At 49.5% G+C, this 115,343-nt stretch carries 98 protein-coding genes, 1 tRNA gene, 2 pseudogenes and 1 other annotated feature (1 of these 102 only partly in view); of the genes and pseudogenes, 47 read left to right on the top strand and 54 right to left on the bottom strand.

Going from position 1 to position 115,343, the window contains the following annotated elements; all coding sequences use genetic code 11:
* Both tdh and kbl read right to left on the bottom strand, forming a co-directional pair.
* Nucleotides 1–808 carry the 5' portion of an L-threonine 3-dehydrogenase gene (gene tdh / locus ACJHW7_RS15980; RefSeq protein WP_000646014.1) on the bottom strand. 218 nt of this gene lie to the left of the window's left edge, so only the first 808 of its 1,026 coding nucleotides appear in the window; its start codon is at nt 806–808; the stop codon falls past the left edge of the window.
* A 9-nt stretch (nt 809–817) separates the two neighbouring features.
* A complete protein-coding gene (gene kbl / locus ACJHW7_RS15975; protein WP_001213834.1) occupies nt 818–2,014 on the bottom strand; it encodes a glycine C-acetyltransferase in 1,197 nt (398 codons plus the stop codon).
* 213 nt (nt 2,015–2,227) lie between these two features.
* On the opposite strand from kbl, the gene rfaD reads away from it, so the two are divergent.
* Genes rfaD through rfaC form a run of 3 tightly spaced genes read left to right on the top strand, consistent with a single transcriptional unit; the run spans nt 2,228 to nt 5,179 of the window.
* Nucleotides 2,228–3,160 (top strand): ADP-glyceromanno-heptose 6-epimerase, encoded by a 933-nt coding sequence (gene rfaD, locus ACJHW7_RS15970; protein ID WP_000587750.1) that lies wholly within the window; start codon nt 2,228–2,230, stop codon nt 3,158–3,160.
* Nucleotides 3,161–3,169: 9 nt separating this feature from the next.
* Nucleotides 3,170–4,216, top strand: coding sequence for an ADP-heptose--LPS heptosyltransferase RfaF (rfaF, locus tag ACJHW7_RS15965; RefSeq protein WP_021557328.1), 1,047 nt, complete (start codon nt 3,170–3,172; stop codon nt 4,214–4,216).
* A gap of 3 nt (nt 4,217–4,219) precedes the next feature.
* Nucleotides 4,220–5,179: a lipopolysaccharide heptosyltransferase RfaC gene (gene rfaC, locus ACJHW7_RS15960; RefSeq protein ID WP_001264583.1), complete on the top strand. Its 960-nt coding sequence runs from the start codon at nt 4,220–4,222 to the stop codon at nt 5,177–5,179.
* A 47-nt stretch (nt 5,180–5,226) separates the two neighbouring features.
* On the opposite strand, the gene ACJHW7_RS15955 is transcribed toward rfaC, so the two are convergent.
* The 9 genes from ACJHW7_RS15955 to rfaQ are packed head-to-tail and all read right to left on the bottom strand — an operon-like array spanning nt 5,227 to nt 14,089.
* Nucleotides 5,227–6,480, bottom strand: a complete 1,254-nt coding sequence (locus ACJHW7_RS15955) for an O-antigen ligase family protein (RefSeq protein WP_000453197.1) — start codon at nt 6,478–6,480, stop codon at nt 5,227–5,229.
* 34 nt (nt 6,481–6,514) lie between these two features.
* Nucleotides 6,515–7,288: a glycosyltransferase family 25 protein gene (locus ACJHW7_RS15950; protein ID WP_001626263.1), complete on the bottom strand. Its 774-nt coding sequence runs from the start codon at nt 7,286–7,288 to the stop codon at nt 6,515–6,517.
* A 31-nt stretch (nt 7,289–7,319) separates the two neighbouring features.
* Nucleotides 7,320–8,348, bottom strand: coding sequence for a glycosyltransferase family 8 protein (locus ACJHW7_RS15945; RefSeq protein ID WP_001469522.1), 1,029 nt, complete (start codon nt 8,346–8,348; stop codon nt 7,320–7,322).
* Between the two features lie 25 nt (nt 8,349–8,373).
* Nucleotides 8,374–9,066: a lipopolysaccharide core heptose(II) kinase RfaY gene (gene rfaY, locus ACJHW7_RS15940; RefSeq protein WP_000633089.1), complete on the bottom strand. Its 693-nt coding sequence runs from the start codon at nt 9,064–9,066 to the stop codon at nt 8,374–8,376.
* A 9-nt stretch (nt 9,067–9,075) separates the two neighbouring features.
* Entirely contained in the window at nt 9,076–10,071 is a 996-nt protein-coding gene (locus ACJHW7_RS15935; protein ID WP_001001720.1) for a glycosyltransferase family 8 protein, read from the bottom strand.
* 16 nt (nt 10,072–10,087) lie between these two features.
* Entirely contained in the window at nt 10,088–11,104 is a 1,017-nt protein-coding gene (gene waaO, locus ACJHW7_RS15930) for a lipopolysaccharide 3-alpha-galactosyltransferase (protein ID WP_001272734.1), read from the bottom strand.
* Nucleotides 11,105–11,119: 15 nt separating this feature from the next.
* A complete protein-coding gene (gene rfaP, locus ACJHW7_RS15925) occupies nt 11,120–11,917 on the bottom strand; it encodes a lipopolysaccharide core heptose(I) kinase RfaP (RefSeq protein WP_001295235.1) in 798 nt (265 codons plus the stop codon).
* Complete coding sequence (locus tag ACJHW7_RS15920) at nt 11,910–13,034, bottom strand: glycosyltransferase family 4 protein (RefSeq protein WP_000634246.1); 1,125 nt, start codon at nt 13,032–13,034, stop codon at nt 11,910–11,912. The genes rfaP and ACJHW7_RS15920 overlap by 8 nt, the downstream gene beginning before the upstream one ends.
* On the bottom strand, nt 13,031–14,089 hold the full coding sequence (gene rfaQ / locus ACJHW7_RS15915; protein WP_000360402.1) for a lipopolysaccharide core heptosyltransferase RfaQ: 1,059 nt from the start codon (nt 14,087–14,089) through the stop codon (nt 13,031–13,033). The genes ACJHW7_RS15920 and rfaQ overlap by 4 nt, the downstream gene beginning before the upstream one ends.
* Before the next feature lie 412 nt (nt 14,090–14,501).
* Here rfaQ and waaA point away from each other — a divergent pair, with 412 nt between their 5' ends.
* On the top strand, nt 14,502–15,779 hold the full coding sequence (waaA, locus tag ACJHW7_RS15910) for a lipid IV(A) 3-deoxy-D-manno-octulosonic acid transferase (protein ID WP_000891564.1): 1,278 nt from the start codon (nt 14,502–14,504) through the stop codon (nt 15,777–15,779).
* A gap of 7 nt (nt 15,780–15,786) precedes the next feature.
* On the top strand, nt 15,787–16,266 hold the full coding sequence (gene coaD / locus ACJHW7_RS15905; RefSeq protein ID WP_001171866.1) for a pantetheine-phosphate adenylyltransferase: 480 nt from the start codon (nt 15,787–15,789) through the stop codon (nt 16,264–16,266).
* Between the two features lie 38 nt (nt 16,267–16,304).
* On the opposite strand, the gene mutM is transcribed toward coaD, so the two are convergent.
* The 4 genes from mutM to radC form a co-directional block, all read right to left on the bottom strand.
* Nucleotides 16,305–17,114: a bifunctional DNA-formamidopyrimidine glycosylase/DNA-(apurinic or apyrimidinic site) lyase gene (mutM, locus tag ACJHW7_RS15900; RefSeq protein ID WP_001114533.1), complete on the bottom strand. Its 810-nt coding sequence runs from the start codon at nt 17,112–17,114 to the stop codon at nt 16,305–16,307.
* 97 nt (nt 17,115–17,211) lie between these two features.
* Nucleotides 17,212–17,379, bottom strand: coding sequence for a 50S ribosomal protein L33 (gene rpmG / locus ACJHW7_RS15895; RefSeq protein ID WP_001051798.1), 168 nt, complete (start codon nt 17,377–17,379; stop codon nt 17,212–17,214).
* 20 nt (nt 17,380–17,399) lie between these two features.
* The gene (gene rpmB / locus ACJHW7_RS15890) at nt 17,400–17,636 is read right to left on the bottom strand and encodes a 50S ribosomal protein L28 (protein ID WP_000091955.1); all 237 of its coding nucleotides are present in this window, start codon (nt 17,634–17,636) and stop codon (nt 17,400–17,402) included.
* Between the two features lie 216 nt (nt 17,637–17,852).
* Complete coding sequence (gene radC, locus ACJHW7_RS15885) at nt 17,853–18,521, bottom strand: RadC family protein (protein WP_001298959.1); 669 nt, start codon at nt 18,519–18,521, stop codon at nt 17,853–17,855.
* Between the two features lie 171 nt (nt 18,522–18,692).
* Between radC and coaBC the strand changes: the two genes are divergently transcribed.
* The 3 genes from coaBC (at nt 18,693) to slmA (ending at nt 21,052) form a co-directional block, all read left to right on the top strand.
* Nucleotides 18,693–19,913 carry a bifunctional phosphopantothenoylcysteine decarboxylase/phosphopantothenate--cysteine ligase CoaBC gene (coaBC, locus tag ACJHW7_RS15880; protein WP_000050139.1) on the top strand — a complete coding sequence of 407 codons (1,221 nt, stop codon included), beginning with the start codon at nt 18,693–18,695 and terminating at the stop codon, nt 19,911–19,913.
* Nucleotides 19,891–20,349, top strand: coding sequence for a dUTP diphosphatase (gene dut / locus ACJHW7_RS15875; protein ID WP_000976070.1), 459 nt, complete (start codon nt 19,891–19,893; stop codon nt 20,347–20,349). Before coaBC ends, dut begins: the two co-directional genes overlap by 23 nt.
* A 106-nt stretch (nt 20,350–20,455) precedes the next feature.
* Entirely contained in the window at nt 20,456–21,052 is a 597-nt protein-coding gene (gene slmA / locus ACJHW7_RS15870) for a nucleoid occlusion factor SlmA (RefSeq protein WP_000818601.1), read from the top strand.
* Nucleotides 21,053–21,088: 36 nt separating this feature from the next.
* Here slmA and pyrE read toward each other — a convergent pair whose 3' ends face one another.
* Together pyrE and rph are read right to left on the bottom strand one after the other, a co-directional pair.
* Complete coding sequence (pyrE, locus tag ACJHW7_RS15865) at nt 21,089–21,730, bottom strand: orotate phosphoribosyltransferase (protein ID WP_000806177.1); 642 nt, start codon at nt 21,728–21,730, stop codon at nt 21,089–21,091.
* Between the two features lie 65 nt (nt 21,731–21,795).
* A complete protein-coding gene (gene rph, locus ACJHW7_RS15860) occupies nt 21,796–22,512 on the bottom strand; it encodes a ribonuclease PH (RefSeq protein ID WP_001247089.1) in 717 nt (238 codons plus the stop codon).
* 126 nt (nt 22,513–22,638) lie between these two features.
* Between rph and ACJHW7_RS15855 the strand changes: the two genes are divergently transcribed.
* The 3 genes from ACJHW7_RS15855 (at nt 22,639) to ACJHW7_RS15845 (ending at nt 25,455) form a co-directional block, all read left to right on the top strand.
* The gene (locus ACJHW7_RS15855; RefSeq protein ID WP_000621336.1) at nt 22,639–23,502 is read left to right on the top strand and encodes a YicC/YloC family endoribonuclease; all 864 of its coding nucleotides are present in this window, start codon (nt 22,639–22,641) and stop codon (nt 23,500–23,502) included.
* A 220-nt stretch (nt 23,503–23,722) separates the two neighbouring features.
* Nucleotides 23,723–24,547, top strand: a complete 825-nt coding sequence (dinD, locus tag ACJHW7_RS15850; protein WP_001411731.1) for a DNA damage-inducible protein D — start codon at nt 23,723–23,725, stop codon at nt 24,545–24,547.
* 290 nt (nt 24,548–24,837) lie between these two features.
* Nucleotides 24,838–25,455 (top strand): trimeric intracellular cation channel family protein, encoded by a 618-nt coding sequence (locus ACJHW7_RS15845; RefSeq protein ID WP_000924289.1) that lies wholly within the window; start codon nt 24,838–24,840, stop codon nt 25,453–25,455.
* On the opposite strand, the gene ligB is transcribed toward ACJHW7_RS15845, so the two are convergent.
* On the bottom strand, nt 25,452–27,134 hold the full coding sequence (gene ligB / locus ACJHW7_RS15840; protein ID WP_000870047.1) for an NAD-dependent DNA ligase LigB: 1,683 nt from the start codon (nt 27,132–27,134) through the stop codon (nt 25,452–25,454). The two genes, ACJHW7_RS15845 and ligB, sit on opposite strands and share 4 nt — an antisense overlap.
* A 257-nt stretch (nt 27,135–27,391) precedes the next feature.
* Here ligB and gmk point away from each other — a divergent pair, with 257 nt between their 5' ends.
* From gmk to recG, 5 genes are read left to right on the top strand one after another with little or no spacing between them, the layout of a single operon-like run.
* Nucleotides 27,392–28,015, top strand: a complete 624-nt coding sequence (gmk, locus tag ACJHW7_RS15835) for a guanylate kinase (RefSeq protein ID WP_001295237.1) — start codon at nt 27,392–27,394, stop codon at nt 28,013–28,015.
* 54 nt (nt 28,016–28,069) lie between these two features.
* The gene (rpoZ, locus tag ACJHW7_RS15830) at nt 28,070–28,345 is read left to right on the top strand and encodes a DNA-directed RNA polymerase subunit omega (RefSeq protein ID WP_000135058.1); all 276 of its coding nucleotides are present in this window, start codon (nt 28,070–28,072) and stop codon (nt 28,343–28,345) included.
* Between the two features lie 18 nt (nt 28,346–28,363).
* Nucleotides 28,364–30,472 carry a bifunctional GTP diphosphokinase/guanosine-3',5'-bis pyrophosphate 3'-pyrophosphohydrolase gene (gene spoT / locus ACJHW7_RS15825; protein WP_000280488.1) on the top strand — a complete coding sequence of 703 codons (2,109 nt, stop codon included), beginning with the start codon at nt 28,364–28,366 and terminating at the stop codon, nt 30,470–30,472.
* Nucleotides 30,473–30,478: 6 nt separating this feature from the next.
* Nucleotides 30,479–31,168, top strand: coding sequence for a tRNA (guanosine(18)-2'-O)-methyltransferase TrmH (gene trmH / locus ACJHW7_RS15820; RefSeq protein ID WP_001070190.1), 690 nt, complete (start codon nt 30,479–30,481; stop codon nt 31,166–31,168).
* A gap of 5 nt (nt 31,169–31,173) precedes the next feature.
* Nucleotides 31,174–33,255 (top strand): ATP-dependent DNA helicase RecG, encoded by a 2,082-nt coding sequence (gene recG / locus ACJHW7_RS15815; protein ID WP_021557329.1) that lies wholly within the window; start codon nt 31,174–31,176, stop codon nt 33,253–33,255.
* 175 nt (nt 33,256–33,430) lie between these two features.
* Here the strand turns inward: recG and gltS are convergent, their stop codons facing one another.
* Nucleotides 33,431–34,636: a sodium/glutamate symporter gene (gltS, locus tag ACJHW7_RS15810; RefSeq protein ID WP_000468836.1), complete on the bottom strand. Its 1,206-nt coding sequence runs from the start codon at nt 34,634–34,636 to the stop codon at nt 33,431–33,433.
* Between the two features lie 278 nt (nt 34,637–34,914).
* Here gltS and xanP point away from each other — a divergent pair, with 278 nt between their 5' ends.
* Together xanP and ACJHW7_RS15800 are read left to right on the top strand one after the other, a co-directional pair.
* Nucleotides 34,915–36,306 (top strand): xanthine/proton symporter XanP, encoded by a 1,392-nt coding sequence (xanP, locus tag ACJHW7_RS15805; RefSeq protein ID WP_001295238.1) that lies wholly within the window; start codon nt 34,915–34,917, stop codon nt 36,304–36,306.
* 120 nt (nt 36,307–36,426) lie between these two features.
* A complete protein-coding gene (locus tag ACJHW7_RS15800) occupies nt 36,427–38,136 on the top strand; it encodes an AsmA family protein (protein ID WP_021557330.1) in 1,710 nt (569 codons plus the stop codon).
* Nucleotides 38,137–38,188: 52 nt separating this feature from the next.
* Here ACJHW7_RS15800 and yicI read toward each other — a convergent pair whose 3' ends face one another.
* Together yicI and ACJHW7_RS15790 are read right to left on the bottom strand one after the other, a co-directional pair.
* Nucleotides 38,189–40,507, bottom strand: coding sequence for an alpha-xylosidase (gene yicI, locus ACJHW7_RS15795; protein ID WP_021557331.1), 2,319 nt, complete (start codon nt 40,505–40,507; stop codon nt 38,189–38,191).
* A gap of 9 nt (nt 40,508–40,516) precedes the next feature.
* On the bottom strand, nt 40,517–41,899 hold the full coding sequence (locus ACJHW7_RS15790) for a glycoside-pentoside-hexuronide family transporter (RefSeq protein WP_021557332.1): 1,383 nt from the start codon (nt 41,897–41,899) through the stop codon (nt 40,517–40,519).
* A gap of 292 nt (nt 41,900–42,191) precedes the next feature.
* Between ACJHW7_RS15790 and ACJHW7_RS15785 the strand changes: the two genes are divergently transcribed.
* From ACJHW7_RS15785 to ACJHW7_RS15770, 4 genes and pseudogenes are all read left to right on the top strand, one after another.
* Nucleotides 42,192–42,286: transfer RNA gene (locus ACJHW7_RS15785), tRNA-Sec, on the top strand.
* Nucleotides 42,287–42,364: 78 nt separating this feature from the next.
* A pseudogene (gene rhuM / locus ACJHW7_RS15780) lies at nt 42,365–42,493 on the top strand (RhuM family protein); the annotation flags it as partial.
* A 429-nt stretch (nt 42,494–42,922) separates the two neighbouring features.
* A complete protein-coding gene (locus ACJHW7_RS15775) occupies nt 42,923–44,107 on the top strand; it encodes a sugar efflux transporter (protein ID WP_001172868.1) in 1,185 nt (394 codons plus the stop codon).
* Between the two features lie 110 nt (nt 44,108–44,217).
* On the top strand, nt 44,218–45,141 hold the full coding sequence (locus tag ACJHW7_RS15770) for a carboxylate/amino acid/amine transporter (protein WP_000535960.1): 924 nt from the start codon (nt 44,218–44,220) through the stop codon (nt 45,139–45,141).
* Nucleotides 45,142–45,144: 3 nt separating this feature from the next.
* Here the strand turns inward: ACJHW7_RS15770 and nlpA are convergent, their stop codons facing one another.
* The gene (nlpA, locus tag ACJHW7_RS15765) at nt 45,145–45,963 is read right to left on the bottom strand and encodes a lipoprotein NlpA (RefSeq protein ID WP_021557333.1); all 819 of its coding nucleotides are present in this window, start codon (nt 45,961–45,963) and stop codon (nt 45,145–45,147) included.
* Between the two features lie 208 nt (nt 45,964–46,171).
* Here nlpA and yicS point away from each other — a divergent pair, with 208 nt between their 5' ends.
* The 7 genes from yicS to eilA all read left to right on the top strand — a co-directional run bounded on the left by yicS (nt 46,172) and on the right by eilA (nt 53,750).
* On the top strand, nt 46,172–46,465 hold the full coding sequence (gene yicS / locus ACJHW7_RS15760; RefSeq protein WP_001626280.1) for a protein YicS: 294 nt from the start codon (nt 46,172–46,174) through the stop codon (nt 46,463–46,465).
* A gap of 301 nt (nt 46,466–46,766) precedes the next feature.
* A complete protein-coding gene (locus tag ACJHW7_RS15755; RefSeq protein WP_001604188.1) occupies nt 46,767–47,264 on the top strand; it encodes a SycD/LcrH family type III secretion system chaperone in 498 nt (165 codons plus the stop codon).
* A 9-nt stretch (nt 47,265–47,273) separates the two neighbouring features.
* Nucleotides 47,274–47,456, top strand: coding sequence for a hypothetical protein (locus tag ACJHW7_RS15750; RefSeq protein ID WP_001024481.1), 183 nt, complete (start codon nt 47,274–47,276; stop codon nt 47,454–47,456).
* A gap of 55 nt (nt 47,457–47,511) precedes the next feature.
* The gene (locus ACJHW7_RS15745; protein WP_021557334.1) at nt 47,512–49,293 is read left to right on the top strand and encodes a YopB/SseC family type III secretion system translocon subunit; all 1,782 of its coding nucleotides are present in this window, start codon (nt 47,512–47,514) and stop codon (nt 49,291–49,293) included.
* Between the two features lie 12 nt (nt 49,294–49,305).
* On the top strand, nt 49,306–50,457 hold the full coding sequence (locus tag ACJHW7_RS15740; protein ID WP_021557335.1) for a hypothetical protein: 1,152 nt from the start codon (nt 49,306–49,308) through the stop codon (nt 50,455–50,457).
* 43 nt (nt 50,458–50,500) lie between these two features.
* Complete coding sequence (locus ACJHW7_RS15735; RefSeq protein WP_040235082.1) at nt 50,501–51,850, top strand: IpaD/SipD/SspD family type III secretion system needle tip protein; 1,350 nt, start codon at nt 50,501–50,503, stop codon at nt 51,848–51,850.
* A gap of 202 nt (nt 51,851–52,052) precedes the next feature.
* Nucleotides 52,053–53,750: a HilA family transcriptional regulator EilA gene (gene eilA, locus ACJHW7_RS15730; RefSeq protein WP_021557337.1), complete on the top strand. Its 1,698-nt coding sequence runs from the start codon at nt 52,053–52,055 to the stop codon at nt 53,748–53,750.
* 49 nt (nt 53,751–53,799) lie between these two features.
* On the opposite strand, the gene iatC is transcribed toward eilA, so the two are convergent.
* Together iatC and nepI are read right to left on the bottom strand one after the other, a co-directional pair.
* Complete coding sequence (gene iatC / locus ACJHW7_RS15725; protein WP_021557338.1) at nt 53,800–64,626, bottom strand: inverse autotransporter adhesin IatC; 10,827 nt, start codon at nt 64,624–64,626, stop codon at nt 53,800–53,802.
* A 201-nt stretch (nt 64,627–64,827) separates the two neighbouring features.
* A complete protein-coding gene (gene nepI, locus ACJHW7_RS15720) occupies nt 64,828–66,012 on the bottom strand; it encodes a purine ribonucleoside efflux pump NepI (protein ID WP_001288548.1) in 1,185 nt (394 codons plus the stop codon).
* 233 nt (nt 66,013–66,245) lie between these two features.
* Here nepI and ACJHW7_RS15715 point away from each other — a divergent pair, with 233 nt between their 5' ends.
* Together ACJHW7_RS15715 and ACJHW7_RS15710 are read left to right on the top strand one after the other, a co-directional pair.
* The gene (locus tag ACJHW7_RS15715; protein WP_001521686.1) at nt 66,246–66,599 is read left to right on the top strand and encodes a type II toxin-antitoxin system RelE/ParE family toxin; all 354 of its coding nucleotides are present in this window, start codon (nt 66,246–66,248) and stop codon (nt 66,597–66,599) included.
* A complete protein-coding gene (locus ACJHW7_RS15710) occupies nt 66,583–66,906 on the top strand; it encodes a helix-turn-helix domain-containing protein (protein WP_000125642.1) in 324 nt (107 codons plus the stop codon). The genes ACJHW7_RS15715 and ACJHW7_RS15710 overlap by 17 nt, the downstream gene beginning before the upstream one ends.
* A gap of 115 nt (nt 66,907–67,021) precedes the next feature.
* Here the strand turns inward: ACJHW7_RS15710 and ACJHW7_RS15705 are convergent, their stop codons facing one another.
* Nucleotides 67,022–67,474, bottom strand: coding sequence for a DUF1198 domain-containing protein (locus ACJHW7_RS15705; RefSeq protein WP_001295241.1), 453 nt, complete (start codon nt 67,472–67,474; stop codon nt 67,022–67,024).
* A 52-nt stretch (nt 67,475–67,526) separates the two neighbouring features.
* A complete protein-coding gene (adeQ, locus tag ACJHW7_RS15700; protein ID WP_001362489.1) occupies nt 67,527–68,861 on the bottom strand; it encodes an adenine permease AdeQ in 1,335 nt (444 codons plus the stop codon).
* Between the two features lie 173 nt (nt 68,862–69,034).
* Here adeQ and adeD point away from each other — a divergent pair, with 173 nt between their 5' ends.
* A complete protein-coding gene (gene adeD / locus ACJHW7_RS15695) occupies nt 69,035–70,801 on the top strand; it encodes an adenine deaminase (protein WP_001065715.1) in 1,767 nt (588 codons plus the stop codon).
* A gap of 47 nt (nt 70,802–70,848) precedes the next feature.
* On the opposite strand, the gene uhpT is transcribed toward adeD, so the two are convergent.
* The 9 genes from uhpT to ivbL all read right to left on the bottom strand — a co-directional run bounded on the left by uhpT (nt 70,849) and on the right by ivbL (nt 81,422).
* Nucleotides 70,849–72,240 carry a hexose-6-phosphate:phosphate antiporter gene (gene uhpT / locus ACJHW7_RS15690; RefSeq protein WP_000879194.1) on the bottom strand — a complete coding sequence of 464 codons (1,392 nt, stop codon included), beginning with the start codon at nt 72,238–72,240 and terminating at the stop codon, nt 70,849–70,851.
* A 137-nt stretch (nt 72,241–72,377) separates the two neighbouring features.
* Nucleotides 72,378–73,697: an MFS transporter family glucose-6-phosphate receptor UhpC gene (gene uhpC / locus ACJHW7_RS15685; protein ID WP_001358267.1), complete on the bottom strand. Its 1,320-nt coding sequence runs from the start codon at nt 73,695–73,697 to the stop codon at nt 72,378–72,380.
* A gap of 9 nt (nt 73,698–73,706) precedes the next feature.
* Nucleotides 73,707–75,209: a signal transduction histidine-protein kinase/phosphatase UhpB gene (uhpB, locus tag ACJHW7_RS15680; protein ID WP_001308147.1), complete on the bottom strand. Its 1,503-nt coding sequence runs from the start codon at nt 75,207–75,209 to the stop codon at nt 73,707–73,709.
* Nucleotides 75,209–75,799 (bottom strand): transcriptional regulator UhpA, encoded by a 591-nt coding sequence (gene uhpA, locus ACJHW7_RS15675; protein WP_000633668.1) that lies wholly within the window; start codon nt 75,797–75,799, stop codon nt 75,209–75,211. The genes uhpB and uhpA overlap by 1 nt, the downstream gene beginning before the upstream one ends.
* Before the next feature lie 161 nt (nt 75,800–75,960).
* Nucleotides 75,961–77,064, bottom strand: a complete 1,104-nt coding sequence (locus tag ACJHW7_RS15670) for a hypothetical protein (protein ID WP_001308148.1) — start codon at nt 77,062–77,064, stop codon at nt 75,961–75,963.
* Between the two features lie 607 nt (nt 77,065–77,671).
* Entirely contained in the window at nt 77,672–78,973 is a 1,302-nt protein-coding gene (locus ACJHW7_RS15665) for a hypothetical protein (protein WP_000168044.1), read from the bottom strand.
* 262 nt (nt 78,974–79,235) lie between these two features.
* Nucleotides 79,236–79,526, bottom strand: a complete 291-nt coding sequence (gene ilvN / locus ACJHW7_RS15660) for an acetolactate synthase small subunit (RefSeq protein WP_001181706.1) — start codon at nt 79,524–79,526, stop codon at nt 79,236–79,238.
* A gap of 3 nt (nt 79,527–79,529) precedes the next feature.
* Nucleotides 79,530–81,218 carry an acetolactate synthase large subunit gene (gene ilvB, locus ACJHW7_RS15655; protein WP_021557340.1) on the bottom strand — a complete coding sequence of 563 codons (1,689 nt, stop codon included), beginning with the start codon at nt 81,216–81,218 and terminating at the stop codon, nt 79,530–79,532.
* A 105-nt stretch (nt 81,219–81,323) separates the two neighbouring features.
* The gene (gene ivbL / locus ACJHW7_RS15650; RefSeq protein ID WP_001312198.1) at nt 81,324–81,422 is read right to left on the bottom strand and encodes an ilvB operon leader peptide IvbL; all 99 of its coding nucleotides are present in this window, start codon (nt 81,420–81,422) and stop codon (nt 81,324–81,326) included.
* 564 nt (nt 81,423–81,986) lie between these two features.
* On the opposite strand from ivbL, the gene tisB reads away from it, so the two are divergent.
* Nucleotides 81,987–82,076, top strand: a complete 90-nt coding sequence (gene tisB, locus ACJHW7_RS15645) for a type I toxin-antitoxin system toxin TisB (protein ID WP_000060506.1) — start codon at nt 81,987–81,989, stop codon at nt 82,074–82,076.
* A 279-nt stretch (nt 82,077–82,355) separates the two neighbouring features.
* Nucleotides 82,356–83,540, top strand: coding sequence for a multidrug efflux MFS transporter EmrD (emrD, locus tag ACJHW7_RS15640; protein ID WP_001383664.1), 1,185 nt, complete (start codon nt 82,356–82,358; stop codon nt 83,538–83,540).
* A gap of 7 nt (nt 83,541–83,547) precedes the next feature.
* Here the strand turns inward: emrD and ACJHW7_RS15635 are convergent, their stop codons facing one another.
* Genes ACJHW7_RS15635 through ACJHW7_RS15625 form a run of 3 tightly spaced genes read right to left on the bottom strand, consistent with a single transcriptional unit; the run spans nt 83,548 to nt 84,741 of the window.
* Nucleotides 83,548–84,045, bottom strand: coding sequence for a radical SAM protein (locus tag ACJHW7_RS15635; protein WP_021557341.1), 498 nt, complete (start codon nt 84,043–84,045; stop codon nt 83,548–83,550).
* Entirely contained in the window at nt 84,042–84,404 is a 363-nt protein-coding gene (locus ACJHW7_RS15630) for a DUF202 domain-containing protein (RefSeq protein ID WP_001113432.1), read from the bottom strand. The genes ACJHW7_RS15635 and ACJHW7_RS15630 overlap by 4 nt, the downstream gene beginning before the upstream one ends.
* Nucleotides 84,394–84,741 carry a YidH family protein gene (locus ACJHW7_RS15625; protein ID WP_410233565.1) on the bottom strand — a complete coding sequence of 116 codons (348 nt, stop codon included), beginning with the start codon at nt 84,739–84,741 and terminating at the stop codon, nt 84,394–84,396. The genes ACJHW7_RS15630 and ACJHW7_RS15625 overlap by 11 nt, the downstream gene beginning before the upstream one ends.
* A gap of 108 nt (nt 84,742–84,849) precedes the next feature.
* Between ACJHW7_RS15625 and yidI the strand changes: the two genes are divergently transcribed.
* Complete coding sequence (gene yidI / locus ACJHW7_RS15620) at nt 84,850–85,299, top strand: protein YidI (RefSeq protein ID WP_000511299.1); 450 nt, start codon at nt 84,850–84,852, stop codon at nt 85,297–85,299.
* A gap of 46 nt (nt 85,300–85,345) precedes the next feature.
* On the opposite strand, the gene ACJHW7_RS15615 is transcribed toward yidI, so the two are convergent.
* Both ACJHW7_RS15615 and ACJHW7_RS15610 read right to left on the bottom strand, forming a co-directional pair.
* Nucleotides 85,346–86,839: a sulfatase-like hydrolase/transferase gene (locus tag ACJHW7_RS15615; protein ID WP_021557342.1), complete on the bottom strand. Its 1,494-nt coding sequence runs from the start codon at nt 86,837–86,839 to the stop codon at nt 85,346–85,348.
* The gene (locus tag ACJHW7_RS15610) at nt 86,836–88,551 is read right to left on the bottom strand and encodes a solute:sodium symporter family transporter (protein ID WP_040235089.1); all 1,716 of its coding nucleotides are present in this window, start codon (nt 88,549–88,551) and stop codon (nt 86,836–86,838) included. Before ACJHW7_RS15610 ends, ACJHW7_RS15615 begins: the two co-directional genes overlap by 4 nt.
* 166 nt (nt 88,552–88,717) lie before the next feature.
* Between ACJHW7_RS15610 and ACJHW7_RS15605 the strand changes: the two genes are divergently transcribed.
* A complete protein-coding gene (locus ACJHW7_RS15605) occupies nt 88,718–89,611 on the top strand; it encodes a helix-turn-helix transcriptional regulator (RefSeq protein WP_001013540.1) in 894 nt (297 codons plus the stop codon).
* On the opposite strand, the gene ACJHW7_RS15600 is transcribed toward ACJHW7_RS15605, so the two are convergent.
* Nucleotides 89,608–90,930 carry a 6-phospho-alpha-glucosidase gene (locus ACJHW7_RS15600; RefSeq protein WP_021557343.1) on the bottom strand — a complete coding sequence of 441 codons (1,323 nt, stop codon included), beginning with the start codon at nt 90,928–90,930 and terminating at the stop codon, nt 89,608–89,610. The genes ACJHW7_RS15605 and ACJHW7_RS15600 overlap by 4 nt on opposite strands.
* Nucleotides 90,930–92,546, bottom strand: coding sequence for a PTS sugar transporter subunit IIB (locus ACJHW7_RS15595; RefSeq protein WP_000952127.1), 1,617 nt, complete (start codon nt 92,544–92,546; stop codon nt 90,930–90,932). The genes ACJHW7_RS15600 and ACJHW7_RS15595 overlap by 1 nt, the downstream gene beginning before the upstream one ends.
* Before the next feature lie 295 nt (nt 92,547–92,841).
* Here ACJHW7_RS15595 and ACJHW7_RS15590 point away from each other — a divergent pair, with 295 nt between their 5' ends.
* Complete coding sequence (locus ACJHW7_RS15590; RefSeq protein ID WP_001301657.1) at nt 92,842–93,558, top strand: GntR family transcriptional regulator; 717 nt, start codon at nt 92,842–92,844, stop codon at nt 93,556–93,558.
* Here the strand turns inward: ACJHW7_RS15590 and ACJHW7_RS15585 are convergent.
* The 3 genes from ACJHW7_RS15585 to ibpA all read right to left on the bottom strand — a co-directional run bounded on the left by ACJHW7_RS15585 (nt 93,555) and on the right by ibpA (nt 96,365).
* On the bottom strand, nt 93,555–95,216 hold the full coding sequence (locus ACJHW7_RS15585) for a putative transporter (protein ID WP_001279763.1): 1,662 nt from the start codon (nt 95,214–95,216) through the stop codon (nt 93,555–93,557). The two genes, ACJHW7_RS15590 and ACJHW7_RS15585, sit on opposite strands and share 4 nt — an antisense overlap.
* A gap of 195 nt (nt 95,217–95,411) precedes the next feature.
* Nucleotides 95,412–95,840 carry a small heat shock chaperone IbpB gene (ibpB, locus tag ACJHW7_RS15580; protein WP_001243431.1) on the bottom strand — a complete coding sequence of 143 codons (429 nt, stop codon included), beginning with the start codon at nt 95,838–95,840 and terminating at the stop codon, nt 95,412–95,414.
* A 111-nt stretch (nt 95,841–95,951) separates the two neighbouring features.
* Nucleotides 95,952–96,365: a small heat shock chaperone IbpA gene (ibpA, locus tag ACJHW7_RS15575; RefSeq protein WP_001243437.1), complete on the bottom strand. Its 414-nt coding sequence runs from the start codon at nt 96,363–96,365 to the stop codon at nt 95,952–95,954.
* Nucleotides 96,359–96,431 (bottom strand) — a sequence feature (ROSE (Repression Of Heat Shock gene Expression) occurs in the 5'-region of heat shock genes and acts as an RNA thermometer to modulate expression.). (Overlaps the previous gene by 7 nt.)
* 239 nt (nt 96,432–96,670) lie before the next feature.
* Here ibpA and ACJHW7_RS15570 point away from each other — a divergent pair.
* Nucleotides 96,671–97,003 (top strand): YceK/YidQ family lipoprotein, encoded by a 333-nt coding sequence (locus tag ACJHW7_RS15570; protein ID WP_001308151.1) that lies wholly within the window; start codon nt 96,671–96,673, stop codon nt 97,001–97,003.
* A 1-nt stretch (nt 97,004) separates the two neighbouring features.
* Here the strand turns inward: ACJHW7_RS15570 and ACJHW7_RS15565 are convergent, their stop codons facing one another.
* On the bottom strand, nt 97,005–98,219 hold the full coding sequence (locus tag ACJHW7_RS15565; protein ID WP_021557344.1) for a DUF3748 domain-containing protein: 1,215 nt from the start codon (nt 98,217–98,219) through the stop codon (nt 97,005–97,007).
* 100 nt (nt 98,220–98,319) lie between these two features.
* Here ACJHW7_RS15565 and cbrA point away from each other — a divergent pair, with 100 nt between their 5' ends.
* Nucleotides 98,320–99,384, top strand: a complete 1,065-nt coding sequence (gene cbrA / locus ACJHW7_RS15560) for a colicin M resistance lipid reductase CbrA (protein ID WP_001383668.1) — start codon at nt 98,320–98,322, stop codon at nt 99,382–99,384.
* On the opposite strand, the pseudogene ACJHW7_RS15555 reads toward cbrA, so the two are convergent.
* Nucleotides 99,381–99,494: pseudogene (locus ACJHW7_RS15555) on the bottom strand (hypothetical protein); the annotation flags it as partial. The gene cbrA and the pseudogene ACJHW7_RS15555 sit on opposite strands and share 4 nt — an antisense overlap.
* A 135-nt stretch (nt 99,495–99,629) precedes the next feature.
* Here ACJHW7_RS15555 and yidX point away from each other — a divergent pair.
* A complete protein-coding gene (gene yidX / locus ACJHW7_RS15550; RefSeq protein ID WP_000772955.1) occupies nt 99,630–100,286 on the top strand; it encodes a protein YidX in 657 nt (218 codons plus the stop codon).
* A gap of 45 nt (nt 100,287–100,331) precedes the next feature.
* Here the strand turns inward: yidX and yidA are convergent, their stop codons facing one another.
* The 6 genes from yidA to dnaA form a co-directional block, all read right to left on the bottom strand.
* Nucleotides 100,332–101,144, bottom strand: coding sequence for a sugar-phosphatase (gene yidA / locus ACJHW7_RS15545; RefSeq protein WP_000985549.1), 813 nt, complete (start codon nt 101,142–101,144; stop codon nt 100,332–100,334).
* 114 nt (nt 101,145–101,258) lie between these two features.
* Nucleotides 101,259–101,657, bottom strand: coding sequence for a YidB family protein (locus tag ACJHW7_RS15540; RefSeq protein WP_000522204.1), 399 nt, complete (start codon nt 101,655–101,657; stop codon nt 101,259–101,261).
* A gap of 239 nt (nt 101,658–101,896) precedes the next feature.
* Nucleotides 101,897–104,311, bottom strand: a complete 2,415-nt coding sequence (gene gyrB, locus ACJHW7_RS15535) for a DNA topoisomerase (ATP-hydrolyzing) subunit B (RefSeq protein ID WP_000072067.1) — start codon at nt 104,309–104,311, stop codon at nt 101,897–101,899.
* A gap of 28 nt (nt 104,312–104,339) precedes the next feature.
* Nucleotides 104,340–105,413: a DNA replication/repair protein RecF gene (gene recF / locus ACJHW7_RS15530; RefSeq protein ID WP_021557345.1), complete on the bottom strand. Its 1,074-nt coding sequence runs from the start codon at nt 105,411–105,413 to the stop codon at nt 104,340–104,342.
* Nucleotides 105,413–106,513 carry a DNA polymerase III subunit beta gene (gene dnaN, locus ACJHW7_RS15525; RefSeq protein WP_000673464.1) on the bottom strand — a complete coding sequence of 367 codons (1,101 nt, stop codon included), beginning with the start codon at nt 106,511–106,513 and terminating at the stop codon, nt 105,413–105,415. Before dnaN ends, recF begins: the two co-directional genes overlap by 1 nt.
* Nucleotides 106,514–106,517: 4 nt before the next feature.
* Complete coding sequence (dnaA, locus tag ACJHW7_RS15520) at nt 106,518–107,921, bottom strand: chromosomal replication initiator protein DnaA (RefSeq protein WP_000059111.1); 1,404 nt, start codon at nt 107,919–107,921, stop codon at nt 106,518–106,520.
* A gap of 296 nt (nt 107,922–108,217) precedes the next feature.
* Here dnaA and ACJHW7_RS15515 point away from each other — a divergent pair, with 296 nt between their 5' ends.
* From ACJHW7_RS15515 to mnmE, 6 genes are all read left to right on the top strand, one after another.
* Nucleotides 108,218–108,298 carry a protein YsdD gene (locus ACJHW7_RS15515; protein WP_120795392.1) on the top strand — a complete coding sequence of 27 codons (81 nt, stop codon included), beginning with the start codon at nt 108,218–108,220 and terminating at the stop codon, nt 108,296–108,298.
* Between the two features lie 229 nt (nt 108,299–108,527).
* Nucleotides 108,528–108,668 carry a 50S ribosomal protein L34 gene (rpmH, locus tag ACJHW7_RS15510; protein ID WP_000831330.1) on the top strand — a complete coding sequence of 47 codons (141 nt, stop codon included), beginning with the start codon at nt 108,528–108,530 and terminating at the stop codon, nt 108,666–108,668.
* A gap of 16 nt (nt 108,669–108,684) precedes the next feature.
* Entirely contained in the window at nt 108,685–109,044 is a 360-nt protein-coding gene (gene rnpA / locus ACJHW7_RS15505) for a ribonuclease P protein component (RefSeq protein ID WP_000239730.1), read from the top strand.
* Nucleotides 109,008–109,265, top strand: coding sequence for a membrane protein insertion efficiency factor YidD (gene yidD / locus ACJHW7_RS15500; RefSeq protein WP_001307474.1), 258 nt, complete (start codon nt 109,008–109,010; stop codon nt 109,263–109,265). The genes rnpA and yidD overlap by 37 nt, the downstream gene beginning before the upstream one ends.
* A 2-nt stretch (nt 109,266–109,267) precedes the next feature.
* Complete coding sequence (yidC, locus tag ACJHW7_RS15495; RefSeq protein ID WP_000378250.1) at nt 109,268–110,914, top strand: membrane protein insertase YidC; 1,647 nt, start codon at nt 109,268–109,270, stop codon at nt 110,912–110,914.
* A gap of 105 nt (nt 110,915–111,019) precedes the next feature.
* A complete protein-coding gene (gene mnmE / locus ACJHW7_RS15490) occupies nt 111,020–112,384 on the top strand; it encodes a tRNA uridine-5-carboxymethylaminomethyl(34) synthesis GTPase MnmE (protein ID WP_001282344.1) in 1,365 nt (454 codons plus the stop codon).
* Between the two features lie 138 nt (nt 112,385–112,522).
* Here the strand turns inward: mnmE and ACJHW7_RS15485 are convergent, their stop codons facing one another.
* Nucleotides 112,523–114,685, bottom strand: a complete 2,163-nt coding sequence (locus ACJHW7_RS15485; RefSeq protein WP_072847837.1) for a ShET2/EspL2 family type III secretion system effector toxin — start codon at nt 114,683–114,685, stop codon at nt 112,523–112,525.
* Nucleotides 114,686–115,084: 399 nt separating this feature from the next.
* Here ACJHW7_RS15485 and tnaC point away from each other — a divergent pair, with 399 nt between their 5' ends.
* Nucleotides 115,085–115,159, top strand: a complete 75-nt coding sequence (tnaC, locus tag ACJHW7_RS15480) for a tryptophanase leader peptide (RefSeq protein WP_001364348.1) — start codon at nt 115,085–115,087, stop codon at nt 115,157–115,159.
* The last annotated feature ends 184 nt before the right edge of the window (nt 115,160–115,343 follow it).

The raw sequence follows: 115,343 nt of genomic DNA, 5'->3' as shown, positions 1-115,343 counted from the left end.
ACATGTCAGAAGGTGGAATACCCAGCATCGCAATACGACCGCCGTGGTTCATGGTGTCGAGCATGGTACGAAACGCTGGCGGCGCACCGGACATTTCCAGACCGACATCAAAGCCTTCGGTCATCCCCAGTTCTGCCATCACATCATTAAGGTTTTCTTTAGCGACGTTGACCGCACGGGTGATACCCATTTTGCGCGCCAGTTCGAGACGATATTCATTAACATCAGTGATCACCACATTGCGTGCACCAACGTGTTTCGCCACCGCCGCAGCCATAATACCTATCGGACCTGCACCAGAGACCAGCACATCCTCGCCAACCAGATCGAACGACAGCGCGGTATGCACGGCGTTACCGAAGGGATCAAAAATGGAAGCCAGGTCGTCGGAGATATTGTCTGGGATTTTGAAGGCGTTGAACGCCGGGATCACCAGATATTCGGCGAAGCAGCCCGGACGGTTAACGCCGACGCCGATCGTGTTGCGGCACAGATGGGTACGACCGCCACGACAGTTGCGACAGTGACCGCAAGTGATATGGCCTTCGCCAGAAACGCGATCGCCAATCTTGAAGCCTTTCACTTCCTGACCAATACCTACCACTTCACCGACATATTCATGGCCCACGACCATCGGCACCGGGATGGTTTTTTGCGACCACTCATCCCAGTTATAGATGTGAACGTCAGTCCCGCAGATGGCTGTTTTACGGATTTTAATCAGCAGATCGTTATGCCCGAGTTCCGGTACAGGAACGTCGGTCATCCAGATGCCCTCTTCCGCTTTCAGTTTGGATAACGCTTTCATCTCACATCCTCAGGCAATAACGCCCAGTTGTTTACCAATACGCGTGAATGCTTCTACTGCACGCGTAATTTGCTCAGGGGTATGCGCCGCAGACATCTGGGTACGAATACGCGCCTGACCTTTCGGAACGACCGGATAGAAGAAACCGGTGACGTAAATGCCCTCTTTTTGCAGCTCACGGGCAAATTTCTGCGCCACTACCGCATCACCAAGCATGACCGGAATAATGGCGTGATCGGCTCCCGCCAGGGTAAAGCCCGCCGCCGACATTTGCTCACGGAACTGACGCGCGTTCGCCCACAGACGGTCACGCAGCTCGCTACCCGCTTCAACCATCTCCAGTACTTTGATGGATGCGGCAACAATGGCCGGTGCCAGCGAGTTGGAGAACAGATACGGACGAGAACGCTGGCGCAGCCACTCAACCACTTCTTTGCGCGCCGCAGTATAACCACCAGAAGCCCCGCCCAGCGCTTTACCAAGCGTACCGGTGATAATATCGACCCGGCCCATCACATCGCAGTATTCATGGGAACCACGACCATTTTCACCGACAAAACCGACCGCGTGGGAGTCGTCTACCATCACCAGGGCATCGTATTTATCTGCCAGATCGCAAACGCCCTTCAGATTGGCAATCACGCCGTCCATCGAGAACACACCATCGGTGGCAATCAGCACATGACGCGCACCGGCTTCACGCGCTTCTTTCAGACGAGCTTCAAGCTCCTGCATATCGTTGTTGGCATAGCGATAGCGTTTAGCTTTACACAGACGCACACCATCAATAATAGACGCGTGGTTCAGTGCGTCGGAGATAATGGCGTCTTCCGCGCCCAGCAGCGTTTCAAACAGGCCACCGTTAGCATCAAAGCAGGAAGAGTAGAGAATCGCATCTTCCATCCCCAGGAATGCCGCCAGTTTTTGTTCAAGCTCTTTATGGCTGTCCTGAGTGCCGCAAATAAAACGCACCGAAGCCATGCCGAAACCGTGAGAATCCATTCCCGCCTTTGCCGCCGCAATCAGATCCGGATGATTCGCCAGCCCGAGATAGTTATTGGCACAAAAGTTAATGACGTGGCTTCCATCAGCCACAGTGATATCTGCTTGCTGCGCAGACGTAATAATGCGCTCTTCTTTAAACAACCCTTCCGCCCGTGCGGTTTCCAGATCGTTGGTTAACTGCTGATAAAATTCTCCACGCATTGCGATTCTCCAGACAGGGCAAATTCCAGCACATATTACCCAAACTTATAGGTCGCGACGAGATGACGCGTTAACACTTCTGCAAAATTCAGGATAAATAACGTCCATCAATCTCACTTTTGGCGAATGGCTGAAGCCAACGCCGTGTAGTGATATGATAGAAGTATTCGTGTCTGAGATTGTCTCTGACTCCATAATTCGAAGGTTACAGTTATGATCATCGTTACCGGCGGCGCGGGCTTTATCGGCAGCAACATCGTTAAGGCCCTGAATGATAAAGGCATCACCGATATTCTGGTGGTGGACAACCTGAAAGACGGCACCAAGTTTGTGAACCTGGTGGATCTGGATATCGCGGACTATATGGATAAGGAAGACTTCCTGATCCAGATTATGGCTGGCGAAGAGTTCGGCGATGTCGAAGCGATTTTCCACGAAGGCGCATGCTCTTCCACCACCGAGTGGGATGGCAAGTATATGATGGATAACAACTATCAATACTCCAAAGAGCTGCTGCACTACTGTCTGGAGCGCGAAATCCCGTTCCTGTATGCATCTTCCGCGGCCACCTACGGCGGACGCACCTCCGACTTTATTGAATCCCGCGAGTACGAAAAACCGTTGAACGTCTACGGTTACTCAAAATTCCTGTTTGATGAATATGTTCGTCAAATCCTGCCTGAAGCGAACTCGCAGATTGTTGGCTTCCGTTATTTCAACGTTTATGGACCGCGTGAAGGCCATAAAGGCAGCATGGCGAGCGTCGCTTTCCATCTCAACACCCAGCTTAACAACGGTGAATCACCGAAGCTGTTTGAAGGTAGCGAGAACTTCAAACGCGACTTCGTCTATGTGGGCGACGTGGCTGATGTGAATCTGTGGTTCCTGGAAAATGGCGTTTCCGGCATCTTCAATCTCGGTACTGGTCGTGCGGAATCCTTCCAGGCTGTAGCTGATGCTACGCTGGCTTATCACAAGAAAGGCCAGATCGAATACATTCCGTTCCCGGATAAACTGAAAGGCCGCTATCAGGCGTTCACTCAGGCAGATCTGACAAATCTGCGCGCGGCGGGTTACGACAAACCGTTCAAAACCGTTGCTGAAGGTGTAACGGAATACATGGCCTGGCTGAATCGCGACGCATAAGAGCTCTGCATGAAAATACTGGTGATCGGCCCGTCTTGGGTTGGCGACATGATGATGTCGCAAAGTCTCTATCGCACGCTCCAGGCGCGCTATCCCCAGGCGATAATCGATGTGATGGCACCGGCATGGTGCCGTCCATTATTATCGCGGATGCCGGAAGTTAACGAAGCTATTCCTATGCCTCTCGGTCACGGAGCGCTGGAAATCGGCGAACGCCGCAAACTGGGTCATAGTCTGCGTGAAAAGCGCTACGACCGCGCCTACGTCTTACCCAACTCCTTCAAATCTGCATTAGTGCCTTTCTTCGCGGGTATTCCTCATCGCACCGGCTGGCGCGGCGAGATGCGCTACGGTTTACTCAACGATGTACGCGTGCTCGATAAAGAAGCCTGGCCGCTAATGGTGGAACGCTATATAGCGCTGGCCTATGACAAAGGCATTATGCGTACCGCACAAGATCTACCAAAACCGTTGTTATGGCCGCAATTGCAGGTGAGCGAAGGTGAAAAATCATATACCTGTAATCAATTTTCGCTTTCATCAGAACGTCCGATGATTGGTTTTTGCCCGGGTGCGGAGTTTGGTCCGGCAAAACGCTGGCCACACTACCACTATGCGGAGCTGGCAAAGCAGCTGATTGATGAAGGTTATCAGGTGGTTCTGTTTGGCTCGGCGAAAGATCATGAAGCGGGCAATGAGATTCTTGCCGCTTTGAATACCGAGCAGCAGGCATGGTGTCGGAACCTGGCGGGGGAAACACAGCTTGATCAAGCGGTTATCCTGATTGCAGCCTGTAAAGCCATTGTCACTAACGATTCTGGCCTGATGCATGTTGCGGCGGCGCTCAATCGTCCGCTGGTTGCCCTGTATGGTCCGAGTAGCCCGGACTTCACACCGCCGCTATCCCATAAAGCGCGCGTGATCCGTTTGATTACCGGCTATCACAAAGTGCGTAAAGGTGACGCTGCGGAGGGTTATCACCAGAGCTTAATCGACATTACTCCCCAGCGCGTACTGGAAGAACTCAACGCGCTATTGTTACAAGAGGAAGCCTGACGGATGCGGGTTTTGATCGTTAAAACATCGTCGATGGGCGATGTTCTCCATACGTTGCCCGCACTCACTGATGCCCAGCAGGCAATCCCAGGGATTAAGTTTGACTGGGTGGTGGAAGAAGGGTTCGCACAGATTCCTTCCTGGCACGCTGCCGTTGAGCGAGTTATTCCTGTGGCAATACGTCGCTGGCGTAAAGCCTGGTTCTCGGCCCCCATAAAAGCGGAACGCAAAGCGTTTCGTGAAGCGCTACAAGCAGAGAACTATGACGCAGTTATCGACGCTCAGGGGCTGGTAAAAAGCGCGGCGCTGGTGACGCGTCTGGCGCATGGCGTAAAGCATGGCATGGACTGGCAAACCGCTCGCGAACCTTTAGCCAGCCTGTTTTACAATCGTAAGCATCATATTGCAAAACAGCAGCACGCCGTAGAACGCACCCGCGAACTATTTGCCAAAAGTTTGGGCTATAGCAAACCGCAAACCCAGGGCGATTATGCTATCGCACAGCATTTTCTGACGAACCTGCCTACAGATGCTGGCGAATATGCCGTATTTCTTCATGCGACGACCCGTGATGATAAACACTGGCCGGAAGAACACTGGCGAGAATTGATTGGTTTACTGGCTGATTCAGGAATACGGATTAAACTTCCGTGGGGCGCGCCGCATGAGGAAGAACGGGCGAAACGACTGGCGGAAGGATTTGCTTATGTTGAAGTATTGCCGAAGATGAGTCTGGAAGGCGTTGCCCGCGTGCTGGCCGGGGCTAAATTTGTAGTGTCGGTGGATACGGGGTTAAGCCATTTAACGGCGGCACTGGATAGACCCAATATCACGGTTTATGGACCAACCGATCCGGGATTAATTGGCGGATATGGGAAGAATCAGATGGTTTGCAGGGCTCCGCTAAAGAGTTTAAATAATTTAGAAGCAGCGGCTGTTTATAAAGAAATTACATTGATTTAATAAATAGTAAGTGGGCATTATACCCACTTACTTAATCAACGTTTTTATTATTGCGGTTCTTTTTTACTCAAAAACGATATAGACAGGAAGAGGCACACAATCCATGATGCCGGTATTGGTTTAGCATGCGTAATGACATCACTAATGCCAAATAACATAATAGAAGCAGGGAAAACCAAAAGTATATATTTTTTCTCCCGGATACAGTAGTAGATAATTGCAACATAGAACATAATAAGAACAAGAAGACCAATTTTCCCTTTCGTGGAAAGAGCTTCAACAATTTCATTATGCATATGTACATCAAGGAATAATAAAGCTCCACTATAAATATTATTGTCTGCACTTAATGCTTTTATCTTTTCAGCACGCTGCTCAAGAGATTGCCAATTAAAACCATCAGGACTTCCTTTAATTCCTGCGTTAACCATTGCAAAACGTGCTCCGACCGAGGATTGACTGTTATTTTTTGTAGCATATGAAATAACATCAGCTTTTAATGAATTAATTCGCCTCTCAATTTCCTTATTAAATATCAAACCACAAGCAAGTAGCAATATAAAAACACCACTCAATCCTTTAAATAAAAACACTTTTTGATCACGATGCTGAAGAAATAATATGACCATAATCATAAGTGGGAATGTAAAAATTGCCGCACGCGTTCCTGTCATCATCACTGCTGCAAAGCTTAAAGCAAAGTTGGCATAAAATAGAAACCATTTATATTTCGATTGCATTTTGATGAATACAATTGAAGAATATAAAGTAGTGAATGTAATCACATAAGCCGCAATAGTCGCTGCCCCCATCTGACCAATATTCCCATTCATTGCGGAGAGGGGAATGCGGTCTGCATGCAAATATATCCCTTGATAATATGCTCTACATAGCATGATTATTTGAACTAAGATAGCTGAAATAAAATGTAGTTTTTCATTTTGCCTGAATTTATTTTTACTTAGTAATAAAAATGTCAACGAGCTAAATACTAATAGTTTTCCAGACTCAAGGTAGCCTCGATAAGCATTTCTATATACTACATCTTCTGTTTTATAAAATTCATACCATATCAGGTTCATTGCACCCAAAAGAAGTAAACCAAGAATTAATATAATGACATTTTTATTATAATTATGCTTTTTATTTACAATTAATAAGAAAAGAGAAAATGCACCTGTCGCATTAATTATTTTAGTGGTGATATTAAGATCAATTGGCACAAACAACAAACCGATTAAATACAATAAAAAAATAAAATTACAGCTATTATTTCGAAATTGCTCAATTTTTACTTCCACGTTAATATCTCACAACAAATTGAAATTAACAATCTCATTTCAAAAGAGAAAAAAAAGCCACCTTTATCCAGGAGCGTATAAACTTCATTCTTTTCTGAAGCCTTGTTCTAGGTTGTTTTTTTTCCGATGTTAATAGTCTTTCACTTTCAAGATGACTATTAAACTCATTTAAAATAGGATGTAATATTATTTCGTCTAAATAAAACTCTTTTATAATATTATGTTGATGCATTAACTTCCAGCTATCAGCTCGATAGGTGCCATAATCCTTTGTCAATTTGAGCAACTTTTGTGCCATATCTTTATTCATCAAATATGAACATGTACGCCGAATTTTATTTTTATTGAAATTAACACGCCGAAAAGTACAAGTACTTACCTTAACTTTACTAAAAAGGCTTTGCCCCAATACCGGATAATCATGTAATCCTTTCTGTCCTCCAAGCAAATACAAATTATTATGTTTTAACTTGTCTTTTTCAGAAAGATTAAAATATTGCAGAAATTTTTTAAATTTCTCATTGACGATAACATCATCCTCGAGAATGACTGCCCATTCTATATTTTTATCTATCATATCCTGATATATAAGTTGATGACTTAATGTACAAGCAATTTCTCCATCAGTCATTTCTGCGCCGACACCACTTAATCTCATTTTATCAATAATTTCTTTATTTTGAGGGTCTTTAGCATCTATGGCATCAAAAAAATCAAAATTAATATTTAATCGATGAAAAACATCATTTATTTTATTTCTTCGCTCAATATCTCTTTTAAGTGAGACAATATAAATGGGCAAGTTCATTAAAAAATCTCTGGATGATTAATCTTAATAATTATTTGGAAAAATGCTTACGCGCTATTTTCTTACTATAATAGAGCATGAAATAGTAAAATGAAGATGCAATATTACCATTTCTTTTCAAATGTCTGGATTTCACTTGATACTGCTTTTCATTCGTGGCTGGAATAAACGCCACATCATTCCAGCAAGAAGCCTGATAAGCCTCATTAAAATACTTCTGGCAGGGATAATTCGTCCAGTCGTTCCAGGGCTTCGTTACGCCAACATAATGAATCAGCTTAGTATCATCGGTAATGGTCTTTTTATAATCTTCATCGCTTTTATTTTTTAACTCATAGTCAATGCCATAAAAGCAATCATAATCGCCGCTAATAAAAATACAATGACCAAAGAACAGAATATTTAAAATATCCTGATCAAGGCATTTATATTTCGTGTGCTGCGGGTCACTTGCCAGCATAGCAATGGCTTTATTCATAAAATCATTTTTCGCCCATGCTTCAAGCTGCAGATATACTACACCGGCGTTGAAATAATTCCCTGGAAGTCCCTCTATAGCCAGACGCTTCGCTGGTTTTTCCTGCATAAAAGGCACATCTTTAATAACAGCCGCGAACTTATCGCCATCAAAATTAATATCAAGCAATCCAGCTAATGAGCCTTTACAGATGACATCAGCATCGATATATAACAGATTTTCAATAGTTTCACTCAGATACTGGAACGCAACTAAGCGGAAGAATGTTGCATAAGACCACTGTTTCAGGCTGGGGAAGATATCAATAAAGGCACTGGATACTTTATAAATTCTTACTTCAACGTTAGCATTTTTGCTGGTAAAAGCATTAACACGTTGTAGATAATCTTCATCAATGTAGTCGGTAAAGAGATGAAACTTAACCGCAAGGTCCGGGTTATGCATAACAACTGATTGCATAGATACTGCCGCACCAAATAAAAAGTTACGGTCAATACCGTAAGCGATATTTAACACACGATCGGTGTTAGCAATTTCCCCAGAGACAGCGACTTCAGTAATACTCTCAGCTAATAAATCCATGTTGGTTCCGTTTTGACTGTGTGGTTTACGCTTTGCCTTTTAATTTTTTAATAAATTTGCGTAGTTTGGTTCTGTAGATTACTGAATAGTAGCCATAATCTTTTATTTCGTTGACAATACCCAGGTGACGTTCCATGGCCAGACGATCACGAGCTTTACGCTCTGCCGTACAGCTTTTACCGGATAGGTCAATTATCCTGACACCATCTTTACTAACGATAAAGTTACCCCGGTGTGGGTCGCCCGATAGCATATTTAAGGCATGCAATTTTTCCATTGAAGCCTTAATTTCTGCTTTAACATTTTCTGGAATAATCGGCATATCATTGAGCTCTACGCCCTCGACATACTCGATAAGCATGATAAAAACACTGGCATAGTTGAAAATTTTACGCTCAGCCAGAAAATAAAAATCATTAGGAAAAGTAAGACCTGCACTTCTGACACGATCGGTTTCAACGATCAAATTCTGATAGTAGTCACCTTTTACAAAAGATTTTAAAAAACGTTCATTCCTTTTCGTTTTCGGAGCAAAGACTTTAAAAACATAGCGACCATATTTCGTATCAATCAAAGATACTTTGGTATCATCAATATTACGTAATACTTTTACTGTTTTAAAATTATAGGCCAGTATTTCATCAAAGATTTCTTTATATTTATTATCATTATCTTTGTAATAAAATGAGAAGCCGCGATAACGTATACTTGTAATCATAAGAGTAATTTATTTCTTAAGCTTGTACTTAATTAATGAAGTTATGCCTTTTATATACTCACCATGGGCAAACAGATGCTTATATTGTTTCTGCATTTCTGCAACAGTCCGCGCCTCTTTAAGAGGATATTTCTTCCAGGGAGATTGTTCACGCGCGATATTAAAGTATGATGCAGACGGATATCCAGCCCAGCTATGCCATGGTTTAGTTATCCCTGTATAGTGAATCAACACTGTTTTATCGGTAATGGTTTGCTGATACTTTCGATGACTACGATCATAAAGTTCGTTTTTCAGGGTATAAATAGTATCAAAATCCTTCGCAAGGTAGATATTATTCATATTAAATGCGATATTCAACGCATCCTGATCTAAATATTTAAGAGAGCCATATTTAGTTTCCCCTCGTAAAAGTTTGAGTAAATACGGTGTCAAATTTGCTTCATGCCATTTTTTAAGATTGACATAGATAACGCCTGCATTGAAATAACGTCCATTCATTTCGGGAATGTTGAGGCGTTTTGCACATGCCGCCTGAGTACTATCATTGTCAGGAATGACCGCAGCAAACTCATCTTTAAATATAATTTCTGTGAGAGGTTTCAGGCTTCCTTTACAAACAACATCGGCATCCAGATACAGCAGTGTGGAAATACTTTCACTCAGATATTCAAAAGACAATACCCTGAAGTATGTCGCGTACGACCAAAACTGTGACGTCGGCAGATCAGCAAAGTATTTGGGGTCAATTAAATATACAATAATTGAGGTATTAAATTGTTTTGCTGTTTCATTAAATGACTTTAAATAATCATCATCCACATAATCAGTGAAAACATGAAAGACAAAATTAATATCTGAATTATTAATCAAAACGGAAGAAATTGAAACGCCAGCACCATACAAAAAATTCTTATCGATACCGTAGGAAACATTTAGCTCTGGGGCGTTTTCTTTTTTATTATCTGCTAAATACGAAAACCGTTCTTTTATAAATTCATTCATTTAACTTTCCTCAATTTCATTTTATTATCTTTAAATAAAAATAATAAATATAATTCATTATCCCGTTAATTGGTTTGTTTTGTTTAAAATTATGCTTGGCGCAATAACGAGCATAGTTTGAGTTAACTGGCCGCATTAACGGTTCATTTTTCCAGGGCGATGCTTCTTTGGCTTTGATAAAAGGTTGCGCACTTGGATAACCGGCCCAGTAATGCCAGGGTTTTGTCGGGCCGACATAATGAATTAATACGGTTTCATCATTAATTGGACAAACAAATGATTTTTTTAATTCATAATTTAAACTAAATTGCGTATTGTATTTAGCATCAATGAATTTAACTTTCCCTAACAGGATAAGATTAAGGATATCTTGATCCATATAGGTTAAACGGGAAACGATGGCTTTATCAGCAAGCATCGACATCGCTTTAGCAGAAACGGACTCCTGCGCCCACGCTAGTGTATTAATTAACAGGACACCTGAATTAAAGTAACCCTTTTCAAGTTCATTACACTGCAGACTTTGACCCCGTAACGACCACCAGTTAGCATCGCGTTCAGTAACAACAGCAGCAACGTTATTGGCAAGATCCATTGTTATCAGCGGCTTTAAGTTTCCCTGACAGGCGATATCAGCATCCAGGTAAAGGATCTTATCTTGTTGATCAATAAAGTAATCTGCAATTACAAAACGGAAATACATGGCAATAGACCAATTTTTGGTCGTCGGTAATGCCTTAAGCCGTTCACAATTTACTAGATGGATCTGGATACAGGTACGATAGCTTTTCGCCAATTGGGCTAAACGCTGGATATCGGCTTCAGGGATATCATCAATAAAAACGTGGAAAACAAAACTCACGTCGTTGTTATGTAACAAAACTGACGTGATTGAAACACCACAACCAAAAAGAAAGTTTTTATCAATGCCATAAGCAACATGGAATGATGATGCCACTGACGCCGCTGGCCTTTCATCGAAGATGATTGTCTTATTGATCATCTCTTGTGGATTAAAATAGTGGGCACTCATATTTCTCTCCGGAAATTACAACGATTTTCGAATCGTTCTTTCCCTGATTTTTGTGGCTTTTGCTTCTGCTTGCGACAGCAGTCCTTGTTCCTGCTTGAGAATGTCTTTAAGCGGGGCGGCAAAATACACTTTCATAAACCGCCAGATATCCCGCTGAGTCAGGCCGATATTCATTGAAGAAAAATAAAGCCCTATAAGATCTTTATCGCGCCAACGACGTGGAACGCGCGTGCGAAGCTGCGCCCGGTGTAGGTCAATTACCGAAATTTTTAACTCCTCTTCCTTACCGGAAAAAGGCAAGTGCAGCAGGAAATGACAGATATAACAGTCACGATGGTTAATGCCCGCAGCATGCATATCGCGCACCATCGTCGCGACACGCTTAATAAGCATACGCTTTACGCGAACATCTGGTGGGTTGGTCGCCCAGTCAGCACAGTAATCTTCCAGACTGATGGTTGGTGTCAGATCTTCGGTAATAATAAACGAGGTTCTGGTCAGCGGATTCATGCCTTTTTCGCCGAATGCCACCCCATACATAGTATCAACGCCGACATCCCGCAGTCGATGAATCGCATTCCATTCGCGGTCTGCGCCTAATACTGGCATCCGCAATGAGAGTAAATTTTTGATTATCTCTTTCAGGGTCGTGCCGCGATGCCATTTGAGAAAATAGCTTTTGCCCGCCATTTCAAAGCGCAGAGTACGGCGAGTTTCCAGTTCACGAAATACCTCACCCTGCAAGGTTTTAACTTCCTCAAAAGGATCTTTACCGCGCCATAACGTGGCAAACGGCTCTTTAAGTTCAACCATCCAGACCACCCGTTATGATATCCGCCGCTTTCTCTGGCAGACTGTATAAATCTTGTGTATCAGCATAATGTCGCGCATTTTCCGCCCAGGCCTGGCGCAATGAAGATTGCGTTAACGCTTTGCGTAAAATCTCATTCAATGTTTCCTGGCGGAATGGCTCAGCAATAGCCTCGCCGCAATTGGCGTCGACAATATAATGCGCATAGCCACAAACGGCTGTTGTTAGTACCGGTAATCCTGCAGTAATCGCTTCCAGCAGCACAATTCCCGCCGCTTCCTGGTAGGCAGGATGCAGTAATAAATCCGCCGCCGCCATTAATTCCGAGACATCATTGCGCCCCGAGAAAAAGTGAACATTACTGCGCACGCCGCGTTTTTCTGCCAGCGCCTCAAATTTTCGCGGTTTATCCTGCCCAACAACATATAGCAATGTGTTGTGGCGCAGCGAATCCGGTAACGAAGCAAGTGCTTCAATGGAACGATCGACACCTTTACGCGTGAAGTCTGAACCGACCTGCAACAATAAATATTGTTGTTCGGTTATTCCATTCTTCTTACGGAAGATTTCACGGCTATTGGCTGGCTGCTGGCTATATTTACGATCAGGATAAATCCCCGGTGGCAGAATATGAAAACGCTCCGCTTCAGTCTGATAATGTTTCTGGAAATCGGCGATTTGCTTATCTGTCAGCATCAGCAACTGTGTCGGCTTACCCTGTTCGAAGGTTGCCCGCTCAAAGGCGGCATAATGGCGATAACGTGACGTCAGGCGATAGAAAAAGCCTTTTTCCTGCGCTACTTTCTCGGCATAACAAACATCAGCGGCATAATAAACGTCCAGCCCCGGCATTTTGTTGAATCCAACGACTTTATCGACGGGATGTTCGCGTAAATGTTTTTGCACCCAGGCAAAATACTCCGCATTGCGCCCGTGATTGGTATGCGATTTAACCGGCACTTTGATCAGTTCAAATACATCAGGGCATTCGCCTTCCCACGACTGGGTATAAACCCGAACATGATGACCTCGGGCGGCGACTGTCTGAGCAATACGCATAAAATCACGCTGCAAACCGCCAAAGGGAAAATATTTATATAAACAAAAAGCAACGATCATAACGACGTACCTGTCGTGGAGGAGGGCAGTAATTTATCGACAGCAGCAATGACATCTGCCGCCGGAATAACCGAAAGATACATCTCATTTCGGTCACGCTGATCGCGCGTTGGCATTTCCCGGTAATCTCCCGCCCAGAATTGAATCATGTTATTTGACCAGGGACGCCAGAAAATATGATCTGTCGCACCAAACAGCGATATCAGCGGCGTATTAACTGCAGCGGCAATATGCGCCGGTGCGGAATCAACGCCAATAAACAGCTGCGCATGATCGATTAACGCACCAAGTTCCGGGAAGGTCACCTTTCCAGCCAGCGCCGTTACTGGTGGCGTCTGGCATCCCTGCGCAATTTCATTGACGCAGGCCAGATCGTCTTTATCTGGGCCGGACGTCAGAACGACTTCATAACCACGAGCATGTAAGGCATCAATCACAGCGGAAAACTTGGCGTTGTCCCAGCATTTGAAGATTTGCCGCGCCGTAGGTTGGATAACCACATAATTTTGTCCAACACCAGCGTGATCAAGTTCGCGACGCATACGTTTCCAGCTTGCAGGCGGGTAACTCATGGTTGTCTGCTTCACCAACGAATCAAGTCCCAATGGTGTCAGCACGGATAAGTTACTTTCCACCACATTTCCACCCTGCAACGGCACCAAATGGGTGAAACTTTTACGCCAAAAAGCAGACTGCCGATGATGATAATCCTGGGAAATTTTCACACGAGCATTTAATAAGCGAACCAGTATAGCAACCATCCATTGATCGGTAAGATTGACGATAAGGTCATACTTATTGGCACGTAATACCTTGATGAGATGAAAAAAGTTGGCAATTTTTTCTGAGGCTTTTGCTTTTTTATTTTTTATGCCGTAGAGCGCGTTAATCTCTGGATTTTCAGACAGGATCGGGATGGTGTCCTGATAAAGCAGCACATCGATTTTTGCGTCAGGGTAATTTTTTTTCAGCGAACTAATGACGGGAGTAGTTAATAACATATCCCCATGAAAACGCATCTTAATGAGCAAAATTCTTCGAAATGGCTTATCCACAAGTAACTCTTTTTGTTGAGATTATCCGATTAAGGTGAAGCAGAAAAAGCACGCTACCGCCCCAGGCTCAACAGCTACCTGAATACTGATACCGCACTGATATTGACGCGCTAGTGTATCACTTCTTTCGCGGCAATCCGACCCGAATGATTTTTAAGCACATTGTTGATTTTCAATAAAGAAATCAATCAAATAAAATCATTAGCAACCATATTCTTTCACTGTTGCTCTGCGATTCCTTCCTGCACGTACAGCAGAAATCAATGAATCGCATAAAAATACAAAAAAAGTATAGATGTTCAGCAAGAATTGGCGGGTAAATTGCTATTTAAGTCAAAAACGGGAAAAGTAATGGTAAAGCCACAGCTAAATACATAGAATCCCCAGCACATCCATAAGTCAGCTATTTACTATGCTCGAATTGCTTTACACCGCCCTTCTCTACCTTATTCAGCCGCTGATCTGGATACGGCTCTGGGTGCGCGGACGTAAGGCTCCGGCCTATCGAAAACGCTGGGGTGAACGTTACGGTTTTTACCGCCATCCGCTAAAACCAGGCGGCATTATGCTGCACTCCGTCTCCGTCGGTGAAACTCTGGCGGCGATCCCGTTGGTGCGCGCGCTGCGCCATCGTTATCCTGATTTACCGATTACCGTTACAACCATGACGCCAACCGGTTCGGAGCGCGTACAATCGGCTTTCGGGAAGGATGTTCAGCACGTTTATCTGCCGTATGACCTGCCCGATGCGCTCAACCGTTTCCTGAATAAAGTCGACCCCAAACTGGTGTTGATTATGGAAACCGAACTATGGCCTAACCTGATTGCGGCGCTACACAAACGTAAAATTCCGCTGGTGATCGCTAACGCGCGACTCTCTGCCCGCTCGGCCGCAGGTTATGCCAAACTGGGTAAATTCGTCCGTCGCTTGCTGCGTCGTATTACGCTGATTGCTGCGCAAAATGAAGAAGATGGTGCACGTTTTGTGGCGCTGGGCGCAAAAAATAATCAGGTGACCGTTACCGGTAGCCTGAAATTCGATATTTCTGTAACGCCGCAGTTGGCTGCTAAAGCCGTGACGCTGCGCCGCCAGTGGGCACCACACCGCCCGGTATGGATTGCCACCAGCACTCACGAAGGTGAAGAGAGCGTGGTCATTGCCGCACATCAGGCATTGTTACAGCAATTCCCGAATTTATTGCTCATCCTGGTACCCCGTCATCCAGAACGCTTCCCGGATGCGATTAATCTTGTCCGCCAGGCTGGACTAAGCTATATCACACGCTCTTCAGGGGAAGTCCCCTCCACCAGCACGCAGGTTGTGGTTGGCGATACGATGGGCGAGTTGATGTTACTGTACGGCATTGCCGATCTCGCCTTTGTTGGCGGTTCACTGGTTGAACGTGGTGGGCATAATCCGCTGGAAGCTGCCGCACACGCTATTCCGGTATTGATGGGGCCGCATACTTTTAACTTTAAAGACATTTGCGCGCGGCTGGAGCAGGCAAGCGGGCTGATTACCGTTACCGATGCCACTACGCTTGCAAAAGAGGTGTCCTCTTTACTCACCGACGCCGATTACCGTAGTTTCTATGGCCGTCATGCCGTTGAAGTACTGTATCAAAACCAGGGCGCGCTACAGCGTCTGCTTCAACTGCTGGAACCTTACCTGCCACCGAAAACGCATTGAGGTTGTTATGCAAAAACGGGCGATTTATCCGGGTACTTTCGATCCCATTACCAATGGTCATATCGATATCGTGACGCGCGCCACGCAAATGTTCGATCACGTTATTCTGGCGATTGCCGCCAGCCCCAGTAAAAAACCGATGTTTACCCTGGAAGAGCGTGTGGCGCTGGCACAGCAGGCAACCGCGCATCTGGGGAACGTGGAAGTGGTCGGGTTTAGTGATTTGATGGCGAACTTCGCCCGTAATCAACACGCTACGGTGCTGATTCGTGGCCTGCGTGCGGTGGCGGATTTTGAATATGAAATGCAGCTGGCGCATATGAATCGCCACTTAATGCCGGAACTGGAAAGTGTGTTTCTGATGCCGTCGAAAGAGTGGTCGTTTATCTCTTCATCGTTGGTGAAAGAGGTGGCGCGCCATCAGGGCGATGTCACCCATTTCCTGCCGGAGAATGTCCATCAGGCGCTGATGGCGAAGTTAGCGTAGCGTTTATGCCGGATGGTATGCCATCCGGCGCGCATGAATTACTTCTGGCACTGCCGACAATAAAACGTTGCCCGCTGCGCATGTTTAGTCGCCACAATCGGCGTACCGCACACCCGACACGGCTCGCCTTTTCGCCCGTAAACCTGCAATTCCTGTGCGAAATAGCCCGGTTTACCATCACTTTGCAGAAAATCTTTCAGCGTTGTACCACCCTGCTCAATCGAACGCAGCAACACCGCTTTAATCACCCGAGCTAACAATTCACACTCTGCCAGCGACAGTGATGACGCCAGCCGATCCGGATGGATCCCCGCCGCAAACAGTGATTCGCTGGCATAGATATTCCCTACCCCTACCACCAGCTTGTTATCCATCAGCCACGGTTTAATCGCCGTTTTTTTCTTCGCGCACTTCTGATGCAGATACTCACCATTGAAATCGTCGCTAAGCGGCTCCGGTCCAAGATGAGCCAGCACGTTGTGCCCTTCCAGCTCTTTGGTCCACAGCCAGGCACCAAAGCGGCGCGGATCGGTGTAGCGCAGCACTTTGCCGTTGCTCATCACCAAATCCACATGGTCATGCTTTTCAGGGGGAAGTTCTTCTGGAAGGATGCGCAGGCTGCCAGACATCCCCAAATGAATGATAATCCAGCCCTCAGGCAGCTCCAGCAGCAGATATTTAGCCCGCCGCTGCACGCTAAGCACTGGTTGGTCGCTTAAACGGTAGATCTCTTCTGAAACCGGCCAGCGCAAGCGTCCGTTGCGCACCACCGCATGAAGAATGGTTGCACCAACGAGATGCGGTTCTATGCCGCGGCGGCTGGTTTCAACTTCGGGTAATTCAGGCATAGCATCTCCAGGAATGAACAGATGCAGTCAATATGGGGGCAAGCAGATAACAAAAAACCCCGCCGGAGCGAGGTTTTTTGTTACATCAAAGCGAGAATTATTTGATTTTCGCTTCTTTGTAGATCACGTGCTGGCGAACAACTGGATCGAATTTTTTCAGTTCCAGTTTTTCCGGCTTAGTACGTTTGTTCTTCGTAGTGGTATAGAAGTGACCAGTACCAGCAGAAGAAACCAGCTTGATTTTCTCACGAATACCTTTAGCCATGATTTATTTCCTCTAAGTACTTAGTACTTTTCGCCACGGGCACGCAGTTCAGCCAGAACTGTATCGATGCCTTTTTTATCGATTACACGCATACCTTTAGCAGATACGCGCAGGGTGACAAAACGCTTCTCGCTCTCAACCCAGAAACGGTGAGAGTGCAGGTTCGGCAGGAAACGGCGTTTAGTCGCGTTCAGTGCGTGGGAACGGTTGTTACCGGTCACCGGACGCTTGCCAGTAACTTGGCAGACTCGGGACATGTCTATTCTCCAAAAATCAAATTAGCTCGAGCTTCGTATGGGGTATTGGCGCCTCGTCAGGCTTTACAGCCCGGTCATCGCAGTTCTATGTGAACTCTCGATTGCCAGGCCCAAATGCCAAACCCGAGATTCTCAAAGGTGGCGTAGTATACGCTGACTCAGCGATGTGCTCAAGTCCCGAACAGACAAAGATCCCGAAGGATCGCGCATAGCGGGTTAAATCCAGCCGCGTTCGGCAAAAGAAACATACTCTCCACGCCCAATCACGATATGGTCGAGCACGCGTAAATCCATGAACTGACAACTCTTTATTATCCGTTCAGTAATGAGTTTATCCGCTTTACTGGGTTCAGCACAACCCGAAGGGTGATTATGTGCAAGGATCAGCGCCGAGGCGTTTATTTTTATCGCTTCGCGGATAATTTCCCGAGGATGGACTTCAACATGGTTTAGCGTGCCGGAAAAAAGACGGCTATGCGTTATAACCCGGTGTTGGGAGTCGAGAAAGATCACCATAAAGATCTCCCGCTCCTCACCCGTGAGCTGGCTTTGTAAAAATTCCCTCGTCATCTCCGGGCTGAGTAAAGGGCTTTCTTCACGCATCCGCACGTTGTAGTAACGCCGCGCCAGTTCAGCAATCCCCTTTAACTGGGCAAATTTCGCCACGCCAATTCCATGAACGCCACTAAATTGTTCATATTCAGAGGTTAACAAGCCATAAAGAGAGCCGAAATTCTCCAGCATCTCTTTTGCCAGGGTTAATACATCTTTACCGCGCGTTCCGGTACGCAGAAATAGCGCCAGCAGCTCGACATCCGTTAAGGCGCTAATACCAAACTTCAGCATTTTTTCGCGCGGCATCAACAGCTGTGAATTGTTTTTCACCTTCACCTCCTTTGTGGTGCTCGCATCCTGTCATAGCCGTTCCGTTAAATCGACGGCCAGTTTTCAATCCTGGAAAGCGCCTCGCAAAGTGATTCTCAGGTGAAGGCACGACAACAAAAGTATTGTGATAAAATCGCCAACTTCTGGTGTCACCCAACAGGAAAAATCATCATGAGCCTGGCCGGTAAAAAAATCGTTCTCGGCGTTAGCGGCGGTATTGCTGCCTATAAAACCCCTGAACTGGTGCGTCGTTTGCGCGATCGCGGGGCCGACGTCCGCGTAGCCATGACCGAAGCGGCAAAAGCCTTTATCACCCCACTTAGCTTGCAGGCGGTTTCTGGTTATCCCGTTTCCGACAGTCTGCTGGACCCGGCAGCCGAAGCCGCTATGGGCCATATTGAGCTGGGTAAATGGGCTGATTTAGTGATTCTCGCCCCTGCCACGGCAGATTTGATTGCCCGTGTTGCTGCCGGAATGGCGAATGACCTGGTATCGACGATTTGTCTGGCTACACCTGCGCCTGTAGCCGTGCTCCCCGCCATGAACCAGCAGATGTACCGTGCCGCTGCCACGCAGCATAATTTAGAGGTGCTTGCTTCCCGTGGTTTGCTCATCTGGGGGCCAGACAGTGGCAGTCAGGCTTGTGGTGATATCGGTCCTGGGCGAATGCTCGATCCGTTAACCATTGTGGATATGGCGGTAGCGCATTTTTCGCCCGTCAACGACCTGAAACATCTGAACATTATGATTACCGCCGGCCCGACGCGTGAACCGCTCGATCCCGTGCGTTATATCTCTAATCACAGCTCCGGCAAGATGGGTTTTGCTATCGCCGCCGCCGCTGCCCGTCGTGGCGCGAACGTCACGCTGGTATCAGGTCCGGTTTCACTACCGACGCCACCGTTTGTTAAACGTGTTGATGTGATGACCGCGCTGGAAATGGAAGCCGCCGTGAATGCTTCTGTACAGCAGCAAAATATTTTTATCGGCTGCGCCGCCGTGGCGGATTATCGCGCAGCTACCGTGGCCCCAGAGAAAATCAAAAAGCAGGCCACGCAGGGTGATGAATTAACAATAAAAATGGTTAAAAACCCCGATATCGTCGCAGGCGTTGCCGCACTAAAAGACCATCGACCCTATGTCGTTGGATTTGCCGCCGAAACAAATAATGTGGAAGAATACGCCCGGCAAAAACGTATCCGTAAAAACCTTGATCTGATCTGCGCGAACGATGTTTCCCAGCCAACTCAAGGATTTAACAGCGACAACAACGCATTACACCTTTTCTGGCAGGACGGAGATAAAGTCTTACCGCTTGAGCGCAAAGAGCTCCTTGGCCAATTATTACTCGACGAGATCGTGACCCGTTATGATGAAAAAAATCGACGTTAAGATTCTGGACCCGCGCGTTGGGAAGGAATTTCCGCTCCCGACTTATGCCACCTCTGGCTCTGCCGGACTTGACCTGCGTGCCTGTCTCGACGACGCCGTAGAACTGGCTCCGGGTGACACTACGCTGGTTCCGACCGGGCTGGCGATTCATATTGCCGATCCTTCACTGGCGGCAATGATGCTGCCGCGCTCCGGATTGGGACATAAGCACGGTATCGTGCTTGGTAACCTGGTAGGATTGATCGATTCTGACTATCAGGGCCAGTTGATGATTTCCGTGTGGAACCGTGGTCAGGACAGCTTCACCATTCAACCTGGCGAACGCATCGCCCAGATGATTTTTGTTCCGGTAGTACAGGCTGAATTTAATCTGGTGGAAGATTTCGACGCCACCGACCGCGGTGAAGGCGGCTTTGGTCACTCTGGTCGTCAGTAACACATACGCATCCGAATAACGTCATAACATAGCCGCAAACATTTCGTTTGCGGTCATAGCGTGGGTGCCGCCTGGCAAGTGCTTATTTTCAGGGGTATTTTGTAACATGGCAGAAAAACAAACTGCGAAAAGGAACCGTCGCGAGGAAATACTTCAGTCTCTGGCGCTGATGCTGGAATCCAGCGATGGAAGCCAACGTATCACGACGGCAAAACTGGCCGCCTCTGTCGGCGTTTCCGAAGCGGCACTGTATCGCCACTTCCCCAGTAAGACCCGCATGTTCGATAGCCTGATTGAGTTTATCGAAGATAGCCTGATTACTCGCATCAACCTGATTCTGAAAGATGAGAAAGACACCACAGCGCGCCTGCGTCTGATTGTGTTGCTGCTTCTCGGTTTTGGTGAGCGTAATCCTGGCCTGACCCGCATCCTCACTGGTCATGCGCTGATGTTTGAACAGGATCGCCTGCAAGGGCGTATCAACCAGCTGTTCGAGCGTATTGAAGCGCAGCTGCGCCAGGTATTGCGTGAAAAGAGAATGCGTGAGGGTGAAGGTTACACCACCGATGAAACCCTGCTGGCAAGCCAGATCCTGGCCTTCTGTGAAGGTATGCTGTCACGTTTTGTCCGCAGCGAATTTAAATACCGCCCGACGGATGATTTTGACGCCCGCTGGCCGCTAATTGCCGCGCAGTTGCAGTAATATGACGCCGGATGACTTTTCATCCGGCGAGTTTCTTTAAACGCCAAACTCTTCGCGATAGGCCTTAACCGCCGCCAGATGTTCCGCCATTTCCGGCTTCTCTTCCAGATAGGCAATCAGATCTTTCAGGGTGATGATAGAGATCACTTTGCAGTTGTAATCACGCTCAACTTCCTGAATCGCCGAAATCTCGCCGCGCCCCCGTTCCTGACGATCAAGCGAAATCAATACGCCAGCAAGCGTCGCGCCATTAGCCTGAATAATCTCCATCGATTCGCGAATCGCCGTTCCGGCGGTGATCACATCATCTACCAGCATTACGCGTCCTTGTAACGCGCTACCAACCAGATTGCCGCCTTCACCGTGGTCTTTTGCCTCTTTGCGGTTAAAGCAGTACGGCAGGTCAAGGTCATGATGCTCCGCCAGCGCCACGGCGGTAGTGGTCGCAATCGGGATCCCTTTGTAAGCAGGGCCAAACAGCAGATCGAACTCAATGCCAGAATCCACCAATGCTTCAGCGTAAAAACGGCCTAACAGTGCCAGGTCGCGCCCGGTATTAAACAGCCCGGCGTTGAAGAAATAGGGGCTTTTGCGCCCGGATTTCAGCGTAAACTCGCCAAACTTTAACACCTGCTTGCTAAGCGCAAATTCAATAAACTGGCGCTGATATGGTTTCATGCCTTCGCTCCTCATCTTACTTTTCTACAGACAAAAAAAAGGCGACTCATCAGTCGCCTTAAAAATCAGTTTGCCAGCGCCGCCTTCTGCGTCGCTACAATGGATTCGATTCCCCCTCGGGCCAGCGCCAACAAGGTGAGTAGCTCTTCATGGGTGAACGGCTCGCCTTCTGCCGTCCCCTGCACTTCAATGATGCGCCCGTCTTCGGTCATCACTACGTTCATGTCGGTCTCTGCGGCTGAGTCTTCAACGTATTCCAGATCGCAAATTGCTTCACCGTTTACAATACCGACAGAAACTGCGGCTACCATCCCTTTCATCGGGTTGGTTTTCAGCTTGCCGTTTTCCACCAGCTTCTGTAGCGCATCTGCCAGCGCCACGCAGGCACCCGTAATCGACGCGGTACGCGTGCCACCATCAGCCTGAAGCACGTCGCAGTCCAGCGTAATGGTGAACTCACCCAGCGCTTTCAAATCTACTGCCGCGCGAAGAGCACGGGCGATCAGACGCTGGATTTCCATTGTGCGTCCACCCTGCTTACCTTTCGCCGCTTCACGAGCGTTACGGGTGTGGGTAGAACGTGGCAGCATGCCGTACTCTGCGGTGATCCAGCCCTGGCCCTGACCTTTCAGGAAGCGCGGCACGCCTTCTTCAATAGAGGCGGTACACAACACTTTGGTATCGCCAAATTCGACCAGCACCGAGCCTTCTGCATGTTTTGTATAGTTACGAGTCAGGGTAACGGGACGCACCTGATTATTGCTACGGCCTGCTGGACGCATATTGAAATCTCCGGCTTGAAACAAATGTGGCTGCGCATTATACGGACTTCCGGCGGTTATTCCTATCCTGACAAGGCATCGATGGCTATAATCCTTCCACCTCTCCTTTTATAAACAGGAACGTCTATGATCCGCAGTATGACCGCCTACGCCCGGCGTGAAATCAAGGGTGAATGGGGGAGCGCAACCTGGGAAATGCGCTCGGTAAACCAGCGTTATCTGGAAACTTACTTTCGTCTGCCGGAGCAGTTCCGTAGCCTTGAACCTGTCGTTCGCGAGCGTATTCGTTCTCGCCTGACGCGCGGTAAAGTGGAATGTACCCTGCGCTATGAGCCAGATGTTAGCGCGCAAGGTGAGCTGATCCTCAACGAAAAACTGGCTAAACAGCTGGTAACTGCCGCGAACTGGGTAAAAATGCAGAGTGACGAAGGGGAAATCAACCCGGTTGATATTCTACGCTGGCCGGGCGTGATGGCAGCCCAGGAGCAGGATCTTGACGCCATTGCCGCTGAAATTCTCGCGGCGCTGGATGGTACGCTGGACGACTTTATTGTCGCGCGCGAAACCGAAGGTCAGGCACTGAAAGCATTGATCGAGCAGCGTCTGGAAGGCGTCACCGCCGAAGTGGTCAAAGTCCGCGCCCATATGCCGGAAATCCTGCAATGGCAGCGTGAGCGTCTGGTCGCGAAGCTGGAAGATGCTCAGGTTCAGTTGGAAAACAACCGTCTGGAGCAGGAGCTGGTTCTGCTGGCACAACGAATTGACGTTGCCGAAGAACTGGACCGCCTGGAAGCGCATGTCAAAGAGACCTACAACATTCTGAAGAAAAAAGAAGCCGTTGGTCGTCGTCTGGACTTTATGATGCAGGAATTCAACCGCGAGTCGAACACTCTTGCGTCGAAGTCTATCAATGCCGAAGTGACAAACTCCGCGATTGAGCTGAAAGTGTTGATTGAGCAGATGCGCGAGCAGATTCAGAACATTGAATAACTCGTAACGCCAATTCTTACTTTTCAGCCTTCACAAATGCCGCCCACTCAAACAGAGCGGCATTTTTCTTCCCCGCAACTTCAATTCTGTTTTGCGTGCCTGCTCCAGATTTTGCGATGTTTTTTTGCCCAGCACACTGAGAACGTGAGATACTCACAACTGTATATAAATACAGTTACAGATTTACTTTCTTTGCAATCGATATCACATGGAGTGGGCAATGAACGAACATCATCAACCTTTTGAAGAAATACGGCATTATGGCACTGAAGGGCAAGAATTTTGGTCAGCTAGAGAATTGGCACCGTTACTGGATTATCGGGACTGGCGCAATTTTCAAAAGGTACTGGCCCGCGCGACTCAAGCGTGCGAAGCCAGCAATCAAGCTGCATCTGACCATTTCGTTGAAACCACCAAAATGGTTGTATTAGGTTCAGGGGCTCAACGAGAACTTGAAGATGTTCATCTCTCCCGCTATGCCTGTTACCTGGTAGTACAAAACGGCGACCCTGCGAAACCGGTTATTGCGGCAGGGCAAACTTATTTTGCTATCCAGACCCGACGGCAGGAGCTGGCTGACGATGAAGCTTTCAGGCAACTTCGTGAAGACGAAAAGCGTCTTTTTCTGAGAAATGAATTGAAAGAACATAACAAACAATTGGTTGAGGCAGCGCAGCAAGCTGGGGTAGCGACAGCTATCGATTTCGCCATATTTCAGAATCATGGTTACCGGGGGCTGTATGGTGGATTAGATCAGAAAGCTATTCATCAGCGGAAGGGGCTGAAAAAGAATCAGAAGATCCTGGATCATATGGGTTCAACAGAACTGGCGGCTAATCTCTTTCGAGCTACCCAAACAGAAGAAAAACTCAAGCGGGATGGCGTGAATTCAAAACAGCAAGCAAACACCACACACTTTGACGTGGGTCGCAAGGTGAGGCAAACCATTCAGGAACTTGGCGGAACCATGCCTGAGGAGTTGCCGACCCCGCAGGTCAGCATCAAGCAGTTGGAAAACAGTGTAAAAATTACAGAGAAGAAATAGCAGAAACTAAAAACTCTTTTTGTTGATTGAGACACCCGATGCGTAAGCCAAGGTCCAGGTGCAGTGAACACAATGGCTAAATATTGCACCTTTCTTTTCCCCCCTCAGTTTTAACCTATTTTTTCTTATGCATTTTCTCAGACAAGAAGTCAGAAGAATGCATCTCTGCTACAGAAAATAGCGATTTCACATAACTACAAGTTATCAATTTCCCCTCACCTTAAAAAATCTCAATCGTGACAATGCGCACAAATCGCTACCCTGCCAGACAGATTTTTAGGGAGAGAACCATGCTGTTACACATTTTGTATTTGGTTGGCATTACTGCCGAAGCCATGACGGGGGCGCTGGCGGCCGGACGACGGCGCATGGATACATTTGGCGTAATTATTATTGCGACCGCCACCGCAATTGGCGGAGGGTCAGTGCGCGATATTCTGCTGGGCCACTATCCGCTCGGCTGGGTCAAACACCCGGAATATGTGATTATCGTCGCTACCGCCGCAGTACTCACCACTATCGTTGCTCCTGTAATGCCTTACCTGCGCAAAGTGTTTCTGGTGCTCGATGCGCTCGGACTGGTGGTCTTTTCTATCATCGGGGCACAGGTTGCACTGGATATGGGGCACGGCCCAATTATTGCCGTTGTCGCGGCGGTAACCACCGGCGTGTTTGGCGGCGTTTTGCGCGATATGTTCTGTAAACGCATCCCACTGGTATTCCAGAAAGAGTTGTATGCCGGTGTCTCATTTGCCTCCGCCGTGCTGTACATCGCGCTGCAACACTATGTTTCTAATCATGATGTGGTAATTATCTCCACCCTGGTATTCGGCTTTTTTGCCCGCTTACTGGCGCTACGCCTTAAGCTGGGATTACCGGTCTTTTACTACAGCCACGAAGGACACTAAGGTTCAAAACCTGTGATCTGCTGGGCAGCCAGCCAACTGCCCAGCTTCTTGATTTGCGCATTTTCCTTCCATTCAATAACCTGTCTGGCGCGCCCCGATCCAGTGCCCGGCAGCTGCTGCCAGAACTGCTCCGTGCTAAATAAAAGTTGCGACCAGGACCGTTCATCACTGGCATTAAGCGCCGCCCGGGTTAGCGGTATTCCCATTGCCATCACCCAGCGAGTAAAAGGCTGCTTACGAGCCAGATTAAACTGATGCCATAGCTGCGCACTTTTACTTTTCGCGATCCCCGGCGTGTTCTGTAATTGCTCTGGCGTTAATAAAAGCCAGGAAAAGATATGCTCAAAGCGATGAGTCTGATGCAGCGCGCGCCAGCCGGCCTCACCAATGCCATCCAGCCCAAGAACCTGTTTTGCCCCCAGCCAGACTAAGCGTGAAATGAACTGTTCCTGACAAACATCAGAAGCAAAGTAGCAGGTCAACGAGTTAAAGCGGTTTTCTGGCGGTGTCGGTTTTGTACGTTCTGCACCGCGCCACACCACATCATCAATGCGAGGAATACCCTGACCGGCAAGGCTGACGAGAATCTGATCACCAGGCGCAATATCCCACTCCTGCCAGCGCCTGACGGAACCAATATTCACCCGCTGGACTTTTTTATCATCCAGCATGACAGGTGCGAGTGACGCAACCACCGATATTTTACCGCTCTTACCCACCGCAAACTGAATTGCCTTCACTTCGGCAACCTGAGCTACAGGTTGATATTTCCAGGCCACCAGCCACTCTGCCTGGCCCGGTAGCCAATGGCGGGATTCTGGCTCTTTCGCCGCTCGTACAACTACGCCATCGGTGACGAAGGGTAATTCCGCTTTCCACCACTCATTGCGTACGCGCGCAACTTCATCAGCATTTTTCACCGCACGGGTATACGTCTGCGTTAGAGTAAAACCTGCGGTAGCCAGCTCTTTTAAACGATCAGACATTAACTGCGGTCCATCCGGCCATGCCCAGACAAAAACGCCCAGAGAATTCAGCGTGTCGCTATCGTCCTGGCGCATCATCAAGCCAGCAACTTTTGCGCGGGCATTTATTCCCCCCATTTGTTGTTGGATATGCCCCTCGCGCTGGAGAAATATTTCCCCCTGAAGCGTACTGTTGGCTAAAGGCCCGCTAACGGTTTGCGGCACAGCGGAAATTAAGCTAACTTTCTGCGTCCAGTCCTCGCCTTTCAGGCCATTACCGCGACTGATTGCTTTGTTCAGTTTCCCGTCCCGATAAACCAGGGTTACCGCAACGCCATCAACTTTTGGCTGCACCCAAAGATCGCTACGTTCTCGCATCCACAGACTTAATGCGTTTTTATCCACCATTTTGCGTACACCCGTATGGGCAACCGGATGCATAACCGCACCATTTAAAGGCGGCATCATCACGTCGCGGGGCTCGCTCCCAAAGCAGCGTTGCCACTGCGTAAGACGGGCGCTTAACTGATCGTAAACACCGTCTTCCACCTCACTTTTTCCTTCCTTCCAGTAGTCATCGTCCCACTGTTTTATTTGCTGTTGCAGGCGGGAAATTTCTTCCTGTGCTCTGGCTGGCGACCAGGCCGGACAGACCGCCCACACAGATGATTGCCAGCACAAGATACTTATTAATATCGCCATCCATACTTTCATCATCACCTCCGCTGTAGGTAGTCAGGCAGATATACAACGTGATGAAAGCAAAGCCGAGTGGCAAAAACGGAGTCTGCGAGGACGCTTCCTGAAAATCGTCTTTATTGCAGTGAATGACAGGCAAATGCGGAAGCAGCTACGCAAAACGCAACAACTTTGCGCAAAAAGTGTGAGCAAGGGCTACGTCACATGGCCGCGCCGTGTATAATAAGCTCGTATGTAGGCTTTATTTCGCTAATCACATACGAAAGATACTCATGGCTCAAGGCACGCTTTATATTGTTTCTGCCCCCAGTGGCGCGGGTAAATCCAGCCTGATTCAGGCTTTATTAAAAACCCAACCGTTGTATGACACCCAGGTTTCTGTTTCACACACCACACGCCAACCGCGTCCTGGTGAAGTCCACGGTGAACATTATTTCTTTGTTAATCATGATGAATTTAAAGAAATGATTAGCAGAGATGCGTTCCTCGAACACGCAGAAGTTTTTGGTAATTACTATGGCACTTCGCGTGAGGCCATTGAGCAAGTACTGGCGACCGGTGTCGATGTTTTTCTCGATATCGACTGGCAGGGCGCGCAGCAAATTCGCCAGAAGATGCCGCACGCGCGGAGTATCTTTATTTTACCGCCGTCTAAAATTGAACTGGACCGCCGTCTACGCGGTCGCGGTCAGGACAGCGAAGAGGTCATTGCAAAGCGTATGGCGCAAGCTGTTGCAGAAATGAGCCATTACGCCGAATATGATTACCTGATTGTGAATGATGACTTCGATACCGCGTTGACCGATTTGAAGACCATTATTCGCGCCGAACGTCTGCGCATGAGCCGCCAAAAGCAGCGTCATGACGCTTTAATCAGCAAATTGTTGGCAGACTGAACCTGATTTCAGTATCATGCCCAGTCATTTCTTCACCTGTGGAGCTTTTTAAGTATGGCACGCGTAACTGTTCAGGACGCTGTAGAGAAAATTGGTAACCGTTTTGACCTGGTACTGGTCGCCGCGCGTCGCGCTCGTCAGATGCAGGTAGGCGGAAAGGATCCGCTGGTACCGGAAGAAAACGATAAAACCACTGTAATCGCGCTGCGCGAAATCGAAGAAGGTCTGATCAACAACCAGATCCTCGACGTTCGCGAACGCCAGGAACAGCAAGAGCAGGAAGCCGCTGAATTACAAGCCGTTACCGCTATTGCTGAAGGTCGTCGTTAATCACAAAGCGGGTCGCCCTTGTATCTGTTTGAAAGCCTGAATCAACTGATTCAAACCTACCTGCCGGAAGACCAAATCAAGCGTCTGCGGCAGGCGTATCTCGTTGCACGTGATGCTCACGAGGGGCAAACACGTTCAAGCGGTGAACCCTATATCACGCACCCGGTAGCGGTTGCCTGCATTCTGGCCGAGATGAAACTCGACTATGAAACGCTGATGGCGGCGCTGCTGCATGACGTGATTGAAGATACTCCCGCCACCTACCAGGATATGGAACAGCTTTTTGGTAAAAGCGTCGCCGAGCTGGTAGAGGGGGTGTCGAAACTTGATAAACTCAAGTTCCGCGATAAGAAAGAGGCGCAGGCCGAAAACTTTCGCAAGATGATTATGGCGATGGTGCAGGATATCCGCGTCATCCTCATCAAACTTGCCGACCGTACCCACAACATGCGCACGCTGGGCTCACTTCGCCCGGACAAACGTCGCCGCATCGCCCGTGAAACTCTCGAAATTTACAGCCCGCTGGCGCACCGTTTAGGTATCCACCACATTAAAACCGAACTCGAAGAGCTGGGTTTTGAGGCGCTGTATCCCAACCGTTATCGCGTAATCAAAGAAGTGGTGAAAGCCGCGCGCGGCAACCGTAAAGAGATGATCCAGAAGATTCTTTCTGAAATCGAAGGGCGTTTGCAGGAAGCGGGAATACCGTGCCGCGTCAGTGGTCGCGAAAAGCATCTTTATTCGATTTACTGCAAAATGGTGCTCAAAGAGCAGCGTTTTCACTCAATCATGGACATCTACGCTTTCCGCGTGATCGTCAATGATTCTGACACCTGTTATCGCGTGCTGGGCCAGATGCACAGCCTGTACAAGCCGCGTCCGGGCCGCGTGAAAGACTATATCGCCATTCCAAAAGCGAACGGCTATCAGTCTTTGCACACCTCGATGATTGGCCCGCACGGCGTGCCGGTTGAGGTCCAGATCCGTACCGAAGATATGGATCAGATGGCGGAGATGGGTGTTGCCGCGCACTGGGCTTATAAAGAGCACGGCGAAACCAGTACTACCGCACAAATCCGCGCCCAGCGCTGGATGCAAAGCCTGCTGGAGCTGCAACAGAGCGCCGGTAGTTCGTTTGAATTTATCGAGAGCGTTAAATCCGATCTCTTCCCGGATGAGATTTACGTTTTCACACCGGAAGGGCGCATTGTCGAGCTGCCTGCCGGTGCAACGCCCGTCGACTTCGCTTATGCAGTGCATACCGATATCGGTCATGCCTGCGTGGGCGCACGCGTTGACCGCCAGCCTTACCCGCTGTCGCAGCCGCTTACCAGCGGTCAAACCGTTGAAATCATTACCGCACCGGGCGCTCGCCCGAATGCCGCGTGGCTGAACTTTGTCGTTAGCTCAAAAGCGCGCGCCAAAATTCGTCAGTTGCTGAAAAACCTCAAGCGTGATGATTCTGTAAGCCTGGGCCGTCGTCTGCTCAACCATGCTTTGGGTGGTAGCCGTAAGCTGAATGAAATCCCGCAGGAAAATATTCAGCGCGAGCTGGATCGCATGAAGCTGGCAACGCTTGACGATCTGCTGGCTGAAATCGGCCTTGGTAACGCAATGAGCGTGGTGGTCGCGAAAAATCTACAACATGGGGACGCCTCCATTCCACCGGCAACCCAAAGTCACGGACATCTGCCAATTAAAGGTGCCGATGGCGTGCTGATCACCTTTGCGAAATGCTGCCGCCCTATTCCTGGCGACCCGATTATCGCCCACGTCAGCCCCGGTAAAGGTCTGGTGATCCACCATGAATCCTGCCGTAACATCCGTGGCTACCAGAAAGAGCCAGAGAAGTTTATGGCTGTGGAATGGGATAAAGAGACGGCGCAGGAATTCATCACCGAAATCAAGGTGGAGATGTTCAATCATCAGGGTGCGCTGGCAAACCTGACGGCGGCAATTAACACCACGACCTCGAATATTCAAAGTTTGAATACGGAAGAGAAAGATGGTCGCGTCTACAGCGCCTTTATTCGTCTGACCGCTCGTGACCGTGTGCATCTGGCGAATATCATGCGCAAAATCCGCGTGATGCCAGACGTGATTAAAGTCACCCGAAACCGAAATTAATGTTTTATGAACCCAACACGTTATGCTCGCATCTGCGAAATGCTCGCCAGGCGGCAGCCTGATCTGACCGTCTGCATGGAGCAGGTCCACAAACCTCATAACGTTTCTGCGATTATTCGTACCGCAGATGCCGTTGGCGTACATGAAGTTCACGCCGTCTGGCCTGGTAGCCGCATGCGCACCATGGCTTCGGCAGCTGCGGGTAGTAACAGCTGGGTGCAGGTGAAAACACACCGCACCATTGGCGATGCCGTCGCTCATCTGAAAGGCCAGGGCATGCAGATTCTGGCAACCCATCTTTCTGATAACGCTGTCGATTTCCGCGAAGTTGATTACACTCGCCCGACCTGCATTTTGATGGGACAGGAGAAAACGGGCATCACGCAGGAAGCATTGGCCCTGGCAGATCAGGACATCATCATTCCGATGATCGGCATGGTGCAGTCGCTGAATGTTTCCGTTGCCTCAGCCCTCATTCTTTACGAAGCCCAGCGTCAGCGGCAAAATGCAGGCATGTACCTGCGTGAAAACAGCATGTTGCCGGAAGCAGAGCAACAACGCCTGTTGTTTGAAGGCGGCTATCCGGTGCTGGCGAAAGTCGCAAAACGCAAAGGCCTGCCTTATCCCCACGTCAATCAGCAAGGCGAGATCGAAGCTGATGCCGACTGGTGGGCTACTATGCAGGCTGCAGGGTAAGTGCCATGAAAGGTCGCCTGTTAGATGCTGTCCCACTCAGTTCCCTAACGGGCGTTGGCGCAGCACTTAGTAACAAACTGGCGAAAATCAACCTGCATACCGTGCAGGATCTACTGTTACACCTTCCCCTGCGCTACGAAGATCGCACCCATCTCTACCCCATCGGAGAACTACTACCGGGCGTTTATGCCACGGTGGAAGGCGAAGTGCTGAACTGCAATATCTCCTTCGGCGGTCGGCGGATGATGACCTGCCAGATCAGCGACGGTTCCGGCATTCTCACCATGCGCTTTTTCAACTTCAACGCGGCAATGAAAAATAGCCTGGCGACGGGCCGCCGCGTGCTGGCCTATGGAGAAGCAAAGCGCGGTAAATATGGTGCGGAGATGATCCACCCGGAATACCGCGTGCAGGGCGATCTCAGTACGCCAGAGTTGCAGGAAACGCTCACGCCGGTTTATCCAACAACCGAAGGCGTAAAGCAGGCCACGCTGCGTAAATTAACCGACCAGGCGCTGGATCTGCTCGACACCTGCGCCATTGAAGAACTCCTGCCGCCGGAACTGTCACAAGGAATGATGACGCTACCGGAAGCGTTGCGCACTTTGCACCGCCCGCCGCCGACGCTGCAACTTAGCGATCTGGAAACCGGGCAGCATCCGGCGCAACGTCGTCTGATTCTGGAAGAACTGCTGGCGCATAACCTCAGCATGTTAGCCTTACGCGCCGGAGCGCAACGTTTCCATGCCCAGCCGCTGAGCGCCAATGACACGCTGAAAAATAAACTTCTTGCCGCCTTACCGTTCAAGCCAACGGGCGCTCAGGCTCGCGTGGTGGCGGAGATCGAGCGCGATATGGCGCTGAATGTGCCGATGATGCGCCTGGTACAGGGCGATGTAGGTTCCGGTAAAACGCTGGTCGCTGCCCTCGCCGCGCTGCGTGCGATTGCCCACGGCAAACAGGTGGCATTGATGGCACCAACCGAATTACTCGCCGAACAGCACGCCAATAACTTCCGCAACTGGTTTGCACCGCTCGGTATCGAAGTGGGCTGGCTCGCCGGTAAGCAGAAAGGTAAAGCGCGACTGTCTCAGCAGGAAGCCATCGCCAGCGGTCAGGTGCAGATGATTGTTGGTACGCACGCCATCTTCCAGGAACAGGTGCAGTTTAACGGTCTGGCGCTGGTGATTATCGACGAACAGCATCGTTTTGGCGTGCATCAGCGTCTGGCATTGTGGGAGAAAGGCCAGCAGCAAGGCTTCCATCCGCATCAGTTGATCATGACCGCCACGCCGATCCCCCGCACGCTGGCGATGACTGCGTATGCCGATCTCGACACCTCGGTCATTGATGAACTGCCGCCAGGCCGCACGCCAGTGACTACGGTCGCTATTCCTGATACTCGCCGTACCGACATCATTGACCGCGTGCGCCACGCCTGCATGACTGAAGGTCGTCAGGCGTACTGGGTTTGTACGTTGATTGAAGAGTCGGAATTGCTGGAAGCGCAGGCGGCGGAAGCTACCTGGGAAGAGTTGAAACTGGCGCTACCAGAGTTGAATGTTGGCCTGGTACACGGGCGGATGAAACCTGCCGAGAAACAGGCGGTGATGGCGTCGTTTAAACAAGGTGAGCTACACCTGCTGGTTGCCACAACCGTTATTGAAGTCGGCGTTGATGTGCCTAACGCCAGTCTGATGATTATCGAAAACCCGGAGCGTCTGGGTCTGGCGCAGTTGCACCAGCTACGTGGGCGTGTAGGTCGTGGCGCGGTGGCTTCTCACTGCGTGCTGCTCTATAAAACGCCGCTTTCTAAAACGGCGCAAATTCGCCTGCAAGTGCTGCGCGACAGCAACGACGGGTTTGTGATTGCACAAAAAGATCTGGAGATTCGCGGCCCTGGCGAATTGTTAGGCACTCGTCAGACGGGTAATGCTGAATTTAAAGTGGCGGATTTACTGCGCGATCAGGCGATGATCCCGGAAGTTCAGCGCCTGGCACGCCATATTCACGAACGTTACCCACAACAGGCAAAAGCCCTGATAGAACGCTGGATGCCGGAGACGGAACGTTACTCGAATGCGTAAAAGGCGGCAGTGAGAAGACCGCCATTTCAGGTTACCCTACCTTCCTGCCGGATGTGCTTCGTCCTACAAAAACTTATAAATTCAATAAATTGCGAATCAATGCGCAGCCTTGATAAGCGAAGCGTATCAGGCATTTGTCTTTGTTGCGGCGGCACTTCTACCGCCGCTTCATCGGTTAACCCGCAAAAATCGGCAACATCAAATACAGCTTAATCACCAGCGCGTTAACGATATCAATAAAGAACGCACCGACCATCGGCACTACCAGGAAGGCCATGTGCGACGGGCCAAAACGTTCAGTGATCGCCTGCATGTTGGCGATTGCCGTTGGCGTTGCACCGAGACCAAAACCACAGTGACCCGCAGCCAGCACTGCCGCATCGTAGTTTTTGCCCATCATGCGCCAGGTAACGAAGATGGCATACAACGCCATGAAGATGGTCTGTACCACCAGAATCGCCAGCATCGGCAGCGCCAGCGAAGCCAGCTCCCACAGTTTCAGCCCCATCAGCGCCATCGCCAGGAACAACGACAGGCTTACGTTACCCAGCACTGATACCGCACGCTCAAAGACGCGATAAAAGCCCATCATTGACAGACCGTTGCTCAGAATCACGCCAACAAACAGTACACAGACGAAGGTCGGCAGTTCAAAAGCAGTGCCAGCCAAAAGTTGCGCAACAATTTTCCCCACCGTCAGGCAGATAGCAATCAGCGCGATAGTTTCAATCAGCACCAGCGAGGTGATCATGCGGCCCACATCCGGCTTTTCAAACGCCGTCGGGACTTCCTGGTCATCCGGAATACCGTTCGGCGTGGTGGAGTGTTTCACCAGATAGCGCGCCACCGGACCGCCAATCAAGCCGCCCAGCACCAGACCGAACGTTGCACAGGCCATCGCCACTTCTGTCGCATTGGTGAAGCCATAACGTTCAATGAACAATTTACTCCATGCAGCTCCCGTACCGTGACCGCCGGAAAGCGTAATAGAACCGGCCAACAGCCCCATCAGCGGATCAAGCCCTAACAGGCTAGCCATCCCAATGCCAATGGCATTTTGCATCACCAACAGACCAACAACCACAATCAGGAAGATGCCAACCACACGCCCACCGGCACGCAAACTGGCAATGTTGGCGTTCAGGCCAATGGTGGCGAAGAATGCCAGCATTAACGGATCGCGCAGGGACATATCAAAGTTGACTTCCCAGCCCATGCTTTTTTTCAGTACCAGTAGCGCCAGCGCCACCAACAAACCACCCGCAACAGGTTCCGGTATGGTGTATTTCTTCAAAAAGGAGACGGAATGGACCAACTTACGCCCGAGCAGCAACGTCAGCGTTGCGGCAACAAGCGTTGCTAAAGTATCGAGATGAAACATAGTTACTCCTTTGTATCCGCATCACTCTTTCATACTCGTCATACTTCATCGCGCAGTGGCAACTTATGAACTATGACGGGTATCGAGTTATGCTTTCCTGGGTCAAATTCTCAGCTGTTAATGAACAAATGGCATGGATTTTAAGCAGAAAAATACCAAAAGTTATATAAAAAAGTGCATTTATCTCATTTAAATATTTAGATGAGGATGTGGCAAACGTTTGCTTTTCTCTTTCGGTCAGCTAAAATGCCCGCTTTGCTACCACGGGATTGTTTTCGATGTCTGTTTCCACCCTCGAGTCAGAAAATGCGCAACCGGTTGCGCAGACTCAAAACAGCGAACTGATTTACCGTCTTGAAGATCGTCCGCCGCTTCCTCAAACCCTGTTTGCCGCCTGTCAGCATTTGCTGGCGATGTTCGTTGCGGTGATCACGCCAGCGCTATTAATCTGCCAGGCGCTGGGTTTACCGGCACAAGACACGCAACACATTATTAGTATGTCGCTGTTTGCCTCCGGTGTGGCATCGATTATTCAAATTAAGGCCTGGGGTCCGGTTGGCTCCGGGCTGTTGTCTATTCAGGGCACCAGCTTCAACTTTGTTGCCCCGCTGATTATGGGCGGTACCGCGCTGAAAACCGGTGGTGCTGATGTTCCTACCATGATGGCGGCTTTGTTCGGCACGTTGATGCTGGCAAGTTGCACCGAGATGGTGATCTCCCGCGTTCTGCATCTGGCGCGCCGCATTATTACGCCGCTGGTTTCTGGCGTTGTGGTGATGATTATCGGCCTGTCGCTAATTCAGGTGGGGCTGACCTCCATTGGCGGCGGTTACGCAGCCATGAGCGATAACACCTTCGGCGCACCGAAAAATCTGCTGCTGGCAGGCGTGGTCTTAGCCTTAATCATTCTGCTTAACCGCCAACGTAACCCTTACTTACGCGTGGCCTCTCTGGTGATTGCGATGGCGGCCGGGTATGCGCTGGCGTGGTTTATGGGCATGTTGCCAGAAAGCAACGAGCCGATGACGCAAGAACTGATTATGGTACCAACGCCGCTCTATTACGGTCTTGGTATTGAATGGAGTCTGCTGCTGCCGCTGATGCTAGTCTTTATGATCACTTCGCTGGAAACCATTGGCGATATCACGGCGACCTCTGACGTTTCCGAACAGCCAGTGTCCGGTCCGCTGTACATGAAACGCCTGAAAGGCGGCGTGCTGGCAAACGGCCTGAACTCGTTTGTTTCGGCGGTGTTTAACACCTTCCCGAACTCCTGCTTCGGGCAGAACAACGGAGTGATCCAGTTAACCGGTGTTGCCAGCCGCTATGTCGGTTTTGTCGTCGCGCTGATGTTGATCGTGCTGGGTCTGTTCCCGGCAGTGAGCGGTTTTGTACAACACATTCCTGAACCGGTTCTAGGCGGCGCAACGCTTGTAATGTTTGGCACCATCGCCGCCTCCGGTGTGCGTATCGTTTCTCGTGAGCCGCTGAACCGTCGGGCGATTCTGATTATCGCGCTGTCGCTGGCGGTTGGTCTGGGCGTGTCTCAGCAGCCGCTGATTTTGCAGTTTGCCCCTGAATGGCTGAAAAACCTGCTCTCCTCCGGGATCGCCGCGGGCGGTATTACTGCCATCGTGCTGAATCTGATTTTCCCACCAGAAAAACAGTAATTCACTGGCGGCGGTAAGATAATTACCGCCGCAGTCTCACCTCTTTCACCATTCCCGCCTTGAGGATTGCGCGTAAATCGTGCATAACTCCCTTATGTGCATTTCACGGGATGGAAGACCATGAAATTTATTGGGAAGCTGCTTCTCTACATTCTCATCGCTCTGTTAGTGGTGATCGCTGGCCTCTATTTTCTTCTGCAAACCCGCTGGGGAGCAGAACATATCAGCGCATGGGTTTCCGAGAATAGCGACTATCATCTGGCCTTCGGGGCGATGGATCACCGTTTTTCCGCGCCATCTCATATCGTGCTGGAGAACGTCACGTTTGGCCGTGATGGCCAGCCCGCGACCCTGGTGGCAAAAAGTGTCGACATTGCGCTAAGCAGTCGGCAACTGACCGAACCACGCCATGTCGATACCATCCTGCTGGAAAACGGAACGCTGAATCTCACCGACCAGACCGCGCCGCTACCGTTCAAAGCCGATCGTCTGCAACTGCGTGATATGGCGTTTAATAGCCCGAATAGCGAATGGAAACTGAGCGCGCAGCGGGTAAATGGCGGCGTGGTTCCGTGGTCACCAGAAGCCGGTAAAGTGCTGGGTACGAAGGCGCAGATTCAGTTTAGTGCCGGATCGCTTTCGCTCAATGATGTTCCTGCCACCAATGTACTGATTGAAGGCAGTATTGATAACGATCGCGTTACGCTGACTAACCTGGGTGCCGACATCGCCCGCGGGACATTAACCGGAAACGCGCAGCGTAACGCCGACGGCAGCTGGCAAGTGGAAAACCTGCGCATGGCGGATATCCGTCTACAAAGCGAAAAATCGCTAACCAACTTCTTTGCGCCATTACGCTCTGTCCCGTCGTTGCAGATTGGTCGCCTGGAAGTGATCGATGCTCGTTTGCAAGGTCCGGACTGGGCGGTGACCGACCTCGATCTCAGCTTGCGCAACATGACCTTCAGTAAAGATGACTGGCAGACACAAGAAGGCAAACTGTCGATGAACGCCAGCGAGTTCATTTATGGTTCGCTGCATTTATTTGACCCGATTATAAACGCGGAATTTTCCCCGCAGGGCGTAGCGCTGCGCCAGTTCACCAGCCGCTGGGAAGGGGGTATGGTCAGAACGTCAGGGAACTGGCTGCGTGACGGGAAAACGTTGATCCTTGATGATGCGGCAATTGCCGGGCTGGAATATACCTTGCCGAAAAACTGGCAACAGTTGTGGATGGAAACGACACCCGGTTGGTTAAACAGCCTGCAACTGAAGAGATTTAGCGCCAGCCGCAATCTGATCATTGATATCGACCCTGACTTCCCTTGGCAGCTTACCGCGCTCGATGGTTACGGTGCCAACCTGACGCTGGTTACCGATCATAAATGGGGCGTCTGGAGTGGCTCGGCGAATCTGAATGCCGCCGCCGCAACGTTTAATCGTGTTGATATTCGTCGCCCATCGCTGGCGCTAACCGCCAACAGCAGCACGGTGAATATCAGCGAACTGAGTGCATTTACTGAAAAAGGCATTCTGGAAGCCACTGCCAGTGTTTCACAAACGCCACAACGTCAGACACATATCAGCCTGAATGGACGCGGTGTGCCGGTGAATATTTTGCAACATTGGGGATGGCCTGAATTACCGTTGACTGGCGACGGCAATATTCAGCTTACCGCGAGTGGAGATATTCAGGCCAATGCCCCGCTGAAACCTACCGTTAACGGGCAACTCCACGCCGTAAATGCTGAAAAACAGCAAGTGACTCAAATCATGAATGCGGGCGTCGTTTCCAGTAGCAAAGTTACATCGACAGAGCCGGTGCAGTAAAAATCAATCTCGCCGGGTACGACTCAGACGTACCCGGCATTCCATCAATAGATTACAACGTAATTGTCATCGCATTCCCTTGAGGCGTCACCACCAGCCCCTGCTCACTTTCAGCCTGCGAACCGCCTTGCAGACCATTTACTTTCACAACATTGCGCAAGCACAGCGTCCAGTTCTTCGCCTCGCCCGCACCAGTCACAGTAATCGTGTTGCCAGTACGTGCTGCTTTTAAAGTAAAGATCACCGAACCGTCAGCAGCGGGCACTTCACAGACGGCTTCATGCCCGTCTTGCAGTTTAAAGAGCTGGAATGCCGTACCTTCGTGCCACGCGTAATCGGGACGTTGATCGTTGTTGCCCAGCGCCAATAGGGTGTTATCACGCACATAAACGGGCAGACTCAGGAAGCCGTGCTGCTGTTTATGCCAGCGACTACCGTCGAGCTCATTGTTGTGCCACAGGTGTGTCCAGCGACCTTCCGGCAAGTAGAACTGCACCTCGCCCGCCTCAGTGAACACCGGAGCAACCATCACGTTGTCGCCTAGCATGTATTGACGGTCAAGGTAATCACAAGCCGGATCGTCCGGGAACTCCATCATCATGGCCCGCATCATCGGCGTACCCCGCGCGTTCGCACGCGCAGCTTCACGATACAGATACGGCATCATGCGGCATTTCAGTTGCGTGAAGAAGCGCACCACATCACAGGACTCATCATCGTAGGCCCACGGCACACGATAAGATTTGCTGCCATGTAAACGACTATGGCTGGAGAGCAAACCAAACGCGCACCAGCGTTTGTAAACGTGCGCCGGCGCGGTATTCTCAAAGCCGCCGATATCGTGGCTCCAGAAGCCAAAACCTGAAAGGCCAATAGACAAACCACCGCGCAGGCTTTCCGCCATTGATTCGTAGTTAGCGTAACAGTCGCCACCCCAGTGTACCGGGAATTTCTGCGCACCGACGGAGGCCGAGCGGGCAAACAAGACGGCTTCTTCCTCACCAACGGTGTCCTTGAGCACGTTCCACACCAGTTCGTTGTAGATGTACGCATAATGGTTATGCATTTTCTGCGGATCGGAACCGTCAAACCACTGAACATCGGTTGGGATACGTTCGCCAAAGTCGGTCTTAAAGCAATCAACGCCCATCGCGACCAGACCTTTCAGTTTGTCGGCGTACCATTTGCAGGCATCCGGATTGGTAAAGTCATAAATCGCCAGACCTGGCTGCCATTTATCCCACTGCCACAGCGAACCGTCCGGGCGTTTGAGTAAATAACCTTTCTCTTGTAACTCTTTAAAGACGGGGGATTTTTGCCCAATATAGGGGTTAATCCAGACGCAGATTTTCAGCCCTTTCGCTTTCAGGCGGCGGATCATCCCTTCCGGGTCCGGGAAAGTCAGCGGGTCCCACTCAAAATCGCACCACTGGAAGGCTTTCATCCAGAAACAGTCAAAGTGGAAAACATGCAGCGGCAGATTGCGTTCCGCCATACCATCGATAAAGCTGTTTACCGTCGCTTCGTCGTAGTTGGTGGTAAATGAAGTGGTTAGCCACAGGCCGAAGGACCATGCGGGCGGCAGCGCCGGACGACCAGTAAAACGGGTATAACGATCAAGTACCGCTTTCGGCGTCGGACCGTCGATAACAAAGTATTCGAGATATTCGCTCTCAACGCTGAACTGCACTTTGGAGACTTTCTCCGATCCCACTTCAAAAGAGACACACTGGGGGTGATTGACCAGCACCCCATAGCCACGGTTAGTCATATAGAACGGGATATTTTTATACGCCTGTTCAGTACTTGTGCCGCCGTCCCGGTTCCAGGTTTCTACCGTCTGACCATTGCGCACCAGGGCAGTAAAGCGCTCTCCCAGACCATAAACTGTTTCGCCAACGCCAAGATCAAGCCGCTCAAACATATAATTTCGTTGATTATTCGTGTCCTGCACGTAGCCATTATTTTTCACCTGACTACCGGTAATACGTTCACCGTTGCGCAGAAAATCCAGTGACCAGAACTCACCTTTGCTGACACGCGCGCTTAAGTTGCCACTTTTAAACTCAGCATAACGTTCTGTGTTTTCGATTGTGACCTTCACGTCCTGCAAAATATTGAGCGGGTAATGAGGACCGTTATTCAGCGCCCCCTGAAAATGCTCAATCCGCACACCGACAATACCTTCCTGTGGGGAGAAAAAGCGCAGCGTAAATAAAGGCGTGTCAAGCTGCCAGGTACGTTCACGTACATCACGGGGGGCAGCATAGACCACCATTTCATTACCCTGCTGTTCAACCTCGAACACCTGAAGCGGGTGAATCAAATTGAGGCCAGGTTGAATCAACCAGTTTCCATCGCTAATTTTCATTGCCGTTCCTTAGTTCTGCACTTCTTGAGAGGTGAATTGTTGCTGGCAACGGCGTTTACCCTGAGCCAGCTGTTCCATAACGGTTTTCAGATTGTGCGTCGTGAGTGAGTAGTAGCGTTTAGAGATAATCGCGCTCAGCAAATAACAGATCGCCGGAACAATCGTGAATAGCGCGATAATGATGCTAATCGTGGCGCTGTTCTGCGCTTTTTCTGCCGCATCATATCCGCCATAAGCCAGCATCCAGCCGATAAGAGCACCGCCGAAGGCCAACCCCAGTTTGAGCACAAACAGCGTGCCAGCAAAACTGATCCCGGTCAGGCGTTTACCATTGCACCACTCGCCGTAGTCGACGGTATCGGACATCATTACCCACTGGATAGGTGTCACCAGTTGATGCAACACACCAATCACGAAGATGAAGACAAACATAGTGATGCTGGCCTGCATGGGAACAAAGAACATCGCGAGGCTAATCACTGCCAGCAGGGCGTTCGTCCACCAGAAGATAGTGACTTTACATTTCCAGTCGGTCAGCGGTTTTGCCAGTGCGGAACCAATCAGGTTACCCACGCAATAAGTGGTGAGAAAAGCGACAAACACTTCCGGCGTACCCAGAATCCATGTGACGTAATACATCATCGCCCCACCGCGTACGCACACCGCCAGGATATTGAAAATGGTTAGTAAACCGACAATCCGCCACTGGTCGTTTTGCCAGATATCACGTAAATCTTCCCGCATAGACGTCGTTGTAGGTGGTGCTTCAACGCGTTCTTTAGTGGTGAAGAAACAGAATGCCAGCATCATGAATGCCACCACGGAAAGGACCGCGATACCGCCCTGGAAACCGAGTGGTTTATTATCACCACCAATTAAATTAACCAATGGCATCATCAGAACCGTAGAAAGCATGCCTCCCGCGGTCGCCAGCACAAAACGCCAGGATTGCAGCGAGATACGCTGCGTCGGGTCATTGGTGATTACACCACCCAATGCGCAATAAGGGATATTGACGACGGTATAAAGTAAGGTAAGTAGGGTGTAAGTAATTGCTGCATAGATCATTTTGCCGTTCATACTGAGATCTGGCGTGCTATAGGCCAGTACACAGACGATCCCGAATGGCAGTGCGCCAAACAGTACCCACGGACGAAATTTACCCCAGCGAGAGCGCGTTCGATCGGCCAACAACCCCATGCAAGGATCGGAAATCGCATCCAGTGCACGAGCGACCAAAAACATGGTTCCGACAAATCCGGCAGGAATGCCAAAAATATCGGTATAAAAGAACATCATATATAACATTACGTTATCGAAAATAATGTGGCTGGCGGCGTCTCCCATGCCATAACCAATTTTCTCTTTAACGGACAACACTTCACTCTTCATCTGCTTTTCCTTGATGCTATAGGGGTGCTGAGACCGATAACGCATTTTGTAAACCATCCCTGTGAGAGCGAATATTCCGATATCTGGTTATTAATTTATGATTCTTGTTTTATGTGATCGTGGTAGCGTTAATTCCGCTCATATATCATTGTAAAATATGGGTTTTATATGAACTATAATGCTTTCGTGATAATACGCTGCGTGTATTAGGCGGAAAAAACTGATCTGGGGGATGTAGAAACTCAAGGAAGTAGCTATAATGCGCCCCGCCTCCATGTAGCAATCGAGGCGCGGAAGATCGTCGTCTCCGGTGAGGCGGCTGGACTTCAAATCCAGTTGGGGCCGCCAGCGGTCCCGGGCAGGTTCGACTCCTGTGATCTTCCGCCAAAATGCCTCTACTGACGTTCTCCAACCCCTTGTAATACTGTCATTCCAGAGATTTTCTACTGCTCAATATTCAATCGGCTTCAGGAATACCTGATCAAAGGTTTTGTGATGGACGATGAGCGACTGAAGAATCCGCCTGTCGGTTCTTCTGTCCTCGAACGCATCCGCGATATTCGCGCCAGCATGCGCCGTGTTTATTTGCAGGTGATTTGCCCCCTGCTGACTCTCAGCCAACTGTATCGCCATTAAGGTGAAGATGTTGTTTTACACGCTCCAGAACACCCTTTTTTATACGACTATTCTATTCCTTTAACAGCTGGCGAAAAAAACTGACCTATAAACTTCACCAATAATCAGACTGCCATCAAGATTAATTTGTTCATTTAATATATCAAATCAACTTGTTTTATTTTTACTATCAAAAATAGCTCATTGCCTTACTATAATTAATATATAAATTCGGTGATTAATTCTTAACATGCTTTTGCTAATAATCTCAATTGCTGGCCCTATAATATTGCGCTAGCATTGTTTTCTGGTTGTATCAGCGATACTCAAAAATTCTTAATACAATACTCATTCGACTGGTACTTATTTGTAACTCAGTTATATTTTGTCGCCCGGTGATTCAGAAGAATGCAAAAAACGGCTACCACTCCATCAAAAATACTTGATCTCACTGCCGCGGCATTTTTACTTGTCGCCTTTCTGACGGGTATTGCGGGCGCTCTCCAGACTCCCACCCTAAGTATATTCCTCGCAGATGAACTGAAAGCCCGTCCTATAATGGTAGGTTTTTTCTTCACCGGTAGCGCTATTATGGGAATTCTGGTCAGTCAATTTCTGGCAAGGCACTCCGATAAACAAGGCGACCGTAAATTACTGATTCTGCTATGTTGCTTATTTGGAGTGCTGGCCTGCACGCTTTTTGCGTGGAATCGCAACTACTTCATTCTCCTCTCAACGGGCGTACTTCTGAGTAGTTTTGCTTCCACCGCAAACCCGCAAATGTTCGCCCTCGCCCGTGAACACGCCGACAGAACAGGCCGTGAGACGGTCATGTTCAGTACATTTTTACGTGCTCAGATCTCGCTTGCCTGGGTTATCGGGCCACCGCTCGCTTATGAACTGGCTATGGGATTTAGTTTTAAAGTGATGTATCTCACCGCTGCCATCGCATTTGTTGTTTGCGGGCTGATAGTCTGGTTGTTTTTGCCATCAATACAAAGAAATATTCCTGTCGTTACCCAACCCGTAGAAATTTTACCCTCCATCCATAGAAAGCGAGATACGCGGCTACTTTTTGTGGTTTGTTCAATGATGTGGGCGGCGAATAATCTCTACATGATAAATATGCCGCTATTTATTATTGATGAACTGCATCTAACCGATAAACTGGCTGGAGAAATGATTGGTATCGCTGCCGGTCTGGAAATTCCGATGATGTTAATCGCAGGCTATTACATGAAACGTATTGGCAAGCGACTATTAATGCTCATTGCTATCGTGAGTGGTATGTGTTTTTACGCCAGCGTACTCATGGCGACGACTCCGGCAGTTGAGCTGGAATTACAAATTCTTAATGCCATCTTTCTCGGCATTCTTTGTGGTATCGGCATGCTTTATTTTCAGGACCTGATGCCTGAAAAAATAGGCTCTGCGACAACGTTATATGCAAATACTTCACGCGTCGGCTGGATTATCGCCGGCTCTGTTGACGGAATTATGGTTGAAATCTGGAGCTACCACGCGTTGTTCTGGCTGGCGATAGGGATGTTGGGTATTGCGATGATTTGCCTGCTGTTTATTAAAGATATTTAGCTCTCCAGTCTGGGTTAAGAAAAATCGGCGTGGCGCAAACAGAGCCATCCTCGCCATTTTTGCTATCATGCCTGCATACATAAACGACAAAACAGTATGCAGAGGGAAAAATGGGTTCCACCAGAAAGGGGATGCTGAACGTTCTGATTGCCGCCGTGTTGTGGGGAAGTTCAGGGGTCTGCGCGCAATACATCATGGAGCAAAGCCAGATGTCGTCGCAGTTTTTGACTATGACGCGTTTGATATTCGCCGGTTTGATTCTGCTGACGCTGTCATTTGTTCATGGCGATAAAATCTTTTCTATTATTAACAATCACAAAGATGCCATTAGTCTGCTCATTTTTTCCGTGGTTGGCGCGCTAACCGTACAGCTCACCTTTTTACTGACCATTGAAAAATCGAATGCTGCCACGGCAACGGTGCTGCAATTCCTCTCACCGACGATTATCGTCGCCTGGTTCTCACTGGTACGTAAATCGCGCCCGGGCATTCTGGTTTTTTGCGCTATTTTGACATCGCTGGTCGGGACTTTTTTATTGGTGACACACGGTAATCCGACGTCATTATCGATCTCTCCTGCCGCGTTATTCTGGGGCATTGCCTCGGCATTTGCTGCTGCATTCTATACCACCTATCCCTCAACGCTGATTGCCCGCTATGGCACGTTACCAGTCGTCGGCTGGAGTATGCTGATTGGCGGTCTGATTCTGTTGCCTTTTTATGCCAGACAAGGAACAAACTTTGTCGTTAACGGCAGTTTGATTCTGGCGTTTTTTTATTTGGTGGTCATTGGTACATCTCTGACATTTAGCCTGTACCTGAAAGGAGCACAATTAATTGGCGGTCCAAAAGCCAGCATTTTAAGCTGTGCAGAACCATTAAGTAGCGCGCTGCTCTCTTTGCTGTTGCTGGGGATCACGTTCACATTGCCGGACTGGCTGGGAACGCTGCTGATTCTGTCATCGGTAATTTTGATTTCAATGGATTCCCGTCGCCGCGCCAGAAAAATAAATCGTCCAGCGCGGCATGAGTGAGAATTACCAGCCAGGCACCGCGCCACCGTTAAAGATGGTTTCTGCCGCTTTTGCGACTTCGGGTGATTGATAAGATTGCAGAAATTCCTTCACGTTTTCTGCATTCTTATTATCTTCCCGTGCCACCAAAATATTCACATACGGCGAATTTTTATCTTCAATAAATACGCTGTCGTGCACCGGAGAAAGCCCGGTCTGCTGAATGTAAGTGGTGCTGATAATCGCCACATCAACTTTGGGATCATCCAGTACGCGCGGGAGCTGCGCCCCCTCGAGTTCCATAATCTGCAAATGACGAGGATTCTCGGTTATATCCAGCGCGGTAGGTAGTAACCCTTTTCCCTCTTTCAGAATAATTAGCTTCTCTTTTTGTAACAGTAAAAGCGCGCGACCAAGGTTGGTCGGATCGTTGGGGATCGCCACTGTCGCGCCTTCTTTTATTTGCGCCACGGTTTTTATTTTTTTGGAATAACCCGCCATGGGGAAGACAAACGTATTTCCCACCGCTACCAGTTTATAACCATGCGCCTGATTATCTTGTTCAAGAAAGGGTCGATGCTGGAAGACGTTCGCATCAAGCTCGCCATGATTTGTCGCATCGTTCGGTAGCAACGAACCGCTAAAACCTACCAGTTCAACATCGAGGCCATATTTCTCTTTTGCCACCTTTTTAGCGACTTCCGCGACATCTTGTTCTGCGCCATTTATAACGCCAACTTTAATGTGTTTTGCATCGCTGCTGCTCTGGTCGCAACCTGCCAGCAGAATTCCTGCCAGCAATAATGCGGCCCCCGCCCGTAGATGATGTGTTGTCAGTTTCATTTTTTATCCTTTTTTTAATCATTAACTGACTATAATGGCAAGATCACTACGGTTTAAAAAACGAAAAGCTATCGAATAGAAGAAAAAGGTATAAAAAACTGGCACTTCTTACTGACCACGCAAACACCTTTCGTACAGCATGATGAGAGCGGCAAAAGCAAACTACACTTATGCTTCATTCGATGCACATTTGCAGAAGGTTGCCGCTATGAAGCTAACGATGCTACTCATGATTACCGTATTCCTGACTTTTCCAGCCATTTCTCAGGCCGAGTCGCCATTCAGTTCGCTACAGTCGGCAAAAGAGAAAACCACGGTATTGCAAGATTTACGTAAAATTTGCACGCCACAGGCGTCATTATCAGACGAAGCGTGGGAAAAATTAATGTTGTCTGATGAGAGTAACAAACAACATATCCGTGAAGCTATTGTGGCGATGGAGCGTAATAATCAGAATAACTACTGGGAAGCGCTGGGTAAGGTGGAATGCCCGGATATGTGAATTTCGCACACCTCCGCGCTCAGGCCAGCAGCCGCTGACTTAAGCTCGCATATCAGTAAATCACCTGCTTTTTCAAATTCCAATCAAAATTGAACCAGTTCATCAGGATTGTGGATAAATTTCCCTCTACATTATTTTCATTTCATCACATAGAAAATCTTATCTCATTGAAACAATACTTGTTTTTAATGCAGAAAAGGAAGCCCAACGGATGGGCATAAAAATGAGCGAATTTTGATATCACCACCCTCTAAAAAATGGTGAAGTCTGAACAAAGAATGTTCGAAAGGAGAGAGTAGAGATGGAAAGCGCAAATCTGGATTTAGAAGAAAATAAAGAAATTGCCAGTAAGTTCGAACGTGCACTAGGTATGGGAGCAACACTTGCAGAGCTGCATGGTATTACTCCGGATACCCTTGAAGGCGTTTATGCTTACGCTTATAACTTTTATGAAAAAGGAAGACTTGACGAAGCTGAGCTCTTTTTTAAATTTCTCTGTATTTATGATTTCCAAAATTATAACTATTTAAAAGGATATGCCGCCGTTTGTCAGTTGAAGAAAGATTATCAAAAGGCATTCGACATGTATCATATCTGTTTGATGCTATCTCCCGATAACGATTTCTCTTTGGTTTATTATATGGGCCAATGCCAGATGGGCTTAAAAAACATTAAAATGGCCACTGAATTATTTAATACTGTCGTAACCTATAGTCAAAATGAAAAAATTAAAGAGATGGCTACTGCTTATCTTGAACTTTTGACAGCCAATACCGAAGAGGAAGTTCAAACAGAGTGAGTCGGCAAAATGAACATAAACGAAAAAAAATCTTCTTTTACGCCTGAAGAGTTAACCAGGAAATATCATGAGGAAGCCACGGCTGATTCAAAAAATAACCATGGCGATGAAATAAATGAGAAGAATAACAATAAACACATTACTTACTTTCCCGTTGATGCCATTTTAGATGGGAATAAACATCTGCCATGAGTTAAATAAAAAAGAATTAATTACACCCGATGATAGCTTAAAAAGGAGGTGAATTATGTCGGCACCGATCACGGGACAAACGATCACGTTTGAACAAATCAGCGAAACATTGCGTACACAGTATAGCGATGCGGAAAAAAGACTGCAGGACAGCAGCAAAACGCAAGTTGATCCCATGCGGCTTAATAAAAACCCGAAATCCCTTGATAACGATATTCGCGCTCGTCTTGAAAACAAACCGATGCTTGCTCCGCCTGCAATACAGGTTTCAGATTCAGACAACGCCACTACAGCAAAGACGAATGATGCCCGCCTGACAATGATTTTGGGTAATTTAACAGGCATTGCCGATCAGGATATTACAACACGATTGCATAATAACCTTGACAGCACCCTGCTTCGACACGAAATGGCTCATAATAAGTTTCGTGAATTAAGCGACGCCTACGCCTCGTCATTAGATTCTGCGCAAAAAGCTGACGATATCATGCATCAGGCCAACAATAATTACAATGCGGTCGATAAAAAGGTGCAATCGCTGGAGAAAAAAGTCAATACATTGAATCAAGAGCTGTCGCAACTGCAACCTGGCGATCCGCAATATAATAAAGTACTAACGCAAAAAAATGCGGCTGAAAAAACACTCACGCTGTCATTACAAAAAAAATCGTTAGCTGAGAAATCGTTAAATACAGCCATTATGGATGCTGATGCTGCGATCGGCCAAAGTATGGAAATATTTGACGAAATTCAACAGCAAGAACAGATTAATAACTTTACCACTAATATTTGCCTGACCCAGGAAAACCAGAAAAACAGAAATGCGACAGCCACATTTATCCTTTTGATTACCTCAGTAATGGAAGTTATTGGTGATACCAATTGCGACTCTATTAAAAATCAATCTGAGGTAATGAAAGAGATTAACCATGTCAGGGAAAATAAACTCAATGAAACAGCACGTAAATATACCACCACGACTAAAGTTTTAAAAATCGTTAATGAGTGTGTAACTGTAGCTACCATTGCCATGAGCGCAATCTTAATTGTTGTTGGTCTTCTTGCTGCAGTTCCTAGTGGTGGTTCAAGTATTGCGGGTGCACTGGCGCTTATTGGTGGAATAGCGGGCGCAGTAGTATTAGGTGTAGATATCACTTGTCAAATCGCTCTGGGCACCACGGCTACCGGCTGGATTTTAGGGAAAGTTGTAGAAGGTCTTTCGGCTGCTATTAAAACAGTTGATCCCACTCTGCTCGCAATCACCGCGCTTCTGGACGTTATTGGTGTCGATCAAGATACGATTGAACTGGTTAAAAGTATTTACGCAAGTGCAGCCGCTTCTATTGTCATGGCGACAGTAATGATTGGTGCAGCTGTAATATGTTCTGTAGCAATAGGGGCCGTTGTTTCTGCATTATCAAAAACAGCCGCAGAAGAAGTCACCAAAGAAATAACAAGCACTATAAAATCAACCATTGAATCTATTATTAATTCCGTTTCAAAAAATATTATAAAGGTATTAGACAGCGTATGCAGTATGATACAAACATCAGTCGTAGTTTTGAAGTTGATTGCCAAGATAAGCAATGGCCTGGAGAAAATAGGCTTACTTATCTGTGAAACAGCAACATCGATAATGAATTACTGTGTTGCTGAAAACTCTGCCGACATGGCAATTTTACAACAGGACATGAGTAATCTTTCAAAAACGCGTGAACAAATGCTTTCAGTATTGCAAAGGGTGGATAAAACCGTCGAACAAGAGGTAAGCCAGATGGTACGAGTATTACAACACCGAACTGAAGCCTTAAAATTTGCTTCCCATTCTATCGTATAAGAGGATTTTAACATGGCCACCTATGAAATTAAAAATGCGACCAGCACACTTAATATTAACAATCTCGATAAAAAAATCTTTGATAGAGATTATAGCAAAGAAAGCAACATATCAAATGATAATAAAATTGTGCAATACTATAACCTTAAAGATATTAAGCACGACATAATCTCTCAGTTTATAATATTAAAAAATACAGACAGAGAAGTCTGTCCGGAACTAAGAGTAAAACTATTGGATAATCTTAATTACTCAAGGAATACACTAGATAATTCGAAGAGCGACGTTGACAAAGCTACAATTACATCCAGTCAATCAAGCTGTTCTACAGAACAGACCACCATTAAAATATCTAAATTTAATATCCTTGATATGCTAGATAATTTGACCATGCGACAACAGGTTGTAATGGAGGAATTTTTAAGGGTATTCACATCAATGTATAAAGCCTCTGCTATGTCTGAGGCTATTATGAGTAATGTTTTTGAACAACTTGTCCAGTATCAGAGAAAAGAAACCGAACGCGCCACAGCAGCAAGTTCGGTAGGTGTTATTATCGGGTCAGGAGTTGGCGCAGTCGGGGCCACAGCATCTGCCGTAGCAAATTACAGAAGCCATCCCGAAAAGATGGTAACCCTTACACCTGACCAAGAGCATACTATCAATAGAACTGATGATGATGTACAGCGCGCATCAAAAAGGGAAGTTCGAGAGCAACAAGCTTCTCTCAAACAAATAGATGAAAAAATAAAAAATACAACGAAAGATACGAGTCTTAATGAAGAACAAAAAGAAGAGGCGCTGAAATCTTATGATAAAGAAAAAGAAACTACTCTAGAAAAGATTAGAGATACAAACGAGAAAATTAGTACAAAACATAACAATAGGTATAATAAATATTTTACTATAGGTAAAGCAGATGTACTTTCACAGCTTAGCAATGAATCAATTCGAGCAACATCTAGATTTCTAGAAAGCACTACTCATGCAGAAAAAGACATTGTTGAGCAAGCTAAAAATGTTATGCATTCAGTTATGAGTAGCTATCTGGATCAAATTAATCGTGATGTTCAAGGAAGAGATCAGGCACTCAATTTATTACAGCAAATAATACAAACAATTATTGATACTGATAGCGCTATCGTTCAAGGCATTCGCTCATAAATTATTGCAATAATAGTTAATTATATTTAAGGAGGAATGACTCATGATTAATAAAGATAATAATTTAAATATAGATATTCTACGTCAGCAGAATGCAAACATTCCTCTCAAAGAGGCATCCTCGCAAAGTGAGGAGCCTCATCAACTGGTAAACAGCAAAAGCGAGGGAAATTTGCATAACAGCGCCAGTAAGGATAATAATATTGGCGCTATGCTCAAGAAAGATGTTGAGAAACTATCAACTTTGGTCAGTGAACGTAGCCCGCGAAATGAAGAATGGAAATGCCAGCACGACATACAACTTAACTTCGTTAAAAACATGCTCAGAAATTTCCCAACTGAGAACCTGTCAGAGAAAGGATCTGCGCTCTTACACGAAAGTTATTTGCTGATAAAAAACGTTCTGCAGCTTACAGAAAATGTTAATACTATTGACGGAAAATTAAAGGATCCCGCTAAAATATTGACCCTGCATAACTCTGTGAGAAAAACCCTGGCTAACGTTGCTCACAACACAACCGGGCCAGGTGCAATGGCAACGACCAAAGGAACCTTAACTCACGTTATCGCTTCTTTAGATAGTTTTGCGCCTGAAATGAGAAGTTCAGCAACCAGCAGTACTTTAACGGCCAGTAGTTCAAGCGAATTTAAAAGTGATAAATATATATGTAGTGATATTGCTGATTTGATGAGTGTGCTCGGTAGTGACTACCTCGAAATCTATGCAAATAGCGTTGAGATAATGAGCGCATACTGGCAGGACTTCAGTGAACATATCCAAAGCAATATGGGAAAATGGACTCACTCTAATAAAAAAGGCGATGCGATAGTTTTTGATGTCAATGCATTCCAAAAAGCCTTGATGCATTTTTATTATATCGATAAATATCCTAATGGTGATTTTCATTATCATTACAATCCAGACTATGTTTTATACCCTCCGGCACCTGCTGACAAAATTGGTGTTCCACTGGAAGAAGCAGAAAAATGGTGCGCCGCTTTAGGACTTCCGGTTATTCCACCCGACCCAAAACACCGCACACCTTCTCCTATAGTCGAAGTTGAACCGCAAGGTAGCGGTCTGTATATTATTATTCCCAACCCTCAGATTATTGACAGTATGAGCCAGTCTTCAGACTCAATGGTTCACAGGGATGATAAAGGGAAGGAAAAAAATATATCTAAAGAATTCACCGGCTACGAAATAAGCACGGCTGAATACCAGGCATGGTTGGCGGGTTATAATGGCCAGGCAGAAAACATGAAAACCGACGTGCAGGTTATAACGACTAAATACAGTACAGCCAACTCCACCTACGATACAATTATAAAATTATTATCTTCAACCATTACTGCGTTGTTTGATTCAGCGAAAGATTATTTACGTTTCTGATTAAGTAACACCTACAATTATCGTCCACTATCTGGTCCCGTAAAATGGGACCAGCGTTTCATATTATTAAGCATCACCTTTCATTCATTTTTTCATCACAATCTTACAAAATGAGCGTTTTTTGATAGAGCAATTCTGCCAATACTTTATTTTAGACAGATCAAATTAATACTATGAATAGAGAAAATGGAAGGAGCGTTCTATGCAACTGCAACATGGAAAAAATAACACACAACAATATATATTTGGCGACTTTGTATTAAAAAACAATGGAATATTATTATTCAAAAACAAAGAATATCATATTCCCCCGAAAGAACTTGGCGTTATCATTCTATTACTTAATGCTGACGGTGAAATTGTTAGTAAAGAAGAGATTATCGATAAGGTCTGGAGCGCGAGTGTTGCCAGCGATGAATCTTTAACACGGTGTATTTATGCATTACGTAAACTTTTGCATGAGAATAAACAGTGTAAGTATATCGAAACGGTCTATGGTCGTGGATACCGTTTTACTGTCCCCATTGTGATTGTAACCGATAATGAACCGGTAAAGTCGACCACCACTCTTGCCGTTTTTCCCTTTCGTACTGAAGGTTCGATCAATGTTCTAAAACTCCATTACGAACTGGTCCAGGGCCTTTCAAAATATGCTTTTTGTGGTTTAGATATTTTACCCGCTTCGGTAACGAATGAAGCCTGTGATTTCTCCACCATCCATCAGTTTATCAATAAAACAGGTCCAGAATATTATATTATGGGTCAGGTCGTTCACTATGGTAAAAACTGGCGTTTATTTATTGAATTAATCCATGCCAGAACGCATAAATTGATTGATCATCAAAGTATTGATTTCAACCCCGACAATCCCCTTTCCGTGCTATTATCACAAGTAATTAATATTCTTATTGAAAAAATACCCAACATTAATTTTAAATCCATTAATACACAACAAATGCCATCTCTGGATTCTGCTGTTATGTATATGAATGGCAGGATGGAAATGTACCGTTATACACCAGAAAGTTTGAAACGAGCATTAGTAATATTTAGAGATTGTGTGAGTACGCAACCGCAAAATACCTTGCCCTACTGTTGCCTGGCGGAATGCCATATATCATTAGCACTCCTTGGACTCAGTGAACAAAAACAAGCAATAACTACGGCAGTAACCTCTATTGAAAAGGCTCTGGAAATTAACCCTTCAAATTCTCAGGCATTGGGTTTACTGGGTTTAATCAGTGGGCTAAAAGATGAACATTCAGTGTCTAATGTGCTATTTAAACAAGCACATTTACTCAAACCTAATTCGCCAGACGTTTATTATTATCAGTCTCTGCTATGTTTTTTGAATGGTGACCTTGCAAGAGCATTTAATCTAATAGAAAAAAGCATTGCTCTTGAACCCAATAAAATGGGCATAAGCATTCTTAAATTAATTATACTTTATTACACATCCCCCCTCGATAACGCGATATCTTTTGCATTAAATCTTAACAGTCAAAACACCTGTAACAATCCAATTATTATATCTATTCTGGCTATGTTCATGGCACTGAAAGGACATAATGACAAAGCCAAAAGTTTATTGCTTAAACTTGAACCTGAACATGGTCTTGATTACACCTGCGTTAACTCGCTTTATACGAAGTTTCTGATCTATGGCGCATCTATAAAAAATGACATTATGAAGTTACTGGCAAATATTAACACTAACAAAATCAATGGTGTGATTTTGCCGTTAATTTACACTGTTTATGGTAAAAAAGAATATGAAAAGCGCTGGCAACAATTAATTAAAGAGAGTGATTTATGGTCAAATGTGTTGCTTCATGACCCCCGTTTGCTCAGTGTGAAAAATGAATTTAATACTATTGGTGTGATGCGGAGTTCTGCGTAAGAGCGAAGATAAATTGCCCTGCTGATGCAGGGCAATAACATAAATAATATCAGAACGTTTTCATACACAGTGGGGATGAACGTGGCGCAATCGAGAGATGACCATCTCCTGGATAAAATATCATACCGCTGTCGAGCCAATAATGTTCAGCGCGAAATATTCCGTCATACGAAGTCAGATTACCATATTCACCCCATAACGAACCTACTTTTCGCGGGACAGCACCGCTAGTTGAACTCCCAACTAAATCCGTACTAGACGGTAGTATATAACCATTACCAATACAATATGAATTCATCTCACTCCATGATTCCTGAATTATCCCTTGAGGTATAAACCATTTCTGCAGTGAGAATTTATATGTAACTTTATTCCCTTTATTGCTTTTCGGCGTTCCTGTAATAGTAACCTCTTTATTGATAATGAATTCTAAAGTCACCATACCATTACTATCGACCTGAATACCCTGTATGCCACTGGTCCAATTATAATCTGTGTTTTTCATATTGTGGGTTAATATCAGTGTAAATTTAGCACCATCAAACCCTGTTTTGGGAAAACCATCTGCCGCCCTGAATTTTGCACCATTGACACTAAGCGACTCGACTTCCACAAAAGGAAGGATGGTATAAGACGGTTGCCCGCCTACATACCAACCATTAATATGTAGATAAGAGTTTAAGTTTTCTCCTTCTTTGTAAGCCATATAGGTACGCTCATATCTGCCATCACCTACAAATGTCCAACTGGACCAATGTTTCTTTTCCACATTTTGTAAGTACACTGCATCATCTGTCAGCAAATCCAGACCGTCATTCACAGGATTACCAAATTCATCAGATAATAAAACACTAACAGGTATATCCGCCCCAGCTACCACTAAAACTTCGCGTATACGAAGCTGTGAACGAAGCATACTTACTTCACCTCTGTTAATAGTGTAGTTTTTTGAATAATTGGCATCGCTCCAACCAGCCATCTTCAGTTGCGCATTCAAGTTCGCTTCCGCAAAATGCGCCATATACTGTCTTTGATATTGCCCATTGCCGTTGTAAACCCAATTATTGCCTTGAATAGAATCAGCGTTCCTGACTTGTACGTTTTCCTCATTAAGCTGCGCGACACCATCAGTAATAAAGTTACCCTGGGCATCTTTAAGAACAACGGTCACCGTTATGCTATCCCCAGCGATATATTTCGTTTTGTCCGTGACAATCGTGGATTGAGTTTGTGCCGCCGCACCTGGTTGTATTCCGTATAATGAGGACTTAATCTCCGTTGCCCATGTTTTTAATTTCAGACTGGCAACCAGATTTTCCTCGGCAACCCATGCTGTCCAGACAATGGTATATTCACCATTATTCTGCTCGACCCACTGCATAGAATCGGGAGTTGCACCACCTACCGCGAAATTATCGATATAAGACTCGATGACTTCTGATGTCAGCCCTAAAGCAGGGTTACCAAACTCATCCCGCAACGTTATTGTGACAGTTAATGGCTCCCCGGCGATATATGCCGATTTATCTGTCCTGATAGCAGAATTTGCCTGCACCGGAGCACCACTGTGGATGGAATAACTCTCTGATTGTTTACTGCTGCCCCACTCGGGCAACGTCAGCGTCGCGTGGTGAGAGTCTCCCGCCATTTGCGCCGACCATGTAGCAGTATAAACACCGGCAGTTTCAGACCACTCTCCTGAACGTACGGCTCCTTCCACTGTTACGTTATCACCAGACAGTAAGGACTCGCCCCCTTCAACCAGGTTACCGTGCGCATCTTTCAGCGTCACGGCGACGGTTATCGTCTCGCCAGCGGTGTATGCGTTTTTATCCGTGGCGATAGTTGATGTGGCTTGCGCCGGAGAACCGGACTGTATGTCATAGCGATCTGACGTTACACCATCACTCCAGGTCTGCAGTTGCAGGTTAGCGTGCTGATCGGTACCGGCAATCGTCGCCATTCGGGTTGTGGTATACACGCCACCTGATTCAACCCAGCTTCCCGTTTCTGACGGGTCGGTGCCATCCACCGTCAGCACACTATTAGCGGCTAACTGTGAAGCTGCACCGGTTACCAGATTATCGAACGCATCCCGGAGCGTTACCGTGATGGTGATGGTCTCTCCAACCGTGTAGTTAGACTTATTTGTTTCAACGGTTGAAGTGAGCTGCGATGCGTCACCCGGTACAAAGGTGACGTTCTGGCTCAGGCTATGATTGTTGATGGTTGCTGTGACTGCGCTAACTCCCGCCGTCTGACTGGTGACACTGAACTCCACCGTACCGTCCGACTGCGTGGTGACCGTCGGAGTGACCGTTGCGCTGTTGCCTGCCGTCACGCTGACCGTCTGTCCGCCAAGCGCATTGCCGAACGCATCGGTGACCTTCACCTGCAGCGTGTTCGCCATTGCGCCGTCTGCCACTGAGCCGTCCTTAATGACCACCAGATCCGCGATCTTCGCCGTCCTGACATCGGCAACAAACGTCACGTTCCGGCTCGCGTTGCTGCTGTTGATACTGGCGGTGACCGCACTGGCTCCCGCCGTCTGGCTGGTGACAGGGATCTCCACCGTACCGTCCGGCTCTGTAATCACCGTCGGGGCAACCGTTGCACCGTTGCCTGCCATCATGCTGACCGTCTGCCCGGCAAGCACATTGCCGTTAGCATCGGTAACCTTTACCTGCAGCATGTTCGCCATTGCGCCGTCAGCCACTGAGCCGTCCTTAATGACCACCAGATCAGCGATCTTCGCCGTTCTTACATCGGCGATAAACGTCACATCCCGGCTCTGGCTGCTGCTGTTAATGCTGGCAGTGACCGCACTGGTGCCTGCCGTCTGGCTGGTGACAGAGATCTCCACCGTGCCGTCCGGCTCGGTGATAACCGTCGGAGCAGTCGTGGCACCGTTGCCTGCGAACACGCTGACCGTCTGCCCGGCAAGTGCATTACCGAACGCATCGGTGACCCTCGCCCGCAGCATATTCGCCATTGCGCCGTCAGCCACTGAGCCGTCCTTAATGACCACCAGGTCCGCGATCTGCGCCGTCCTGATATCGGCGATAAACGTCACATCCCGGCTTTGACTGCTGCTGTTGATGCTGGCGGTGACCACACTGATTCCTGCCGTCTGGCTGGTGACACTGATCTCCACCGTGCCGTCCGGCTTTGTGGTCATCGTCGAAGCGACCGCTGCACCGTTGTCCGCCATCACGCTGACCGTCTGCCCGGCAAGCGCATTACCGAACGCATCGGTGACCCTCGCCCGCAGCATATCCGCCATTGCGCCGTCAGCCACGGCGTTATCCTGCGTCACCTCCAGACTCGCGATCTGCGCCGTTCTGACATCGGCGATAAACGTCACATCCCGGCTCTGGCTGCTGCTGTTGATGCTGGCAGTGACTGTACTGATCCCCGCCGTCTGACTGGTGACACTGATCTCCACCGTGCCATCCGGCTGCGTGGTCACCGTCGGAGTGACCATTGCGCTGTTGTCTGTCGATACGCTGACCGTCTGCCCATTCAGCGCATTCCCGAATGCATCGGTGACCTTCACTTGCAGCGTATTCGCCATTGCACCGTCTGCCACTGAGTTATCCCGGGTGACTACCAGATCAGCGATCTTCGCCGTCCTGACATCCGCAATAAACGTGACGTTCCGGCTCTGGCTGCTGCTGTTAATGTTGGCAGTGACCGCAGTGGTGCCTGCCGTCTGGCTGGTGACAGGGATCTCCACCGTGCCGTCCGGCTGCGTGGTGACCGTCGGAGTGACCGTTGCGCCGTTGCCTGCCGTCACGCTGACCGTCTGTCCATTCAGCGCATTACCGAACGCATCGGTCACCCTTGCCCGCAGCATATTCGCCATTGCGCCGTCAGCCACTGAGCCGTCCTTAATGACCACCAGGTCCGCGATCTGCGCCGTCCTGATATCGGCGATAAACGTCACATCCCGGCTTTGACTGCTGCTGTTGATGCTGGCGGTGACCACACTGATTCCTGCCGTCTGGCTGGTGACAGGGATCTCCACCATACCGTCCGGCTCTGTAATCACCGTCGGGGCAACCGTTGCGCTGTTGTCCGCCAACACGCTGACCGTCTGCCCGGCAAGCGCATTCCCGAACGCATCGGTGACCCTCGCCCGCAGCGTGTTCGCCGTCGAACCGTCTGCCACTGAGCCGTCCTTAATAACCCCCAGATCCGCGATCTGCGCCGTCCTGATATCGGCGATAAACATCACGTTCCTGCTCGCGTTGCTGCTGTTGATGCTGGCGGTGACCGCACTGATTCCGGCAGTCTGGCTGGTGACAGAGATCGCCACCGTGCCGTCCGGCTCTGTGATCACCGTCGGGGCAACTGTTGCACCGTTGTCCGCCAACACGCTGACCGTCTGTCCGGCAAGCGTATTACCGAACGCATCGGTCACCCTCGCCCGCAGCGTGTTCGCCGTCGCCCCGTCCGCCTCTGAGCCGTCCTTAATGACCACCAGATCCGCGATCTGCGCCGTCCTGATATCGGCGATAAACATCACGCTCTGGCTCAGGCTGCTGTTGTTGATGCTGGCAGTGACAGTACTGATCCCCGCCGTCTGGCTGGTGACACTGATTTCCACCGTGCCGTCCGGCTCTGTGATCACCGTCGGGGCAGTCGTTGCGCCGTTGTCCGTCAACACGCTGACCGTCTGCCCGGCAAGCGCATTGCCGAACGCATCGGTCACCCTCACCCGCAACGTATTCGCCATTGCGCCGTCTGCTACTGCGTTATCCTGCGTCACTTCCAGCACCGTGATCTGCGCCGTCCTGACATCGGCGATAAACGTCACGTTCCGGCTCTGGCTGCTGCTGTTGATGGTTGCAGTGACTGCACTGATCCCCGCCGTCTGGCTGGTGACAGAGATCTCCACCGTGCCGTCCGGGCCTGTGATGACCGTCGGAGACACCGTTGCGCCGTTGCCTGCCAACACGCTGACCGTCTGCCCGTCCAGCGCATTACCGAACGCATCCGTCACCCTCACCCGCAGCGTGTTCGCCGTCGAACCGTCCGCCTCTGAACCATCCTTAATGACCACCAGATCCGCGATCTGCGCCGTCCTGATATCGGCGACAAACGTCACGCTCTGGCTCTGACTGCTGCTGTTGATGCTGGCAGTGACCGCACTGATTCCGGCTGTCTGACTGGTGACAGAGATCTCCACCGTGCCGTCCGGCTGCGTGGTCACCGTCGGAGTGACCGTTGCGCCGTTGCCTGCCGTCACGCTGACCGTCTGCCCGGCAAGCGTATTACCGAACGCATCGGTCACCCTCGCCCGCAGCATATTCGCCATTGCGCCGTCTGCTACTGCGTTATCCTGCGTCACTTCCAGCTCCGCGATCTGCGCCGTCCTGACATCGGCAGTAAACGTCACGTTTCGGCTCTGGCTGCTGTTGTTGATGCTGGCGGTGACTGTACTGGTTCCGGCGGTCTGGCTGGTGACTGAGATCTCCACCGTGCCGTCCGGCCCTGTGATGACAGTCGAAGCGACCATTGCACTGTTGCCTGCCGTCACGCTGACCGTCTGCCCGGCAAGCGTATTACCGAACGCATCGGTGACCCTCACCCGCAGCGTGTTCGCCGTCGCGCCATCTGCCACTGAGCCGTCCTTAATGACCACCAGATCCGCGATCTTCGCCGTCCTGACATCGGCAATAAATGTCACGCTCTGGCTCAGGCTACTGTTGTTGATGCTGACAGTGACCACACTGGTGCCCGCCGTCTGGCTGGTGAGACTGATCTCCACCGTACCGTCCGGCCCTGTGATGACCGTCGGAGCGACCGTTGCGCCGTTATCCGCCAACACGCTCACCGTCTGCCCGGCAAGCGCATTACCGAACGCATCGGTTACCCTCGCCCGCAGCGTGTTCGCCGTCGAACCGTCCGCCTCTGAACCATCCTTAATGACCACCAGATCCGCGATCTGCGCCGTCCTGACATCGGCGATAAATGTCACGTCCCGGCTCTGACTGCTGCTGTTGATGCTGGCAGTGACCGCACTGATTCCGGCTGTCTGACTGGTGACAGAGATCTCCACCGTGCCGTCCGGCCCTGTGATGACCGTCGGAGTGACCGTTGCGCCGTTGTCCGCCAACACGCTGACCGTCTGCCCGGCAAGCGCATTCCCGAACGCATCCGTCACCCTCGCCCGCAGCGTGTTCGCCGTCGCACCGTCCGCCTCTGAACCATCCTTAATAACCACCAGCTCCGCGATCTGCGCCGTCCTGATATCGGCGATAAACATCACGTTCTGGCTCAGGGTGCTGTTGTTGATGCTGGCAGTGACTGCACTGACTCCCGCCGTCTGACTGGTAACAGAGATCTCCACCTTACCGTCCGGCTCGGTGATAACCGTCGGGGCAGTCGTTGCGCCGTTGTCCGCCAACACGCTGACCGTCTGCCCGGCAAGCGCATTGCCGTTAGCATCGGTGACCTTCACCTGCAGCGTGTTCGCCGTCGCACCGTCTGCCTCTGAACCATCCTTAATAACCACCAGCTCCGCGATCTGCGCCGTCCTGACATCGGCGATAAATGTCACGTCCCGGCTCTGACTGCTGCTGTTGATGCTGGCAGTGACCGCACTGATTCCGGCTGTCTGGCTGATGACAGAAATCTCCACCGTGCCGTCCGGCCCTGTGATGACCGTCGGAGCAACTGTTGCGCTGTTGTCCGCCAACACGCTGACCGTCTGCCCGGCAAGTGCATTCCCGAACGCATCGGTCACCCTCGCCCGCAACGTATTCGCCGTCGCACCGTCTGCCACTGAGCCGTCCTTAATGACCACCAGATCCGCGATCTTCGCCGTCCTGACATCCGCGACAAACGTCACGTTCCGGCTCTGACTGCTGCTGTTGATGGTTGCGGTGACTGTACTGCTCCCCGCCGTCTGACTGGTAACAGAGATCGCCACCGTCCCGTCCGGCTTTGTGGTCACCGTCGAAGCGACCGTTGCGCTGTTGCCTGCAGTCACGCTGACCGTCTGCCCGGCAAGCGCATTGCCGAACGCATCGGTCACCCTCGCCCGCAGCGTGTTCGCCGTCGTGCCATCTGCCACTGAGCCGTCCTGCATCACCACCAGATCAGCGATCTTCGCCGTCCTGACATCGGCAACAAACGTCACGTTCCGGCTCAGGCTGCTGTTGTTGATACTGGCGGTGACCGCACTGACTCCCGCCGTCTGGCTGGTAACAGAGATCTCCACCGTCCCGTCCGGCTCGGTGATAACCGTCGGAGCGACCGTTGCGCTGTTGTCCGCCAACACGCTGACCGTCTGCCCGTCCAGCGCATTACCGAACGCATCCGTCACCCTCACCCGCAGCGTGTTCGCCGTCGAACCGTCTGCCACTGAGCCATCCTTAATGACCACCAGATCAGCGATCTGCGCCGTGCTGACATCAGCAACAAAGTTCACCGTTTTACTATCGCTGCTTTGATTGACCTTAGCCTCAACAGTGCTGGCATCCGCTACGGTACTGCTCAGATCAACCTCTGCCATACCATGCGCATCCGTCCTGATATCTGCGCTCTGCCCTGCATTGGCAAATACAGCCGCCCCCTTCGTCACCGTAAAGGTGACGGTCTGCTCCGGCAGCACATTGCCAAACTGATCTTCCACCCGGACATTCACCGTATGTCGATCGCTGCCATTCGCCAGCACATCCGGGTTACCCGTTGTCACTTGCATGGCGACAATTTGTGCGCTGGCGGCATCGCCACTAATACTGTAATCATTTGAAGTCAGAGCGTTCGCCCAGCCGGACATCTGTAGCTGTGCTTTTAAACCGGTGCCAGGGAGTAAGGCGGTATACGTTGCGGTATAAATTCCTTTTTGATCTTCATTCCAGGCGATGCTTTCCGCTTTTGTATTTGGCAGCTGGATAGCCAGGTTGATAGCGTCTCGTTGCCCCCCGACCAGGTTTTCATAGCTATCCTTGAGTGTCACCGTAACTTTTATCGCACCGCCCGCGGTGTAGGTCGTTTTGTCGGTAACGATGGAGGAATAAGCCAGCACAGCTCCGCTTTCGCGGATGGCATACGCATCGGATTGCTGCGCGCTACTCCATGTCGATAGTTTCAGCGTGGCGTAATGGCGATCGCCAGCAATCTTCGCGGTTCGGGTGGTGGTATAAACGCCGTCAGACTCTTCGCTCCAGTTACCCGTTTCATTTTTATCTGTACCGCTCACCTCGACCACACCGCTACCCGCCAGCAGCGAAGCCATCCCTTTCACCAGGTTTTTCTGCTCATCCATAAGGGTGACGGACACTTTTATCTTGCCACCCGCAGTGTATGACACATCGTCCGTCTTGATGGTGGAGGTCAGCTGCGAGATATCGCCAGTGATAAAGCTCACTTCCACAGACTGACTACTGCCATTGATCTCGGCCTTGATAAGACTGTTTACCGCCTGGTCACTGGCAAGGTTAACGCTGGCAATTCCGTCTTTATCTGTCGTCACAATACCGCCGTTTGGATCGGCAAAAACCGCCGCACCATTCACGACCGTGAAGGTAACATTTTGTCCCTGCAGTAAATTTTGATGCACATCCCTGACCGTCACAGCGACGGTATTGTGATCGCGTCTGGCAACTGCGTTATTCGCGGTGATCTGCATCGCAGCGATTTTGGCGGTATCTTTATCACCCGCAATACTGAACGCATCCGAATGTTTGGTTTGCCAGCCGGGCATCGTCAGCTGGGCCGTTAATTTGTCGCCAATGAGATGGGCCGTATAGCTTGCTTTGTAAATTCCCTCACTTTCTTCCGTCCAGGCACTAACGGCATCAGCCTTCGTGTTGTCTACTTTAACGGTTTGTTTGAGAAGTTCTTTTCGTCCGGTAACCCCGTTGCCGTTATCATCTCTCAGGGTCACTTTAACGACTATCGGCTTACCCGCGACGTAATTATCCTGGTCTGTCTCAATCGTGGAGTCAGCGCGGGATGCCGTATTCGCCACGATAGCAATCAGCGCTGGCGTCTTAGCGATATCGTCGCCGTTAAATTGCGGCATCAGCGATAACGCGCCAGACGTCTTCCCGGCGGTAACTATTTGGGTATAGGTTCCGTTACCGTTGTCTTTCCATTCGCTTAAGGCGAAATCCTGCAAACCTTTCGCCTGTGTTTTTAACGTCATACCGGGGATTGGCTTGCCGCTGGAATCTCGCGCGGTATAGGTCAGCGTTGAGGTTGATTTTCCATCAGCAAGCAGGATTTGCAGATCGACAGAAAGCGTTGAATCGGCGAGGCTTAGTGTGGGTTTTTCCACGACCACCATACTTTCTTCACGCCGGGAGAAATTTCCTTTCGAATCTTCCGCTGTAACCGCTATCGGGTAAGTGTTGTCGGTTTCAGGCATTGCCGTGAATCGGTAGGGAGGAATAGTGACCTGAATATCCTTGCCGGAAACTGCTACTTTTCCTCCCGCTGATTGCAGGGAGGCGGCTTCGATGTCATAACCTTTCAGCGCATATTTGGTCTGTAAGGAAGAAACCAGTGATTTAACCTCACCCGGCTTGCCTTTCAACGGATCGGTCAGCGTCAGCCGCACCAGCTCTTTCTTGCGATATTCGAGGACAATATTGTTATTACGATCGACCAGGTCATAGCGACTGCCCACAAGGCTGCGTCGTGCTGCAACTTCAGCCGGATCGAGCTGTTTTTGCAGTGAATGACCAGGTTGCAACGTCAGCTCCATACCAATTCGGGTGTCGTTTTCTCCCTGTTTACCCTGCCGTTGCTCGGCACTAAAGGAGATCAGGGGAACGGGGGTGTAACTCAAACCTGCGGTAATCGCGTGAGGATCATTTTGTCGCTCGTCTTTACCAAACAGCGCCACTTCATCGCCATAATATTGTTCATAGACCAGCTTGCCGCCCAGCTGCGGCCAGGCCGGTAACCAGCCTTCGGCGCGAAGATCCCAACCGTTCGCTGGACGTGCTTCATAGTCATGGTCGAGTTCCGGTGCACTACGCCAGTTACTCAGGCGCAGATAACCGTTGCCGCTCAGTTTCAGGTAATCGCGCCAGTATTCAACGCCCATCCCGGTTCGGGTGTGATAGCGGGTCAGGTCATGATCGATAAACATATTGACGCCAGACATCCAGCTCGGGGTGAAATAACGCCAGCCGATACCGTGGTTGGTTTGAGTGCGATCATCCGTATGATGAAGTGTGTGCTGGCTGAAGACCAGGTTATCCGGCGTTTCGTACCAGGGATGGAGAAATTCGAATGAAGAGCTTTTAAGGCTGAAATCTTCATCCACACCAAGAGATACCCGGGCAGTTCCCCAACGACTGAGCCAGTCCGTTGCCTGCGCAGATGCAGAAGAAGCCACCCAGCCACGCGCCATACTCGCCGCCTGTTCGCTGTCCATATCGCGAGCTAAAAGTGTTCCGCTTTGCTGCGCCACTTCCGCGACCTGCATTTGCGGATCTTTGCCGTCGCGCTCCATCTGCATTGCTTTCAGGTTGCGCGCTTCAGGGCTATTACTGTTAATGAGGGGCACATCTATTTCATCGCCCTGACGCACATTGTCAAAGCCCCGCGCAAAGGTACGAAACTGATTCAGGCGACGTAATTCATCAACGGTGATACCAAAGCGTGCCGCGACCGTTGGTGGCGTTTCCAATGCCCCCAGGGTGTATGGAATAGTTTTAACGTTCGGCAGGATCAGGGACGTGGCAGTATCCGAATGCGCATGATTAATATGCGTAGGGGCAGCGGCCATAACAGGGAATATAGTTTGTGTAATCAGGCAAATACCGGCGGTCAGACGACGTAAACGATCCCCCAATCCACATATGGTGTTATCGCCCCGACGCTCGCCATTCCCATGCGCTTTCCCTGCCATTTGTCATCCCTGTCGCTATTCGTTCAGATTAAATGACCTTTCTTTAACATGAGGGAAAATGATGATTCATGATTAGCAAATGATGAATACAGGCGGAATAATGGAAATAACAACAAGATAAGAACAATACCTGATCAAGCGTTATCAGGGGGCAGAACAGGAGAGCTTTCCCGCCAGAGAAATAACCCTCCTGTAAATACGTTACTTCATTTTCACCTTTGCGGTGACCAATAACGCCGTCAGCAACATCAATGTGCCGGACAACATCAACGGCGAAGTCAGACCAATATTATCCAGCGCATAACCGCCGATTGCCGCGCCACAGGTATTAGCAAGCTGAATAACCGCCACCTGAATAGACCCGGCTTTTTCTGCCTGATCGGCCAGTGAGCGGGTGATCCACGTTGACCAGCCGACAGGAACCAATGCAAAAGTTAGCCCCCAGATAATCGCCACGCCGGTAGCAACGATTTTATCGCTTCCCCACAACGTCAGCACCAACGCACTCACAGCCAGTATTAACGGCGCGCCTGCTAAGGCCAGTTTTACCGAACGTTTAAGAATGAACGACGAAAGCGACGTACCAATAAAGCTGGCGATACCAAAACTCAACAGCACCAGAGTTAAGCCATCCACGCCGAATCCCGCCAGGTTCATATACACCGGGCGAATATACGTGAAGAAAGCAAACTGCCCGGCGAAAGACATGAAGATGGCGATCATCCCTGCCATCACACCCGGACGTTGTAATAAGCGGAAAGTATTTTGTTTCTGATGCGAGGGTTCGCCTGGCAGCGAAGGCAATGATTTGATAATCCAGAAAATACACAGCACGCCCATCACCGCCGCCGCATTAAAGACATTGCGCCAACCGATAAGCTCGCCTAAAAAACTGCCCAACGGTGCGGCAATCACCAGCGCAATAGAAACCGCGCCGAAGATCACCGACAGCGCCTTCGGCACCGTACGCGGCGGTACCAGACGCATGGTCAGCGACGCCGACATCGCCCAGAACCCGCCCAGCGCCAGCCCCAGACAGGCACGACCAATTAAAAGCAAACTGAATGAGTTAGCAAAGGAAACCAGCAAACAGGAGAGCGTCAGCAAAACGGCAAATAAAATAACAACGTAGCGGCGGTCAGTGGCCTGAATTGTCTGGGTAATAAACAAACTGGCAAACATTGCCACAAAGGCGGTCACGGTCACCGATTGCCCGGCAACCCCTTCCGAAATGCCTAAATCCTGGGCCATTGGCGTCAACAAACTGACGGGCAAAAACTCAACGATAATCAGACAGGCGACACAAAACGCCACCGAGAAAACGGCTGACCAGTTCGGTCGGGTGATGGCATCCGCGCCGCGGTTTTCGGCAATAAATTCACTCATGGTGTTACCCGTGGCATGTTTCAGGGGAAAAGCCGACCACTTTAACATTGAAATGTGTGACGCATTTAACGTTTTTGCAACTTTTACGGTGTTGTGGGAAAAGTTCGAGGCTGCTCGAAGAAACAAAAATCATAGGGCAAGCTGATATGCATTTTCGCGATTGGGTTGGGAATAAGGGATAAAGTATTGCACTTGGTGATATACTTTAATAACAGGACCTCAACGATATGCGCGTGTTTAAAACCAAATGGTTTGCAAGGGAAGCCAGGTCTCATGCAATAACAGACGAAGAGTTGTGCCGGGCCATTTTAGAAACGGAGCAAGGTAAAGCTGATGCACTTGGTGGTGGCGTTTTTAAAAAGCGCCTTCACCAAAATCGTGAGCGTGCAATTATTCTGGCAAAAGGGGGAAGCAATTGGTTTTACACGTTTTTATATGCAAAACAGGATATGTCGAACATCAATAGTCAGGAACTGGCTGGGTTTCGTGAACTTGCAAAGCATTATGCCTTCCTGACGAAAGCCCAGCTAACAGCAATGATTAACACTAAAGAACTGACAGAGATCTGCTATGACTGCAAAAACTAAATTTAAAAGTCCTGCATTTGAGGCTATTCACAGCGCAGCGGCTGGATTGTCCAGCGTCGATGCTATTTCTGCCGAAACGATGCGTACTTTTGACAAAGCCTGCCTGACCAGCGTGCAAGACCTACAACCTGTTGAGATAAAAGCACTGCGGGAAAAATTAAAAGTGAGTCAGCCCGTCTTCGCTCACTATCTCAATACCAGCGTTTCAACTGTACAAAAATGGGAAAGTGGCGCTAAACGCCCCAATGGCATTTCATTAAAACTGCTCAGCATTGTGCAAAAACACGGGCTGGATGTGCTGCTGTAAATAGAACGTAGATAATGCGTTCACCTACTGTCAGTTCCGATACCGGACGCGGCGTGAACGCCTTATCCACTCGACAGGTCAGGCACGGTCTGTAGGCTGATAAGACGAAGCGGTTTTAATGCAGCCAGTGAACGCCCTCGGCAGGCTGAAAGAATGCGTTATAGCGCATCTGAAAAGCATTAATATCCTGCATTTCAGGTTCAGTTTCGCGCAGAAAACCCAGCGCCAGCCTGACCTGAGCATCGGTAATCGGCGCGGCAAGGCGGGCTTTTTGTAAAATCCGATGCCATTGCAGCAGGTTCTGTTCGCTACCATCGACAATGACAATTTGCCAGATGAGCAACACCTGCGCGGCGTTTTGCAGGTGCGACTCATCCGGACGATGCAAATAACGTAAAAATTCGTCACCGGCTGACTTTCCCATTTGATCGACCATCGACTCCACGGGTACGACATCGATATTCAGCCGATCGCTGAGACGGCGAATCGCTTTTCTGGCCCCGGATGTCAGCACCCGAAAACCAACCACAAACACTACCGCCAGCGTGGCGAGCATTATCCAGATCATGAGTTCTCCTGCGTAATCAGAACTCATGATATCTGGAAACCCTCGCCAGTTACTAATCCACCAGAATAATCTTCAGTGCAAACAGAGCTGCGACCACCACCACACACAGGTTCAGATCGCGCCAGCGCCCGGTGCATACTTTCATGATGCAGTACGACATAAAGCCGAGTGCAATCCCTTCGGTGATCGAGAAAGTAAAGGGCATCATCACCGTGGTAATAAATGCGGGCACTGATTCGGTAAAATCATCCCAGTTAACGCGCGCCAGGCTCGAAGTCATCAGCACGCCAACAAAGATTAACGCTCCGGCGGTTGCGTAAGGAGGAACCATCGCCACCAGCGGTGAGAAGAACATAACTAACAGGAACATAACGCCGACCACAACCGCAGTCAGCCCCGTGCGGCCACCGACTGCCACACCAGAAGTACTTTCAATATAGGCAGTAACAGACGAGGTGCCGATAAACGCACCCGCCACCGAACTGACGCTATCAACATACAGCGCCTTATTCATATTGGGGAATTTACCGTTACTATCTATTAAGCCAGCTTTATCAGTTACACCAATTAATGTTCCTGATGAATCAAATAGGTTGATCAGCATAAAGGAGAAAATGATACCGGCGAGTTCAAGTGTTAACGCGCCGCTCAAATCTACTTCACCAATGACGCCGCTAATATCAGGCGGAATGGAATAGACGCCGCTAAAATGAACATCACCGAAAAATAATCCACAGCAAGACGTCACCACAATAGAAACCAGCACCGCGGCATGAAAATGACGTGATGACAACACGGTTATAATAAAAAACCCTAAAATACCTAACAACACACCGTGAGAACTTAAATCGCCAATCATCACCAGGGTGTCTTTATTGGCGACAATAACGCCAGTATTTTTTAATCCCATTAAGGCGATAAATAATCCAATTCCACTGGTGATACCAATACGTAAACTTAATGGAATGTTGGAGATCATCCAGTACCGGATACGAAACAGCGTGAGCAAAAATAGCCCAATTGCACCCCAGAATATCGCGCCCATCCCGGTTTGCCAGGAGATCCCCATAGCCCCCACGACCACGAAGGCAAAGAAGGCGTTCAGCCCCATTGCCGGAGCCAGCGCCACGGGTAAGTTAGCAAATATCCCCATCGCAATACTGCCGATACCGGCAATCAAACAGGTGGTAACAAACACCACTTTCGGGTCCATTTGTGCCGCGCCGAGGATTTGCGGGTTCACAAAAACGATGTACACCATGGTTAAAAAAGTGGTCATCCCCGCAATCAATTCTGTGCGGACGGTGGTCCCATGCTGAGGTAGTTTAAATAATCGCGAAAGCGTCCCTGATTCATTACTCACGTAATCGGTATTGTCATTATTCATTTTTTGTCCATTGGAGGAGATTTAATCCCTTGCTTTTGTAAAACAAATGACAACAACGGTTCAGTGATAATTATCACATTTCAATTGCACATTAATGGATATTCTTTAATAATCTCGCGACGTTTCTTTATGATAAATAATAATCAAATTGATAAAATCAAAATGAGAAAAATATGAATAATTCTATTAACCATAAATTTCATCACATTAGCCGGGCTGAATACCAGGAATTGTTAGCCGTTTCCCGTGGCGACGCTGTTGCCGATTATATTATTGATAATGTCTCTATTCTCGACCTGATCAATGGCGGAGAAATTTCCGGCCCAATTGTGATTAAAGGACGTTACATTGCCGGTGTTGGCGCAGAATACACTGATGCTCCGGCTTTGCAGCGGATTGATGCCCGCGGCGCAACGGCGGTGCCAGGGTTTATTGATGCTCACCTGCATATTGAATCCAGCATGATGACGCCGGTCACCTTTGAAACCGCTACTCTGCCGCGCGGCCTGACGACCGTTATTTGCGACCCTCATGAAATCGTCAACGTGATGGGCGAAGCCGGATTCGCCTGGTTTGCCCGCTGTGCCGAACAGGCAAGGCAAAACCAGTACTTACAGGTCAGCTCTTGCGTGCCCGCTCTGGAAGGCTGCGATGTTAACGGTGCCAGTTTTACCCTTGAACAGATGCTCGCCTGGCGGGACCATCCGCAGGTTACCGGCCTTGCAGAAATGATGGACTACCCTGGCGTAATTAGCGGGCAGAATGCGCTGCTCGATAAACTGGATGCATTTCGCCACCTGACGCTGGACGGTCACTGCCCGGGTTTGGGTGGTAAAGAACTTAACGCCTATATTGCTGCGGGTATTGAAAACTGCCACGAAAGTTATCAGCTGGAAGAAGGACGGCGGAAATTACAACTCGGCATGTCGTTGATGATCCGCGAAGGGTCCGCTGCCCGCAATCTCAACGCACTGGCACCGTTGATCAACGAATTTAACAGCCCGCAATGCATGCTCTGTACCGATGACCGTAACCCGTGGGAAATCGCTCATGAAGGGCATATCGATGCCTTAATTCGCCGCCTGATCGAACAACACAATGTGCCGCTGCATGTGGCATATCGCGTCGCCAGCTGGTCGACGGCGCGCCACTTTGGTCTGAATCACCTCGGCTTACTGGCACCCGGAAAGCAGGCCGATATCGTCCTGTTGAGCGATGCGCGTAAGGTCACGGTGCAGCAGGTACTGGTGAAAGGCGAACCGATTGACGCGCAAACCTTACAGGCGGAAGAGTCGGCGAGACTGGCACAATCCGCTCCGCCGTATGGCAATACCATTGCCCGCCAGCCAGTTTCCGCCAGCGACTTTGCCCTGCAATTCACGCCCGGAAAACGCTATCGGGTCATTGACGTCATCCATAACGAATTGATTACGCACTCCCGCTCCAGCGTCTACAGCGAAAATGGTTTTGATCGCGATGATGTGTGCTTTATTGCCGTACTTGAGCGTTACGGGCAACGTCTGGCTCCGGCCTGTGGTTTGCTCGGCGGCTTTGGCCTGAATGAAGGTGCGCTGGCTGCGACGGTCAGTCATGACAGCCATAATATTGTGGTGATCGGTCGCAGTGCCGAAGAGATGGCGCTGGCGGTCAATCAGGTGATTCAGGATGGCGGCGGGTTGTGCGTGGTACGTAACGGCCAGGTACAAAGTCATCTACCGTTGCCCATTGCCGGGCTGATGAGCACCGACACGGCGCAGTCGCTGGCGGAACAAATTGACGCCTTGAAAGCCGCCGCCCGTGAATGCGGTCCGTTACCCGATGAGCCGTTTATTCAGATGGCGTTTCTTTCTCTGCCAGTGATCCCCGCGCTAAAACTAACCAGTCAGGGGCTATTTGATGGCGAGAAGTTTGCCTTCACCACGCTGGAAGTCACGGAATAATAAAAAAAAAGCCCGGCGTCATGCCGGGCAAAAGTCACCAGTTACGTTTATGCCACTGTCAACTGCTGAATTTTTTTCTCGCGGCGGATTTTGCGTTCTTCCATCACCGCCACTATCGCCATCAGGCAGATACAACCAATCGCGGCGATATCAAGTGCGGCGAAGGTGCCTGCCCAGCCGGTAAGGCCGAATACCGGCGTCCCATCGGCAATCATTCCCAGACCTAACTTGGCAAAGCTGTCACCAATCAGGTAAGCAAAGGTGCCTTTAATACCATCGGCAGCGCCAATCGCTTTTTTAGGTACAAAGCCAACAGCAGCCACACCAATCAACAATTGCGGGCCAAAGACCAGGAAACCCAACGCAAAGAGAGAAGCCAGATAGATATATTCGTTGCTGGCATGTTGATACACACCGAGCGTGGCGATAATCAGCGCCAGCGCGATGCAGGCCACCAGGCCACGGCGACCGTTCGCCAGGTCAGAGAGCCAGCCCCACAGCAGCGTACCGACCAGCGCACCAGCTTCAAACAGCGTAAAGCCCTGAATCGCCACCGCTTTAGAGAGTTTCAGTTCCTGGAACGCGTATACGGTTGACCACTGGTCGATACCAATACGTACCACATAGAGGAAAATGTTGGCGAAGCACAGCAGCCAGATCACTTTGTTTTTCAGCACATACTCAACAAAGATCTGCCACTTGGTCATATCGGTAGATTCAGTCTCTTTGTCCTCTTCGCTGATCTCCTCGCCGAACAGTTCTTCAGCTTTGCCGAGGCCATAAGATTCCGGGGAGTCGCTGCCGTAACGCAGGCCGATAAAACCGACAATCAGCGCGATAATCGACGGGAAGATAAACATGCCGATGACATGGCCATCGAACAGGTAATTTGCGCCGAACAGCGCCACACCTGCTGCGCCTGCACCGCCAAGGTTGTGAGAAATGTTCCAGAAACCGAGGAACGTCCCGCGTTTACGACGCGGCGTCCATTTGGTGATGGTGGAGTAACTGCACGAACCGCCGGTGCTCTGGAAAAAGCCGCTTAAGGCGTAGAAGGCAATCATCAGGAACAGGCTAACCGAGCCGCTGCCCATACTGGCACTGAAGCCCAGCATACAAATGGCAGACAGGATCAGCATGAACGGCAGGAATTGTTTGGTGTTTTTGCCGTCGGCGTAGTAGGAAACCAGCGTTTTACCCACGCCATAAGTGATGGAGAAACCCAGGCCGATCATCCCCAGCTGCGTCATGCTCAACCCGTAGGTCGAAATCATATCGTTCTGCGCGATGTTAAAGTTCTTGCGAATCAGGTACATCGTCAGGTAGCCGATAAAGACCACCAGGTAGGATTGCATGAACGGTTTGAACCACATTTTGCGCCGCACTTCGAGCGGAAGGTCCAGGGTCGGCTTGCGAACCTGGTTTAAGAAAGCCAGCATGGGTTACTCCTGAAATGAATACCTGCGTGAGGCATGCATTGTAAAAATCAGCAGCAAATCAGGCCTGAGATAGCGTCCAGGCAAAACCTGGAAAATTTCTTAGTTTTGCCGGATATGAAGTGAAAAGGTGAGATGCATCACGCTTCGCGCGGTGCCTGGGCGTTCAAAAAGGGCAGTAACAGCAGTGCGGAAATCCCGGCGGCGATAGAGATAACCACAAAAAATCCGCTCCAGTGCCAGGTATCGAGTACTTTCGCCAGTGGCCAACCAGCAAGCGACGCCCCCAGATAAGCAAACAAGCCGACAAACCCCGTCGCCGCCCCTGCCGCCTCTTTGTGGGAACACTCTGCCGCCGCCATGCCGATTAACATCTGCGGGCCAAAGACAAAAAAACCAATAGTGAAGAAGCAGGTTGCCTGCATCACGTAGCTGGCAAATGGCATCAGCCACAGCGAGCCGACTGAAAGCAAAATTCCGGCGGCGAAAATCAAATTCATCGGCCCACGGTTGCCGTTAAACAATTTGTCCGAGCCCCAACCGGCTACCAGCGCACCGATAAATCCGCCCAGTTCAAACATCGTCACTGCCGTATTCGCCGTGACCAGATCGACGCCCAGCGTCTCGGACATATACAAATTGCCCCAGTCGTTGATTGCCGCCCGGACCACATAGACCAGCACATAGCAAAACGAAAGCAGCCAGATATACGGATTCAGCAACACATACTTGGTGAGGATCTCTTTACGCGTCAGCCCTGCCCCTTCTTGTTGTTGAGCAATCTCCAGCGCGTCGTGCCGCCATTCACCTACCGCCGGTAAACCTAACGCCTGCGGGCGATCGCGCAGCCGCCAGCAGAGAAAAATCCCCACGACGATCGCCATACAACCAGCAATCATCATCCCGGCACGCCAGCCGTAATGTAGTGCAGCCGCTGCCATCACAATTGGAATGAGTGCGCCGCCGACGTTATGCGCCGTGTTCCATAATGCCCACCAACCGCCGCGCTCGGTACGAGAATACCAGGCGGTTAACAGACGCGCACACACCGGTGAACCCCAGCCCTGGAAAAAGGCGTTCAGCACCCAGAGTACGGCAAACGCCCATAGCGACGTCGAGAAGCCAAACAGAATGTTGATAATGCCCGTGGCGATAAGCCCTATCCCCATAAAATAACGGGCATTTGAGCGATCGCTGACAATGCCGGAGACAAACTTCGACACGCCGTAAGTAATGTAAAACAGGGTCGCTAACAGGCCGATATCGCTACGGCTGAGCACGCCGTTAGCAAGGATTTCTGGTACGGCGGCGTTAAAACTTTTCCGCGTGAAGTAAAACAGCGCGTAACCCAGCCAGATGGTCAGCAGAATATGCCGACGCCAGTAGCGATAGCGTGCATCAATTTCATGTTTGTCAGTCATTAATGGCGCATCGGCAGGCGCTTTCAGAAACGGCAACATCATCGAACCTTAGACATAACGTTGAGGTAGAGAAACGCTGACACGCGTGCCGTGCAGACAGGAAATGTGTAATGTGCCGCCCAGCGCCGTTACGCGCTCGCGCATTCCGGTGAGGCCAAAACCTTGTTGCCCGGAACCCGGCGGCAAACCGCTGCCATCGTCTTCAATCACCAGCATCAACCGTTCATCCTGCTGCCAGCCTTGCAGCGTAACCGCGCTGGCATCGGCATGTTTCACAATGTTGTTCAGCCCTTCCTGGCAGACGCGAAACAGCGTCACGCGCTGGTTTTCACTTAACGCTGACTCATCGATACGCCATTCGAGATGGCTGACAATGCCGCGCCCTTCCAGCTCCATTTCCCGCATCAGTGAGCGGATGGCCTGCTCCAGGGTGAGATCATCCAACTGGCGCGGACGTAACCGTCCTAATAAACGGCGCACCGCGTCGTAAACGCCCAGCGATAGTTGTTCGATGAGCTGCCCGCTCTGCTTCACGCTGGCGTTATCTGCCGCCAGCCGCTGAACAATGCCCGCTTGAGTACGAATGGCAGTGATGGTCTGGCCGATATCGTCGTGCAGCTCACGCGCCACATCACGGCGCACGCTCTCTTCGGTTTCCAGCAACCGTTCAGCCAGATGCTGATTGCGCGCCAGTTCCTTTTGCAGCGACTGGTTAAGTTCACGCAACCGCTGGATGCCAGCGCCCAGTAACAACCCTGTCAGACTTTGCACCAGCAACGAGAGCAATAAATCCACCGGATGATCGCGCCAGGTTTGACTGGCGATCAGCGCGATGGCGTTCATCAACGTCGCAATCAGCGCTCCTTGCCAACCATAGTGCCAGGCCAGCGCAATAATCGGCAGCGCCAGGCAGAATGGCGTAAAGCGCGACAGTTCGTCCGGCAATCCCAACTGGAGCCAGAGACTAATAACAAACAGCAGCAAGTACCAGACCAGATGCCGCCCGCGCCAGTTGATCGGTTGAGAAACTAACGACGGGCCGAGCGGCAGCCAGGTGTTATTGGCGAGATAGTGCCAGAACACCAGACATATCGGGGCCAGCGTCAGGCCGCCAGTTAAAGTCAGTAGTAGCGCATTCCACGACTCTTTGCCGTGCCAAAGCCAGGGCAGCGACTGCAACAACGCCGCCGCCGTTAACGCCGCCCCCTGTAACAGCAAGGTGCGCCAGTCACGCTGATGGCGATAGCGCGAGATCAGCGCTACGGGCAGTAACGTCAGTAAACTACCGATCATCAATAAGGAAAAATGGGTTAACCCGACCGCCTGCGTTAGCCAGTAAATCAGCAGCCATTCCGCGCCCAGCAATACGGGCCAGTATCCGCGCGGGCATTGCAGCATTAGCCCCAGACGCAGACCAAACGGAAATAACAGCACCGCCATATCAGGGCGCTCAACCAGGTGCAGGCTGATACTCCACAGGCAAAACCATGCGGCAGAGAAGATAAAAAAGCAGGCAATAACGGTAATTAAGCGGGAGAACAACGTCTTCATCACCAGCCATCAAACATGCGGCGCGCCAGTTCAACGTCGTTACTGACGCCCAGTTTTTCCATCAGATTGGCGCGATGGACGTGTACCGTTTTCGGTGACAAGCCCAGTTCGGCGGCAATCTCTTTCACCGCCATTCCTTGCGCCAGTTTTTCCGCCACCTGGCGTTCGCGTTTGGTCAGCGGGTCCTGGCGACCGGATGCCAGTTTAATGGCAATATCCGGCGTCAGATAACAGCCGCCCGTGGCAACCGTATGCACCGCCGCAATCAGTTCGTCAGGGCTACAGCGTTTGGAGAGAAAGCCGCGCGCCCCCGCGTTAAGCGCCTGCTCAACCAGCGCCGGACTGTCATGAACGGAGAGCATAATTGTCGCCATACCTTTCGGCAGCTGGCTTAGCAGTTCCAGACCGGAGATATCGGGCATGGAGATATCGCAAATACACACCTGCACACCCCGCCCCGGCAGCCCCGCCAGCGCCTCGCGCCCCGAACCAAACTCGGCAACTACTTGCAAATCAGGCTCCAGCCCCAGCAACTGCGCAAAGCCGGAGCGGACGATAAGGTGATCGTCTATAAGGGCAACGGTGATCATGATTGGGTCCTGGCGGATAAAAAACGCGCATACCTTAACGATAAGCGCGATGTTGTTCAAGTTGGATATGGGGTATGTATTGGCTGAATGATGTTGGGCTTATCGTCAAAACGCTTACCTGAAAGGTAAGCGTTTGGTGCGTGTTATTGAGAAAAAGCGAATTATTTGTAGGTTGCAATCGTAATATTGCCTGAGAAATTTCTCCTTAGATTGCGGACATCATTATCCCTTGCCCAATAATCATCTTTGTGTCTATAACTTTCATCGGAATGTACATAGGGAGAATCATCTTCAGCGTCGTTATCGATAATATTTTCGCCCTTAGTGGTATAGATATAATTAGCAACATCAAAGGTGTCATTCGCGTTATTTACGACTGCTCCTAACATGCAAAGGGTTTGTGTGAATCCGTATTCTGAGAAATCGACATGCTGATGGTAACTTCTACCATTCAAAGCAACCAAACTCGGACAAACATCTATTGTATCGCCAACAGATGTAGCGGCGCGACGCACATCAAGTGCAGCGTTATCATTAGCAACATGAAATGCTTGTGAACAGGCATAAAACAAATTTCCAATCCCGGTACGACTGGATAAACAAGAAATAATTTTTGCTATTTTTTCTGGCTTTATACCATCCTGCACTAAAGAATCTCTCACCAGATGACATTCATCAGGTGTGAAAACAGCTTTCTTGAATATTTCCTCATAAACTTCATAAGAAGGAGATTCAGAGAGAGTGAGAGATTTGATGGAATGTGTTGAATCTGTAATTTTTTTGCGAAGTAATTCACTTATAGTGCCGTTTATTTTTTCACCACAACATAAAACAAATGAACTTCCCTCCAGAACTTGTCTTTCTGTATCTGCAAGGAGTGAGCTAAATTCATCCTCATGAAGCTTAAGGTTTTTTATAGATGATTGATGTAAATACTTTTCTGGAATTAAATCTTTTTGTTCCCTTATAAGCTCTATCATTCGGCGTTCGGTTTGCCTATCAAAAGAGTATTTCATGTTATAGTTATTTTTAGCAACTTCCAGCTTAAGAGCATTTGCAGCAACTGTTAATTCTGAGATTTGATCTTTTTCAAATTGATCGTGATCTGATAATAACCTTATAAACTCTTTTACGTTTCGACCACTAAAATCCATATCCCTACACTTTTTATCAAAACACTTTGTTTCGTCATTAAACTCACGATACATATCAGTGACTTTAAATTTATTACTTCCGGTCTGCTCAATTTTTATATAGCTATTCATGCCTGTAACGGCAATCCATGTCTTATAACTCGCATTCTCCGATTCAGGCGTAACATGAAAATAAGGAACCAATTTATCACTAATATCATGCCGATAGATATGAAATGAATCTAAAAGATATAATAAAAAACTTCGAAAAATGTCACGAAAAGTGTCATCTTTAAACCTTGCCCTATAATTATCGAGCAGGCCGCTTTGTTCTATCATATTAAATTTATGAAGATTATCCTCGAGACTTTTGTCGATACTCTCCCTTAGACTCTGACTCTGAAACTGGCTATTATCATTCTCTGTTTCCGTTGGATATGTATAACTCGTCACACTAACCATAGTAACCTCGCAATATGACACTTTGCATATTTTGACATTGTTAGAAGCATCAATGGTTAGCATGATAAATATCTCAATACTAACCGCTATATTTCATTTATTTCAATAATAAGACTATAGTGCAGTTAATTTTTATCGATTTCCCCAATGCAATTGCATCACTAACACTACTTATTCACTATCAAAAATCGCTCATTTTTTTAAAAAGACTGTTTACACACAAACGGTTAAGAATACGCGATCAACTTAATGATAAACGCGATTTATCAGGCAAAAATCATAAATCAGCAGTTGTTGCGGCACCGTAAAATGTAAAAGCGATTTTATCGCTGATGGAGTTTTGTTCGTCGACACTACCGGTAGTAATATAACGAGCGCACTGAAGCTTAACTTCATTATCAACGTTTTTCACCATCGCTACATACATCTTTTGGCTAAAACTATTTATAGTAAAATCCATTTCATTAACATATTTAGCATGACCCACAAAAATATTTCCCTGGTTGTCCAAACCACTGGGTGAACTAAAACTTTCGGAACTATTTTTCAGCAACTCTTGAACATCAGAAGATTTTTCTTTTAAATATCTTTGATAGAATTGTATACTAGAATAATAAAAACATGTAATCCCTTGAGGACTGGCTAAGCAAGCGACTATTTCATCAATCTTATCATCCGTAACGTTACCGTTTGGTTTTTTTAATAACTCTCTTACCTGAGAACACTCATCTTCTTTAAAGCATACGTCTGCAACCACGAGTCCAAGGGTATGTTCAACAGCGGTCTCATATTTTTTAGTTTTATCTGCTAATATTTTAAGAATATCTTTACTTAACTCAACACCGCAACAAGTAATTTTGGTGCCGCTATTTATTTTTGTGCCAGATTTTTTTTGTTCTTGATCTTTTACACATCTATGAGCATCTGCCCGCATAGAATCGAAGCAATCATCAGGAAATTCAGGATCTTTCTGAACAGGTAAATTCCCCTCGTCCTGCTGAACTCTCAACTTTAATAAATCATATATATTATTCTCAATATCTGCAGTAATTACGTGTTTAAAATCCGTATTCTTCATAACAATACTATTAACTAATTTTTTCCTCAAAACCGTGTCAGCAGAATGTGTTTCTAACGCAGCAGTTTTTTCAGACAGCGATTTGATAATAGTCGCCACAGCCACTCCAGAATATGATGTTTCTTTTACTATTTTTTTTGTATTTTTTTCACCTGCATCAAACTGTATAACTTTAAAGGATTTGCCACCTGTTTGTTCGATTACGGTATATTCGTTCTCTCCAGTTGCCGCCATCCAGGTACGATTGCCATTATTTTCAGTGCCTGGCATAGGGTGGAAATAGTTAAGGATTTCGGTGTTAACACTGCGAGAACCGGACATAATATTTGCTATTAAGCGCTTTATTTCCTGCAACATCCATTTTGCAAAATTACTGCCGGGCGAATATTTTTTCTCGCTATTTGTAATATCAAGCTCAGCAGCGACATTTATATTTTTATCCAAAAAGGTGGAAGAGCAGAGATTTGACATCATTATTCCGCTGTTTATAGGGCTTGCCATAATATACCTCACGATGAACCATTAATTAATAGAATGCTGGTCATGACCATTGGTATAGACAGCAATCAGAATTTAACACCATCGCTGGAAATTTTAGCCCTAACTGTGAACCCCCAAATTACTGGTGCAGCGACTTAAATTAACATTCAGGGCTAATAAATTGTGCCTGAGATGGTCTCTGGCACAATTTCACCCTATATATCTGAACGGATCTATCAAAAATCGCTCATCAGTACCCCCCCGAGCGGTTTAATGTCGCTCCTTACTGAAAAAACACCGCAATCTTGTTAAACATCGTCGGATCGGACTGATTACGCTGCACTTTCACCACATCTTCCAGCTTGTCTATCTGGCTTATCATCTGCTCCAGACGCTGGTCGTCATTGACCAGTAGCCAAATGTGGCTTTTGTCGCTGTCCTGAATCGGCAAGCAAAGAATGCCCTCAACGTTAAAAGCGCGACGGGCAAAAAGGCCACAAACGTGGGTCATTACGCCCGGATGGTTGCGAACGGTGAGTTCCAGAATCACGTTGTCATGAGTTGTGTTTTGCATGGCTTATTCCCCCACCATTTCAGTATTCGCCGCACCTGGCGGCACCATCGGGTACACTTTTTCTTCGGCATCAATACGCACATGGATCAGCGCCGGACCAGGGCGATTGATGATTTCTTGCAATGCAGCCTGCGGATCGGCTTCGTTATTCAAATCACAGGTTTCGAGACCGAATCCGGCGGCAATCTGCATAAAGTTGATTTTTCCCGGATAGGTAGCGGCAAAAACGCCCTGCTTGTAGAACAGACTCTGTTGCTGATGCACCAGCCCCAGCGCTTCGTTGTTCATCAGAATGATTTTGACATCCAGCTGGTTTTCACTGGCGGTCGCCATCTCCTGAATATTCATCATCAGGCTGCCGTCGCCGGAGAAACACAACACTTTGCGATCCGGGTTCGCCAACGCCGCGCCAATCGCCGCAGGCAGGCCAAAGCCCATCGTGCCCAGCCCGCCAGAGGTCAGCCACTGGCGTGGGCGATTGAGCGGATAGGCTTGCGCGGTCCACATCTGATGCTGACCAACGTCGGTGGTGATAATCGCATTGTCATCGACACAGGCGGCAACGGCGTTGATCAGGCCGTAATGGCTTAATGGATCGCACGCTTTCGGGATTGGACACGGAAATTCGCGCTGCAAATCCGCCACCAACTGGTGCCACTCTGCACGCGGTTGCGCTTCCACCAGCGGGATCAACTGCGCCAGCACGTCATCAACATCCGCCTGAATCGCCACATGCGGTTGCTTGATTTTACCCAGCTCTGCGCGGTCGATATCGACATGAATAATTTTGGCATTCGGGCAGAACTGCTCGGTTTTGCCAATCGCCCGGTCATCAAAACGCGCACCGAGCACAATCAACAAATCCGCCTCCTGCAAAATATAGTTGGTGCTGCGCACGCCGTGCATCCCCAGCATACCCAGCGACAGCGGATGCGCTTTTGGCAGCATACCCAGCGCCATTAAGGTCATGGTAGTTGGCAGTTGCGCTTTCTCCGCCAGTTCACGCACCCGCGCAGGCGCATTGATCACACCGCCGCCCAGATAAAGCACCGGGCGTTTGGCGGCGTTAATCATTGTAGCTGCGTCACGAATGCTTTCTTCGCTAAAGGCAGGTGCGGCGGCTTTTTCTGCCACCGCGGGCTGTGCTTCAATCTCAAAAACTGCCGTTTGCACATCCTTAGGAATGTCTATCCACACCGGGCCAGGGCGGCCTGATTGCGCAATGCGGAAGGCATCGCTCATGACCTGCGGGAGTTCTTCGATATGTCTGACCAGATAGTTGTGTTTGGTGATGGGGATAGAGATGCCGTAGGTGTCCACTTCCTGGAAGGCGTCGGTGCCGATCATCGAGGCGGGAACCTGACCGGTGATGCAAATCAGCGGGATGGAATCCAGCCGCGCATCGGCAATGGCGGTCACCAGGTTAGTCGCACCCGGTCCGCTACAGGCCATACAGACCGCCGGTTTACCGTCGGTGCGCGCCATTCCCTGAGCGATAAACCCCGCGCCCTGTTCATGGCGAGCCAGAATATGGCGGATTTGCGTGCTTTGGCTTAAAGCATCGTAAACAGGCAGGATAGAACCGCCCGGAATGCCCGTCACAATCTTAATGCCCTGCTGTTCCAGGAAATGAACGATAAATTCTGCGCCGGTAAAGCGCTTACGCGTCGATGTTGTGCCCGAACTTGCCATGCTCCAGTCCTTTTCTTCTGGGCCGACTTCCCGGGAGGTGCTTAAACGAAAAACCCCGCCCGGTTTGCGCCGGCGGGGTTTTGGAATCGTGTGTTGTTCCAGTCCCTACGGCGCATTGCCGACGACCACCACCACACGCACGACGACCACTGCGGCGGATGGCGCAGTTGGTAGTAGTTTTGCGTTGAACATGGAAGTAGTCATTGGGGACCTTGTTGGTTTTGTGTTTAACAATATTTATACAAGCACAGCTTTACAGGGGAGACAATGGAAAATTTTTCAGCAAGGGAAAATTGAGGGGTTGATCACGTTTTATACTGAATTGCAGGTAACAAAAAACCCCGCCGGAGCGAGGTTTCGTCAGCTGCCTGCGGCTGGTAACCGCAAAGCACACTGTATTATGTCAACACTGAAAGTATACCTGTTCCGCGCAGAACGCGCAATTTCGGCACGAATTTTGACGTATTTAGTACATAGTTGAGTATCGATCACAGTTTGCGTTTTGTCTAAATATTACTGTTTATTTATACAGTAAACTTCTATAATATCACTGTACGCAATGTGTTATGCGGGGGCCGCATCGTTACCCGGCGCACTAAGTCCTGGCTGAAACGGGTGGTGCCGTCAGCGCCTTAACCCCGCGTGAGCACACTGTGTTATGTCAACAAGCACAACGTTTCTCCTTGAGATACCGCGTGCACAACAGCTGGCAACAGGCAGCGGAAAGGTACGTCAGCTGGCAGTGCTCCTGAACCACAGGAGACGCGTATGAGCCTGGTGGATATCGCCATTCTTATCCTCAAACTCATTGTTGCAGCACTGCAACTGCTTGATGCTGTTCTGAAATACCTGAAGTAATTCAGATTCAAGTCGCACCAAAGGGGAGCGGGTAACCGCTCCCCTTTTATATTTAGCGTGTGAGTTGGTGTCGGATGCGATGCTGACGCATCTTCTCCGACCTACCATCCCTCCCGGCAACATTTATTGCCGCTTTTGTTTACATATTCTGCCGTTTTGCTTTTCGCCATTCCCGGCACATATCTGGCTAACATTCATCAATGTGATAGATTCCTCTCCCGCATTTATGGGAATGCGTAGTGACTTATTCTAATTATTTTTATAAAAGCATCCGTGATAATGAAAAGGCATAGAAACGTCAATTTGTTATTGATGTTGGTATTACTCGTGGCCGTCGGTCAGATGGCGCAAACCATTTATATTCCAGCTATTGCCGATATGGCGCGCGATCTCAACGTCCGTGAAGGGGCGGTGCAGAGCGTAATGGGCGCTTATCTGCTGACTTACGGTGTCTCGCAGCTGTTTTATGGCCCGATATCCGACCGCGTGGGTCGCCGACCAGTGATCCTCGTCGGAATGTCCATTTTTATGCTGGCAACGCTGGTCGCGGTCACGACCTCCAGTTTGACGGTATTGATTGCCGCCAGCGCGATGCAGGGGATGGGCACCGGCGTTGGCGGCGTAATGGCGCGTACTTTGCCGCGTGATTTATATGAACGGACACAGTTGCGCCATGCTAACAGCCTGTTAAACATGGGGATTCTTGTTAGTCCGTTGCTCGCACCGCTAATCGGCGGTCTGCTGGATACGATGTGGAACTGGCGCGCCTGTTATCTCTTTTTGTTGGTTCTTTGTGCTGGCGTGACCTTCAGTATGGCCCGCTGGATGCCGGAAACGCGTCCGGTCGATGCACCGCGCACGCGCCTGCTTACCAGTTATAAAACGCTTTTCGGTAACGGCGGTTTTAACTGTTATTTGCTGATGCTGATTGGCGGTCTGGCCGGGATTGCCGCCTTTGAAGCCTGCTCCGGCGTGCTGATGGGCGCGGTGTTAGGGCTGAGCAGTATGACGGTCAGTATTTTGTTTATTCTGCCGATTCCGGCGGCATTTTTTGGGGCATGGTTTGCCGGACGTCCCAATAAACGCTTCTCAACGTTGATGTGGCAGTCGGTTATCTGCTGCCTGCTGGCTGGCTTGCTGATGTGGATCCCCGACTGGTTTGGCGTGATGAATGTCTGGACGCTGCTTGTTCCCGCCGCGCTGTTCTTTTTCGGTGCCGGGATGCTGTTTCCGCTGGCGACCAGCGGCGCGATGGAGCCGTTCCCCTTCCTGGCGGGCACGGCTGGCGCGCTGGTCGGTGGTCTGCAAAACATTGGTTCCGGCGTGCTGGCGTCGCTATCAGCGATGTTGCCGCAAACCGGTCAGGGCAGCCTGGGGTTGTTGATGACCTTAATGGGATTGTTGATCGTGCTGTGCTGGCTACCGCTGGCGACGCGGATGTCGCATCAGGGGCAGCCCGTTTAAGCGCACATCACCGCAGCATCGTCATCAGCTCCATGGGAGAACGATGCTGCTTTATCAGATCACGCATCACCCGCATATGCGGTGCGGAGTAAGAATAAAACGCCTGATAGCCCGCACATAGCATGCTGTCTGGCGTCTCCTCCCGAGCGTGCGGACACAGCCGATGCCAGTCGCACGCCTGGCAGTCACGGCGCGGGTGCGGGTTTTCGCTGCCACACCATTTTTGTAAAGTGGCATCAAAAAGCTCAATCGAAATACGACTGATATCTGCCCGCACCCAACACTCAAACAGGGCAATTAAAAATTTCCCCCACAGCTCTGCTGTCACCGAAGCGGCCGTCATATCGCCCCGGTCATCAAATTCAAGATGGGGAATAAGCTGTACGGAGCGGATGCCCCGCTGTTTGAAATTGTGATAAAAATCGGCAGGTTGCAGAGTATCCTTATACTCTACAACCAGTTTATGCCTGTCCTCTTCAGCATCAATGACCTGACTTCCTGTCATGCGACTCTCTCAATAAATACGATAAGTTGATGTATATGCGTTACAGCAAACAGTATTGCGAGAGATAACACCGCGAGGGAGATCAAAAATTTGTCACGGACTACGTGAAATTGGGAAAAATCGCTATTCGTGACATCCATTAAATTGCGATTACGGGTGTAGTGCCAGAGGATCAGCGCCACGATGGCGAGGATGCCAATCGAAATCCAGAATAACATGCCCGCCTGGTGCCAGTTGTGTTTGATAGCCAACGCCATCAACGCGCCGTAGCCCAGCATGGTACGAAACCACGCCAGTGATGTACGCTCCGGCTGCAGCCCTGGGTCGGCAATGCGTCTGGCTTTGCGGCTATCCGGCATACAACACCAGTCCCATAACGATCACTGCTACGACCATCAATATTAAGCTGATGATTAATAAGCTGTTGGTGTAGGGCAGGTCCTCTTTCAGACGCATCGCTTTTTCATTGCGTAACCAGCGCAAGTAGCCATACATCGCTAACCCGCCGGAAAACAGACACAACAACAACGCCAGCAGTTCGCGAATGACGGGCGTGGCGAAATCTGGCGCAAGTTGATCAAGCCCAACCCCCGCCGCCAGAAATCCTAGTGCAGTACGGATCCACGCCAGAAAAGTACGCTCATTAGCCAGCGAGAAGCGGTAATCAAGCGCTTCTCCGAGGCGGGAAATTTTCATTGTTGCTCCTTTGCAATTTCACTAACGCTCTACCTTTAGCGGTTTTTTTTAAGAATTTCGTCCGCCCGTTTCCTGATATGCTTTTGCCATCCGCTACAAGGAGGTCAGATGGGTATCATAGCGCAAAATAAAATCAGTTCATTGGGCATGCTATTCGGTGCCATCGCTTTAATGATGGGGATTATCCACTTTTCATTCGGCCCTTTTTCCGCACCACCGCCAACGCTTGAAAGCATCGTGGCGGACAAAACGGCTGAAATTAAAAGAGGTCTTCTCGCCGGAATAAAAGGCGAAAAAATTACCACCGTGGAGAGAAAAGAGGACGTGGATGTCGATAAAATCCTCGATCAAAGCGGTATCGCACTGGCCATTGCTGCGCTACTTTGCGCATTTATTGGCGGTATGCGTAAGGAAAATCGCTGGGGCATTCGCGGCGCGCTGGTTTTTGGCGGCGGGACGCTGGCTTTCCATACCTTGCTTTTTGGTATCGGCATCGTGTGCAGCATTTTGCTGATATTCCTTATCTTTTCCTTCCTGACTGGCGGTTCACTGGTTTAAGCAGCCTGAATAATGCCCGCCGGGTGTTCATCAGCGGGCATTATCGTCAGAACTTCTGTTTTTTCTCTTCCACCTTCACCCCTTGTGTCGGCAGGCCGGTGTCATAGTCGCGTACCACTGGCGAATAACCATCTTGTGGGCGTGGACGAAATGCCCCCATCCAGCGCGGCTGTGCATCTTTACGCCACGGACGCAGGCTCCATTGGTAACTGCGGAACGGATCGCGAATTTTGTCCATATAATCCAATAAGGCATCATGCATTTTGCTGCGAACGTCGGCAAAATGGGCATCATCGATCAGGTTATGCATTTCATTTGGATCATTATGGCGATCGTAAAGTTCATCACTGGTGAAGAGGTTGAGCACCAGTTTAAAGTCATCCGTCACCCAGCAACGCACCGGAATAAAACCGCCAAAGCTGTCATGCTCAATCTCGTAGCGGTTAAATTCCACCATCACGCCGCGTGGCTCTTTCACGGCAAGGATATTTTCCCCCGGCAGAATCTCTGGTTTTTCAATATCTGCCAGCGCCATCATTGTCGGCAGTAAATCGATATGACTGACTGGCGTATTGACCTGTCGCCGCTCCCCTTGCGGCGAACGGATGATCAGCGGAATACGGGTGATGTCGTCATACATCGCAGCTCCTTTACTGATCAGCTTATGTGCGCCCATCATTTCGCCGTGATCGGATGTATAAATAACCCACGTATTTTCACGTTGCCCTGGCGTTAAGGCATTGATGACCCGTCCTATTTGGTCATCAACAAAGTCATTACAGGCAAAATAGAGCGGATGGTGATAAAGCCCGTCATCACCGACTGGCGATGGCATCGCCTGCGCCCATAAGCGGTGATGTTCTGGTTTGTTCGCCAGGTCATCCTGTGCTTTCTCGCCCAGCTCGTAGTAAAAATCAGCGTATTTCTCTAAATACTCCACCGGACAGGTGAACGGGTGATGCGGCTCATCATACGAAACCACCATCAGGAAGGGTTCCTCGGCGCGCGCGGGCTGTTGCAGAAAATCCACCGCTCGATTGCTGATGCGGTGCGCCCAGGTGAAGGTTTCGTCAATATGGTTCGCCTGTAAATCTTCGACGCTGTTTAGGCCATTGCGCCACAGGCTAATCTCTTTTTCCGTCAGTTCGCTAAGATAGTTCGCCCCATCGAACCAGTAATCAGCGTCCCACTCCGGCGGACACTCGCCAGTGCCGAAATAGTCATGACCGTCGAGATGCCATTTGCCGATGTAACAGGTGTGATAGCCGGCATCCTTAAAGTAGCGCCCCATAGTGGAGATGTTTTTACCCGGCGCGACGTTGTTGGTCCACGGCCCGGACTGGTTAGCGTAGATACCGGTAAACAGCCCGGCGCGCGCCGGTGTACAAACCGGTGAACAGGTGTAGGCGGAATTAAAGCGAATACCTTCCGCCGCCAGACTATCAATATGTTGCGTATTCAGCGGCTTACCGCTATAGCAACCGACCATATTGGTGGCCTGGGTATCGGTCATGATGAACAGAAAATTGGGGCGTTTCATAGGCTATCCTTTGCATCGGGAGTAAAGGTTACGGCTGGGTCGTGACGATGCCGCCAGCTATCAAAAATCAGGTAGACAATCACTACGGCGGCAATGAAATAACTGATCATCGCTAACCAGCGCGTACCGTAGCCGCCGAATTCAGCCAGCCCGGCATAGACGCCAATCATCGCGAACAGGATGCCAATTGACGCGATCTTGACGTTTTTCCACGGTTTCATGTCCACCGCAAACGCATCTTTGAAGGTGAACGGCGTGGCGCGCGGTTTGATAAAACCGATCACCAGCATCACGACCACGTTGATGCAGAACGTACAGGCCAGCACATAGAGGAAATGGAAGTCGAACTTCACCAGATAGTTGATGGTGATGTATCTGATTATGCCAATCCCCATCGCCACTTTTGCCGCCAGCGCCGGGATGCGCGGGAAGAAAAAGCCCATAATGATGATGGTAACCAGCGGCACGTTGTAAATGCCGTTGAGCTGTTTCATCCAGCTATACAGCCCCTGCGGCGCGTTGGCGATCCACGGCGCGACCAGCACCGAAACGATAGCGATAAAGAAACCAAATTTGCGCCCGACGGTGACCAGCTGCTGCGGCTCGGCATTCTGGTTAATGATGCGACGGTAAATACCCATACTGAATAACGTACTGGCGCTATTCAGAAAGCCGTTGAAGGTACTGATCACCGCACCAAATAACACCGCGCCGAAGAAACCCACCAGTGGCACTGGCAGAACGTTATTGACCAGCGTCGGGTAGGCCATGTCGGCTTTCGGTAGATCCTGATACAGATGAAACGCAATCAACCCTGGCAGCACCAGTACCAGCGGGTCGAGCATTTTCAGCACCGCCGTTAACAGCGCCCCCTTTTGCCCTTCCGCCAGGCTTTTTGACGCCAGCGTGCGTTGCACGATGCCCTGATTTGTACACCAGTAAAAGGTGTTCACCAGAATTAAACCGGTAAATGCCGCGCCAATCGGCAAGGGATCGGTCGGGCCACCGACTGAGTTTAATTTCTCGGCGTGAACGGTGGTAATTTGCTCAATGCCCTGCATAAAGCTGCCCTTGCCCATCGCGATCAGGCCAAATACCGGCACCATCAACCCGCCGATAACCAGCCCAATACCGTTGATGGAGTCCGCCACTGCCATTGCGCGCAGTCCGCCGATCACCGCATACAAAATTCCCGCCAGACCAAGCAAAATTACCAGTAGCCAGATAGCCGCACCGTGAGAAATCTGTAGCGATTCCCCGACGTGAAACAGGCTGTTGAGCGCCAACGCGCCGGAGTAGAGAACAATCGGCAGAAAGCAGACGCCGGTGGCAATGAGGAAGCAGAAGTCGATGATAATACGCGTCGTTTTATCATAACGTTCCTCCAGAAAATCGGGGATGGTGGCAATGCCGCGCTTCAGATAGCGCGGTAAAAAGATTAGCGCGAGGAAGATCAGCGTCACCGCTGAAGTCACTTCCCAGCCCATCACCGACATGCCGCTTTTGTAGGCCTGCCCGGAAAGACCAACCAGTTGTTCCGTGGAAAGGTTGGTTAACATTAACGAAGCGGCAATAACCGGCGCTTTTAGTGAACGTCCGGCAAGAAAATAGCCTTGTTGCGATCCGGTATCTGTTTTGCGAACCTTCCACCAGGTGATGATCGCCACCAGCAGCGTAAAACCGACAAAACTCAAGATTTGTAACGAATTCATCTCATAGCCCTTATTTATGTTTATGTCCCGGACGCATGAATATAGGGAGAGGTAAAATGCGTCGGGTCAGGCAGTCAGATTCTTAAAATACAAACGTCGTATCCCTGAACGGATTGTTTTCTGTTAAGTTCAGGTTGTGAGCATAATTCGCCGGAGGGATATTAAAATGAATGGAAAATTGCAAAGTTCAGATGTAAAAAACGAAACTCCGTACAATATTCCCTTATTGATTAACGAAAATGTGATCTCCAGCGGAATTTCTCTGATCTCGCTCTGGCATACCTACGCCGACGAGCATTACCGGGTGATCTGGCCGCGGGACAAGAAGAAACCGCTTATCGCCAACTCATGGGTTGCGGTGTATACCGTACAAGGATGTGGGAAAATTCTTTTAAAGAATGGCGAACAAATAACTCTGCATGGCAACTGTATTATATTTTTAAAGCCAATGGATATTCACTCTTATCACTGTGAAGGTTTAGTCTGGGAACAGTACTGGATGGAATTTACCCCCACCAGTATGATGGATATTCCCGTTGGTCAGCAAAGCGTTATTTATAATGGCGAAATTTATAATCAGGAACTCACCGAAGTTGCTGAGTTAATAACTTCACCAGAAGCAATAAAAAATAATCTGGCAGTCGCTTTTCTGACGAAAATTATTTATCAGTGGATTTGTCTTATGTACGCAGACGGTAAAAAAGATCCACAACGGCGGCAAATTGAAAAATTAATTGCCACTTTACATGCCAGTCTGCAACAACGCTGGAGCGTAGCCGATATGGCTGCCACGATCCCCTGTAGCGAAGCCTGGTTGCGTCGTCTGTTTTTACGCTATACCGGCAAGACGCCGAAAGAATATTACCTCGATGCGCGTCTGGATCTGGCGCTATCGCTATTAAAGCAACAAGGAAACTCGGTTGGCGAAGTCGCTGATACGCTCAACTTCTTCGACTCCTTTCATTTCAGCAAAGCCTTTAAACATAAATTTGGTTATGCGCCTTCAGCCGTGCTAAAGAATACGGACCAGCACCCAACGGATGCCAGTCCACACAATTAACGTAACTCTGGCCAGTACGCTTTGTTGGCCTCCAGCAACTCATCCAGAATAGCTTTGGCGACCGAGGCGCTCGGTACCGTTTTCGACAACGTAATCGCCTGCCACAGGTGCTGATATGAACGCTGTTCCCAGGCGTCCACGACCAGTTTTTCCACCGCCACTTGCTGACTCATAAACCCTTTCTGAAACTGCGGGATATCGCCGACCACCAGTGGTTCTGGTCCGTTGTGCCCGACCAGACACGGGATCTCGACCATCGCTTCATCATCAAAGTTATGAATTGCCCCGTTGTTAGGCACAATCAGCAACATCCGCTCCTGAGTGTTGAAGGCAATTGCCGCCGCCAGATCGACGATGTATGACGCATGTTCGTCAATCTCCAGCTTGCCCGCCGCTGAATTTCCTGCCGCCGTAATGGCGCGGCAAGCATCGAAAACCTGTTTCTCGCGATGTTCCATCACCTCATTCGCGCGAGTATGTTCAGGGTTGGAATGCTGAACAACATAATCCGGGAAGAGATAATATTTCAGATAGGTGTTCGGCAATGTATCCGGGTCCAGTGCCTGGACATCCCGCGCTTTTGCATAGGTGTCGTTCCAGCTCGCTTCAGTATGCGTATCTTGCTGCGGTGGAACATAACCGTGCTTAGAGACATATTGCCGCAGCTGGGGCATCAGGTCGTTGCCCTGCAAATCTTCAATTGATGTCCACCAGCCAAAGTGGTTCAGGCCGTAATAGCGCACGCGCATCTGTTTGCGATCTTGCAGCCCAACAATTTGCGCCATCCGGCTTTCAATACCGATTGGCATGTCACAGATGTTGAGGATTTTCGCATTCGGGCGCAGACGACGCGTGGCTTCTGCAACAATTGCTGCCGGGTTGGAGTAGTTGAGCATCCAGGCATTTGGTGAATATTTTTCCATATAATCCACCAGTTCCAGGACGCCGCCAATGGAACGCATGCCGTACGCTATTCCGCCGGGTCCGCAAGTTTCCTGACCAACAACACCGTGGCGCAGTGGGATTTTTTCATCCAGTTCGCGCATCGGGTACTTGCCGACGCGGATGTGCGCCATGACAAAATCAACGTCGCTGAATGCCACTTCAGGATCGGTGGTGTAACTAAACGCAATGTCCGGCGCTTTCTCTTTAAGGATGACTTTACAGGCTTCGGCAATCACTTCCTGCCGCGCACCATCGTTATCATAAAATTTCAGTGCACGAAGCGGGAAACGGTCCTGATTCGCCAGGAGCATCAACACGATGCCAGGCGTAAAGGTGCTTCCACCGCCTGCGACAACCACTGAGAATTTGGTCATTATACTGCCTCCGTAATGGCAACATTTTCTGCTGATTGATGAGAATTAATTAAGCTATCGAGCTGTTCACGCAGCTGGGATACATGCAGACCAATGATCACCTGAATGGCATCGCCACTACGGAAGACGCCGTGCGCTCCCAGCTTTTTAAAGACTTCGTCATCCAGCGTTTGTGACATGTCATGCAGTGCAATACGTAGACGCGTCGCGCAATTGTTGATGCTGGAGATATTGCCGACCCCGCCCAGGGCTTGCAGGATACCGGCAGCCTGATCCAGCTCTTTTTTTGGCTCTGCCGCGGTGGTTTGGCCTCGCGAGGCTTTGTATTCGGCTTTTGAGTAGAGTTTCACTTCCGCATCTTCACGTCCCGGCGTGCACATGTTGAATTGCAGAATCAGGGTGCGGAAAACCACGAAGTACAGCAGGGTAAAGCACAACCCAATGGCGATTTGGGTCAACATCATATCCGCGTGGTTGCTGAACATCGGGATCCAGTTTTGCGGTAAAACCTGGTCAATCAGACCTCCGCCCATGTTGCCCACCACACCAAAGAGATACATCACGGTCGACATTGAGGCCGCAAGCACAGCGTGTACCGCAAACAGCAACGGTGAAATGAACAGGAAGGTAAATTCCAGCGGTTCGGTAATTCCCACCAGCATGGCGGTTAAGGTTGCGGGAATCAGCAAGCCCGCCACTTTTACCCGATTTTCCGGTGCGGCAGTGAAGTACATCGCTAAAGAAATGCCCACGGCACCAAAGATTTTTGAGTTACCGTGCAGGGCAAAACCGCCTTCCGGGAACAACGATTTCAGCGGCTCGGCGCTCAAACTGAACTCTTGCAGATGCTGCGCCCAGTACATCTGAATGCCGCCTTCAACAGCTGCCGGACCAAAGATAAACGGTCCGTAGATGAAGTGGTGTAAACCGGTTGGGATCAGAATACGTTCGAGGAAGGTGTAAACCCACACCCCAAGCGCACCCGCCGAACGCAGGAACGCTTGCAGAGATTCAATCCCCATTTGTACTTTTGGCCAGCCGAGCAATGTCAGCCAGGCACAGGGGATCATCACCAGGAAGGCGATAATCACCACATAAGACGTCCCCTGGAAAATGCCGAGAAACACCGGCAGTTTTTTATCGAACAGACGGTTATGCAGCGCCGTCACAATGCCGGAAATGATAATTGCGCCGATAATGCTGGTATCGAGGGTTTTAATCCCGGCCATCATTGTCAGACCGCTACCTGCCACCGCGTCCTGAGTGAAATCGACGCCGAAGTAGCTTCCCCAGGTCATTCCCATCGCGTTGATGAAATAGTTCCAGGTCAGGAAACTCACCATCACCGCCAGACAAGCACGCCCCTGCGCTTGCTTAGCAAGGCCAATGGGTAAACCGACAGCAAAAATCAGCGGCATATTACGGAATACCGTCCATCCGCCCTCTTCAATAATGTGTACGATTTGCGCGAATAAACTGTTCGGATCGGTCAGTGATTCCCCGACAAACATCGGGTTTTGCAGCAAGATGGCAAGACCCACCACAATCCCGGCGAAGGGAAACAGCAGCACTGGCGTGAACATCGCGCCGCCAAAGCGTTGAATTTGACTGAGCATTTCCACATCCTCTTTTCTCAATTCTGTAAGTAGGAAGCCTGATTGGTTATGCGGCAGGCCTGGAGCGAGGATAGGAAGATGCGATCGGCAGAACATGACGACCCAATGGGATTCGTGATCGCTTTCATGCTTTTCGTTGGGCGGTAGAGATCTACGTTTTCGCGAAAAAGTAGACCTCTGTGAGCACAGGTACACAGCATCGAACACATCTTTAAAAAAAAGATGTTTTTTCAATCGATTAAGCAGAACTTGTGGGCGCATTACCCGGGCTTGCAGGCAAAAAAGAGATCTAGAGATGATCTACAAAAGCATTGCGGAGCGGTTAAGAATTAGACTTAATTCCGCAGATTTCACGCTAAACAGCCTTCTTCCCGGTGAAAAAAAGCTGGCGGAAGAGTTTGCGGTATCGCGGATGACCATCCGTAAAGCCATTGACCTGCTGGTAGCGTGGGGGCTGGTGGTCCGCCGCCACGGCAGCGGCACTTACCTGGTGCGCAAAGATGTACTGCATCAAACCGCCAGCCTGACCGGGCTGGTGGAGGTGTTAAAACGGCAGGGAAAAACAGTCACCAGCCAGGTGCTGATTTTTGAAATCATGCCTGCGCCTCCGGCAATTGCCAGCCAGTTACGGATTCAAATCAACGAGCAGATCTACTTCTCCCGTCGCGTTCGTTTTGTGGAAGGGAAACCGCTGATGCTGGAAGACAGCTATATGCCGGTAAAACTGTTCCGTAATCTTTCGCTGCAACATCTGGAAGGGTCGAAGTTTGAATATATTGAACAAGAGTGCGGGATTCTGATTGGCGGTAATTATGAAAGCCTGACGCCGGTGCTCGCCGATAGACTGCTGGCGCGGCAAATGAAGGTAGCGGAACACACGCCACTGCTGCGGATCACCTCGTTGTCATATAGCGAGAGCGGGGAGTTTTTGAATTATTCAGTGATGTTCAGAAATGCCAGCGAATACCAGGTGGAGTACCATTTACGGCGACTCCACCCGGACAAGAGTTAACCGATACTCCAGAAGAGCACCGCCAGTAATTGGGGGGTGATAATGCGCAGGAACATCACTAACGGATAGACAGTGGCGTAAGAGAGCGCCGCCGCACCGCTGGTTGGATGAAGATTATTAGCAAACGCCAGCGCCGGAGGATCGGTCATGGAACCTGCCAGCATCCCGCACATGGTCAGGTAATTCATTTTGGCTAACATCCGCGCCAGAATGCCAACAGTAATCAGCGGAACGGCGGTGATCAGGGCACCATAACCAATCCAGCTTAGCCCTTCGCCATTGACCAAGGTATTCACAAAATCCCCACCAGATTTCAGACCAACGACCGAGAGGAACAGCACGATCCCCAGCTCCCGCAGCGCGAGGTTGGCACTTGGCGGCATAAACCAGTACAGCTTGCCGATACTGCCGATACGCCCGAGGATCAACGCCATAATCAGCGGACCGCCCGCCAGCCCCAGTTTCAACGCGGCCGGGAACCCAGGCACAAAGACGGGAATAGAACCTAACAATACGCCAAGCCCGATGCCAATAAACACTGGCAGCATCTGAACCTGTTGCAGTTTTTGCTGCGCATTCCCCAGCACATTGGCAACGGCATCAATTGCGGACGGACGCCCCACCAGGTTGAGGATATCGCCGAACTGCAGGCTGATATCGCCACTGGCGACCAGTTCGACCCCGGCACGGTTCAGGCGCGAGATAACAACGTCATAGCGTTCTTTAAAATGCAGGTCGCGAATACGCTTACCAAGCACGTTTTCATTGGTGACCACCACACGCTCGACGCGCAAATCAGTGCCTTTCGTGGACAGCGAAGTATCGACCTCCTGACCAATCACCAGTTGCGCATTATGTAAATCCGCTGGCTGACCCACCAGATGCAGCAAATCGCCCAGTTGGATAATGGTATCTGGCGAAGGAACTTTTAGGGTTTCTTCGCGTTTCAGACGCGAGCAGATAATTTTGTCGCCGTTGAGAATCGGTACATCTTTAATGGCTAAATCATGCAGGTTAGGGTTCTCAACGCGAATATTGATAGTCCTGATCAGCGCGCCGCCATTGGTGCGTGAAGATTCGTGCTGCTGGGCTTCTGTCTCGACATTGACGCGGAAAATAACCCGCAACATCCACATGGTGAACAATATCCCGCAAATGCCGAATGGATACGCCATCGCGTAACTCATCCCCATCTGATCGACCATTTCCATTGGTGTACCCAGGTCGCGCAAGATCTGCTGCCCTGCCCCCAGCGCTGGCGTATTGGTTACCGCACCGGAGAAAATCCCCAGCACTACCGGCAGTGGAATATCAAACAGTTTATGCAGGATGGCGGTAACCAGACCACCGATGATGACGATCAGAACAGCAAACAGGTTGAGGCGTAATCCGGAGACGCGCAATGAGGCAAAGAAGCCCGGCCCTACCTGAATCCCGATAGTATAAACGAACAGGATCAGACCAAATTCCTGAATAACATGCAGCATATCGCTACTTAATGTCATCCCCGCCTGAGAAACAAAATGGCCGACGATGATCCCACCAAACAGCACGCCGCCAATACCTAATCCTATGCCGCGAAATTTGACGTTGCCGATAAACAAACCGACGACTGCCACCAAAGCCAGAATACTGACCGTTAATGCTATATCACTCATCGTCCATTTCTCTTGAGATAACATTTTAATTGCTACGGATTATGGCTGAATCGGTGAAGCAGATTTGCCTTATAGCGCACATTATCACGGGAAAGAACGTGCCGAAATATCTTAAACAGTCGAAATTTAACGCATTGTAGAAGAAGAAAGACAAAAAAAGCCCCACCAGAATGGCGGGGCAAAGAGAATAGCTAGTTAGCTATTTAACGCGGGACGTTCGCTGATAGCGATACGCTGCGCTGCGATGGGTTCAGGCTCATTACGAATTAAATCAATATGCAGTAAACCGTTTACGAAGGTTGCGCCAGAGACTTCCATATTTTCAGCCAGCGTAAAGCTCAGGCTAAATGGCTGATTCATAAGCCCTTGATGCAGCCATTTTTTCTCTTCTTTTGGCTGCTCCGGCGTGCCTTTTACGCTCAGGCGCGTACCTTCCAGTTGAATCTCTAAATCTTCCTGACGGAAACCTGCCAGCGCAAGGGTAATGCGGTAGTGGTTATCGTCGCTTTTCTCAATGTTGTACGGCGGGAAGCTCTGGCTTTCACCGGCGTTTTGCAGTGCGTTGGCCAGTTTGTCAAAACCGATCCATTGACGCATCAGTGGGGATAAATCGAAGTTACGCATAGTCATTTCTCCTTCTAAGAAGCGAGTAAGTACCTGCAAATCCGAAGATTCGCATATGCTCCCTGACGGCGAGCATGGAGATGTCAGGCCGCGCAAGGCGGCCTTAGGGAATTAGTTGATTTCGATACGGCGCGGTTTTTTCGCTTCCGGAATCACGCGTTCGAGATCGATATACAGCAAACCATTTACCAGGTTAGCGCCACGAACATGAATGTTCTCAGCTAACTGGAATTTGCGTTCAAAGTTGCGTTCAGCGATGCCCTGGTACAGATAGGTGCGCTCTTTTTGTTCGTCGGCGTGAGCACCTTTCACCACCAGCAGATTATCCTGGGCGGTAATTTCCAGTTCGCTCTCAGCAAAACCAGCCACAGCGATAGCAATGCGGTAATGGTTTTCGTCTACCAGTTCAACGTTATACGGAGGGTAGCCGCCATTACTCTGGCTCTGGTTGTTTTCTAAGTGGTTAAACAAACGGTCAAATCCAATAGCAGAACGGTAAAGCGGGGATAAATCAAAGTTACGCATAATCAATAGCTCCTGAAATCAGCGAGAATGTAAGACCTTCCACAATGGACAGGTCAGGTAGCCAGAACACCCATCAGGCGCGTCCTCATCGGCTACGATGTAAAAATGGGTCTGGAAATGAACTTTTCAAGCCTTATCAGCGGACTTTTTTTTGCAGTTTATGGTCTATTGCATAGACTGAGGGGGCAGCACGAAACGTTAAAGTGCGATAGCCGCCACAGTGCGACGTAATGATGATGTTATTTTCAGCAAGGGATCGCTATAACTCATCAGGCCAACACCCACGATCAACAGATGAATTTATTATGATAAGAAATGTGTTGTTAGCGTTCATGATATGCAGCGGAATGACATTACTCGGAGGATGCTCCAGCGTGATGTCCCATACCGGGGGGAAAGAAGGAACGTATCCCGGCACCCGCGCCAGCGCCAGCATGATTGGCGACGATGAAACCAACTGGGGCACTAAGTCGCTGGCGATTCTCGATATGCCGTTTACCGCTGTGATGGACACACTTTTACTGCCGTGGGATGTGTTCCGCAAAGACAGCTCGGTGCGCTCACGCGTTGAAAAAAGCGAAGCCAACGCGCAAGCCACCAATGCGGTTATTCCACCGGCCAGAATGCCTGATAACTGATTTAGCGATCAGTTTCGGTGATCCACAGCTGACCGCCTTCCATCCACGCCAGCCATTGACCATCCGGCGAGAAGACCACGGCGTCCGCAGAAGGTGGATTGGCGTGGTTTTCGGTTAAATACTCAACCTCCCCGCTTTCCGCATGGGCACAAGCAATTCGATTATCCAGCACAAAGCCCAACCATTCTCCTGATGGATGCCAGTTAAATGCAGACTGAATATCCGTTTTGTTATGGGTTAACTGGCGCGGCTCGCCGCCCTGTGGCGAGATAAGCCACAGTTGCACAATGCCGTTATCATCTCGCATTAAAAACGCGATTTGTGTACCCTGCGGATTACAGCGCACCCAGTGGCGCGGGACGTTGACTAACCCCGGATAAGCCCGATGGTGGGTAAAGGTTAAACGTCGCTGCACGACGCCACGCGGTGGCGCGGGCAGGGTTGTTTCCGTTCCGCTTAACGGCGCATCACCAGCTGCTTTCCAGCCAGCTTCATCTTTCGGCAACTCGACAATAAACAGCTCCGGTACTTTCTCGCCCTTTGGCGAAAGTGTGTCGCCAATAAACGCCAGCGCGTGATTTCCTACCCATCCTTCTTCATAAGCACGATTGATTTCATCGCTGCCAGGCTGCGGCGTGGGCGTTGTTTTACTCACCAGTGCGCACCAGTGGCTACCGCTGTATTCACGCGGATGCTGCTTTTGTACGTTGACCGGGCCAAACGGTGCAGCAACCCCGACGTTTCGCAAATCCAGCGCCGGGCTGCGTTCATGCATTACATGGTCGTTATAGGTAAAGCTCACCATTTCACCGTTCGGGCTAAAGACATGCACATGGCTGCCGCCGCGCAGCGCTCCTGGGGTGTACGGTGCAGTAATATCCATTGCATCGAGATTGCTCACCTTGCCGCCTTCAGCAATGACTCCGCGCCGATGATGGAAATCGTAATACCATGTTTCATCAGGATTTTCCGGGCCGTGAATGAAGACATATTTTTCTGACTTCGGATGAACGGTCACCACGCCGACGTGTGCGCCCTGTGACGCGCGATAGATAACCTCGACCTCTCCAGTATGGATATTCACACGCTCAATGGTCTCGCCGGTAAACGACGCCCCTGAAGGACGCACGTCAAATACCAGCCACTGGCTGTCGGGTGTCCAGGTATTGGTATTGGTGAGCAGGTGATTACGGGGAGCAAAGGTTATCTGTTTCATGGCGTGGTCCTGATACAAAACGGTTCACGCCATCATACTTCACAAGGACTTCACTTTCAGACAATAGTCTTTTGCCATCGTGATGAATGTGAGTGAAAAGATGGAACATTTCGACGTGGCGATTATTGGCCTCGGCCCGGCAGGATCGGCGTTGGCACGAAAGTTAGCAGGCAAAATGCAGGTGATCGCGCTGGATAAAAAGCACCAGTGTGGTACTGAAGGTTTCAGCAAACCCTGCGGCGGTCTGCTGGCACCGGACGCGCAGCGATCTTTTATTCGCGATGGACTGACGCTTCCTGTCGATGTGATCGCTAATCCGCAGATTTTCAGCGTCAAAACCGTCGACGTCGCCGCATCGCTCACGCGTAACTACCAGCGAAGCTATATCAATATTAATCGCCATGCTTTCGACTTGTGGATGAAATCGCTGATCCCCGCCAGCGTTGAGGTTTACCACGATAGCCTGTGCCGGAAAATCTGGCGTGAGGATAATAAATGGCATGTCATTTTTCGTGCAGACGGCTGGGAGCAGCATATTACCGCCCGCTATCTGGTCGGTGCCGATGGTGCCAACTCGATGGTGCGGCGACATCTCTACCCGGATCATCAAATCCGTAAATATGTCGCAATCCAGCAGTGGTTCGCAGAGAAACATCCGGTGCCGTTCTACTCCTGCATCTTTGATAATGCGATAACTGACTGTTACTCATGGAGTATCAGCAAAGACGGTTATTTTATCTTTGGTGGTGCCTATCCAATGAAAGACGGTCAGACGCGTTTCGCGACGCTGAAAGAGAAAATGAGCGCCTTTCAGTTCCAGTTTGGCAAAGCGGTGAAAAGCGAAAAATGCACAGTGCTGTTTCCCTCACGCTGGCAGGATTTTATCTGCGGTAAGGACAACGCCTTTCTGATTGGTGAAGCGGCGGGATTTATCAGCGCCAGCTCGCTGGAGGGGATAAGCTATGCGCTGGATAGCGCAGAGATTCTGCGTTCGGTGTTACTGAAGCAGCCAGAGAAGATCAACGCAGCCTACTGGCGCGCCACCCGCAAACTGCGTTTAAAACTCTTCGGCAAGATAGTAAAAAGCCGATGCCTGACCGCACCGGCTTTAAGAAAGTGGATTATGCGCAGTGGTGTGGCACATATTCCACAGTTGAAGGATTAGCCAACGCGCTTCACATCGCCCACCAGCAGGATGTAAGAGAGCGCACCAATCAACGCGACGGTGGAGATATAAACCAGTGCCGGGGCGAACCCATAGCCTTGCAACAGATATTAGTCCACAAAAAAACACCTCATAAGAAAAGGTCTTATATCGGGCAGAAATCTGAAAAGGGAGATCAGGCGCTAAACAGGAGGGAAAGAAGAGTATGCTTTCAACGGCTTAGCTACTCGTTTAAAGGATTAATCATGAAGTTGAATTTTAAGGGATTTTTTAAGGCTGCCAGTTTATTCCCACTAGCACTGATGCTTTCAGGCTGTATCTCGTATGCTCTGGTTTCCCATACCGCAAAGGGTACTTCAGGAAAGTATCAATCGCAGTCAGACACCATCACGGGGCTATCGCAGGCAAAGGATAGTAATGGAACAAAAGGCTATGTTTTTGTAGGGGAATCGCTGGATTACCTTATCACAGATGGTGCTGATGACATCGTTAAGATGCTCAATGATCCAGCACTTAACCGGCACAATATTCAGGTTGCTGATGACGCAAGATTTGTTTTAAATGCGGGGAAAAAGAAATTTACCGGCACAATATCGCTTTACTACTACTGGAATAACGAAGAAGAAAAGGCACTGGCAACGCATTATGGTTTTGCCTGTGGTGTTCAACACTGTACCAGGTCACTGGAAAACCTAAAAGGCACAATCCATGAGAAAAATAAAAACATGGATTACTCAAAGGTGATGGCGTTCTACCATCCATTTAAAGTGCGATTTTATGAATACTATTCACCCAGAGGCATTCCGGATGGTGTTTCCGCAGCATTACTGCCAGTGACTGTTACGCTGGACATCATTACTGCACCGCTGCAATTTCTGGTTGTATATGCAGTAAACCAATAATCAGTAAGCGGGCAAACGCGTTTATGCTGTTTGCCCGTCCACTGATTAATTCAGCACATACTTCTCAATAGCAAACGCCACGCCATCTTCAAGGTTAGATTTGGTGACAAAGTTCGCCACTTCTTTCACCGAAGGAATAGCGTTATCCATCGCCACACCGACGCCTGCATATTCAATCATTGCAATGTCGTTTTCCTGATCGCCAATCGCCATGATTTCTTCCGGTTTAATACCTAACACGTCGGCCAGTGATTTCACACCCGTACCTTTGTTAACGCGTTTATCGAGGATTTCGAGGAAGTACGGCGCACTTTTCAGCACGGTATATTTCTCTTTCACTTCCTGCGGAATACGCGCGATAGCCTGGTCGAGGATGGCAGGTTCATCAATCATCATCACTTTCAGGAACTGGGTATTGGGGTCCATTTTCTCCGCTTCGCAGAACACCAGCGGAATAGTGGCAACAAAGGATTCATGCACCGTGTAGTAGCTGATATCACGGTTGGCGGTGTACAGCGTGGTGCGGTCCAGTGCGTGGAAATGAGAACCGACTTCGCGAGAGAGTTTTTCCAGGAAACGGTAGTCGTCATAGCTGAGAGCAGTTTGCGCCACGGTGCTACCATCAGCGGCCTTCTGTACCAGCGCGCCGTTATAAGTAATGCAGTAGTCACCCGGCTGTTCCATATGCAGCTCTTTCAGGTAATTGTGAACACCTGCATAAGGGCGACCCGTCGTTAGCACGACATTCACGCCACGGGCGCGAGCTGCGGCAATCGCATTTTTAACGGCAGGTGAAATGGTGTGATCGGGCAGCAGAAGGGTGCCATCCATATCGATAGCAATGAGTTTGATAGCCATGAGTTCCCCAGGTAGATTGGTTCCTGACCCATGCTAACGCGATTCCGCTCAAAAATCAGTACAACACCCGAGGGAAAAGGGGGATGCAACGCGGGTTGCATGCTCCCCATTTGCTTAGCGGAAGAGTTTCCCTTTCAGCAGTTCCATGCCTGCGGAAAGCAGATCGTTATTGGCTTGTGGTGACACTTCACCTTGCGGTGAGAGCGCATCAATAATCTTCGGCAATTGTTCTGCCAGTAAACTGGAAGCTGTACTGTTATCCACGCCAAGTTTTTGCCCGAGATCGGACACCGCATTTGTGCCGAGCGCCGATTCCAGTTGTTCGCCGCTCACCGATTGATTGCCCTGTTGATTACTCAGCCAGGTTGAGAGAATGGCCCCTAAGCCGCCACTTTGCAGTTTTTCCAGCAGCACCTGAATGCCGCCCTGCTCCTCAACCCAACTTAAAATCGCCTGATATTTCCCCGCATCGCCTTTCAGAAAGGCGCCGACAACTTCATCAAAAAGCCCCATGATAATCACCTGTAAAGCGTTACGTGTTGACCCAAAAAGTATAGAACTGCGGGATGATAATTGCGGATTGCAGAAATAAAAAGGGCGGAGATGATCTCCGCCCTTTTCTTATAGCTTCTTGCCGGATGCGGCGTGAACGCCTTATCCGGCCTACAAAAACATGCAAATTCAATATATTGCAGGAGTCTCGTAGGCCTGATAAGCGTAGCGCATCAGGCACGCTCGCATGGTTAACGCCATTAAATATCGATATTCGCCGCTTTCAGGGCGTTCTCTTCAATAAACGCACGGCGCGGTTCAACGGCGTCGCCCATCAGCGTGGTGAACAACTGGTCAGCGGCAATCGCATCCTTAACGGTAACGCGCAGCATACGACGGCTTTCCGGGTCCATGGTGGTTTCCCACAGCTGTTCCGGGTTCATCTCGCCCAGACCTTTATAACGCTGGATGGAGAGGCCGCGACGGGACTCTTTCACCAGCCAGTCCAGCGCCTGCTCGAAGCTGGCTACCGGCTGACGACGCTCGCCACGTTCGATAAACGCATCTTCTTCCAGCAAGCCACGCAGTTTCTCACCCAGCGTGCAGATACGACGATATTCGCCACCGGTGATAAACTCGTGATCCAGCGGATAGTCAGTATCCACACCGTGGGTACGCACGCGAACAATCGGCTCGAACAGGTTTTGTTCGGCATTGGTGTGGACATCAAACTTCCACTGGCTGCCGTGCTGTTCTTTGTCGTTCAGTTCGCTGACCAGCGCGTTCACCCACCGGGTAACGGTCTGCTCATCAGAGAGGTCGGCTTCCGTCAGCGTCGGCTGATAGATAAGCTCTTTCAGCATTGCTTTCGGATAACGACGCTCCATGCGGTTGATCATTTTCTGCGTCGCGTTGTACTCAGACACCAGTTTCTCTAACGCTTCGCCAGCCAATGCCGGTGCGCTGGCGTTGGTGTGCAGCGTTGCGCCGTCCAGCGCGATAGAGATCTGGTACTGATCCATCGCTTCGTCGTCTTTAATGTACTGTTCCTGCTTGCCTTTCTTCACTTTGTACAGCGGCGGCTGAGCGATGTAGACGTGACCGCGTTCAACGATCTCCGGCATCTGACGATAGAAGAAGGTCAACAGCAGCGTACGAATGTGCGAGCCGTCGACGTCCGCATCGGTCATGATGATGATGCTGTGATAACGCAGTTTGTCCGGGTTGTACTCGTCACGACCGATACCACAACCAAGCGCGGTGATAAGCGTCGCCACTTCCTGAGAAGAGAGCATCTTGTCGAAGCGCGCCTTCTCAACGTTAAGGATTTTACCTTTCAGCGGCAGGATCGCCTGGTTCTTGCGGTTACGCCCCTGCTTCGCAGAGCCGCCCGCGGAGTCCCCTTCCACAAGGTACAGTTCGGAAAGCGCCGGATCGCGCTCCTGGCAGTCTGCCAGTTTGCCCGGCAGGCCCGCTAAGTCGAGCGCACCTTTACGGCGGGTCATTTCACGCGCGCGACGCGCAGCTTCACGGGCACGGGCAGCATCGATAATTTTGCCAACCACGATTTTTGCATCAGTTGGGTTTTCCAGCAGGTATTCCGCCAGCAGTTCGTTCATCTGCTGTTCAACCGCCGATTTCACCTCAGAAGAAACCAGTTTGTCTTTGGTCTGGGAGGAGAATTTCGGGTCCGGCACTTTTACGGAAACGACCGCAATCAGGCCTTCACGCGCATCGTCACCGGTGGCGCTGACTTTGGCTTTTTTGCTGTAGCCTTCTTTGTCCATGTAGGCATTCAGGGTACGGGTCATCGCCGCACGGAAGCCTGCCAGGTGAGTACCGCCGTCACGCTGCGGAATGTTGTTGGTAAAGCAGTAGATGTTTTCCTGGAAGCCATCGTTCCACTGCAACGCCACTTCGACGCCAATACCGTCTTTTTCGGTGGAGAAGTAAAAGATATTCGGGTGGATCGGCGTTTTGTTCTTGTTCAGATATTCAACGAACGCCTTGATGCCGCCTTCATAGTGGAAGTGGTCTTCTTTGCCGTCACGCTTGTCGCGCAGACGAATGGAAACGCCGGAGTTAAGGAACGACAACTCACGCAGACGTTTCGCCAGAATTTCATATTCAAACTCGGTCACATTGGTGAAGGTTTCGAGGCTGGGCCAGAAACGCACCATGGTGCCGGTTTTTTCAGTCTCGCCGGTAACCGCCAGCGGAGCCTGCGGTACACCGTGTTCGTAGATCTGACGGTGAATTTTACCCTCGCGCTGGATAACCAGCTCCAGTTTTTGCGACAGGGCGTTTACTACCGAAACACCAACGCCGTGCAGACCGCCGGACACTTTATAGGAGTTATCGTCAAATTTACCGCCTGCGTGCAGGACGGTCATGATCACTTCCGCCGCCGATACGCCCTCTTCCGGGTGAATACCGGTCGGAATGCCGCGCCCATCATCCTGTACAGAGACAGAGTTGTCGGCGTGAATGGTGACGATAATTTCTTTACAGTGACCCGCGAGCGCTTCGTCGATAGCGTTATCTACCACCTCGAATACCATGTGGTGCAGACCGGTGCCGTCATCCGTGTCGCCGATATACATACCCGGGCGCTTACGCACCGCATCCAGCCCTTTCAGGACTTTGATACTGGAGGAGTCATAAGAATTCGACATCAACGTTTCTCGCTCATTTATACTTGGGTTAATCCGTTATTTTACCCTTTTCCACGGTAAACATCTTCGAATTTTCGTCCGACATGTCTATAACGTGTTCAGCACTGATCGCGCTGACAAAGACCTGCGATTGCGTCGCTTTTAAGCGGCTGGCAAGCAGCCCGCGACGCTCATCATCAAGCTCAGAGGCAAAATCATCTATCAGGTAGAGACACCGCCGCCCGCTTTCACGGGTGAGGAACTCTCCTTGCGCCAGACGTAAGGCGCACATCAACAGCTTAAGCTGCCCACGCGATAAGGTATCTTCCACCGGCGCACCGTCGGCGCGAATGCGTAAGTCCGCTTTGTGCGGGCCGTGCGCGGTGTAGGTTAGCTGGCGATCGCGTTCAAAATTACGTTCCAGCACCTCAGCGTACTCTGTCTCTTTCTCCCAGCCGCGCTGGAAAGAGAAAGTCAGAGAAAACTCAGGGAGAAATTGCTTACAGGTATCAGCCATATCGGCCGCGATACCGGCGCTATACTCCGCGCGCCAGGTGCTGATTTGCTCCGCCAGCGGGATCAGTTCTTTATCCCACGGGCGTAGCTGTTCGTAACGTGTCACCTGGCGCAGCGCCGCATTGCGCTGCTTGAGCAATCGCTTGAGATTGCTCCAGGCGGTGAAAAATCCGGGTTCGTTGTGAAAGCATCCCCAGTCGAGGAATGCTCTTCTGTATTTGGGGCCGCCGTTGAGTAAAGTAAACCCTTCTGGCGTTATCAGCTGCATTGGCATCAGGTGCGCCAGTTCCGCGACCTTATGCCCGTCTGTACCGTCAATACGGACTTTGCTGTCGCCCTGTTTGTCTTTGGTTAAGCCAATCGCCGTCTCGCGCTCTTCGCCCTGTAATCGCCCGTGGAGAACAAACGCCTCCTGCTCATGGCGAATGACGCGACTAATCTGCAAACTGCGAAACGCCCGACCATGGCCGAGCGTATAGATGGCTTCCAGCACGCTGGTTTTGCCACTGCCGTTGGCACCTACCAGAAAGTTAAAGCCGGGAGATAAAGCGAGATCCGCGGTTTCAATGTTGCGGAAATCGCGGATCAACAAGCGGGTGAGGGACATTACAGTCTCATTGGCATGACAACATAAGCCGCGCTCTGGCTGGCTGCATCTTCAATCTGCACGCTGGAAACCGAATCGGTCAGCATCATGCGGACGTTTTCACATTTCAGCGCGTTCAGAACATCCAGCACATAGCTGACGTTGAAGCCGATTTCCATCTCCGCACCGCTATAGGTAACGTCGAGGATCTCTTCCGCTTCTTCCTGTTCCGGGTTGTTGGCGGTGATTTTCAGCTGGTTTTCGCTGACATACAGGCGCACACCGCGGAATTTCTCGTTAGAGAGAATTGCCGCGCGAGCAAACGCCTGCTTGAGGAGATCGCAGCCTGCTTCCAGATGTTTGTCCGGATTCTTCGGCAGAACGCGGCGGTAATCCGGGAAGCGACCATCCACCAGTTTGGAGGTGAAGATAAAGTCGCCAACGTGGGCGCGAATATTGTTGCTGCCAATCTGCACACGCAGCGGATTATCGCCGCCGTCGAGCATACGCATCAGTTCAATCACGCCTTTACGCGGCACGATCACCGAATGGCTTGGCAAAGATTGACCAATTGGCATTGAACAGACCGCCAGACGGTGGCCGTCGGTCGCCACGGTGCGCAGTTCTTCACCTTCGGTTTCAAACAGCATACCGTTTAAGTAATAGCGAACGTCCTGATGCGCCATCGAAAACTGGGTCGCTTCAATCAGACGCTTCATCGTCGCCTGCGGCAGGGTAAATTCGACTTCGCTCTGCCAGTCATCGAGGTTCGGGAAATCCGCCGCTGGCAGGGTAGACAGCGAAAAACGGCTACGCCCGGAGCGCACCAGCATCCGCTCACCTTCCAGTTGCACGGCAATTTCCGCGCCTTCAGGCAGACCACGGCAGATATCAAAGAATTTGCGCGCCGGAACGGTCGTCGCACCAGGTTCGTGCGGCTGAACCAGCGCAACGCGTGCCACCATTTCCATCTCGAGATCAGTACCGGTCAGCGACAACGTACCGTCAGCAACCTGTAACAGCAGATTACCGAGAATCGGTAGCGTAGGACGACCACCTAACGGACCGCTCACCTGTTGTAGCGGTTTTAATAAATGCTCACGTTCTACGGTAAATTTCATAGGTTTACGATGACAATGTTCTGATTAAATTTGAAAAATCTTCTTTGATATCGTGGCTCTCTTCACGCAGCTGCTCGATCTTACGGCAGGCATGAAGCACCGTCGTGTGGTCACGACCACCAAACGCATCGCCAATCTCCGGCAGACTGTGGTTAGTCAGCTCTTTCGCCAGCGCCATCGCCATCTGACGCGGACGAGCCACCGAGCGGGATCGACGCTTGGAAAGGAGATCCGCGACTTTGATCTTGTAGTACTCCGCCACCGTCTTCTGAATATTGTCGATGGTGACCAGTTTTTCCTGCAATGCCAGCAAGTCGCGCAGCGCCTCACGCACGAAGTCGATAGTGATCGCCCGTCCGGTAAAGTTGGCGTTGGCAATGACGCGATTCAGCGCGCCTTCCAGCTCACGTACGTTAGATCGTAGACGCTTGGCGATAAAGAACGCCACTTCGCCTGGCAAACGAATGTCATTTTCGTCGGCCTTTTTCATCAGGATCGCCACGCGGGTTTCTAACTCTGGCGGTTCGATCGCCACAGTCAGCCCCCAGCCGAAGCGGGATTTCAAACGATCCTCAACGCCGTTGATCTCTTTCGGATAGCGATCCGAGGTGAGAATGATCTGTTGATTACCTTCCAGCAGGGCGTTGAAGGTGTGGAAAAACTCTTCCTGAGATCGTTCTTTATTAGCAAAAAACTGAATATCGTCGATCAGCAGTGCATCTACGGAACGGTAGTAGCGTTTAAACTCTTCGATCGCGTTGTTTTGCAGGGCTTTAACCATGTCCTGAACAAAGCGCTCGGAGTGCATATAAACCACTTTGGCATTCGGCTTGCGCGCCATAATGCCGTTACCCACCGCATGCAGCAGGTGAGTTTTACCCAGACCCGTGCCGCCATAAAGGAACAACGGGTTATAGGCACCGCCAGGGTTATCTGCCACCTGGCGAGCCGCCGCGCGCGCCAGTTGGTTAGATTTACCTTCAACGAAGTTATCAAACGTGTGTTTGACGTTTACGTTAGAACGATAGGTCGGTTCTGCCGGGGCCGGGACGTTATCCCAACCTGAGCGCGTAGAAGGCGCAGCACGTTGCGGCTGCGTTTGCGCCACCTGTGCAGGGGCCGCGACGTTGCTCGTCACTGCCGCTTGTGGCGTTTGCGTCACCGGTTTGGTGCCGACTTCAAAACGCAGCTGTGGGGCATCCGCTCCGCAGAAACTGGTTAGCAGTCCATTGATATTATTAAGGTACTTGTCCCGTACCCAATCGAGGACAAAACGGTTTGGCGCGTACAGGGCCAGCGTGTTATCGCTCAGTTCCGCCTGCAATGGGCGTATCCACATACTGAATTCTGTGGCTGGTAACTCATCCTGCAATCGGGCAAGACACTGCTGCCAAAGCGAAAGTGACACGGCGGACTCCACTCGAACAAAAGTCGATAATGACTAAGGCTGAAACATTCATGATTGTTGACGTACGTCGAAAAGACCCTGCTTGAGGGTGACGCACGAACCGCTGTCTGCGGTTATATGCCCGATCAAGATCCTGCAAAACGATCGGGACCGCGGATCATAGCCTAAACTGCGCAAGAGATCTTCTGTTTCTCACAGATTTTCCCGATTTATCCACAGGATGATCCAGAACTCGCTAAGTGTAAACGATCCTGCCGCGAGGCGGGCACGATTTACGCCGCATATTGGAAAATTTAATGACCATAGACAAAAATTGGCTTAATCGATCTAATAAAGATCCAGGACGATCCTTGCGCTTTACCCATCAGCCCGTATAATCCTCCACCCGGCGCGCAATGCTGGTTTTCACTGGTGTGAGGTCGTACATTTTCCCTGCGAAAAGGTGCGGAAAAGCGCGGTAAATAAGGAAAGAGAATTGACTCCGGAGTGTACAATTATTACAATCCGGCCTCTTTAATCACCCATGGCTTCGGTGTCCATCGTTTCATTTTTCGGCGGATATCCAATAAAGCCATTGAATTTATTCAAGTTTAGGTAGAAATCGCCATGAAACGCACTTTTCAACCGTCTGTACTGAAGCGCAACCGTTCTCACGGCTTCCGTGCTCGTATGGCTACTAAAAATGGTCGTCAGGTTCTGGCACGTCGTCGTGCTAAAGGCCGCGCTCGTCTGACCGTTTCTAAGTAATAAAGCTAACCCCTGAGTGGTTAAGCTCGCATTTCCCAGGGAGTTACGCTTGTTAACTCCCAGTCAATTCACATTCGTCTTCCAGCAGCCACAACGGGCTGGCACGCCGCAAATTACCATTCTCGGCCGCCTGAATTCGCTGGGGCATCCCCGTATCGGTCTTACAGTCGCCAAGAAAAACGTTCGACGCGCCCATGAACGCAATCGGATTAAACGTCTGACGCGTGAAAGCTTCCGTCTGCGCCAACATGAACTCCCGGCTATGGATTTCGTGGTGGTGGCGAAAAAAGGGGTTGCCGACCTCGATAACCGTGCTCTCTCGGAAGCGTTGGAAAAATTATGGCGCCGCCACTGTCGCCTGGCTCGCGGGTCCTGATAGCCCTCATTCGGGTCTATCAACGCCTGATTAGTCCGCTACTCGGGCCGCATTGTCGTTTCACTCCAACCTGTTCAAGCTACGGAATTGAGGCATTGCGCAGGTTTGGAGTGATAAAAGGCAGTTGGTTGACGGTGAAACGCGTATTAAAATGCCACCCTTTACACCCTGGTGGTGACGATCCCGTCCCGCCCGGACCATTTGATACCAGAGAACACTAACGATGGATTCGCAACGCAATCTTTTAGTCATCGCTTTGCTGTTCGTGTCTTTCATGATCTGGCAAGCCTGGGAGCAGGATAAAAACCCGCAACCTCAGGCCCAACAGACCACGCAGACAACGACCACCGCAGCGGGTAGCGCCGCCGACCAGGGCGTACCGGCCAGTGGCCAGGGGAAACTGATCTCGGTTAAGACCGACGTGCTTGATCTGACCATCAACACCCGTGGTGGTGATGTTGAGCAAGCTCTGCTGCCTGCTTACCCGAAAGAGCTGAACTCTACCCAGCCGTTCCAGCTGCTGGAAACTTCACCGCAGTTTATTTATCAGGCACAGAGCGGTCTGACCGGTCGTGATGGCCCGGATAACCCGGCTAACGGCCCGCGTCCGCTGTATAACGTTGAAAAAGACGCTTATGTGCTGGCTGAAGGTCAAAACGAACTGCAGGTGCCGATGACGTATACCGACGCGGCAGGCAACACGTTTACCAAAACGTTTGTCCTAAAACGTGGTGATTACGCTGTCAACGTCAACTACAACGTGCAGAATGCTGGCGAGAAACCGCTGGAAATCTCCTCATTTGGTCAGTTGAAGCAATCCATCACTCTGCCACCGCATCTCGATACCGGAAGCAGCAACTTCGCACTGCACACCTTCCGTGGCGCGGCGTACTCCACGCCTGACGAGAAGTATGAGAAATACAAGTTCGATACCATTGCCGATAACGAAAACCTGAACATCTCTTCGAAAGGTGGTTGGGTGGCAATGCTGCAACAGTATTTCGCGACGGCGTGGATCCCGCATAACGACGGTACCAACAACTTCTATACTGCTAATCTGGGTAACGGCATCGCCGCTATCGGCTATAAATCTCAGCCGGTACTGGTTCAGCCTGGTCAGACTGGCGCGATGAACAGCACCCTGTGGGTTGGCCCGGAAATCCAGGACAAAATGGCAGCTGTTGCTCCGCACCTGGATCTGACCGTTGATTACGGTTGGTTGTGGTTCATCTCTCAGCCGCTGTTCAAACTGCTGAAATGGATCCATAGCTTTGTGGGTAACTGGGGCTTCTCCATTATCATCATCACCTTTATCGTTCGTGGCATCATGTACCCGCTGACCAAAGCGCAGTACACCTCCATGGCGAAGATGCGTATGCTGCAGCCGAAGATTCAGGCGATGCGTGAGCGTCTGGGCGATGACAAACAGCGTATCAGCCAGGAAATGATGGCGCTGTACAAAGCTGAGAAGGTTAACCCGCTGGGCGGCTGCTTCCCGCTGCTGATCCAGATGCCAATCTTCCTGGCGTTGTACTACATGCTGATGGGTTCCGTTGAACTGCGTCAGGCGCCGTTCGCACTGTGGATCCACGACCTGTCTGCACAGGACCCGTACTACATCCTGCCGATCCTGATGGGCGTAACGATGTTCTTCATTCAGAAGATGTCGCCGACCACTGTGACCGACCCGATGCAGCAGAAGATCATGACCTTTATGCCGGTCATCTTCACCGTGTTCTTCCTGTGGTTCCCGTCAGGTCTGGTGCTGTACTATATCGTCAGCAACCTGGTAACCATTATTCAGCAGCAGCTGATTTACCGTGGTCTGGAAAAACGTGGCCTGCATAGCCGCGAGAAGAAAAAATCCTGATTCGGTGAGTTTTCGCTAAAATAAGGGCGGTCAGTTGACCGCCTTTTTTCTTTTCGTAGGGCGGATAAGCACCGCGCATCCGCCACACAAAGCAACAGGAACATCATGAGCGATAATGACACTATCGTAGCCCAGGCCACGCCTCCGGGACGTGGCGGCGTTGGCATCCTGCGCATCTCCGGCTTCAAAGCCCGTGAAGTTGCCGAAACCGTGCTGGGTAAACTGCCTAAGCCGCGCTACGCCGATTATCTTCCGTTTAAAGACGCCGACGGCAGCGTGCTCGATCAGGGGATTGCGCTATGGTTCCCTGGCCCGAACTCGTTCACCGGCGAAGATGTGCTGGAACTGCAGGGTCATGGCGGTCCGGTGATCCTCGACCTGCTGTTAAAACGCATTCTGACCATTCCCGGCCTGCGGATTGCTCGCCCTGGTGAGTTTTCCGAACGCGCGTTTCTTAACGATAAACTCGACTTAGCCCAGGCCGAGGCGATTGCCGATCTTATCGATGCCAGTTCGGAACAGGCAGCCCGTTCGGCACTTAACTCGCTGCAAGGCGCATTCTCCGCACGGGTCAACCATCTGGTGGAAGCCCTCACCCACTTGCGCATTTACGTCGAAGCGGCAATTGATTTCCCCGATGAAGAGATCGATTTCCTCTCCGACGGAAAAATTGAAGCCCAGCTTAATGACGTGATTGCCGATCTCGATGCAGTGCGTGCTGAAGCACGTCAGGGTAGTTTGTTGCGCGAAGGGATGAAGGTGGTGATTGCCGGACGTCCTAACGCCGGTAAATCGAGCCTGTTAAACGCGCTGGCGGGCCGTGAAGCGGCAATCGTAACCGATATCGCCGGAACCACGCGTGACGTGCTGCGTGAGCATATCCATATTGACGGAATGCCGCTGCATATCATCGATACCGCCGGGCTACGTGAAGCCAGTGACGAAGTTGAACGTATTGGGATCGAGCGCGCGTGGCAGGAAATTGAACAGGCCGACCGCGTGCTGTTTATGGTCGATGGCACCACGACAGACGCCGTTGATCCGGCAGAGATCTGGCCGGAATTTATCGCCCGTCTGCCAGCGAAACTGCCGATCACCGTGGTGCGCAATAAAGCCGATATCACCGGCGAAACGCTGGGAATAAGTGAAGTGAACGGTCACGCGTTAATTCGTCTGTCTGCAAGGACTGGCGAAGGCGTGGACGTGCTGCGTAACCATCTCAAACAGAGCATGGGCTTTGACACCAACATGGAAGGCGGCTTCCTGGCGCGCCGTCGCCACCTACAGGCGCTGGAACAGGCAGCGGAGCATTTGCAGCAAGGTAAAGCGCAACTGTTAGGTGCCTGGGCAGGCGAACTACTGGCGGAAGAGTTGCGCCTGGCGCAGCAGAACTTAAGCGAAATCACCGGGGAATTTACCTCTGACGACCTGCTGGGGCGGATTTTCTCCAGCTTCTGTATTGGTAAGTAAGTCGTCTTAATTGATATAAAGGGCACTGTTCCGTTCTACTATCAGAACGGAACAGCGCTTGTTTTTTTATGAGCATCCTGCACCAAAACTGCCTTTACTACTGGCTGGAGCGACTTTCAACATCTTGCAGTCCTGTCTTTACAGAGAACGATATTGGTTTAACCGATTAAGCTCCTCTTGCGGAAAGTTAAATTCGTCTATTGCTTTCCAGAATAGTTCTTTAAATACAGGATTGCCATTTGCCTGACTTATTACAGATTTACCTTCATTATTCTTCGCTTCCAGTTGCATCATCACATCTTTAAGATAATTTTCATTTTCACCAACCACAATTTTGAGTATTTTCAGCCAGAGTCCCATATATATATCATCCGCTTTCTCTACCACATGAGAGAATGACTTCCCATCAAAGTCACGGGTAAACTGCTCCACAATTTCATCGAAAGTGAACCCGTGTTGCAACGCCAGGCGAATCGCCGCATTCAGATATACATCAATGACCTGCTTACTCATTGTCTTATAGCTGGCAACATACAAAGAGCAAACTGCATTATTTCTGCTCAGCGACAGTAGTTCTCTCACTACATCTTTATCATTTTCATAATGGCTGGCTATCACTTCAGCTGTCTCCATCCAGGCAGCAACAATCTCCGTATGCCCTTTCACTATCGCAGAATATAAGCCTGATGCCTTCGTCCATTTGTCTGATGCTCCCGCCACTTTTTCTCTTGCTGCCATCAGTTTCAATATATCTTCTTTATTTATTTCATTTTTAAACATTTTGGCTTTTATATTGGCTAATAATATATTAACAACAGCATAATCATTGGTTTTAATAGCGCTATTTAAATCATAAGTTGAGTCTATTTCATTTACTATACTAAGAAGCATTTCATTTTTATTTACCTCAAATTCTTTCTCAAAGTCATCTATCGCCAACAACCATGCTTTGACAATTTTATTTTGATTATTTCTTAAAGCCTTAGGAATCCAGCTCACACCGAGGTAATCTTTCGCAAGGAGTATATTTTCCAGATCGCCATGGCTAAAATTATACTTTCTGGTCAACTCTTTTAAATTTATTATGAATTCATTAAAAGTATCAATACTATTTTGATACCATAATACATATAATCCATATGTTCCTGTAATTGATTTCGCAGCAAGAACCTTTGATGCTGTCATTTCTTGGGAGTTTTTAAATTTATCAAAAAAAAGAACAATGTTTTCATGCATCCCCATTTGTATTAATAGATGTAATGCTGATGGTGATAATGGTGGTTGCAACTCATTATTTATACCACTTAATAAATGGGCTTGTTCTCGAGGGAGATAAGGAGTTATTCCTACACAGTCGGAGCAAATTTCTGTGATTACCCATTTTTTTTGTGCCTGTTTAATATTCATAAAGGATCGCAATGACCCAAAAGAATCACAGTTGTTTGCTTTATAGCGTACTGCAGTATTGGTTGCATTAGGATCATAAAAGGATACAACATATTCTGTTTCACCAGCAGGCGTTTTTTTGATTCTCAAGCGGACGGCCATAGCGTGTGTTTGAGATTGAACGATTGCCGCCATATGCGTTAACTTCTCTTTTTCCATTCTGTGAAAAAAGACTGATAATGCCTCCCCAAACTTATCACAGGCAACAACGCATGTACCGGGTGGTGGATTTTTTTGTAGATTGTCAAATTGCTGCTCAAGCTCGAATGGAATATGTTTTTGTATATCTTCCGGAGATGAATAGTAAGCCTTTAATGGAACTTTCCCTGTATGTTCATTCATTGAATCTATACAATATTGTAGAGAAAGATGCCTGCACACGATCTCATTTTCTGGTTTTTCATTAAAATGCAATTTACAATTATAATTTATAACATTAGATTTAATGTTGGCTTTTATCTGCTCTTTTGTAAAACTCTCATACTTTGCGTTCGTATGAGGGCGAATAAAAATATCTTTGAGGGATGTTGTAAGCGCAGGTGGTACGGGAATCTGTGTAGCACACTTTCCTTCAATATCCCCCACAGTTACAATCAGACCTTCAGGGTCTTGCTCAGATGTGGAGACAATAATAATAAGTCCACCACCGATTAAAACCCATGGTTCAATCTCGCTACAATTATTAACAAAATGATTTAACGGACCTTCTTTTTCAAGCGAATAAACTGAAGGATTTTTAAGATACGCCACTATATCATCAATGATCAATTGAGCTTTATTTTTTCCTCCATCCAAATCAGGCATGAAAGAAGGAGATTGTGCACATACACCGCCAACAGTTACGTTATCAACCATTTTCTTTCCCCTCATCCATATGAAAGTTGTAGTAATAATAAGGTTACTATTTAAAAATCAACTATCAAATTTCGCTCATTTATAGAGTTATTTGTCTTTTTACGTCATTAGCCCATCAGGTCATCAACCTGGTAATGAAGTGGGTAAACCGGGACGTCAATGTGGGAAACAGCTCCTTGTAATGGAACCCCTATAATCAATGCCATCATCTTCAACAATAATGATAAAAATTAAAAAATTTATCCATTCATGGATTTTTGCTAATATTTTGTATGGGCCAGCTATCACAAACACAGCCAATATCTAATTGTGATTCGATTCACATTTAAACAATTTTAGAATAGACAAATTTCTTGAGTATTATACTGTAGCCTCGTGTCTTTCGAGGATAAGTGCATTATGAATATCTTACATATATGTGTGACCTCAAAATGGTTCAATATTGACAACAAGATTGTCGATCACCGCCCTTGATTTGCCCTTCTGTAGCCATCACCAGAGCCAAACCGATTAGATTCAATGTGATCTATTTGTTTGCTATATCTTAATTTTTCCTTTTGCAAAGGTCATCTCTCGTTTATTTACTTGTGTTAGTAAATGATGGTGCTTGCATATATACATGGCGAATTAATGGATATTGCAAATGTAATATTCACAG

It is taken from the genome of Escherichia sp. WS1152 (assembly GCF_046487665.1).
Lineage (GTDB): Bacteria > Pseudomonadota > Gammaproteobacteria > Enterobacterales > Enterobacteriaceae > Escherichia > Escherichia coli.
The sequence above is the reverse complement of the archived record's forward strand: the minus strand, read 5'-3'. Positions and strand labels throughout refer to the sequence as shown.

Coding starts and splice junctions, on each gene's coding strand:
- yidX (WP_000772955.1), top strand. CDS start 99,630: ATGAAGTTGAATTTTAAGGGATTTTTTAAGGCTGCCAGTTTATTCCCA.
- ilvB (WP_021557340.1), bottom strand. CDS start 81,218: ATGGCAAGTTCGGGCACAACATCGACGCGTAAGCGCTTTACCGGCGCA.
- ACJHW7_RS15790 (WP_021557332.1), bottom strand. CDS start 41,899: ATGAAGAGTGAAGTGTTGTCCGTTAAAGAGAAAATTGGTTATGGCATG.
- ACJHW7_RS15600 (WP_021557343.1), bottom strand. CDS start 90,930: ATGACCAAATTCTCAGTGGTTGTCGCAGGCGGTGGAAGCACCTTTACG.
- ACJHW7_RS15610 (WP_040235089.1), bottom strand. CDS start 88,551: ATGAATTCGTTACAAATCTTGAGTTTTGTCGGTTTTACGCTGCTGGTG.
- rfaP (WP_001295235.1), bottom strand. CDS start 11,917: ATGGTTGAACTTAAAGAGCCGTTTGCCACGTTATGGCGCGGTAAAGAT.
- dnaN (WP_000673464.1), bottom strand. CDS start 106,513: ATGAAATTTACCGTAGAACGTGAGCATTTATTAAAACCGCTACAACAG.
- ACJHW7_RS15740 (WP_021557335.1), top strand. CDS start 49,306: ATGGCCACCTATGAAATTAAAAATGCGACCAGCACACTTAATATTAAC.
- rfaC (WP_001264583.1), top strand. CDS start 4,220: ATGCGGGTTTTGATCGTTAAAACATCGTCGATGGGCGATGTTCTCCAT.
- rfaY (WP_000633089.1), bottom strand. CDS start 9,066: ATGATTACAAGTATACGTTATCGCGGCTTCTCATTTTATTACAAAGAT.
- rph (WP_001247089.1), bottom strand. CDS start 22,512: ATGCGTCCAGCAGGCCGTAGCAATAATCAGGTGCGTCCCGTTACCCTG.
- ACJHW7_RS15775 (WP_001172868.1), top strand. CDS start 42,923: ATGCAAAAAACGGCTACCACTCCATCAAAAATACTTGATCTCACTGCC.
- ivbL (WP_001312198.1), bottom strand. CDS start 81,422: ATGACTACTTCCATGTTCAACGCAAAACTACTACCAACTGCGCCATCC.
- yidI (WP_000511299.1), top strand. CDS start 84,850: ATGGGTATCATAGCGCAAAATAAAATCAGTTCATTGGGCATGCTATTC.
- ACJHW7_RS15920 (WP_000634246.1), bottom strand. CDS start 13,034: ATGATCGTTGCTTTTTGTTTATATAAATATTTTCCCTTTGGCGGTTTG.
- rpmG (WP_001051798.1), bottom strand. CDS start 17,379: ATGGCTAAAGGTATTCGTGAGAAAATCAAGCTGGTTTCTTCTGCTGGT.
- waaO (WP_001272734.1), bottom strand. CDS start 11,104: ATGAGTGCCCACTATTTTAATCCACAAGAGATGATCAATAAGACAATC.
- ibpA (WP_001243437.1), bottom strand. CDS start 96,365: ATGCGTAACTTTGATTTATCCCCGCTTTACCGTTCTGCTATTGGATTT.
- ACJHW7_RS15630 (WP_001113432.1), bottom strand. CDS start 84,404: ATGCCGGATAGCCGCAAAGCCAGACGCATTGCCGACCCAGGGCTGCAG.
- ACJHW7_RS15635 (WP_021557341.1), bottom strand. CDS start 84,045: ATGACAGGAAGTCAGGTCATTGATGCTGAAGAGGACAGGCATAAACTG.
- iatC (WP_021557338.1), bottom strand. CDS start 64,626: ATGGCAGGGAAAGCGCATGGGAATGGCGAGCGTCGGGGCGATAACACC.
- ACJHW7_RS15565 (WP_021557344.1), bottom strand. CDS start 98,219: ATGAAACAGATAACCTTTGCTCCCCGTAATCACCTGCTCACCAATACC.
- xanP (WP_001295238.1), top strand. CDS start 34,915: ATGTCTGTTTCCACCCTCGAGTCAGAAAATGCGCAACCGGTTGCGCAG.
- nepI (WP_001288548.1), bottom strand. CDS start 66,012: ATGAGTGAATTTATTGCCGAAAACCGCGGCGCGGATGCCATCACCCGA.
- ligB (WP_000870047.1), bottom strand. CDS start 27,134: ATGAAAGTATGGATGGCGATATTAATAAGTATCTTGTGCTGGCAATCA.
- ACJHW7_RS15705 (WP_001295241.1), bottom strand. CDS start 67,474: ATGATCTGGATAATGCTCGCCACGCTGGCGGTAGTGTTTGTGGTTGGT.
- ACJHW7_RS15515 (WP_120795392.1), top strand. CDS start 108,218: ATGACCATAGACAAAAATTGGCTTAATCGATCTAATAAAGATCCAGGA.
- ACJHW7_RS15585 (WP_001279763.1), bottom strand. CDS start 95,216: ATGAGTGATATAGCATTAACGGTCAGTATTCTGGCTTTGGTGGCAGTC.
- adeQ (WP_001362489.1), bottom strand. CDS start 68,861: ATGAATAATGACAATACCGATTACGTGAGTAATGAATCAGGGACGCTT.
- adeD (WP_001065715.1), top strand. CDS start 69,035: ATGAATAATTCTATTAACCATAAATTTCATCACATTAGCCGGGCTGAA.
- nlpA (WP_021557333.1), bottom strand. CDS start 45,963: ATGAAACTGACAACACATCATCTACGGGCGGGGGCCGCATTATTGCTG.
- ACJHW7_RS15485 (WP_072847837.1), bottom strand. CDS start 114,685: ATGGTTGATAACGTAACTGTTGGCGGTGTATGTGCACAATCTCCTTCT.
- recF (WP_021557345.1), bottom strand. CDS start 105,413: ATGTCCCTCACCCGCTTGTTGATCCGCGATTTCCGCAACATTGAAACC.
- rfaF (WP_021557328.1), top strand. CDS start 3,170: ATGAAAATACTGGTGATCGGCCCGTCTTGGGTTGGCGACATGATGATG.
- rpoZ (WP_000135058.1), top strand. CDS start 28,070: ATGGCACGCGTAACTGTTCAGGACGCTGTAGAGAAAATTGGTAACCGT.
- ibpB (WP_001243431.1), bottom strand. CDS start 95,840: ATGCGTAACTTCGATTTATCCCCACTGATGCGTCAATGGATCGGTTTT.
- uhpT (WP_000879194.1), bottom strand. CDS start 72,240: ATGCTGGCTTTCTTAAACCAGGTTCGCAAGCCGACCCTGGACCTTCCG.
- emrD (WP_001383664.1), top strand. CDS start 82,356: ATGAAAAGGCATAGAAACGTCAATTTGTTATTGATGTTGGTATTACTC.
- dut (WP_000976070.1), top strand. CDS start 19,891: ATGATGAAAAAAATCGACGTTAAGATTCTGGACCCGCGCGTTGGGAAG.
- coaBC (WP_000050139.1), top strand. CDS start 18,693: ATGAGCCTGGCCGGTAAAAAAATCGTTCTCGGCGTTAGCGGCGGTATT.
- tisB (WP_000060506.1), top strand. CDS start 81,987: ATGAGCCTGGTGGATATCGCCATTCTTATCCTCAAACTCATTGTTGCA.
- recG (WP_021557329.1), top strand. CDS start 31,174: ATGAAAGGTCGCCTGTTAGATGCTGTCCCACTCAGTTCCCTAACGGGC.
- trmH (WP_001070190.1), top strand. CDS start 30,479: ATGAACCCAACACGTTATGCTCGCATCTGCGAAATGCTCGCCAGGCGG.
- uhpB (WP_001308147.1), bottom strand. CDS start 75,209: ATGAAGACGTTGTTCTCCCGCTTAATTACCGTTATTGCCTGCTTTTTT.
- mnmE (WP_001282344.1), top strand. CDS start 111,020: ATGAGCGATAATGACACTATCGTAGCCCAGGCCACGCCTCCGGGACGT.
- ACJHW7_RS15770 (WP_000535960.1), top strand. CDS start 44,218: ATGGGTTCCACCAGAAAGGGGATGCTGAACGTTCTGATTGCCGCCGTG.
- ACJHW7_RS15745 (WP_021557334.1), top strand. CDS start 47,512: ATGTCGGCACCGATCACGGGACAAACGATCACGTTTGAACAAATCAGC.
- ACJHW7_RS15570 (WP_001308151.1), top strand. CDS start 96,671: ATGATAAGAAATGTGTTGTTAGCGTTCATGATATGCAGCGGAATGACA.
- dinD (WP_001411731.1), top strand. CDS start 23,723: ATGAACGAACATCATCAACCTTTTGAAGAAATACGGCATTATGGCACT.
- ACJHW7_RS15590 (WP_001301657.1), top strand. CDS start 92,842: ATGATCTACAAAAGCATTGCGGAGCGGTTAAGAATTAGACTTAATTCC.
- ACJHW7_RS15540 (WP_000522204.1), bottom strand. CDS start 101,657: ATGGGGCTTTTTGATGAAGTTGTCGGCGCCTTTCTGAAAGGCGATGCG.
- ACJHW7_RS15735 (WP_040235082.1), top strand. CDS start 50,501: ATGATTAATAAAGATAATAATTTAAATATAGATATTCTACGTCAGCAG.
- gltS (WP_000468836.1), bottom strand. CDS start 34,636: ATGTTTCATCTCGATACTTTAGCAACGCTTGTTGCCGCAACGCTGACG.
- gmk (WP_001295237.1), top strand. CDS start 27,392: ATGGCTCAAGGCACGCTTTATATTGTTTCTGCCCCCAGTGGCGCGGGT.
- uhpC (WP_001358267.1), bottom strand. CDS start 73,697: ATGTTGCCGTTTCTGAAAGCGCCTGCCGATGCGCCATTAATGACTGAC.
- ACJHW7_RS15755 (WP_001604188.1), top strand. CDS start 46,767: ATGGAAAGCGCAAATCTGGATTTAGAAGAAAATAAAGAAATTGCCAGT.
- cbrA (WP_001383668.1), top strand. CDS start 98,320: ATGGAACATTTCGACGTGGCGATTATTGGCCTCGGCCCGGCAGGATCG.
- ACJHW7_RS15845 (WP_000924289.1), top strand. CDS start 24,838: ATGCTGTTACACATTTTGTATTTGGTTGGCATTACTGCCGAAGCCATG.
- waaA (WP_000891564.1), top strand. CDS start 14,502: ATGCTCGAATTGCTTTACACCGCCCTTCTCTACCTTATTCAGCCGCTG.
- ACJHW7_RS15855 (WP_000621336.1), top strand. CDS start 22,639: ATGATCCGCAGTATGACCGCCTACGCCCGGCGTGAAATCAAGGGTGAA.
- ACJHW7_RS15615 (WP_021557342.1), bottom strand. CDS start 86,839: ATGAAACGCCCCAATTTTCTGTTCATCATGACCGATACCCAGGCCACC.
- rpmB (WP_000091955.1), bottom strand. CDS start 17,636: ATGTCCCGAGTCTGCCAAGTTACTGGCAAGCGTCCGGTGACCGGTAAC.
- ACJHW7_RS15665 (WP_000168044.1), bottom strand. CDS start 78,973: ATGGCAAGCCCTATAAACAGCGGAATAATGATGTCAAATCTCTGCTCT.
- ACJHW7_RS15945 (WP_001469522.1), bottom strand. CDS start 8,348: ATGGATTTATTAGCTGAGAGTATTACTGAAGTCGCTGTCTCTGGGGAA.
- slmA (WP_000818601.1), top strand. CDS start 20,456: ATGGCAGAAAAACAAACTGCGAAAAGGAACCGTCGCGAGGAAATACTT.
- ACJHW7_RS15595 (WP_000952127.1), bottom strand. CDS start 92,546: ATGCTCAGTCAAATTCAACGCTTTGGCGGCGCGATGTTCACGCCAGTG.
- kbl (WP_001213834.1), bottom strand. CDS start 2,014: ATGCGTGGAGAATTTTATCAGCAGTTAACCAACGATCTGGAAACCGCA.
- yicS (WP_001626280.1), top strand. CDS start 46,172: ATGAAGCTAACGATGCTACTCATGATTACCGTATTCCTGACTTTTCCA.
- ACJHW7_RS15750 (WP_001024481.1), top strand. CDS start 47,274: ATGAACATAAACGAAAAAAAATCTTCTTTTACGCCTGAAGAGTTAACC.
- ACJHW7_RS15670 (WP_001308148.1), bottom strand. CDS start 77,064: ATGAATAGCTATATAAAAATTGAGCAGACCGGAAGTAATAAATTTAAA.
- eilA (WP_021557337.1), top strand. CDS start 52,053: ATGCAACTGCAACATGGAAAAAATAACACACAACAATATATATTTGGC.
- ACJHW7_RS15935 (WP_001001720.1), bottom strand. CDS start 10,071: ATGAATGAATTTATAAAAGAACGGTTTTCGTATTTAGCAGATAATAAA.
- ACJHW7_RS15625 (WP_410233565.1), bottom strand. CDS start 84,741: ATGAAAATTTCCCGCCTCGGAGAAGCGCTTGATTACCGCTTCTCGCTG.
- rfaD (WP_000587750.1), top strand. CDS start 2,228: ATGATCATCGTTACCGGCGGCGCGGGCTTTATCGGCAGCAACATCGTT.
- pyrE (WP_000806177.1), bottom strand. CDS start 21,730: ATGAAACCATATCAGCGCCAGTTTATTGAATTTGCGCTTAGCAAGCAG.
- ACJHW7_RS15710 (WP_000125642.1), top strand. CDS start 66,583: ATGACTGCAAAAACTAAATTTAAAAGTCCTGCATTTGAGGCTATTCAC.
- ACJHW7_RS15800 (WP_021557330.1), top strand. CDS start 36,427: ATGAAATTTATTGGGAAGCTGCTTCTCTACATTCTCATCGCTCTGTTA.
- mutM (WP_001114533.1), bottom strand. CDS start 17,114: ATGCCTGAATTACCCGAAGTTGAAACCAGCCGCCGCGGCATAGAACCG.
- rpmH (WP_000831330.1), top strand. CDS start 108,528: ATGAAACGCACTTTTCAACCGTCTGTACTGAAGCGCAACCGTTCTCAC.
- yidA (WP_000985549.1), bottom strand. CDS start 101,144: ATGGCTATCAAACTCATTGCTATCGATATGGATGGCACCCTTCTGCTG.
- yidC (WP_000378250.1), top strand. CDS start 109,268: ATGGATTCGCAACGCAATCTTTTAGTCATCGCTTTGCTGTTCGTGTCT.
- ilvN (WP_001181706.1), bottom strand. CDS start 79,526: ATGCAAAACACAACTCATGACAACGTGATTCTGGAACTCACCGTTCGC.
- coaD (WP_001171866.1), top strand. CDS start 15,787: ATGCAAAAACGGGCGATTTATCCGGGTACTTTCGATCCCATTACCAAT.
- gyrB (WP_000072067.1), bottom strand. CDS start 104,311: ATGTCGAATTCTTATGACTCCTCCAGTATCAAAGTCCTGAAAGGGCTG.
- ACJHW7_RS15605 (WP_001013540.1), top strand. CDS start 88,718: ATGAATGGAAAATTGCAAAGTTCAGATGTAAAAAACGAAACTCCGTAC.
- yicI (WP_021557331.1), bottom strand. CDS start 40,507: ATGAAAATTAGCGATGGAAACTGGTTGATTCAACCTGGCCTCAATTTG.
- ACJHW7_RS15950 (WP_001626263.1), bottom strand. CDS start 7,288: ATGAACTTGCCCATTTATATTGTCTCACTTAAAAGAGATATTGAGCGA.
- yidD (WP_001307474.1), top strand. CDS start 109,008: ATGGCGCCGCCACTGTCGCCTGGCTCGCGGGTCCTGATAGCCCTCATT.
- uhpA (WP_000633668.1), bottom strand. CDS start 75,799: ATGATCACCGTTGCCCTTATAGACGATCACCTTATCGTCCGCTCCGGC.